This is a genomic window from Rhizobium sp. TRM96647 (genome assembly GCF_025780115.1).
GTDB lineage: Bacteria > Pseudomonadota > Alphaproteobacteria > Rhizobiales > Rhizobiaceae > Mycoplana.
Window position 1 is genome coordinate 1 of record NZ_JAOXHF010000001.1, and the last position, 110,261, is coordinate 110,261.

Sequence of the window (110,261 nt, forward strand, 5' to 3'; positions counted from 1 at the left end):
TCGTCGGTCGCCAGCAGCGCCGCCGCCCTCGTTGGTGAGCCGGTTTCTAAGACCACATACAAAACAAGTCAACAGGGATTTTGACAGTTTTTTTGAAAATTCCGGCCGCGATCATACCGGCTTGCCGGATTTCCAGCACTTTCGGCCCGGTAAAAACATTCTTCCCCCGATTTGAGGCCCGAACTCGGCGATCTGCCCTCAATTTTTCACAATGGCGTCGTCTCAACGATCGCATGCGTCGCGCACGCGTGATTGGAGATACGAACTGGCGGTCGGAACGCTCGCTGTTCAAAGCCGGTCGCGCGCCGATTTGACTTTGACGCCACAACACGTACATCTTCGAGCCGCTGAACGGCGACGCAACGACACGGGACAAACCGACCGGCATGACGACGACCGACAGGAACATGATCCGCACGCTCGGCAACGAGCCGCCACTGGTGGCGGACGGCCGGCGCGCCCCCGACCGCCGCGAGATTTCGTTGCGCTGGCTTTCGGGCACGTTCCTTACCGGCATCACCTCTTCGATCCTCATGGGCGTGGCGCTGTTTGCGGCCCTCGACGGCCGCCAGCAGCTGGCAATTCCGGCCGAGGCCTATGCCGCACTCGAGCCCCAGGACCACCCCCCTCACCCCGAGAACACGGTCAAGCGCGGCCAGCGCATCCTGGAGCCCAACGTCGTCGCCAAGCCGGCCGACAAGAAGATCATGGACGTCTCGACCATGATCCACGACGGCGAGAAGGAAGTGGTCCGGCGCAAGCCTTTCGCCCATGTCACCATGGCGCTGGCCGCCAGCCACACCTCAGGCGACGACTATCCGCCCTTCGATCCGCTCGCGATCTTCTCGGACGGCGACAAGGACGACCAGCCGGTCTCGCGCACGGGCACGATCTATGGCTCCGAGGTGGAATCCGAGGTCGCGCTGAAGAGCGGCGCGTTCCCGACCGGCGGCTCGGCGCTCGCCTTCGCCGACCAGATGTCGGCCGACGAGGTCGAGGAGAACGTTCGCACCAACGGCTCGGCGCTCACCGACGGGAGCACCCAGATCGCATCGCTCTACTACGTCGACCCCCAGCGCTTTGCCTCCGACACCGGCGACCTCGACCTGCTGCAGGGGCTGACGGCCCGTGTCGTCGAGGAGAACATGAGCGTTTCGGATTTCGACACGCGCTCCGCCGACGATCCCGAATATGCCGACGACGTGATCCCGGTTCGCCGCGCGCAGGACATCGTCGGCGTGATGACGGGTGCCGGCTACACCAAAGCCCAGGCCGAGGATCTCTCGACCTATCTGAAGGGCGTCTTGGACGGCGACGAACTCGCCCAGGGCGACGTTCTGCGCATCTGTGTGATGCAGCGGGGCAAGCAGGCCGACATCGTGCGCGCCTCGGTCTATTCCGGTGGCCGCCACGTGACGACCGTGGCGCTCGACGACAAGGGCCGTTTCATTCCGGGCATGGAGCCGCCGCCGCTCGCTGCCGTCGCCACCGCCTTCGACGGCGAGAACCGGCAGGTGATGGCGTCCGGGCGCGACATGCCCCGGGTCTATGACGGCATCTACCGTGCCGCCCTGTCCTACGGGATGAGCAAGGACATGACCGCCCAGGTGGTGCGTATCCTGGCGAGCAATGTCGACTTCCAGGCGCAGCTGCGCCCGAACGATACGCTTGAGGCCTTCTTCTCGGTCGCCGACGACACCGGCGTCGCAAGCGAGGATTCCGAGCTTCTGTTTCTCGACGCCAGGTTCGGCGACACCGAGACGCGCGTCTATCGTTTCCAGGACCCGGACGACGACTCGATCGACTACTACGACCAGGACGGCAAGAGCATTCGCCAGTTCCTGCTCCGCAATCCGGTTCCGAACGGGCGGTTCCGCTCCGGCTTCGGCATGCGCCGCCACCCGATCCTGGGGTTCTCGCGCATGCACACCGGCGTCGACTGGTCGGCGCCGCGCGGCACGCCGATCATCGCCGCCGGCAACGGCACCGTCGAGAAGGCCGGATGGGATTCCGGCGGCTACGGCAACCAGACGCTGATCCGTCACGCCAACGGCTACGTCTCCTCCTACAACCACCAGAGCGCAATCGCCAAGGGCATCAAGCCCGGCGTCAAGGTCCGCCAGGGCCAGGTGATCGGCTTCGTCGGCACCACCGGCCTGTCCACCGGCCCGCACCTGCACTACGAACTCATCGTCAACGGCAACAAGGTCGACGCGCTGAAGATCCGCCTGCCCGGTGGCAAGTCGCTCGACGGCGAGGCGCTCGCCCAGTTCCAGCTGGAGCGCAAGCGCATCGACGACCTTCTCGGTCGCGAGGACGACGCTTCGGAAGTCGCCGCCAAGCGATAATCGACCGCCCGAACGGCGAGGCGCGCGGTCCTTCCGGTCCGCGCGCCTCTTTTCGTTCTCACCGGATCTCGAAAGATCGCGTCAGGCGGCCTGGTTCTTGCTGCCGACCGTGTGGAACAGCAGCCGGTCCGAACCCGAGGTCACCCGCACGGTCGCCCCGTCCGGAACCTCGTCCGAAAGGATCTTCTCGGCGAGCGGATCCTGCAGGTATTTCTGGATCGCCCGCTTCAGCGGCCGGGCGCCATAGACCGGATCGTAGCCCTTTTCGGCCAGCCAATGCGTGGCCTCTTCGTCCAGTTCCAGCGTGATCTTGCGGTCGGCGAGCAGCTTGCGCACGCGTGCGAGCTGGATGTCTACGATCGCGCCCATCTCCTGCCGCCGCAGCCGGTGGAACAGGATGATCTCGTCGACGCGGTTGAGGAACTCGGGACGGAAGTGCCCGCGCACCACCGCCATCACCTCGTCGCGCACCTTCTCGCTGTCGTCGCCCTCGCCGAGCTGGGTCAGGTACTCGGCGCCGAGGTTCGAGGTCATGATGATCAGCGTGTTGCGGAAGTCGACCGTGCGGCCCTGCCCGTCCGTCAGCCGCCCGTCGTCGAGCACCTGCAGGAGCACGTTGAACACATCCGGATGCGCCTTCTCGATCTCGTCGAACAGGACGACCTGGTACGGCCGGCGACGGATCGCCTCGGTCAGCGAACCGCCCTCCTCATAGCCGACATAGCCGGGAGGCGCGCCGATCAGACGGGCCACGGAGTGCTTCTCCATGTATTCCGACATGTCCATGCGCACGATCGCCGTCTCGTCGTCGAAAAGGAAGCGGGCCAGCGCCTTGGTCAGCTCGGTCTTGCCGACGCCGGTGGGGCCGAGGAAGATGAACGAGCCGATCGGCCGGTTCGGATCCTGAAGGCCCGCCCGGGCACGGCGCACCGCGCGCGAGACCGCTTGCACGGCGTCGCCCTGGCCGACGACGGACTTGGCGAGTTCGTCCTCCATGCGCAGCAGCTTGTCGCGCTCGCCTTCCAGCATCCTGTCCACAGGAATGCCGGTCCAGCGGGAGACCACCTGCGCGATGTTGTCGGCGGTCACCACCTCCTGCACCATCGGGTCGACATTGCTCTTGTCCTGGCTTTCGGCCTCCTCCAGCTCCTTCTCGAGCAGCGGGATGACGCTGTAGGTCAGTTCGCCGGCACGCTGGAATTCGCCCTTGCGCTGGACGATCGCAAGTTCGTTGCGGGCTTCATCGAGCTGCTTCTTCAGGTCGGCAGCGTGGCCGAGCTTGCTCTTCTCGGCCTGCCAGCGGGCCGTCAGCGCAGCGGCTTCCTCTTCCAGCGAGGCGAGGTCGAGCTCGAGCTTTTCCAGCCGGTCCTGCGAGGAACGGTCGGTTTCCTTCTTCAGCGCCTCGCGCTCGATCTTGAGCTGGATGATGCGCCGGTCGAGCTCGTCGAGTTCCTCGGGCTTGGAATCCACCTGCATGCGCAGCCGCGCTGCCGCCTCGTCCATCAGGTCGATCGCCTTGTCGGGGAGGAAGCGGTCGGTGATGTAGCGGTTCGACAGCGTCGCGGCCGAAACCAGCGCGGAATCGGAGATCCGCACCTTGTGGTGCTGCTCGTACTTTTCCTTCAGCCCGCGCAGGATCGAGATCGTGTCCTCCACGGTCGGCTCCTCGACGAAGACCGGCTGGAATCTGCGGGCAAGGGCCGGGTCCTTCTCGACATGCTTGCGGTACTCGTCGAGCGTGGTCGCACCGACGCAGTGCAGTTCGCCGCGGGCCAGGGCCGGCTTCAGGAGATTGGACGCATCCATCGCCCCGTCCGCCTTGCCAGCGCCGACGAGCGTGTGCATCTCGTCGATGAACAGGATGATCTCGCCGTTTTCGGCCTGAACCTCGTTCAGGACAGCCTTCAGCCGCTCCTCGAACTCGCCGCGATACTTGGCACCGGCGATCAGCGCGCCCATGTCGAGCGCCATCAGGCGCTTGTCCTTTAGGCTCTCCGGCACGTCGCCGTTGACGATGCGCAGCGCCAGCCCTTCGGCGATTGCGGTCTTGCCGACGCCGGGTTCGCCGATCAGCACGGGATTGTTCTTGGTGCGGCGGGATAGGACCTGGATGGCGCGGCGGATCTCGTCGTCGCGGCCGATCACCGGGTCGAGCCGGCCTTCGCGGGCCTCGGCCGTCAGGTCGCGTGCATATTTCTTCAGCGCGTCGAAGCCCTGCTCGGCATTGGCCGAATCTGCCGTCCGCCCCTTGCGCAGGTCGTTGATGACCTGGTTCAGCGCCTGCGGCGAGACGCCGGCCTTGGCGAGGATGTCCGCGGTCGCGGCCGCCTTCTCGATCGCCAGCGCCAGAAGCAGGCGCTCGACCGTGACGAAGCTGTCGCCGGCCTTCTTCGCCGTATCCTCGGCGGTCGCGAAAACACGCGCGAGCGGCTGGGTCAGAGACAGCGAGCCGTTACCGCCGGTCACCTTCGGAAGCTTGGCAAGGGCTGCCTCGGTCGCCCGCAGCGCTTCCCGGGCGTTGCCGCCGGCGCGCTCGATCAGCGAGGATGCCATGCCCTGCTCGTCGTCGAGCAGAACCTTCAGGACGTGTTCGGGCGTAAATTGCGGATTGCCGTCGGCAAGCGCCTTGGTCTGCGCGGATTGCAGGAAACCGCGCACGCGCTCGGAATACTTTTCGATGTTCATAAAGACTACCTCCATAACTCGTCCGGCCCGTTTCGGCACCGGTCGATGATTCAGGATCAGGCCCCCGTACGGCGAGCCTGTCATCGGCGACATGCCACGGCATTGCACCGCATCAATCGCTTCGTTCGAAATATGGTGAGGCGGCAAAGGAATTAAAGGGAGGCAGCCCCGTGCGGATGCGAACTATTTGGTGTGCTGCGACGACACCGGCGCCCTATCGGTCGAGCCCGCCCGTGTCCGACGCCTCCAGCCAGGCCGGCAGCGGGAAGATGCGGTCATAGGCCCAGTTGAAGACGAAGGCGTAGACCAGGTAGAAGAGCGAGAAGGACAGGTCCATCAGCAGGGCCTGCAGCAGGCCGATCTCCAGATACCATGCAATCAGCGGCATCAGCACCGCCACCAGCCCGGCCTCGAACAGCAGGGCGTGCAGCACGCGGACGGGCATCGTTTTCCACGTTCCGCCGGTCAGGCGGTGCAGCGCATGGTCGAAACCGAGATTGTAGACGTAGTTCCAGGCCGTGGCGATCGTGGCGCTTGCAACGCCGATCACACCGATCTCGACCATCGGAAAGCCGAAGGCCCAGGCCCCGAGCGGGGTTATCAGCGCCAGACCGATCAGCTCGAAGCTGATCGCGTGCCTGATGCGGTCGGGTGTGGAGCGCATGCTCGATGCTCACGACAATGTCCGGGCCGTCCCGGGTTTTAAGGACCTGCGGCGAGGTCGTCCTCTTGCGGCATCCCTATCAGGTGCCCTGCCTGGGAGACAAGAAGCTTGCCGCCTCAAACAAGAACCGCCCGCAACGGCTGTTGCAGGCGGTTTTCGTCATTTCATGCACAAGAAAATGGCCCGCGTTCCCGTTCCCGAAGGAAACGGAGCGCTGCTCACTCCGAAGCCGTGGCTTCCAGAACCGGACCGTCGCCGCCTTCGGCCGGCGCGTCGCCGGTCTGCGCTGCCTCGCCACGACGCGGACGGCGCTGGCGCGGGGCACTGCGGCGGCGCGAGGGCTGGCGGGCGGATGCCTCTTCTTCCATCGAGACTTCTGCCGGCGTACCCTCGATGATCGGCTGCGGACCGGTTCCGTCCATCACCGGTTCCTGGGCGTCTTCTGCCGCAACCGAGGCAGCGGCCGGCGCGGGCGCCGGGGATGCTGCGATCGTGACGGCCGGCGTATCGTCGCCCGCATAGTCCATGTCGTCCTGCTCACGGTCGAAACCGTCGCGGTCGTTCGCGTCCTGGCGATCGTCGCGCTGCTGGCGGTCCTGCATCTGCTGCTGGGCCGACAGGATGATGCGATTGTAGTGCTCGGCATGCTGGAGGTAGTTCTCCGCGATGACGCGGTCGCCCGAACTCTGAGCATCGCGCGCAAGGGCCGCATACTTCTCGGCGATCGTCTGCGCCGTGCCCCTGATCTTCACGTCCGGTCCGGAACTGTCATAGGTCCGGGTCAGCGGATTGCCGCCCTTGCGGAAATTGTTGTTATTGTTGTTGTTGTTATTGTTGTTGTTACGCCCGCGGCCGCGCTTGTTTTGCTGTCCTGGCCTCATATTTCACTCACCTGAACTCTCTAGTCTTGATGATCGAGTTTCTGCACCGCCCGGTCGCTAGCGTCGACCTGGGCGAATTTCGTCGGAGAACACACCACGCTCTTCCGTGGTCCTGTCGCCGCAAAACGTCAAATTGACAGGTACCCGCACAGAGCAGCCTTTAACCCCAGCAACTCTTCTTTGAGAGGAAGCTTCGCGTCGGTCACATGCAGATCTTGTCTGTTCCCATGACCTTGCCCGGTGCGTAGGGGCAACCTATCCCGCTTCCCCGCTGATTCCAAGCCTTTTCTTTGCAACCTCTTCGCAGTGGCGCAGGAAACTGTGCATTTGCAGCAACAGCCGGACCTCAAGCGACGGCAAAAACCAGGACGCGATCGTTTCCGCCGAGATCGCTGGCCGCCTCGACGAGGCGAAATCCCTTCCCGGCCATGAGTTCGGTCACGGCTTCCTTCTGGTCGAACCCGATCTCGAAGGCGACCGCGCCCCCCTCCTCAAGGTGGGGAAGCGCGCCTTCGGCGATCCTGCGGTAGGCATCCAGCCCGTCTTCTCCGCCGTCCAGTGCCCGCCGCGGGTCGAAGCGCCTCACCTCTTCGGCAAGATCCTCCACGACCATGGAGCGGATATAGGGCGGGTTTGAGACGATGATGTCGTATCGGCCACCCACGGCGGCAAACCAGTCGCTCTCAACTGTCTCGAACCGGTCCGACAGGCCATTGAGGTGGGCGTTCCGGCGGGCGGTTTCAAGGGCGCCGGGCGAAATGTCCGTGCCGGTGCCGCGCACGCCCGGCACCGCCTCGATCAGCGCTAGGCAGATGGCGCCGGTTCCCGTGCCGAGATCGAGCAGGCGGCATTCGCCTTTCGCGGCGACGACGTCGCGGACAAGGGGAACCAGCCGCTCGACCAGGATCTCCGTGTCCGGCCGCGGTTCCAGCGTGTCCGGCGACAGCGTCAGGATCAAGCCGAAGAACGGCCGTTGTCCGAGGATCCGGTAGACCGGTTCCCGGTCGAGCCGCCGCGCGAGTGCGCACTCGATCAGGGCCGCTTCCTCGCCGGTCAGCGCCCGCGCCTCCTGCGAGATGAGCGCAGCCGGCGCCAGACCGAGGAGCCCGCCGACCAGCAGCCGGACCTCGCGCGCCGCGTCCTCGATGCCCCCCTCCGACAGCCTGCGCCTGGCCCGGGTCAGTGCATCGGCCAGCGTGATGGCGCCCATCTGTCAGCCCCGCTGTTCGGAAAGCTGCGCCAATTGGCCGGCCTGATAATCGGCGACGAGCGCGTCCACCACCTCGTCGATCTCGCCTTCCATCATCCGGTCGAGCTTGTAGAGCGTCAGGTTGATGCGGTGGTCGGTGACGCGCCCCTGCGGGAAGTTGTAAGTGCGGATGCGCTCGGAACGGTCGCCGGAACCGACCTGGCTCTTTCGGTCGGCCGAGCGTTCGCTTTCGGCGCGCTGGCGCTCCATGTCGTAGAGCCGCGACCGCAGCACCTGCATCGCCTTTGCCCGGTTCTGGTGCTGCGACTTTTCGGAGCTCGTGACGACAAGCCCGGTCGGCAGGTGCGTAATGCGCACGGCCGAATCGGTCGTGTTCACGTGCTGGCCGCCGGCGCCCGACGAACGCATCGTGTCGATGCGGATGTCTTCCGGCCGAATCTCGATGTCGATGTCTTCGGCTTCCGGCAGGACGGCTACGGTGGCCGCGGAGGTATGGATGCGGCCGCCTGCTTCCGTTTCCGGCACGCGCTGCACACGGTGCACGCCGCTTTCGAACTTCAGCTTGGCAAACACGCCGCGGCCCGAAATGGTAGCGATGATTTCCTTGTATCCGCCGGCCTCGCCCTCGCTTGCCGAGAGAACCTCCACCTTCCAGTTGTTGGCGGAGGCGAAGCGCTCGTACATGCGAAAGAGATCGCCGGCAAACAGTGCGGCTTCCGAACCGCCGGTGCCGGCGCGGATTTCCAGGATGGCGCTCTTCTCGTCGGCGGCATCCTTCGGCAGGAGCAGGATCTGCATGTCCTCCTCCAGCCCTTCGACCCGCTCCTTCAGGCCCGGCAATTCCATCTCGGCAAGGTCGCGCATCTCCCGGTCCGTGCCCCTGTCGGAAAGCATCGCTTCCAGATCGGCGATCTCGCTCTGCGCCTTCTGGTACTCGCGAATCTTCGTCACGACGGGCTGCAGTTCCGAATATTCGGACGCCAGCCGCACATAGGTCTCCGAATCCGGACCTGCGGACATGCGCGCCTCGATCTCGCCGAAGCGGCGCTCCAGCTCGCGCATCTTTTCAACCGGAAGCTTCGCCACCGTAGCACTCCAAGATTTTCCGCCCGCGCGTCGCAGGGCACAAAGCCCCGTGTCGCGCGCGGATGTTGATGATCAGGCGATCCCTGCACGCCCGCAAGCGCGCCGATCGCAATGGCCGGCCGCTACAGCTGGATGCCGTTCTCGGCGGCGAAATCCGTCAGGATCTGCCGCACGGTCCGCGTCGGCCGCATGTCGTTCAGTGCTTCGTCGAGAGTGGCCGACAGCGCGTCCACCTCCAGGCTGAGCAGCATCGCCTTGACCGGGCCGAGCGCCGTCGCCGACATCGATACCGAACGGAAGCCGATGCCGAGCAGCGCCATCGCCGAGATCGGCTTGCTCGCCATCTCCCCGCACAACGTCACCGGCGTCGCGTTGCGCTCGCCCGCCCGCACGATATCGCGCAGCACGCGCAGGAACGGACGACCGAGGATGTCGAAGCGGTCCGAGACGCGCGCATTGCCGCGATCGACCGCCATCGTGAACTGGAACAGGTCGTTGGAACCGACCGAGACGAAATCGACCTCCGCCATCAGCTCGTCGAGCTGCCAGAGCAGCGCCGGCACTTCCAGCATCGCCCCGAACTGCAGCTTCTTCGGCAGTTGTTCGCCGACCTTCGACTGCCGCTCGATCTCCTTCTGGAGCAGGCCGCGCGCTTCGCGAAGCTCGGCCACCTCGGTGACCATGGGCAGCATCAGCCGCAGCTCGCCGCCTGCCGCAGCATTCAGCATCGCCCTCAGCTGGGTCCGCAACAGACCGGGCCGGTCCAGCGAAAGCCGGATCGCCCGCCAGCCGAGCGCAGGGTTCTCCTCGTCGGCACCACGGAAATAGGGAACGACCTTGTCGCCGCCGATGTCCAGCGTCCGGAACGTAACCGGCCGGCCCGCCGCCTGCTTCAGGACGCTGCGGTAGAAGGCTTCCTGCTCTTCCGCCCGGGGCATGGTCGAGGCGATCATGAACTGCAGCTCGGTGCGGAACAGGCCGATGCCGAGCGCGCCCGATTCCGCCAGATGCGGCAGGTCGACGAGCAGGCCGGCATTCATCTGCAGGTTGATCTTCTTGCCATCCCTGGTCACCGGATCGACCGCGACGAGCGCGCGATACTGTGCCTGCCGGCGCGCCCTGAGCCGCACTTTTTCCGCATAGGCGCGCTGCAGGTCCTGGACGGGACGCAGGTGCACCTTCGCCTCGTCGCCGTCGATGATGATCGCATCGCCGTTTTCGGCGAGCGCCACGGCGCCGGTCGCCTGCCCGACCACGGGGATCCCCATGGCGCGGGCGACGATCACCACATGGCTCGTCACCGCACCCTCTTCCAGCACCAGGCCGCGGACGTTCTCGCGCGGGTAGTCGAGCAATTCGGCCGCCCCCATGGCGCGGGCAACGACGATGGCATCCCCGGGGAAGCTGCTCGCCGAGAGCTTCGCGCCGTAGCCGGTCAATTGCCGGAGCAGGCGATTGGCGAGGTCGTCGAGGTCGTGCATGCGCTCGCGCAGGTAGGGATCCGTCAGCCGGATCATCCGCGCCTTCGTCTCGCTCTGCACCCGCTCCACCGCCGCTTCCGCTGTCAGGCCGTTGCGGATCGCCTCCTCCAGCTTGCGCACCCAGCCGCGGTCGTGGGCGAACATGCGGTAGGTCTCCAGCACTTCGCGGTGCTCGCCCTCGACCGGCACGTCGCGGCGCGACAGCATGTCGTCGATCGAAATGCGCAGGGACCCGAGCGCTTCCGCCAGCCGTCCCAGCTCGTGCTCGGAATCCTCGTTGAGCAGGTTGGTGACGACGATGCGCGGCTCGTGCAGGACGACATAACCGAGCCCGATGCCTTCGCCGAAGCTGGCGCCGTCGATCGAGACCGGCCGCGACAGGTCCAGTTCCAGCCCCGGCTTCGTCAGCTTCTTCAGTTCGCCGGTCGCCACCATCTCGGCAATGACCATGGCGGTCGTTTCCAGCGCCTCGAGCTCGTCCTCGCGATAGGTGCGGCTCGCCTTGTTCTGCACGACGAGAACGCCGAGCGCGCGGCCGGTCCTGAGGATCGGCACGCCGAGGAAGGAATGGTAGATTTCCTCGCCCGTTTCCGGGAGATAGCGGAATGCCGGGTGGGACTGGGCGTCGGAAAGATTGAGCGGCTGGGCGGAGGCGGCGATGGTACCGACGAGGCCCTGCCCCATCTTCAACTGGGCCAGGTGGACGGCGCCCGGATTGAGGCCCTCGGTGGCATAGAGTTCCAGCACCCCGTCGGAGCGCAGCACGTAGACGGAGCACACTTCCGCGACCATGTTCTGCGCGATCTGGCGCACGATCTGGTCCAGGCGCTCCTGTGGCTCAAGCGGCTCCGCCATCAGCTCGCGCAGCCGCTTGAGAAGTACGCGCGGACCCGCGGAGAGGTCTCTCATCGCGTGGCGTCTCCCGAAAATGAACCACCCGGGCCATCCGGTCGGGCGGAGCGCCCGACGAATCCGGTCGATTACTTCTTATCGAGCCCGTAGACGGAATGCAAAGTCCGCACCGCGAGTTCTGCATAGGGTCCGTCGATCAGGATGGATATCTTGATTTCCGAGGTGGTGATCGCCTTGATGTTGATGCCCTTTTCGGCGAGCGCGCGGAAGGCGGAGGCGGCGACGCCCGCATGGCTGCGCATGCCGATGCCGATGACGGAGACCTTGACCAGCCCCGTCTCGTGCTGGATCACGTCGAAGCCGACCTTTTCCTTGGCGCCTTCGAGCACCTTGAGCGCCTTTTCGACGTCGCCCGACGGCACCGTGAAGGTCATGTCGGTCTTCGAGCCGTCCTCGGAGGTGTTCTGGACGATCATGTCGACGTTGATATGGGCCTCGGCCAGCGGGCCGAAGATCGCAGCCGAGACGCCCGGGCGATCGGCGACGCGCCTGAGCGAAATCTGCGCTTCATCCTTGGCATAGGCGATGCCGGTTACGACTTCCTGTTCCACGATCTCTTCCTCATCACAAATCAGCGTGCCGGGCGGGTTCAAAAGATCGCCCATGCCCGGCGCATCGGGATCCTCGAAGGACGAACGCACGAAGGTGCGCACCTTGTGCACCATGGCGAGCTCGACCGAGCGCACCTGCAGCACCTTGGCGCCCAGCGAAGCCATTTCCAGCATTTCCTCGAAGGCGATCTTCTTCAGCCGCCGCGCCTTCGGCTCGATGCGCGGGTCGGTCGTGTAGACGCCGTCGACGTCGGTATAGATGTCGCAGCGGTCCGCCTTCACGGCGGCCGCGATCGCCACCGCCGAGGTATCCGAACCCCCGCGGCCGAGCGTCGCGATGCGGTTGTCGGGACCGAGCCCCTGGAAACCGGCCACGACGGCGACCTGGCCCTCGCCCATGCGGCGGACGATCTCGTCGCCGTTAATTTCCATGATCCGGGCCGCGCCATGGGCGTTGTCCGTCTTGATCGGGATCTGCCAGCCCTGCCACGAGCGGGCGTTGATGCCCATCGACTGCAGCGCGATGGCCAAAAGGCCGGACGTCACCTGTTCGCCGGAAGCGACGATGGCATCATATTCGCGCGCGTCGTAGAGGGGAGAGTTGGCACCCGTCGCCTTCGGCATGCCCTGCACCCAGCCGACCAGCTCATTGGTCTTGCCCGACATGGCCGAGACGACGACGGCGACCTCGTGGCCGGCGTCGGCCTCGCGTTTGACGTGGCGCGCCACATTGTGGATGCGGTCCAGGTCAGCGACGGAGGTCCCGCCGAATTTCATCACGATGCGTGCCATATCTGTCTACCGGTACTGGTGGGTCGCGCGGACGCGCGCGGGAATTCGCGGGGGTCTCTTAGCGGAAGAGGGGGCGGGGCGCAATGGCGAGACCCGGCCTTGCGGAACCGGTTTCGCGGGCGGCGCTCATCCGGGTCGGCGGGACCTGTCGCCGCCGGTGCCCGGCAGCGCTGCGTGATCATCTGTACGGCAACCGATGACGCCAGCCTCGTCGAGAAGCCGCTTGTCGCCACGCGCCTGCAAGAGCGCGAGCGCGCGGCGTTCCGCAGCCCGCTGCCGGTGCCTTTCGAGCCACAGCCGCACCGCCTTCCTGCACGCCCGCCACGCCGTCATCCTGGACATTGCGCCCTCCATTCTTCGGGGCAATCGTCCGCGGCCGCTCGACATTTCACAAACAAATAGATACGATACCAGCCATCAGAAATATCGATGGCGTGACGATGTCGCTGGCGCTCGAAAGTGAACTGCTGCGGACCTTCCTCGTGATCGCCGAGACGGGCAACGTCACGCGTGCGGCCGACGCGCTGGGGCGGACCCAGTCCGCCATCAGCATGCAGGTCAAGCGGCTTGAGGATATCGTCCGCGCGCCCCTCTTCGAGCGTGGCCCCCGCGGCGTGACGCTGTCGCCGGATGGCGAACGGCTCGTCCCCTATGCCCAGCGCATCGTCGGCCTGATCGACGAGACGACCTCGGCCATGCGCACCAGCCCGCTGGACGGACCGGTGAGGGTCGGCATTCCCGAGGAATACACCCAGACGGTCTTGCCGAGGGCGCTCGCCGCCTTCGCCGAATGCCACCCCGCGGCCGAGGTGACGGTCCGGTGCGGCCATTCCGTCCAACTGATATCGGCGCTGGAGAGCGACGAACTCGACATCATCGTCGTCTTCGATTGGCGCGGATCGATGTCGGGCGAGGTCCTCTGTATCGATCCGACCGTATGGGTCACCTCGCGCGCCCACGATATCCATCTGCTGCGCCCGGTGCCGATCGCCGTCTATCGGAACTCCGGCTGGTATCGCGATTTCGCGATCCCCTCGCTCCGGCAGCATGCCATTCCCTATCGCGAGGCGTTCGGCTGCGACACCTGCGGCGGGCTGAAGACGGCGGTCGCGGCCGGACTTGCGATCGCGCCGCTGGCACGCGGCAACATCCCCGCCTCCTGCCGGGAACTGACGCGCGAGGACGGCTTCCCGCCGGTCGATTCCTCGCGTGTCGTGCTGAAGCGCAATCCCCGCCGCTCCAGCCCGGCCGTCGACGGCATGGCCAATGTGGTCCGCACCGCCTTCCAGCCCGCCCCCTCCGGCTAGTCGTACGGCCATGGTGCCGGACGCAGCCCGCGTCGGGAGACCGGCGCCTGCACGGTTGCAACGGCAGCCGGATCGGTCAAGAATGTGCCATTCGAGCGGCACGGGACGACCGGCATCCGGTTTGGTCGTCGCGCCGGCAGGACGCGACCCGAACGGAGTTCCTATCCATGTCCGACGATTTCCACGCCTTCATCCAGAAACGCAAGGAAGTGGCGCGCGCCTATGTCAACGGCGATGCAGCCCCGCTCGAACGGATCGCTTCGGTCGATTTCCCCGCCAGCTTCTTCCACCCCAAGGGTGTCGTGGTCGAAGGGGCCGAGCGGGTGCTGGCACGCTATGTCGATGACGCCACGGCCTTCTGTCCCGGCGGCGAAAGCGACATCGAGATCATCCAGATGGGACACGACGCCAAGGTCGGCTACTGGGTCGGCTACCAGAACGCCTCGGTCCGGCTGAAGGGCGCAGCCGAACCCGTGCAGATGCGCCTGCGCGTGACCGAGATATTTCGCCGCACCAACGGCCAATGGCAGCTCGTGCACCGGCACGCCGACATGCCCGAAGCTCGATAGAGTGGCGCAGAGCCGCAGGTGTCGCCCCGCTGGCCGGCGGGGCGGAGGGCAGCCCTTGACTTCCCCGCCCGTTCGTCCGACTTCAAAGGCGCAGGCAACAAGGAGTTCCCCATGACCGAGGCAGCGCGCACGACCATCGATCAGGCCGAAGTCGACCGGTTTTCGGCGATGGCCGCGGAATGGTGGGATCCGGCCGGAAAGTTCCGCCCGCTGCACAAGTTCAATCCGGTGCGCCTCAGCTATATCCGCGACCTCGCCTCGGCGCATTTCGGCCGCGAGCCGAAAGCACATCGTCCGCTGGAGGGCCTGCGCGTTCTCGACATCGGCTGCGGCGGCGGCCTCCTGTCGGAACCGATGGCCCGCATGGGCGCAACAGTCGTCGGCGCCGACGCCTCGGAAAAGAACATCGGCATCGCCAAAACCCATGCTGCCGGCTCCGGCGTCGAAGTGGACTACCGCGCCGTGACGGCCGAGGCGCTGGCCGCGGCCGGGGAAAGCTTCGACATCGTACTGAACATGGAAGTGGTCGAGCACGTCGCCGACGTCGATTTCTTCCTCACCACCTGCGCATCGATGGTCCGCCCCGGCGGCATGATGTTCGTCGCCACCATCAACCGCACCCTGAAGGCGGCCGCCCTTGCGATCTTCGCAGCCGAGAACGTCCTGCGCTGGCTGCCGAAGGGCACCCATCAGTACGAGAAGCTGGTCCGCCCGGAAGAGATCGAAAAGCCGCTCACAGCATCCGGCCTGACCGTCACAGACCGCACCGGCGTCTTCTTCAGCCCGCTGTCCAACCAGTGGAACCTGTCGAAGGACATGGACGTCAACTACATGCTGGTCGCGCGCCGGCCGAAGGCCTGACGCTTCAGCCGCAAGCGGCCGATATCGTACGGCCGGCCCTACACACTCAGTGACCGAACATGCGCCAGCAGATGCGCCTGCCCGGCCGCGTTGGTTTCGACCACGCGGCGCACGCGCGCCCGGTCGATGGTGGACGGTGTGCCCGCGGGATCGTATGATTCCTTGAAGGTGAAGGCGTGTACGCTCGCACCGTTGTCATGCAGATGCTCGAGCCGAGCCACGCCATCCGCCCATTGCGGACACGATCCCGCCTCCACCCACCAGAGCACGAGCGCGGGCCACGCCTGCTTGCGGTTCCAGTTGCGGGCATGCTTGAGTGCATTTGCATGCACGCCGCTGTAAGAGAAGGCCATGAGCGTTTCGATGTCACGCCATAGCGACAGCGAGGACGGTCCGCTTTCGTATCCGCTACCCTCGATGAAGCGCGGGAAGGTCTGCGGACCCCAGCTTTCGGGACCGTCGACATCGGCATAGCCGGACCGTCCGATGAAGCCCTCGGCTAGCTCCGCCGCCCTGAAATTGGCCGCCTCCCGCAGGCGAAATCCCTCCACTGCGGGACTTTCGTAGTCGGCAACGTGCAGTCCGAAATTGTACATCGCCAGATGGTGACGCGCGCCCTTCGAACCGTCCGCAGGCATCCTCAGTTCGTCTCGTCGGGAAGAACGGGCAATGGCGCGATTTCCACGCCTTCCTCGATCAGTTCGCGCGCCTCCTGCGCCGTCGCCTTGCCGATCAGCCCGCGCTGCTCGGCCTCGCCATAGTGGATCTTGCGCGCTTCTTCGGGGAACCGCTCGCCGACGTCCTCGGCATTGGCGCGGATCGCGGTGACCAGCTCGCGCAGCTTGCCCACCATCTCCTGGTTGTGCGCCGTCATCACGGCATGCCGCCGCTCCTCCTTCTTGCGGGCGGTCGAGACGGACGGCGCCATCAGGCGCTTCGTCACCCGCGGCGAGCCGCAGGTCGGACAGCTGACGAGCGAGCGCTCCCGCTGCCGGTCGAAGTCTTCCGACGAGCCGAACCAGCCCTCGAATTCATGGGCGTTGTCACAGACGATGTCGTAGCGGATCACGCGGCAACGCCTCCCTTCGTCGGAAGGGCAACCTCTTCCACGGAAAACGGGCGGCCGTTCTTCAGGTTCGGGATCCGGTCGCGGGCGGCCTTGACTGCCGCCACATCGATGTCGGAGACAATCACCGCCTCGCCGCTGCCGCCGGCCGCCGCCAGGACGCGGCCCCAGGGATCGACGATGATCGAATGGCCAAACGTCTCGCGCCCGTCCTGGTGGAGGCCGGCCTGGGCGGCTGCGACGATATAGACCCCGTTCTCGATGGCCCGCGCGCGCAGCAACGTTTCCCAGTGCGCCTCGCCGGTCTGGCGCGTGAAAGCCGCCGGCACGGAGATGATCTCGGCGCCGGCCTGGGCCTCGGCCTTGAAGAGCTCGGGGAAGCGCACGTCGTAGCAGATCGCAAAGCCGAGCTTGCCGAACGGCAGTTGCGCCACCTTCGCGACGTTGCCGGGCGTGTAGGCCGCGCTCTCGCGCCAGCGTTCGCCGTTGTCCAGGTCGACGTCGAACATGTGGATCTTGTCGTAGCTGCAGACGCGCCCGCCACCGGGGGCAAACAGGAAACCGCGATTGGCGATCTTGCCGTCTTCCCGCGCGATTGCCGTCGAGCCGACATGCACGAACACGTCGAGTTCGGCGGCAAGGCCTGCGGCCGTGCGGATGATGAGGTCGTCCGCCTCGCCCCTGAGCACGGCCTTTAGACCGTTCCGGTCGCGCTGCACTGCGCCCGTCATTTCCGGGGTCTGGATATAGGTCGCGCCGTCGCATGCGGCCTGACGAACCAGCCGCGCCATCGCCTCGGCATTGGCCTCGGGGTCTGTTCCGGAGCACATCTGGACGGCGGCAATTCTCACGGACATCGGCCTTGCTCCTCAGGCAGCCAGCAGCGGATCGAGCTTTCCGGCGCGCTCCAGCGCGTGCAGGTCGTCGCAGCCACCGACATGCTTCCCGTCGATGAAGATCTGCGGGAAGGTGTTGCGGCCGTTGGCCCGCTTGATCATCTCCTGGCGGAGATCGGGCGCATAGGTCGCATCGAATTCGTTGAAGGCGACGCCCTTGGTCTCCAGGAGCTTCTTGGCGGCGGCGCAATAGCCGCAGAACTGCCGCGTGTAGATGTCGATCGAGGCCATGCTATGCAATCTCCATAGGCACTGAACTGGTTTTCACCTTTTCATATATGGTCCGCAAGGGCCCTTGCAAAGGTCAGCACGCAGACATCCGCCGCACCGCCGCGCTTGAGCGCCCGGGCGGCGGCAGCGACCGTGGCACCGGTCGTGTAGACGTCGTCGACGAGAAGCACGCGCTTGCCGAAAAGCTCTGCCCGCCCCTCGCCTGCCAGGGAAAAGGCGCCCTTCACGTTGTCCCGGCGCGCATTCGCGCCGAGCCCTATCTGCTGCCGTGTCCGCCGCGTGCGCCTGAGCGCGCCGAGGACGAGCGGTTTTCCGGTCTGCCGGGCGATCGCCCGCGCCAGCTCCGACGCCTGGTTGAACTTGCGAGCGAGCAGCCTGTAGCGATGGAGCGGCACGGGCACGATCGCGTCGCAATCGGCCAGGAGGCCGTCGCCCGCCCTGACCATCCAGCCGGCCATCATCGGCGCCAGATCCGTGCGGTCGCGGTATTTGAGGTTGTGCACCAGCGTGCGGGCGAGGCCGTCATGCACCACCGCGGAGCGCAGGCGGGAAAAGGGCGGTGGGTTGGCGATCGCATCCGCGCTCAGGATGCCGCTGCCGAGATCATGCGAAAAGGGAACGCCGAGCACCTCGCAATAGGGTCGCTCGATGAAGCGCAGCGACGACCAGCAGCAGGCGCAGAGGCCGGCGTGCCGCCCGAGCAGCACCTGGCATCCCGGACAGCACGGCGGATAGACGAACGCGAGCGCTGCCGCAGCCGCACCGCGCCCCCCTTGCAGCACGGCGTCACGAAACCTGGCGAGGCCCAATTGCGTCATGCGGTTGACATTCCCATCTCCATGACGCCATTGCACGGCGGGTCCGCCCTGTAGAAAAGCGTACCGAACGACGGGAAGTGTTCCTTGGAAGCGATCTTCGATCAAGCCCTGGTTGAAAAGAACAGGCTGCGCGCAATCGGCGCGTCGCCGGAGCCGGTCGATTTCCTCCTGAAGGTCGCCGCCGAAGAACTGTCCGAACGGCTCGCCGTCGTCGAGCGGCAGTTCGACGAGGCAGTCGAGATCCACGGCTATTCCGGCCTGGTCGCCAGAGCGCTCGAGCGCACCGGCAAGGTCGGACGGATGACGCGGATCGAGACCGATCCCCGCTTTGCCGCGCCCGGCGCCACCGTCCTCGCCGCACCGCTGGAGCAATTGCCGCTGGCGCCGGCCTCGATCAATCTCGCCGTATCGCCGCTGTCGCTGCACCTGACTAACGATACGCCGGGCGTCTTCGTGCAGGTCCGCCGCGCGCTCAGGCCGGACGGGCTGTTCCTTGCCGCCATCCCCGGCAGCGACACGCTGCAGGAACTGCGCGAGGTGCTTCTCCAGACGGAGGTCGAGATGACGGGCGGGGCCAGCCCGCGCGTCATTCCCTTCGCCGACATCCGCGACATCGGCGCGCTGCTCCAGCGCGCCGGCTTCGCCCTGCCGGTCACCGACAAGGAGACCTACACCGTCCGCTACGATTCGATCTTTCCGCTGATGAAGGACCTGCGCGCGATGGGGATGTCCAACCCGCTCTCCGCCCGCAGCCGCAAGCCGCTGACGCGCGCCTTCTTCCTGCGTGCAGCCGAGCTCTATGCCGAACGCTACTCCGATCCCGACGGGCGGATCCGCGCGACCTTCTCTATCATCTATCTGTCGGGCTGGGCGCCGCACGAGAGCCAGCAGAAGCCGTTGAAGCCGGGCTCGGCGAAGGTGCGGCTTGCGGATGCGCTGAAGGCAAAGACGACGGGCTGACGCCCGCCACCCTCCACGGCGCATCGGTTGCGCGAGAGTGGCTGTGGCTCACGGAGCCTCGAGGCTGTCTCCGACGATCGTGAAGGTGTTGTTCAGTTCGCCGGTAAACGCCCTGAGACCGCCGACGACGGCGACTGATATCATCACGGCGATGAGGCCGTATTCGACAGCGGTGGCGCCGCTACGGTCCAGCAGGAAAGCTCTGAGCAGACGCATGACAACCTCGCTTCAATCTCTTGCCGGATCCGGGGCGACCGTGGCTTCGGGCGCGACCTCAGCAGCCATTCGTACCCTCGCCGACGATGCAGACGGCGCCGGGCATTTCCTGAAGGACACTCCGGCGAACGGTGTAGCGTTTGCCTTCGCCGCGCATGGGCACCGAGCCCGTCGACATCATGTCGAATTCGCCTGGCGTCTGGGCCATGATGCGCGTGTTCGTCCTGGATGACAGGACCGGCGCCAGCACCAGCGCAAGCGCGATCGCAGCCGTGCCGAACAGAAGCGCAAGGTTGAGGACGCCGATCCGACCATTGCCGGATACCGTCGTCAGTTCCTTGTCCTGAACTGCTTGCCAGAATTCGTCGTCCCGCATTTTCGCAATCTCTCGATGGGCGTCTTTGTCGCCGCCTGCCTCTTCCGCAGGACAGCCGCTCACGATGCCGAGGCGTCCACGCGCCCAGGAGGCAGCGCCGGAGCACGACGGCAGGGCCTTATCCTGAACGAGGGAGATAAACGATCGATTAATGAATGGCCCGATACGGGAAAGATGGGCCGCTTTTCACAGCAGATCCATCAGGTAGGGGATCAGCGGCTCGTCCGCCGGCGGCATCGGATAGTCCCGAAGCATCTTCGGCTTGACCCACTTCAACGCCTGCCCCTCGCGGCCATGTGCGGTCCCCTCGAACCGGCGGCAGACATAGAGCGGCATCAGCAGGTGGAAATCCTCATAGGTGTGGCTGGCAAAGGTCAGCGGCGCCAGGCAGGCGACCTTGGTGGAGATGCCGAGTTCCTCGTCCAACTCGCGGATCAGCGTCTCCTCGGGCGTCTCGCCCGGCTCGACCTTTCCGCCCGGAAACTCCCACAGTCCGGCGAGCGACTTGCCCTCCGGGCGCTGCGCCAGGAGCACGCGCCCGTCGGCGTCGACCAGCGCGCACGCGGCGACGAGCAGGATCCTGCGGGGGGCGTTCCCAGTCATGGCGTCACCGGTCCGCGGTAGACGTAGCGATAGACCTCGCGGAAACCCGCCTTGCGGTAGAGATGCGCCGCACCCTCGTTCTCGATTTCGGCCTGCACCCAGGCGCGCCTGGCGCCGCGAAGCCTCGCCCAGCGCATGGCGGAGTTCAGGATCGAGGTGGCGATGCCGCGACCGCGCATGTCCGGCGCCACGGCAAGCTGCAGGATGCCGGCAAGATCGTTGTCGTGCACGGCGAGTGCAACGGCGGTGGGCCCGAAATCCGGCTTCTCGAAGATGAACAGCCCCGCTTCCGGGCTGATGGCGTTGACGATTTCCGTCAGCCCGGGCTTCAACCCGGGATCGTCACCGGAGACGCGGATGCGCGCATCGACGAAACGGCCGACGTCGCGGCTCGGCACATGCTCCACGCCGTCGGCACTTTCCGGAGCCACCGGCTCCGCCAGGTCGACGAGCATCACCGCCGTCTCCCCGGCATACGACCAGCCCGCCTCGTCCATCATCTCGACAAGCGACGGCGGGGTCAGCGGTGTCTGCCGTATCAGCAGCGGCCGGCCATAGTCGGAAAAGCGCTTGGCCGCCTTCTCGACGCGGACGGAGAGGTCCCGCACGTCGGAGGGATCGAGCGGATTGACCGAATTCAGCCGTTTGGAGGGATGGCCGGCATTCAGGCGGATCAGCCAGCTGCCGTCATACTGGGTCGACGCCGCCGGCCAGGCGCGGAAGCCGACGGCTTCCAGCCGACGGACGCTTGCCAGGTCAGCCATGGCGTTTTGCTCCCTGAAAGTGCGGATGACGGGGTCGGTCACGACAGACTTGGTCCCGGACATCAGCTGCGATAGTCGCCATTGATCTCGACATACGCCTTGGTGAGGTCGCACGTCCACACGGTCGCCTTGCCGGACCCGAGCCCGATATCGACGCGAATGACGATATCCTCTTCCTTCATCACAGCGGAGGCGGCCTCTTCCGAGTAACCCGGATCGCGCTCGCCGTTGACGGCGACGCGGACGTCGCCGAACCAGATTGCCAGGCGGTCGCGGTCTGCCATTTCGCCGGACTTGCCGACGGCCATCACCACGCGGCCCCAGTTGGCGTCCTCGCCGGCGACGGCAGTCTTCACCAAAGGCGAATTGGCGATCGACAGCGCGATCTTCTTGGCGGCGGCGTCGCTCTCGGCACCCTCGACGGTGATCGCCACCATCTTGCGCGCGCCCTCGCCGTCGCGAACGACCTGCAGCGCCAGATCCTTCAGGAGATCGTCTAGCGCCGCCCGGAAGGCTGTGAGCGCGGGGTCGGCCGGGCCCGAAACCGGCTTCTGGCCATTCGCGGCCGCCGCACCGGTGGCAAACAACAGCAGCGTGTCGGACGTGGACGTGTCGCTGTCGACGGTCACGGCATTGAAGGTCGGCTCGACGCCTTCGGAAAGGAGCGTCTGCAGGGTGGCGGCCGGAATGTCGGCGTCGGTGACGACGAAGGAGAGCATCGTCGCCATGTCCGGCGCGATCATGCCCGCACCCTTGGCCATGCCGTTGATCCGCACCTCGACATCGCCGATGCGGGCCGTCCGCGTCGCGACCTTGGGATAGGTGTCCGTGGTCATGATCGCCTTGGCCGCCTCGAACCAGAAGTCCTCGCGGGCCGAAGCCGCAAGCCCGTCGAGCACGCCGGAAAACTTGGTGGCATCCAGCGGTTCGCCGATGACGCCGGTGGAGGCGAGGAACACCTCGCCTTCGCTGCAGCCGGCGGCCTTGGCAGCGGCCGCCGCCGTCATCGCCGTCGATTCACGGCCCTTGCGGCCGGTGAACGCATTCGCATTGCCCGAGTTGACAACCACGGCCCGGGCCTTGCCGCCGGCAAGGTTGTCCCGGCAGAAATCGACGGGCGCAGAGGGGCACTTCGACCGCGTGAACACGCCTGCGACCGTCGCCTGCGCGTCGAAGACCATCATCAGCACGTCGGTTCGGTCCTTGTACTTGATGCCGGCGGCAGCGGTCGCCATGCGCACGCCGCGCACCGGCGGCATGTCGGCAAAGGACTTCGGGGCAAGCGGAGAGACGGGACCGGACATGGCGTTTCCTGCAAATGCGAGACGGCCCGCCACGAGGGCGGGCCCGGATCAAGGCTTACTGCTGCGCCGGCTGTTCGGGAGCGGCGGGCTGCCCGGGGGCCGCCGGCTGGTCGGGCGAAACCTGCTGGGGATTGTTGATCTGGTCATAGGCGGTCTTCAGCGCCGGATCCTCGATCTCGACGGTGGCCGCACCCTTGGCGGCTTCCAGCAGGGCGACGTACTTGTCGCGCATGATCAGCTGGCGCACCTGCGGCTCGACCTGTTCCAGCGGCGGCGGCGCCTGCGTGCGCTTGTCCTCCACGAGGATCACGTGATAGCCGAACTGGCTCTTCACCGGCTCCTTGGTGTAGGCGCCCTTCTCCAGCGCGAAGGCTGCCGTCTCGAATTCCGGAACCATGCGGCCCTTGGTGAAGTAGCCGAGGTCGCCGCCTTCGGATGCGGCGTCGGTCGACTTCTCCTTGGCGAGTTCGGCAAAGTCCTTGCCGCCGTCGAGCGCGGCGATCACGTCCTTCGCCTCCTGCTCGGTCTTCACCAGGATGTGGCGGGCCTTGACCTCTTCCTGCGGCTCGATCGCGGCGATTTCCGTCTCGTAGCGCGCCTTGACCTCTTCCGGCGTGATCGCATCGACCACATGCTTCTTGAAGTAGGCGTTGTGCAGCTCGCGCTCGGTCAGGAACGCGACGCGCTGCTTGAAGGTCGTGTCATTCTCCAGCCCTTCCTTGCTGGCATCGGCCGCGAGCAGCTTGACGTCGATGATGGCGGAAAGGGCGGCGACCGTCTTCTGCTCCGGCGGCAGGTTTGCAAGTTGCGGATCGAGGCCTGCGATGGCGAGGTCGATCTCGGACTGGCGGACTTCCGCGCCGCCGACCTTGGCCACGACCGGATCGGAGGCGTCCTGAGCGAAGGCGGCACCGTGGGCAGCCGCAATCGCGATGAGCGCCACCGCGGCGAGCTTGCTGTACTTGAACATTCTCATAAACCTTTCACAGTCGGCCAACTTCGATGCGAAACCGGCTCTCCCCCGGTTGAACAGCACTGGAATGTGGCCGTTGTGTAACCGATTGCGCCGTTGACATCATTCGACCCCCCTCTTATCTGTCACGCAATCCCGCGTCCAGAACGTTTCCGGGCGTTTCACGGCTTTGCACGCATCATCGTTGGCGCCCCGAAACGCCTGCGACAGAGAAGAAAGGACCATCCTGATGGTCAGCCTCGGCGGTCTCGCCCGCAAACTGTTCGGCTCGTCAAACGAGCGCCGCGTCCGCTCCTACAAGGACAGGGTCGCCGCCATCAATGCCCTCGAAGCCGAGACAAAGGCGCTTTCCGACGAACAACTGGCCGCAAAGACGGCGGAGTTCCGTAAGGAGCTTGCCGAAGGAAAGACGCTGGACGACCTGCTCGTACCCGCCTTTGCCGTTGCACGCGAGGCCGCGGTCCGCGCGCTCGGGCTTCGCCCCTTCGACGTCCAGCTGATCGGCGGCATGATCCTGCACGAGAAGTCGATCTCCGAAATGAAGACCGGCGAAGGCAAGACGCTGGTGGCCACCCTGCCAGTCTATCTCAACGCCCTTGCCGGCAAAGGCGTCCACGTCGTCACCGTCAACGACTACCTGGCCACGCGCGATGCGGGCATGATGAGCAAGATCTACGGCTTCCTCGGCCTGTCGACCGGCGTCATCGTCCACGGACTCGACGACGACCAGCGCCGCGAGGCCTATGCCTGCGACATCACCTACGCCACCAACAACGAGCTCGGTTTCGACTATCTGCGCGACAACATGAAGTACGACCGCGGCCAGATGGTCCAGCGCGGCCACTTCTACGCGATCGTCGACGAAGTCGACTCCATCCTCGTCGACGAGGCGCGCACGCCGCTGATCATTTCCGGCCCCCTCGACGACCGTTCCGATCTCTACATCACCATCGACGCCTTCATCCCGATGCTGTCGGAGGAGGACTACGAGATCGACGAGAAGCAGCGTTCGGCGAACTTCTCCGAAGTCGGCACCGAGAAGCTGGAGAACCTGCTGCGCGAGGCAGGCCTGCTGAAGGGCGAATCGCTCTACGACGTCGAGAACGTCGCGATCGTCCATCACATCAACAACGCGCTGAAGGCCCACAAGCTCTTCACCCGCGACAAGGATTACATCGTCCGCAACGGCGAGATCGTCATCATCGACGAGTTCACCGGCCGCATGATGCCCGGCCGCCGCTATTCGGAAGGCCAGCACCAGGCGCTGGAAGCCAAGGAAAAGGTGCAGATCCAGCCCGAGAACCAGACGCTCGCCTCGATCACCTTCCAGAACTACTTCCGCATGTACGAAAAGCTCGGCGGCATGACCGGCACGGCGGCGACGGAAGCCGAGGAATTCGGCAACATCTACGGCCTCGAGGTCGTCGAGGTCCCGACCAACCTGCCGATCCAGCGCAAGGACGAGGACGACGAGGTCTACCGAACCGTCGAGGAGAAGTACAAGGCGATCATCGAGGAAATCAAGGACGCGCAGAGGCGCGGCCAGCCGATCCTGGTCGGCACGACCTCGATCGAGAAGTCGGAATATCTCGCCGAGCGCCTGAAGATGACCGGCGTCAAGGACTTCCAGGTTCTCAACGCCCGCTACCACGAGCAGGAAGCCTACATCGTCAGCCAGGCCGGCGTGCCCGGCGCCGTCACCATCGCCACCAACATGGCCGGCCGCGGCACCGACATCCAGCTCGGCGGCAACCTCGAAATGCGGCTGGAGCGCGAGCTCGCCGACATGGAGGCCGGCCCCGAGCGCGAGGCCCGGAAGCAGGCGATCACCGAGGAAGTGAAGCAGCTCAAGGAAAAGGCGCTCGCCGCCGGCGGCCTCTTCGTCCTTGCCACGGAACGCCATGAAAGCCGGCGCATCGACAACCAGCTGCGCGGCCGTTCCGGCCGCCAGGGCGACCCCGGACGCTCCAAGTTCTACCTGTCGCTTCAGGACGATCTGATGCGCATCTTCGGCTCCGACCGCATGGACGGCATGCTGCAGAAGCTGGGCCTCAAGGAAGGCGAGGCGATCGTCCATCCCTGGATCAACAAGGCACTGGAGCGGGCGCAGAAGAAGGTCGAGGCGCGCAACTTCGACATCCGCAAGAACCTCCTGAAGTACGACGACGTGCTGAACGACCAGCGCAAGGTCATCTTCGAGCAGCGGCTCGAGCTGATGGATGCCGAGAGCATCACCGAGATCGTCGAGGACATGCGCCACGAGGTGATCGAGAACCTCGTCAAGCTGCACATCCCCGAAAACGCCTATGCCGAGCAGTGGGACGTCGCCGGCCTGAAGAACGGCGTCGGCCAGTACCTCAATCTCGACCTGCCGGTCGAACAGTGGGCGGCCGAGGAAGGGATCGACGAGGCCGATATCCTCGAGCGCGTCCGGACCGCCGCCGACCAGGCCGCTGCCGAGCGCACCGAGCGCTTCGGCCCTCAGATCATGGCCTATGTCGAGAAGTCCGTGGTGCTGCAGACCATCGACCATCTCTGGCGCGAGCATATCGTCAATCTCGACCACCTGCGTTCCGTCATCGGGTTCCGCGGCTATGCCCAGCGCGACCCGCTGCAGGAATACAAGGGCGAGGCCTTCGAGCTGTTCCAGGCGCTTCTGGCGAACCTGCGCCAGACGGTCACCGCGCAACTGATGCGCGTCGAGCTCGTCCGCGAGGCGGCCGAGGCTCCGGCCCCCGCCTTGCCCGTCATGGAAGGCCATCACATCGACGGCACCACCGGCGAGGACGATTTCGGCGAAGGCGGTTTCATGGCCGTCGGCGTCAACCCGGAGGACCGCGACCCGCAGGACCCCGCCACCTGGGGCAAGGTCGCCCGCAACGAACCTTGCCCCTGCGGCTCGGGCAAGAAATACAAGCATTGCCACGGCGTCTTCGAGCAGGCCTGATCCTGGTCGGCCGACATGAGCGTTGAGCGATGCCGCCTTCGGGCGGCATCGTCGTTTCCGGGGCGGACGAGAGATCCCCTGCGACCGAAGCCCGGCGCGCCCGTACCCGCCGCTCCTGGCAAACCCCGCCCACGCTTTGTTAACCCTGATCTGGCAAGACTGCCGCGTGCGTATTGCGTGATTGTCCGGGTAGCTGTGTTCATGGCGGTGATTCAGTCGGCAGAAAAACTGCTGCCAAACGGTCTACGCCGCAAGGTGGCCCCGTTGACGCGCCGTCTCGGCGAGATTCTTGCCGGCGACGGCCCGCACAATCTCGCCCAGCGCATGGCGCTGATCGCCTTCGCCATCCGCGTCGCCAGCGCTGCGATCGCGTTCGTCTCCCAGATCATCATGGCCCGCATGATGGGCGAATTCGAATACGGCATCTTCGTCTTCGTCTGGGTGCTGGTCGTCATCTTCGGCAATCTCTCCTGCCTCGGCTTCCATTCCACCGTCGTGCGCTTCCTGCCGCAATACAGCGCCCACGGCGCCCATGCCGAGATTCGTGGCCTGACGGCTGCGGCCCACACGTTCTCGATCCTATCCTCCAGCCTGCTGGCACTGGCCGGCCTGCTTGGCCTGTGGCTGTTCTCCGCACATCTGGAGAGCTACTACGTGGTGCCCGTCTATCTCGGCATCTTCTGCCTGCCGATGATCGCGCTGGGCGATGTGCTGGAGGGCACGGCGCGTGCGCACAGCTGGGCCGTCGTGGCGCTGAGCCCGACCTACCTCGTCCGTCCGCTGCTCATCCTCGTCTTCCTCGTCGCGGCCGTTCGTCTCGGCGCGCCGCATACGGCGGTCACCGCCATGGCCGCGGCCCTGGCCGCCACCTACCTCACCTCGGTCGTGCAGTTCTTCAATGTCAGCCAAAGGCTTCGCCGCGCCTATCTGGACGGGCCGCGCCGCCTCGAATTCGGCCTCTGGATCCGGGTGGCCCTGCCGATCTTCCTGATCGAGGGCTTCGGCTTCCTGCTGACCAATTCCGACGTCATCGTGGTCGGGCTGGTCCTCGATCCGGAGAGCGTCGCGATCTACTACGCCGCCGCCAAGACCATGGCGCTCGTCCACTTCGTCCTCTTTTCCGTCAAGGCAGCCGCAGCACCGCGCTTTTCCGCCCTCTACGGGCAGGGCGACCGCACCGGGCTGGCGCATTTTGCCGGCGAGACCGTCCGCTGGAGCTTCTGGCCGTCGCTGGCCGTCGGCCTCGCCGTGCTGCTCGTGGGCGATTTCCTGCTGTCCCTGTTCGGCCCGGCCTTTACCGCCGGCTATGGCGTCATGGTGATCCTGCTAGCCGGCATCCTCGCCAAGGCCGCCGTCGGCCCCGGCGAGGTGCTCTTGACCATGGCCGGCCAGCAGAAGCTGTGCATGTGGCTCTATGCGGTTGCGCTCGCCGCCAACATCGGCCTCAACATCGCCCTCATCCCGCCCTTCGGCATCGACGGCGCCGCCGTCGCGACGGCTGGCGCCATGGCGCTCGAGGCAGCCCTGCTCTTCGCCGCCGTCCGCCGCATGCTGGGCATCACCATTTTCGCGTTCGCCGCGCCGATCAGCGCCGCGACACGCCACGACAAGGCAGACTGACATGACCTTCATCAACGGATCCGGCAGCGAGGGCGTTGGGGCACCACAGGGCGCATCCCATCTGGCCGCGCCGCAGGCGCCGCCAGCCGAGCACCGCATCGCCGTCGGCCGGCCCGGGCGGTCGCTTTCGCTCTATCCGGCGATGGCCGGCTACGAGTTGCAGCAGGAACTCGACTACCTCGCCAACCGGGCGCTGGAACCGAACGTCTTCTTCACCGGCCGCTTCCTCGCGCCCGCCATGCCCCGGCTCGAGGATCGCACCGTCCGCCTCTCCCTGATCCGGGACGAGGACGAGCGGCGCAGCCGCATCCGCTTCCTGATGCCCTTCTCGGTCGAACGGCCCGGCTTCTCCATGGGCACGGCCATCATCCGCGGCTGGTCGAACCCGTTCGGACCGCTGGGCACGCCGCTCGTCGATACCGAGGACGCGGCCGAGACCATCGACAACCTCCTCGAGGCGCTGGCGCGACCCGGAAACGGCCTGCCGCCGGTCCTGGTCCTGCCCGACCTGCGGCTGAACGGCGCTTTCGCGGCGCTGGCCCGCGCCGTCGCCATCGGCCGCAATCTGCCGCTGACGATCGCAAACACCTATGTGCGGCCCATGCTCGAAAGCCTGCAGGACGGGCCGACCTACCTGAAGCAGGCGATCTCGGCACAGCACTTCCGCGAACTGCAGCGCCAGTGGCGCAAGCTCGAGGAGACGGGCGAACTCTCCTACCACGTTGCCCGACAGCCGTCGGAAATCCGCCTTAGGATGGAGCAGTTCCTGCTGCTGGAGGCGGCCGGCTGGAAGGGACGCGGCCGCACGGCGATGATCAACGACCGCTATCGTGCCGCCTTTGCCCGGGAGGCGATCACCAACCTCGCCGAGACCGACAGCGTGCGCATCCATACGCTCGACCTCGACGGCAAGGCGATCGCCTCGATGATCGTCTTCCTCGCCGGCGGCGAGGCCTATACGTGGAAAACGGCCTATGACGAGGCCTTCGCCCGCTTCTCGCCCGGCAAGCTGCTGGTGGCGCAGTTGACGGAATGGCATCTCGACGATGCCAATATCGTCCGCTCCGACAGTTGCGCCGTGCCGGACCATCCGGTGATGAGCCGGTTCTGGGAGGAGCGCGAGGAGATGGGAACGCTCGTCATCGGTCTGCAGCAGAACGGCGACCGCGACGTCCGCCAGGTCGCCACGCAATTGCACCTCTACCGTAACACCCGAAACGTGGCCCGCATGCTGCGTGACAAGATCCGCGCGCTCGCCAAGCGCTGAGGCGCGCAGCAGGTCTCAAACACCGCAGGCGCCGGCGGTGGCCGCCGCCTGCGTCTCCGCCACGGCACGCTCGCGCAGGAAGCGGCGGATGACCTTGCCGGACGTCGTCAGCGGCAAGCTGTCCACGAAGGCCACCTCCCGCGGATATTCGTGCATCGACAGCCGCATTTTGACCCAGGCGCCGATCTCGGCCGCAAGCGCCTCGCTCGCCGAAAACCCCTGCCGCAGCATCACATAGGCCTTGACGATCTCGGTGCGCACCGGATCCGGCTTGCCGACGACCGCGGCGAGTTGCACGGCCGGATGACCGGCCAGGCAATCCTCCACCTCGCTCGGACCGATGCGGTATCCGGACGAGGTGATGACGTCGTCGTCCCGGCCGATGAAGGTGATATAGCCCTCCGCGTCCATCCGCCCGAGATCGCCGGTCGTCATCCAGTCGCCGACGAACTTCTTCTCCGTCGCCGCCTCGTTGTTCCAGTAGCCGAGGAACATCACCGGATCCGGACGGCGAACGGCGATCTGACCGGCGCTGCCCGGCGGCAGCGTGCACCCCTCGGCATCGATGATGGCGACGGTGTGGCCGGGCACGGCCTTGCCGATCGGCCCGGGACGCGACACCCCGAGACTGCCGATCGAGCCGATGACGATGTTGCATTCCGTCTGGCCGTAGAATTCGTTGATCGTGATGCCGAGCGTCCGGCGCACCCAATCCCAGGTTTCCCGCCCGAGCGATTCGCCCGCGGTGCCGATGGTCCGCAGGTTAAGCCGGTAGCGCTTCAGCGGCTCCTCCACGCTCTTCATCAGCCGCAGTGCAGTCGGCGGGATGAAGGCGTTGCGAACGTTCATCTCCGCCATGATCCGATAGGCCATGTGCGGATCGAATTTCTGCCCCGGCGAGGAGACGACGGGTACGCCCAGCAGAAGCGCCGGCAAAAGCGCGTTGAGCAGGCCGCCGGCCCAGGCCCAGTCCGCCGGCGTCCAGATCCGGTCGCCGGGCTGCGGCAGGAACTCGTGGTGCATCTGGAAGCCGGGCACGTGGCCGAGAAGTACGCGGTGCCCGTGCAGCGCCCCCTTCGGCGGCCCGGTGGTGCCGGAGGTGTAGATCATCAGCGCCGGATCGTCCGGGCTGCTGTCGACCGGCGTAAACGCCCCGCCCGCAGCCTCAAGGGCCTCGAAAGAAACAGTGCCCTCCCCGGCCTCGCCATCGATCAGGACCACCAATGAGAGCTCCTCGAGCCGGTCCCGGATGCCGGCGAGCCGTTCGCGGCCGAAGGCATTGGTGACGATCGCCCTGACGCCGCCATCCCGCAGCCGGAACTCCAGCGCCTCCGCGCCGAACAGAAGCGCCAGCGGCAGCGCGATCGCGCCGAGCTTGTAGAGCGCAACATGGGCGATCACCGTCTCGAAGCCCTGCGGCAGAAGGATCGCGACCCGATCCCCCCGGCGCACACCGCTTGCCGCAAGTCCGGCGGCGAAGGCGGACGAGCGTCCGGCAAGCGCGCCGTAGGTCAGGCTCTGATGATGGCCGTCGGGACAGAAATGCTGGAGACAGACGCGATCAGGCTCGCGCGCGGCCCACAGGTCGGCGACCGCAGTGCCGATGTTGAACCGCTCGGGGATCTCCCAGCGGAAGTCGCTGTAGAGCGCCTCATATGTCGTGCGTTCTGCAAGCATGGTGCAACGCAGCCTCCTCGCTGCATTGCACTAGCATTTCGCAAGGACCTGCCGCAATGCTCCCGCTACGATGAAGGCCGGGCTCAACCGGCGGCGAGCCTGGATTTCACTGCGCGCACGCCCGCCACCGAATGGGCGATATCGATCGCGCGGGCGATCTCCTCCGCCGAGCCGACGCGCCCGGTCAGGTAGACCACGCCGTTTTCGCAGGTCACGGCAATATCGGAAGGGTCGACCGTGCCGGCAGCAGCGAGCGCGTCCGCCACAGCCGTTTCCAGCACGGCTGGGTGCGGACCGTCGAAATGCTCGGGGATTTCACCGTGAAACGTCCCTTCCTTGAAGACCATTTCCCCCTCCTGAGGTTCTCAGCCATGGGCCGCCGGCCAATCGATATGCAATGGTGATTTTTCCTGTAATCCTGCATAGTCAAGGATCCATCACTCGCTTTTGTTGACATCCCATGGACGATCGCGACCTGCACGACATCAACCTCTGGCTATCGCAGGAGGGTTATCGCGGCACCGACGAGGCGGACCTCATCACCGGCTTCTGCGAACGCTGCAACGTCAGGGGCCTTCCGATCGACCGCGTCCTTGCGATCATCGATACCCTGCATCCGGACTTCGAGGGCCGGGCGTTCCATTGGGAGAGCACCGGTCCCGTGCCTGACGCCGTCCGCGAATACGAGGCGAGCACCGAGGGCAGCGCGCTCGAATCCTGGCGCGCCTCGGTCTTCTATCACCTGATGACGGGGGACATCGACGAGATCCACCGCCCCTTCCTGCGCGGGGCACCGACGGACTTCTCGAACATGCGCGAGCTGCGGGAGGCCGGGCACACCGACTATATCGCCATGATCCACCGCTTCACCGAGAACGGCCGTGTGGGCGAGATGGACGCCTTGTTCTCGAGTTGGACGACCCGCGATCCGCAAGGGTTCAGCGAGAGCGCCCTTCGCGCTCTGCGCTATCTGGTGCCCACGCTGGCGCTCGCGATCAAAAGCGTGTCGTCGATCAGGATCATCGGCACGCTCGCCGACGTCTATCTCGGCCGCGACGCGGGACGGAAGGTGGTGAGCGGGCAGATCAGCCGCGGGGCGGTCGAGAAGATCGACGCCGTGATCTGGTTCTCCGACCTGCACAACTACACCAGCATCTCCGACCGCACCGAGCCCGAACAGATCATCCCCTTCCTGAACGACTATGCCGGGCTCGTCATCGACGCGATCCACGACCACGGCGGCAGCGTGCTGAAGCTGATCGGCGACGGCGTGCTCGCGATCTTCCGCTCCGGCGACCGCCATGCGGACTGCGTGGCGGCACTCGATGCCGAACGCACCGTGCACAGGAACCTCGGCGAGCTCAATGCCCGGCGCATGGCCGCCGCCATGCCCGCGACCGAGGTCTATCTCGGCCTCCATGTCGGCGAGGTGCTCTACGGCAACATCGGCAGCCAGACGCGCCTGGATTTCACCGTGGTCGGCCCGGCGGTCAATCAGGTGAGCCGCATCTCGCAGCTCTGCACCTCGGTCGACAGGGACGTCCTGATGTCGCGCGAATTCGTGGAGGCGTGCCCGGACGACCGCATCGCCGAGATGGTGTCGCTCGGCCGCTACGCGCTGCGCGGCGTCGGCCGCGCAACCGAACTCTTCACGATCGACCCGGAGAGGCGATAGCCGCGCTGTGGCTCAAGCGGCCTCGCGACGAAGCGCCTGCGCCATGCAATGGATGCCGCCGCCCGTCTTGGAGATTTCCGCCGTGTCGACGGCCGCGACCTCGAAGCCCCGCGCCTTGAGCTGCTCGATCAGCACCTTGCTCGAGGTCGGCGCGATGATCTTGGCATTGCCGAGCGACATGAAGTTGCAGCCGAGCGCCATCGTGTCGGGGAACGGCACGTTGACGATGTCGTGGCCCTTGTCCTTCAGCCAGGTGACGATCGCCGGATCGGTGCAGTCGAGGCAGACGGCCGTCAGCTTCTCGGCGATCGGCACGACCATCAGGTCGATATGCACGTAGTATTCGTCGATGAAGGCGAGACGCGTCTCCCAGCCCTCCTTGTCGAACCAGTCCTTGACCTGGCGGGCCCCGTCCTCGTTGGTGCGCGCCCCGCCGCAGCCGATCAGCACCACCCCGTCCTCGATGACGTTGAAATCGCCGCCTTCGAAGGTGCCGGCCGTCACCATGTCGTAGATGGGCACGCCGAGCTTCTCATAGGTGCGGATCGCCGCATAATTCTCGCCGCGCCGCCAGGGCTGGGACATCGCGGTGATGATCGCACCATAGGGTGTCATGACAGAGGAATCGCGCGAATAGACCTGCATCGGCAGTTCCGGCGTCGGCTCGTGCCAGTGGATGCGGACGCCGAAATGCTCGTAGGCTGAAACGAGTTCCTTGTGCTGCGCCTGCGCCACCTGGATGTTGCAGGGGTTCTCACGCAGGTGCTTGCGCGACAGCGACGATGTCGCCATGTGCCTAAGATAGGCCGGCGAGCCGAGCAGCACGTCGGTCAGCCTGTCGATCTCGTTGCGGAAGCCCCAGTTCTTCAGGCGTTCCGTACCACCCTTGAGATTGCGCCGCTGAAGGGAAAAGGGTTCGTTGAACAGTGCCGTCATCGTCGTTTTCTCCAGGCGTTCATAGGGAAGGGATCCACCAGTCGCGGCCGCGCGGCGTGGTGACATATTCGGGCCAGCGGAAACCGGTCGGCGGGTCGTAGTCGCAAAGCGGCGCGATCCACCTGCTGCCGCCGACCCCGCCGCCGGTGCGCTCCCGGAACTCGTCCATCGCCGCCTTTCGCGCCGCCTTGTCCTCCAGCAGCCGCAGGGCGGAACTCGCGAGGATCTTGGCGGCGGTCGTCACCATCGGGTCGATCGTCGCCGGAATGCCGCCCAGCGCATTCATCACCCAGGCCGGATAGCGATATCCGGCGGGCGCCCTCAGCGCCGGACGGGCGACATAGAAGCGGGCGAGCGGCGCATGCCAGGACATGTCGGTATAGTCGTCCGACGTCGAATTGCGCTGCGACGGCGGCAGGTCGCGGCGCAGGATCGCCTCCGCCTCCTGCGGCGCGATCAACTGCTCCAGCTCATCGATGAACGGTCGATCCATCGGTTCGAGACCGCAATTTTTCTGGATCGCGCGCGCCACGCTGCGGGCCTCCTCGCCGAAGCCCGGCGCGCCCACGTCCTGCATCGCCTCCCAGACGAGGCCGGCCATCGCATGGTTGGCGAGACCGGCGCGCGACTTGCAGACCCAGTGCCGTTCGAAGCGGCAGCCGGTCATGTCGGCAGCGGCCTGCGCATTTCTGTCGAGCACCGCCGTCACCTGCTCAGCCATGGCGACGGTCGGCACGCGCATCATGTACTGGATCTCGGCGAGGCCGGCTGGAAGATTGTCCGCCGTCGCCTGCCCCGCCGTCAGGATCGCCTCGCTGATCGACCAGCCTCCCTGATGCGGCAGCATGGAATCGCGCAGGGCCTTGGACGACTGGTACATCGTCATCAGCGCATCGTTCGCACCCGGCGCCCGTACGGCCGAATGCGACTGCGGGATCGGCGCGCCGTCATGCGCCTCGCGCAGCCACGCTTCCGGCTCGTCGCAGACGAAGCGGTAGATCATCGAATAGGCCGCGCCGCAATGCGTATCCCAGCGCACCGTGTTGCACATCGGCAGCATATAGAACGGATGGAAGGACAGGATCGCATCCAGCCCGTCATAATAGCCCTTCGCCGCGTGGATCGGCTTGGAGCCGCGCACCTTCTCCGCCGGCTCGCCGGTGAAGCGCAGCGTGCCGGCGATGCCGTATCGCTCCATCGCCGCCTTCGTCGCCAACAGCCCGCCGAGGCCGGCGATCCCGAGGCCCGAATGCGGATCTGTGTGACCGCCGGCATGGACCGACAGCCCCTCGCGTGGCTTCCGGCTCGTCGCTGCCGCCTGGCAGTTTCCGGGCACGGCGTCGTATTCGGCATAGAGGCCGATTGAAGGACCCGGCCCGTTCGACCAGGTGGCGGCAAAGGCCGTCGGCATGCCGGCGGACCCCTCCTCGACGGAGAAGCCATGGGCGCGAAGCGTGCGCACGTACCACTCGGCCGAGCGATATTCGCGCCATGCGGTCTCGCCGAAATCGAAGATCGTCGCGGTCCAGCCCGAGAGCTCGCCACGCATGGCATCCAGATGATCGAGCGCGTGGGACTGGGCGGCAGAGCGGGGCATGTCGTTCTCCTTGCACCGGCCACTACAACGCACTTCGAAATTCCGAAAAAGTGAAATATCTTCCAACGATCGACAAATTCCGTTCACCTTTGCTCACGAATTGAACGGCGAGATGGAGCCGGCGGCATGAGACATCTTCCCTCGACGCAATCCCTGCGGGCGCTCGACAGCTTCGCCCGCCACGGCTCCGTCTGGAAGGCCGCCGACGAGCTCAACCTGACCCGCAGCGCCGTCAGCCACCAGTTGCGGCTGCTGGAGCGCGACCTCGGCTTCCAGCTCCTGAACCGGGTGGGAACACGGATCGAGCTGACCGAGCAGGGCATGGGCTACGCGCTCGACGTCCGTCGCGCCCTGAACACCATCTCGGGCTCGGCCGCCCGCCACGCCAGCCGGGGCGTGAGCGGCACTATCAACGTCTGCTGCACACCGGGCTTCGCCTCGAGTTGGCTGTGCGCCAGGATCTCCGATTTCCGCGAGGCGCACCCCGACGTCCGGCTGACGATCCAGACCCCGCACCGGCTGGACGACGTCAGCAACCCGGATGTCGACGTCTTCATCGCCTTCGGCACGGGCTACTGGCCCGACATGCAGGTGGAGCTCCTGAAGGAGGTGGACTTTACGCCGCTGTGCAGCCCGGTCCTGTTGAACAAGGTGACGAGCCTCACCGATCCCGCCGACCTGCAGAGAGCCTGCCTGCTGCATCTCGTCGACGACGCCGACTGGGAGAACTGGCTGACGGTCGCCGGCGTCGACCCCGCGCTTTCGCGAAGCGGCATCACCTTCTCCGACATGAACCTCGTCTATTCGGCCGCGATGTCGGCGCAAGGGGTGGCGATGGGCGACGAGTTCATCTGCCGGGGCGCCATGGCCAACGGCATGCTCGTCCGCCCGTTCGACATCAAGATCAAGTCGAACAACGCCTACTATCTCGTCGTCTCCGACGCCAAGGCGGACACGTCCTCGGTCAACGCCTTTGCCGACTGGCTTCGGGAAGAGGTGATGAAAAATGACGCAGGGCCGATGGCCGCATAGCTACCAAACGGGCCTCCCTTTGGTGAATTTCATTTGCCGAGCGGAGTAAAATAATTTGTTTGTGCTCGCCGGGCTTGCTTCGTACTGTCTTCGCCGAACGAGGGACGGCTAATGCAGATCGCGAAGCAGGCGGCTGAACTGACCGCTCAGGGAATTGGCAGGGCCTATGGTGACTTCCACGCCCTCGACGATATCTCCCTGACGATCGGCCGCGGCGAGTTCCTCACCCTTCTTGGGCCGTCCGGTTCCGGCAAGACAACCTTCCTGATGATCCTTGCCGGCTTCGACAGGCCGACATCCGGCACGCTGTTCAAGGACGGCGCCGACATCACCCGCCTTCCGGCGGAAAAGCGCGCCTTCGGCATGGTCTTCCAGGGCTACGCGCTCTTTCCCCACATGTCGGTGGAGAAGAACATCGCCTTTCCCTTGCAGATCCAGGGGCGGCCGGGAGCGGAGATCCAGTCCCGCGTCGACGACATGATCGATCGCGTCGGCCTACGCGGCCACGAGAAGAAGCGGCCCGCCGATCTCTCCGGCGGCCAGCAGCAGCGCGTGGCGCTGGCGCGCGCGCTGGTCTTCGGCCCTTCGGTGCTCCTGCTCGACGAACCCTTCTCGGCGCTCGACAAGAACCTGCGCGGCTCCATGCAGGACGAGGTCCGGCGCCTCCACCAGGAGACGGGAACGACCTTCGTCTTCGTCACCCACGACCAGTCGGAGGCGCTGGCGCTGTCGACCCGGGTCGCGATCTTCAACCAGGGCAAACTGCAGCAGGTGGCAAGCCCTCGCGACATCTACGAGCGCCCCGCCAACCGCTTCGTTGCCGAATTCCTGGGCGACATCAACATCCTGCCGCTGGCCGGCGCCGCCATGAACGGCAACGGCGCGGTGGCCCGCTGCGGCGAGCAGCAGATCCGCATCGCCCGCGCCGCCGGCGCGCCCACCGCCCACCTCGCGATCCGCCCCGAGCACATGGCGCTTTCCGCCGAGCGCCCGGCCGCCGGCAACGCGCTGCCGGTGATGATCGAGACCGTCACCTATCTCGGACCGATGACCCGCTTCGCCGCGCGCGTGGACGCCGGCCCCTCGCTGGTGCTGGAAACGCCGACGCACGCCGCGACGCCGAACCTCGTTCCGGGCAGTCACGCCTGGGTCAGCTGGAAGGAGGAGCAGGGCTACTTCCTCTAGGAGCCTGGCGGGCTCGCTCAGGCGAAATCCGGACGATCGAAATCAAGCATGCCAATCATAACAATATGAGGTGAACAACATGACTGACCGTTTCGAGAAAGATTGCCTTGAAATCCTGGAGAAGAAAGTCGCGCGAGGGGAGATATCGCGCCGCCGCTTCGCTCAGATCGCCGCGTTCCTGATCGTCGGCGCACCGGCCGCGCTGAAGGCCAAGGGCGCCATGGCCGCCGCCGACGAACTCGTCTTCGTCAACTGGGGCGGCGATGCGGGAACGGCCTACGACAAGGCCTACGGCGCGCCCTTTAAGGAGGAGACCGGCATCACTGTCAAGCAGGACGGCTCCGGCCCGACGGAGGGTGCGGTCCAGGCGCAGTTCGAAAGCGGCTCCCCCACCTGGGACATCGTCGACATCGATCCCTTCTCGGCAGAAGCGCTCGGCAAGAAGGGCATGATGGAGCCGATCGACTATGCGATCGTCGACAAGGCCAAGATGCGCCCGGGCTTCGGCTGGGAATATGCCGCCTCCTCCTACTTCTTCTCCTACATCATCGCCTACGACGCCTCGAAGTTTGGCGACAAGGTGCCGACGGGCATGGCCGATTTCTTCGACGTGGAGAAGTTCCCCGGCAAGCGCTCGCTCTACAAGTGGGGTGCGGGCATGTGGGAAGCGGCGCTGCTCGCCGACGGCGTCCCCGCCGACAAGCTCTATCCGCTCGACCTCGACCGCGCCCACAAGAAGATCGCCGACTTCAAGGACAACATAGTCTCCTTCTGGGGCGGCGGCTCGGAAAGCCAGTCGGTGCTCCTGAACGGCGAAGCCTCGATGGCGCTGATCTGGTCCACCCGCGCCAGCCTGATCGAGAAGGATTCCGGCGACACGATCAAATTCGTCTGGGACCAGGGCCTGATTTCGCCGGGCGCCATGGGCGTCATCAAGGGCAATCCGGGCGGCAAGGAAAACGCGATGAAGTTCATCGCTTCCGCGCAGGTTCCCGAAAAGCAGGTGATCATGTTCGACATGCTCGGCCAGGGACCGGCCAATCCGGCGGCCGACGCCCTGCTCAATCCCGAGCAGGCGCGCCTCAACCCGGTGGATCCGGCCAACATGTCCAAGCAGATCCCCCTCGACATGGCCTGGTACGAAACCAACTACGGCCCCGCCCTCGACGCCTATACCAAGGTGATCTCGGCCTGACCCCGTCCGAAGGCCCCCTCATGACCTTCGGCCCCCTTCTCCCCGACGGGGAGAAGGGGTAGTCGCCGCACTCGCCGAACGCCGATTGCAATTGTCGCAGGCCCTATGGGAGCTCGGGGCAGTCCGGCATCACGATCTCCCTCTTCTCCCCCCCCCCCCCCGGGGAGAAGGTGGCCCGCAGGGCCGGATGAGGGGGCTTCACGGCAGAACGTTGACAAGGCGAAAAGGAACAGACAATGCGTGACATCCTGAAGCCAGCCCTGCTCGTCGGTCCGCTCCTGCTCTTCCTCGCGGCGGCCTATGTCGTGCCGTTTCTCGGTGTCGTCAGTTGGAGCTTCACACTGCCCGAACCGGGCCTGCAGAACTACGCGAACGCCCTGACCGACGAACTGATCCTGTCGGTTTTCCTGCGCACCTTCCGCATTTGCCTCTTCGTCACCGTCTTTGCGGTGGTCGCCGCCTATGCGATCGCGCTCGTCTGGGTGCGGGGCACGCCCGGCCAGCGGCTGGCCGCCGAAGTCTGCATCCTCATTCCCTTCTGGATTTCGGTGCTGACGCGCGCCTTCGGCTGGGTGGCGCTGCTCTCCAATCGCGGGCTTATCAACACCTGGCTGACGCAACTCGGGGTGATCTCCGAACCCTTGACGCTGGTGCGCAACGAATTCGGCGTCATCCTCGGCATGACCCATTTCCTCATTCCCTTCGCCGTCTTCCCGATCGCCTCGGCCATGCGCAGTCTCGACGAGCGCGTGCTGCTCGCTGCCCGCGGCATGGGCGCCTCGCGCGGGCGCACCTTCTGGCAGGTGTTCCTGCCGATGACCGCCCCGGGCGTCCTCGGTGCCGCCATCATCGTCTTCGTCTTCTCGCTCGGCTTCTTCATCACGCCGGCGATCCTGGGCGGCGGCCGGTCAGTCATGGCGGCGGAGCTGATCTACCTGCGCATCTTCCAGAGCCCGAACTGGGGACTGGGAGCGGCGATCAGCGTGCTGATGATGGTGGTCGTCGGACTGCTGCTCGGCCTGTTGATGCGCTATGCCCGCCCGAAGAGCATGTTGAGCTGAGCGAGGTCGTCCCATGTACAAGCCCGGCCCCCCCGCCCTCGTCCTCGCAGCCTTCGTGGCGATCTTCCTGCTGCTGCCGCTCTTTGCCGTGGTCCCCGTGTCCTTCACGCCCGCCCGGTTCCTGACCATGCCGAGCGGCAACTGGTCGCTGCGCCACTACCAGGCGCTCGTCGACAACCCGGCCTGGCTGCAGGCCACCCTGCTGTCGGTCCGCATCGCGCTCCTGAGTGCGGCGATCTCGACGGCGCTGGCGCTCGCCTTCAGCCTCGGCCTGTGGATTTACCGCCCCTGGATCGCGAGCCTCCTGATCGGCTTCGTGCTGATGCCGATGGTGGCCCCGCCGGTCGTCTCGGCGATCACGCTCTACTTCTTCCTGACGTCGCTCTCCCGCCTCAACGGCCTGGTCGGCTACGACACAACGCTCGGTGTGGCGCTGGCGCATTCGGTGATGATCGTGCCCTTCGCCGTCGTCCTCATCATGGTGGCGCTGGCCCAGGTGGACCGCCGCATCGACCTCGCCGCCCGCGGCTTCGGCGCCGGCGTCTTCCAGCGCATCTTCCGGGTGATCGTCCCCAACATCCGCTTCGGCCTGCTGACCGCCTTCTTCCTCGCCTTCGTGCTGTCCTGGGAAGAGATCGGCGTGACCCTGTTCATCACCTCGGTCAACGCCGTCACCCTGCCGCGGATGATGTGGATGGGCCTGCGCGACAATATCGACCCGGCGATTGCCGCGATCTCGGTGGTGCTGATCGTCGTCGTGATCGCCGTGATCCTCGGCAAGACTGCGATCACGGCGCTGGCGGCGAAGCGGCAATAGCACCGGGCCGGCCGCTCAGCCCTTCTTGCCGGCGTAGTCGCTCCGGACGATGCCGTGACGCTGCAGCTTGTCGTAGAAAGTCTTGCGCGGCACGCCGAGAGCCGCAAGCGACTGCTGCACGTCGCCCCCGTGCGATCTCAGCGTTTCCCGTATGATCTCCGCCTCGAAGCGCTCCAGCCGTTCCGGCAGCGGCAATGCTTCGGCCGCCGCCGCCTTCCCCGCACCGGACGCCTTCTCCGGCTGCATGCCAAGCACGACGCGTTCGGCGAAATGCGACAACTCGCGCACGTTGCCGGGCCAGGCATGCTCCGACAGATGCCGGCTGACAGCGGCCGAAAGCTGCGGCAGGTCGCGGCCGAAACGCTTTGCCGCCCGCTCGACGAAATAGCCGAACAGCAGGGGCACGTCGTCCCGCCGCTCGCGTAGCGGCGGAATGGCGAGGCTGACCACGTTGAGCCGGTAGTAGAGGTCTTCGCGAAAGTCCCCGCGCTGCACGGGGTCGCCGAGATCGACCTTGGCGGCGGCGACCACGCGCAGGTCCACCGGCCGCACCTCGTTCGTGCCGAGCGGCGTCACCTCGCGCATCTCCAGTACCCGCAGCATCCTCACCTGGCTCCCCGGCGGCATGCTTTCGATCTCGTCGAGGAAGAGCGTGCCGCCGCTCGAATGTTCGATGCGGCCGATGCGCTTCTTCTGCGCGCCGGTGAAGGCGCCGGGTTCGTGGCCGAAGAGCTCGCTCTCGATCACCTGCTCGGGCAGCGCGCCGCAGTTCAGCGCCACGAAATGGCCCTTCGCCCGCCGGCTCCAGCGGTGCAGCAGCGTCGCCACCACCTCCTTGCCGGTGCCGGTCTCGCCGGTGACGAGCACGTCGACGTCCGTATCGGCAATCTGCCGCAGCATGTCACGCAAACGCAGCATGGCACGCGACTGGCCGATCAGCGGCAGGTCGCCCTCCACGTCGCGCGCCGCGGCGCGCAGCCTGCGGTTCTCCATCACCAGCGACCGCTTCTCCGCCGCCCGCCGGACGGACTGGATCAGCCGGTCGGTGGCGAACGGCTTGGTGACGAAGTCGTAGACCCCGTCCTTGATCGCCTTGACCGCCATCGCGATGTCGCCATGGCCCGTCACCAGCACCACCGGGATTTCCGCGTCGAGCCCCTGGATCTGCGCAAAGAGCTCCAGCCCGTCCATGCCGGGCATGCGGATGTCCGAGACGACGACGCCGGGAAAATCCTCGTCCAGCGCCGCAATCGCCTCCCGGCCCGACGTGAAGGTCGTGATATCGAAACCGGCGAGCTGCAGCGTCTGTGCCGTCGCCCGCAGCAGGTCCCGGTCGTCGTCGACGAGATGCACCGGGATCGTCATGGGCTTTCTCCCGCAGGCTTGAGATGAACAGTGAAGCAGGTGCCGTCCGGTTCGGTCCGGACCTCGATCCGGCCGCCATAGTCGGCCACGATGTCCTTGGAGATCACGAGCCCGAGCCCAAGGCCCCTCTCCTTCGACGAGTTGAAGGGCGAGAACAGCTCCGCCATCACCTGCGGCGCGATGCCGGGCCCGTTGTCGGCGACGGAAACCGCGACCATGTCGTCCGCTACCTTGATCGAGACCGACACGATCGGGTCGGAGCGACCTGCCACGGCCTCCAGCGCGTTCTGGAAAAGGTTGATGAACACCTGCTCGAGCCGCAGCCGGTTTCCGAGAACGAACAGCCCTTGCGCGGACGGATCGATGCGGAGCGCTTCCAGGCTGCCGGCAAAGCGGCTCCTGAGAAGCTCCACCGCGCCCTCGATCGCCTCTCGCAGGTTTACCGGTTCGGCTCCGGTCCTGCCCTTTCGCGCCAGCGCCTTCAGGTCGTCGGTGATCGCGCCGATGCGCTCCGTCAGGCCGGCGATCTGGTCGAGGTTCTCGATCGCCGTGCCGGCCTGCTGCCGTGAGAGGAAGACCTTGGCGTTGTCGGCATAGGCGCGGATGGTCGCGACCGGCTGGTTGATCTCATGCGCCACGCCCGCAGCCACCTGCCCCAGGATCGCCAGCCTGTTGGCCTGCACCAGTTCCTGCTGCACCGTTTGCAGCCGCGTCTCGGTCGACCGGTGCTCGGCGATCTCCGCCTGCAGCCGGTCGCGCGCGTGGCTGAGGTCGGCGGTCCGCTCCTCCACCCGCTGTTCCAGCGCATACCGCGCCTCTTCCGCAGCCGCGATCGCGGCAAGTCCCTTCTGGCGGCGGCGGAGCCAGAAGGCGGCGGCCGCAAGCAGCGGCACCAGCGTCAGAAGCGCCATCATCCGTGCTTCCCGGACGGCTGCAGCGACCGCTGGCTGCATCGGCACGAGATAGCCCAGCCGCCAGGGTGTAGATGCGGCCGGCACGAGGATCCGCAAGTAGTCGGCGCTGCCACCGCCGGGCAGGACCGCCGTGATGATCTCGCTGTAGGGACCGACGGTGCGCCGCTCGGCGATCGGCAGGGGAACGAGCGGAGCATCGCCGAACTGGAGGCTTTCGCGGATCGCCGCAAGACTGTCGGCAGGAATCGCCCGCGTCGTCATGAACCGCCACGACGGAATGCTGGTGATCAGGACGACGTCGTTGTCGTCGACGACGTAGACGGGGCGCCGGGCATCCGACCACTCCCGCTCCAGCCCGTCGAACTCCATCTTGACGACGACGACGCCCTGCGGGTCGGCCGCATCGCCCACGCGTTCGGAAATGTAGAGCCCGGGCCGCTTGCTGACCGTGCCGAGCGCGAAATGCTCCGCCTTCCCCTCCGCCATCCCGCGGGTGAAATAGGACCGGAAGGCATAGTTGTTGCCGACGAAACTGTCCGGCTCCTGCCAGTTGCTCGAGGCGATCGCCAGCCCGCTGGCATCGGTCACGTAGATGACCGAGGCGCTGCTGGCCTGGACGAGCTGCTCCAGTTTGCGGTTGAGGCGGTCGCGGTTTCCGGGCGTCGGCTGGGCCAGCGCGTCCTGCACGTCGCGGTCCAGCGACAGCAGCAGCGGCACCGCCCGCGGGCGTTCCAGCACCGCCCGCAGAAGGGCGACCTTGATATTGGCATCGGTCAGTCCCTGCCCTTCCAGGGCGGACAGCGCGCTGGCGCGGCCATAGATGCCGGCAGCGACCAGCGCAGCCGCGACGAGCAGGGCCGACATAGCGGCGAATGCCGCCCAGGCGAGGCGGAGCCGGCCGACCGGGGAACCGGTCATCAGTGTCGCAGGCGCAATCCGATCCATCGGCTACTATGTGCATTAAAACGCACGACCGGCAAGATAGAGCGTGCGGAATATCGCACAAATGAGAATGGCTGAGTTCACCGGTCTATCCATAAAGAGATATTATTTCAACATGTTATACCGGCATCAGGCAACTGGCACGACGCTTGCTGAACCATTCCCCGACATAACTGTACGCCCCGGGAGGCCGGATTCCGGTTGGGGCACAACGGAGGATGACATGCAGATTTCGACTGACGGCGCGATCAAGCGCGAGACCCTGCCTTTCTACCGGCATCTCTACTTCCAGGTTCTGGTGGCGATCGCCGCCGGCATCCTGCTCGGCCACTACTCTCCCGAGCTCGGCGCCTCGCTGAAGCCGCTCGGCGATGCCTTCATCCGTCTCGTCAAGATGATCATCGCACCGGTGATCTTCCTGACCGTGGCGACAGGCATTGCCGGCATGTCCGACCTGAAGAAGGTCGGCCGGGTCGCCGGCAAGGCGATGATCTACTTCCTGACCTTCTCGACGCTGGCGCTGGCGATCGGCATGCTGGTCGCCAACGTCGTCCAGCCGGGCGCCGGCATGCACATCGATCCGGCCTCGCTCGATGCGAGTGCTGTGTCCACCTACGCCACCAAGGCGCATGAAAGCACCATCACCGGCTTTCTGATGAACATCATCCCGCAGACGATCGTCGGCGCCTTTGCCGAGGGCGACATCCTGCAGGTCCTGTTCTTCTCCGTGCTGTTCGGCGTCGCGCTCGGCATGGTCGGCGAGAAGGGCAGGCCGGTCACCGATTTCCTGAACGCGCTGACTGCGCCGATCTTCCGCCTTGTCGCCATCCTGATGAAGGCGGCCCCGATCGGCGCCTTCGGCGCCATGGCGTTCACCATCGGCAAGTACGGCATCGGCTCGATCGCCAATCTCGCCTTCCTGATCGCCACCTTCTACATCACCTCGCTGCTCTTCGTCTTCGTCGTGCTGGGCGCAGTGGCCCGCTACAACGGCTTCTCGATCGTGGCGCTGATCCGCTACATCAAAGAGGAACTGCTGCTCGTGCTCGGCACCTCCTCCTCCGAAGCCGCCCTGCCGGGGCTGATGCAGAAGATGGAAGCCGCCGGCTGCAAGCGCTCGGTCGTCGGCCTTGTCATCCCCACCGGCTATTCCTTCAATCTCGATGGCACCAACATCTACATGACGCTGGCGGCGCTCTTCATCGCGCAGGCCGTCGACATCCAGCTCTCCTTCGCAGACCAGATCCTGCTGCTGCTCGTCGCCATGCTGAGTTCCAAGGGGGCTGCGGGCATCACCGGCGCGGGCTTCATCACGCTGGCGGCAACGCTCTCCGTCGTCCCCGCCGTCCCGGTCGCCGGCATGGCGCTGATCCTCGGCATCGACCGCTTCATGTCGGAATGCCGCGCGCTGACGAACTTCGTCGGCAACGCCGTCGCCACCATCGTCGTGGCCCGCTGGGAAAACGAGCTCGACGTCGAAAAGCTCGACAGCGCCCTGGGCGGACGCAGCGGCAACGGCCTGTTGCAGCCCACCGGCGCGCTCCAGCCCGCAGAGTAATTCCTCCCAGGGAAGAGGCCGCAGTCTCCGTGAATGGCTCGCCGCACCCGCGGCGGGCCATTCGTCGTTTCTGCACCCACAGTTCCGCATCGGCTTGGACGCCGCGCACTAGGAATCACACGGCTAACGCATTGGACGCAACGCAAGGGTGCGTCGTCGCTGACCAAGGCGCCCGTCTACGGCCTTTGCCATAGCCCGTCCCCTCCCCTTCCGCCGCCGGTGTACCTCATGGGTAGGTCATCCCACCCACTTCATAGGCGGTGGTGAGGGAGAGGGGTTTTCGCCCATTGGCTGTGTTCGTTTCCGGACAGTCCCTGCGTATAACCCTAGGTGGAGAGAGAACGTCCGGCATCCCGCACAGTCGCCGCTACAGGCGCGGCGTCATCCGCAAGGCGGGACGACAGCAAGTGCAGGCTCCGGTCGACCGACCGCGCCGCCCCGATCAACCCGCCCGACCCTTGAGGAGACGTCGCATCATGGCCACACCGGAGTCCCTTATTTTCGACGACATCTCGCTTACGGACGACACGGACGGCGATAATACCTCGAGCCTCGGCGGCAGCGAGCGAACGATCGGAAACTGGACGATCAGACTTTTGGACGAGAACGGCAATGTCGGCTCGCCCGACACCGAGTTTCTCGATGTCATCAGCGATCCGGAAGAATCCGTCCTCGTGGATTCGACCGACTACGGTCTGCGTGTCCTCGGCACATTCGGGACAGTCGCTGCAGCGGAGTTTGCCGCCACCGATGGCGAGAAGTTCTGGCTCAAGAGCTTCCAGATCGACAATTACGGCATGGGAGAAGCCGAGAACGATGTCTTCTCCGACACCGTCCGCGTGGTCGGCTATGCCGACGGGGTGGAGGTTGGCCACCAGGACTTCACGGTCACGGACTTCGTCAACACAACAGTAACGCTGCAGGGTAAATTCTGGCAGTCGATCGACACGTTTCGCATCGTCCAGCCGGACGGCGCGCCCGATATCGCCTTCGTCATCGACGATATCGTCGTGGCGGGCGTCCCCGTCCCGCCGACGCTCACGGGCGACCTCGAGGCGACAGTGGCGGAGGGCGGCGGCTACACGATCACCACCGCCGACCTCAACTTCTCCGATCCGGACGACGACGCCGCGGGCGTCCGCTTCACCGTCTCCGCCGCCTCGAACGGCACGGTGCAGGTGAACGGCAAGGCCGCGACCAGCTTCACCGGCGCCGAACTCGCCGCCGGCAAGGTCACCTTCGTCCACTCCGGCTCGGAATCGACCAAGGCTTCCTTCAAGGTCTCCGTCGAAGACGGCAACGAGGACGGCTCGACCCCGGTCGCCGGCACCTTCAACCTCGCCGTCACTCCGGTCAACGACGCGCCGACGCTCACCGGCGACCTCAAGGCCACGGTGAAGGAAGGCGGCAGCTACACGATCACCACCGCCGACCTCAACTTCTCCGACCCCGACGACGGCCCCTCGGATGTCCGCTTCACCGTCTCCGCCGCCTCGAACGGCACGGTGCAGGTGAACGGCAAGGCCGCGACCAGCTTCACCGGTGCCGAGCTCGCCGCCGGCAAGGTCAGCTTCGTCCACTCCGGCGCCGAATCGGCCAAGGCCTCCTTCAAGGTCGCCGTCGAGGACGGCGACGAGGACGGATCGACGCCGGTCGCCGGCACCTTCAACCTCGCCGTCACCCCGGTCAACGACGCGCCGGCGCTCACCGGCGATCTCAAGGCCACGGTGAAGGAAGGCGGCAGCTACACGATCACCACCGCCGACCTCAACTTCTCCGATCCGGACGACAGCACCGCCGGCGTCCGCTTCACCGTCTCGGCCGCCTCGAACGGCAAGGTCCAGGTGAACGGCAAGGCTGCGACCAGCTTCACCGGCGCCGAGCTTGCGAGCGGCAAGGTCAGCTTCGTCCATTCCGGTGCCGAATCGACCAAAGCCTCCTTCAAGGTCGCCGTCGAGGACGGCAACGAGGACCGCTCGACGCCGGTCGCCCGGACCTTCAGCTTCGCCGTCACCCCGGTCAACGACGCACCGGAGCTCGTCGCCACGCAGACCTTGCGGAAGATCGCCGAGGACGCCTCGACCGCCTCGGCGCGCAAGGTGGCGACGCTGGAGATCTCCGACCCCGACGGCGGCAACAACAAGCTGTCGCTCGCCGGCAGCGACGCGAAGCTGTTCGAGATCAAGAACGGCGCGCTGTGGCTGAAGAAGGGGGCGAAGCTCGACTACGAGACCAACCCCTCCCTGAACGTCACCGTGCGCCTCGACGACCCCTCGATCGGCACGAAGCACGAGGACTGGCAGACCTTCAAGGTCGCCGTCACCGACGTGATGGAAGCGAAACACGGCACCTCCGGCAACGACAAGCTCAACGGCTCCTCGGGCAAGGACGCCCTTTACGGTAAGGGTGGCAACGACATTCTCTACGGCCGGGGCGGCAACGACATCCTCTCGGGCGGCGCCGGCAACGACCGCCTGATCGGCGGCGCCGGCAACGACCGCCTGACCGGTGGCTCCGGCGATGACCGGCTGACCGGTGGCTCCGGCGTCGACACCCTGACCGGCGGCTCCGGCCGCGATACCTTCGTCTTCACCTCGACAAAGGATACGGGTCTCGGCAACGACAAGCGCGACACCGTCACCGACTTCGTCCACGCCCGGGACAAGCTCGACCTGTCTCAGATCGACGCCAACAGCACGCGCTCCGGCGACCAGGACTTCGTCTGGCGTGGCACGAACGACTTCACCGGCAAGGCTGGCGAACTGATCTTCCGCATCTTCGACGAGAAGGGCACGAAGAACGACCGCACCATCGTCTACGGCGACACCGACCGCGACCACCGCGCCGACTTCCAGATCGAACTGACCGGCATCATCGACCTGACCAAGGGGGATTTCATCCTCTGAGGTTGCCTGCGCCGGCGGCAGATCGCTGCCGGCCGCCCCAAGCGAATCCCTGTCATCCGGCCGCGACTTCACGTTCGGCTGGATGGCTCGGCTGTTGAAAGCCGGAAATTCAAAAAAATTAATGCTGAAGATCGCCGCTGGTGCCCCATGCCGGAATCGAACCAGCACTCCTTTCGGAACTCGATTTTGAGTCGAGCGCGTCTACCAGTTCCGCCAATGGGGCATTGCAGCAGGTGACAGAGAGGCGTCTACCACGCCGGCGAGCCGGCGCGCAAGTCGCCAGAACCGCCGATGCGCAGGGCTGCGGAGCCTGACGGTGAACGGCAATGTCGCGACGACGGGTCCACAGTTCTCTGCGGCACACGGCCGCTCCGGCCATAGTGCGGCCGCAGTGACATTTACAACAGGGGCGGAGCTGTTAAAAAGATGCAACCCCTTGAACCGGAACCCATTCATGCTCCGACGCCTCTACGACTGGACCATGTCGCTCGCCGCACGCAAGTCGGCCGAAGCCTGGCTTGCCGTCATCGCCTTCGTGGAAAGCTCCGTCTTTCTGATCCCCGCCGACGTGTTGTTCCTGCCGATGGGGCTTGCCCGTCCCGAACGGCTCTGGCGCTATGCGCTGATTGCGACCGTCGCCTCCGTGCTCGGCGGCATCGCGGGCTGGTATCTCGGACACTACGCCTTCGAGGCGGTGGCCAAGCCCGTGCTCGAGTTCTACGGAAAGCTCGAAGCCTTTGACCAGTTGCGCGCCTCGGTCGGCTACGAGGCCCTGGTGCTGCTCCTCATCACCTCCGGCCTGACCCACCTGCCGCCGATCAAGGTCGTGACCATCCTCGCAGGCGCCGTCAACATCAATCTCGGCCTGTTCATCATCACCGCCATCGTCGCCCGCGGTGCGCGCTTCTTCTTCCTTGCCTGGCTGCTTCGCCGCTATGGCGCGCCGATCCGCGACTTCATCGACAAGCAACTGGGGCTGATTGCAGGCGTCGGCGCCGGCCTCTTGATCGCGCTCTATGTCGCCTACCGTTACGTCGCCGCCTGAACCAGGAATGCCCGCCATGCCCGCCGCCCTCAGACATCAGCCCTCCCTGCCCTACGCTGTTCTCCTCGCCATAGGCATGGCCGCCACCGTCGGCGGCGCGCTCGGCTTCGAGCATATCGGCGGCTATATCCCCTGTGCGCTCTGCCTGCTGCAGCGGCTGCCCTATTACTACGGCATTCCTGTCGCCGTGCTGGCGGCCGTTTCGGCTGCGTTCGGCGGCCCGCCATGGTTGACGCGGGGGCTGCTGCTTGTCGGGGGCGTAATGATGCTCGTCGGCGCCGGCATGGGCGTCTATCATGCCGGCGCCGAGTGGGGCTTCTGGGAGGGCCCGTCGAGCTGTGCGACGTCGGCCCAGGGCATTTCGCCGAGTGCCGGCGACCTGCTCGGCGACCTCGACGCCAAGAAGCCGCCGTCCTGCACCGAAGCCTCGTTCCGTTACCTCGGCCTGTCCTTCGCCGGCTGGAACGTGATCGCAAGCCTCATCCTGGCGGCAATTGCTTTCGCCGGCGTGCGCGCGAAGAGATAAACCGCAGATCCGAGCGGCGCCGCGGTGTATCGCTCTTGCGCCCCATGCCGCCTTGCCGGCGCCATAGCGACACCGGATTTCGGCCCACGGGGAACGGCGCCCTGTCAGGGCTGCAGTTCGACGTCCCAGTAGAGGTAGTCCATCCAGCTTTCGTGCAGGTAGTTCGGCGGGAAGAGACGGCCGTTGTTGTGCAGGTCCTGCACCGTCGGCTGGTAGGGTCGCTGGTGGGGGAACATGCCCGCCTGCTTCGGCAGCTTGCTGCCCTTGCGCAGGTTGCAGGGCGAGCAGGCCGCGACGACGTTGCACCAGGTCGTCTCCCCGCCATGCGCGCGCGGAACGACATGGTCGAAGGTCAGATCATCCGGCGAGCCGCAATACTGGCATTCGAACCGGTCGCGCAGGAACACGTTGAACCGCGTGAAGGCAGGATGGCGCGAAGGCTGCACATAGGTCTTCAGGCTGACGACGCTCGGCAGCCGCATGGTGAAGCTCGGCGAAGAGACCGAGTGTTCGTATTCCGCGATGATGTTCACACGGTCGAGAAAAACCGCCTTGATCGCATCCTGCCAGGACCAGAGCGACAAGGGATAGTAACTCAGCGGCCTGTAGTCAGCGTTCAGGACGAGCGCCGGCAGGGCCTGTGGTGAAACTGAAATCGTCAAGTGATTCTCCTGACCGATTCGGCATCTGCACCTCTATATTAGGCCCGTTGTTACAGCATTGTGAAGCCAGAAAGAAAATGCGCGATGCGGATTTAACCCTTTGCAACCCTGTCGTGAAAGCCTCACGCCAGCGGCGCGCCGTCGCGGCGCATCTGGCGGGCATAATAGGCCCAGAAAAGCCGCGCCGAGACGCCGCGCCAGGGCGACCACATCTCGGCGATCTGCTCGAGTTCGGCGGCAGACGGACGGACGGGAAGCCCGAGCGCATGGCCGACCGCGTTCTGCAGTGCCACGTCGCCGGACGGGAAGATGTCGGGATGGCCGCCGCAGAAGAGAAGGTAGACTTCCGCCGTCCACCGGCCGACCCCCTTGATCGCCGTCAGCGCCCGGATCGCCGAAACCGCGTCCAGGTGGCAGACCGCGTCGAGGTCGACGTCGCCGCGGTCCACGGCCTCGGCGACACGCCTCAGCGTCTCGGCCTTGGCGCGCGAGAGGCCCGCGGCCCGGTTGTCCGCCTCGCTGAGCCCGAGAACATGGTGCGGCGTGATCTCGCCGGCGATCGTCTCCAGCTTGCGCCAGATCGCATCCGCGCTCGCCCGCGAGACCATCTGCGAGACGATGATGCCGGCAAGGCCGCGATAGCCGGGATCGTGCAACCTGAGCGGCACCGGGCCGGCCTTGTCGATCACGGCAAACAGGCGCGCGTCGAGGAGCGCCAGGTCCACGAGCCCGGCGGAGACGTCCGCCTCCGATCTGATCATGTGCAACTGCATGCCGTTCCCGATGTCGATCTTTCGCCCGCCCGGACAGGCTGCCCATTGGCCACGACGTCCATTTCGTGCATGAGCATCTGATGGATTCACCCTTGCCAAAGCAAGCCGTTCTGCGTTTCGCGCCGAGCCCCAACGGGCTCCTGCACCGCGGCCATGCCTATTCGGCCCTTCTCAACCACGGCCTGGCCGCGGCGAACGGCGGACGGTTCCTGCTCAGGATCGAGGATATCGATATCGCGCGTTGCCGGCCAGAATATGAAGAGGCGATCTACCGCGACCTGCGCTGGCTGGGCCTGGACTGGGAGCAGCCGGTGCGCCGCCAGTCGGAGCATTTCTCGTTCTACCAGCAGGCGCTCGAGGACCTGATCGATCGCGGCCTTGCCTATCCGTCCTTCCTGAGCCGCGGCGAGGTGCGCGAACAGGTGGCGGCATGCGAGGCCGCGGGCAAGGTCTGGCCGCGCGATCCCGACGGCGCGCCCTGCTATCCGACTGAGGAACGCAAGCTGGACCGCACGGTCGCCCGGCGCTGGATCACCGAAGGCCGGCAGCACGCCTGGCGCCTCGACATGGCAGCCGCGACAGCGGCGGCCGGCGACCGGCTGGCGGGCCGTGCGCTTACGTGGGACGATACCGGATGCGGCCCGCAAGGGCAGACGGGGACGATCGCCGCACGGCCGGAGCGCTGGGGCGACGTGATCCTGTCGCGGCCCGACGCGCCGTCGAGCTACCATCTTTCGGTGACGCTGGACGATGCCCTGCAGGGCGTGACCCATGTGGTACGCGGCCAGGACCTCTTCCACGCCACCGCCGTCCACCGCCTGCTGCAGGCCCTGCTCGATCTGCCGGAGCCGTCCTACCACCATCACGGCCTGGTGCTGGGAGAGGATGGCCGGAAGCTGTCGAAGAGCAACAGGGATACGGGGATTGCGGCCTATCGCGAGAAGGGCCTGTCACCGTCGGACCTGCGCCTGCTGTTCGCGCGCGATGGCCTCGTCCTCGATGGGCTGCTCCTCCGCTGATCTGTCCCGCAGCACCGGCTTTCGGCCGCGCAGGCGATCGAGGATCACGTGCTTGACCCGGTATTTCAGGAGCGCTGCGTTGATCTCCGCGCCGAGGATGAAGATCACGCCGATGATATAGAGGAACACCAGCGCGATCATGATCGACGCCAGGCCCGCATAGGTCTTCACATAGGTGGAGAATGCCGCGAGGTAGGAGGCGAACAGATAGGCGCCGACGGTCCAGGCGACGAGTGTCAGGATGATCCCGGGCAGCACGTCGGCGATGCGGCGGTGGCCGGCGGGCAGCCAGAGATGGGCGATCAGGAGGCCGGCGAACAGCACCACCAGCGTTCCGAAGATGCCCCACTCCAGCACCAGCGAATAGACGTAGCCGAGCCAGGGGATCCACTGGTCCGTGGCGCGCACGGCGAGCGGCGCTGCCACCAGCACGATGCTGATCGCCGCCAGCGCCACCACGCCGAGGACCACGAAGCCGAGGCTGGCGAGGCGCGTGACATACCACCATCGCGTCTCCGCCACCCGGTAGGCGCGGTTCAGCGACACCCGCAGCGCCTCGACGCCGTTGGAGGCGAAATAGGCGGCGGCCAGCACGGAGATCGTCGCGAGCCCGCCGCGCGGGATCGTCAGCACTGCCACGACCTCGCGGGATATCGGGTCCGCGATCGACGCCGGCCAGGTGTCGAAGATCAGGTGGACGGCGGTGTCGGCGAACTGGTCGGCCCCGAGAAAGGAGCCGAGTGCTGTGCCGAAGATCAGGAAGGGAAAGACGGCCAGGAGCGTCGACAGCGCGACGTGGCTCGCCATGGCCCAGCCGTCGTCCTCGGTGAAATGCCAGATCGCGTCGAACACGACCTTGTAGAGGAGGCGTAGAGCGGTCGGCATGTCCCTCCCCTTCGTCTGGCCGCCTCTCCATCGAGGCGGGTCCTGTTGGCGCGATTGCCAGCGCCCGGTGAATATGGGAAACGAAACGGAATTTGTACAGGAAATCGCATGGCCGATCCCGTTCCCAGAACAAGAACGATCATCGTCACCGGGTGTTCCTCCGGCATCGGCGCCCATTGCGCCCGGGCGCTGAAGGCCGATGGCTGGCGGGTGTTCGCCACGGTGCGCAAGGAGGCCGATCGCGCCCCGCTGGAGGCGGACGGTATCGAGGCGCTGATTATGGACTACACCGACCCGGCCTCGATCGCAGCGCTCGCCGATACCGTGCTCGCACGCACCGGCGGGCGGATCGACGCCCTGTTCAACAACGGCGCCTATGGCCAGGCCGGCGCCGTGGAGGACCTGCCGGTCGAGGCGTTGCGCCGGCAGTTCGAGACCAACGTCTTCGGCTGGCACGACCTGACCCGCCGCCTCATCCCCGCCATGCGCAGCCAGGGCCACGGCCGGATCGTGCAGTGCTCGTCCATCCTCGGTCTCGTACCCTATCGCTGGCGCGGCGCCTACAATGCTTCCAAGTTTGCGCTCGAGGGCCTGTCACTGACGCTGCGCATGGAGCTGGCGGGCTCCGGCGTCCATGTCAGCCTGATCGAGCCCGGTCCGATCGAATCGCGCTTCACCGCCAATGCGATTGCCCATATCGAGAAGAACATCGACCTCGAGGGCTCGGTTCACGCGGAGGAATATCGGAGGCAGATGCGGCGACTGCGCGGAGAGAGCGCCCCGGCGCGCGGCAAACTCGGCCCGGACGCCGTCTACAGCGTCCTTCGGCACGCCCTGAACGCACGCGCCCCGCGCCCGCACTACATCGTCACCTCGCCTGCCAAAAAGGGAGCGCTGCTGAAGAAGCTGCTGCCCGCCTCGCTCTTCTACCACATCATCGGCCGGCTGGGATGAATAAGCCGCCGAAACAGTCTCTGGACATTACCCTTCGAACAGCGGAATCTTGATGCATGTCTACTTTCCTGACCTACCTCACCCTCATTGTCATGGGCCTTGTCGCGATCGTCCTGATCCGCGGCCTCGCCAACATGCTCAAGGGCGGAAGCGGCAACAAGTCCAACAAGCTGATGCAGATGCGCATCCTGCTGCAGGCGGTCGCCCTCATCCTCATCATGCTGACGCTGTGGGTGACCGGCGGCGGCCAGCCGTCATAGGGGCGCCGTCATGGTCAAGCTGAACAAGATCTACACCCGCACCGGCGACGACGGCACGACCGGCTTGGTTTCCGGCGCGCGCCGAAAGAAGCATGACGCCCGTGTCGGCGCCTATGGCGACGTGGATGAGACGAACGCGCTGATCGGGACGGCGCGCCAGCACGCAGCGATTATGCCCGATCTCGACAGGATGCTGATGCGCATCCAGAACGACCTGTTCGACCTGGGGGCCGACCTCGCCACGCCCGAGACCGGCGAGAAGCCCGCCTACGAACCGCTGCGCATCGTCCAGAGCCAGGTCGACAGGCTCGAGACCGAGATAGACAGGCTCAATGCCGATCTTTCCCCGCTGCGCTCCTTCGTGCTGCCCGGCGGCTCCCCGCTCGCAGCCGCCCTCCATGTTGCCCGCACCGTGGCGCGCCGCGCCGAGCGGCGGATCGTCGAACTGGCCGAACGGGAGGGAGAGACCGTCTCGAAGGAGGCGATCGCCTATATCAACCGCCTGTCGGACTTCCTTTTCGTCGCCGCCCGCTGGGCGAACGACAAGGGCACCCTGGACGTGCTGTGGGTTCCGGGACAGAACAGGTGACGGACGGCGCATCCGAAACGAAAGGACGTTCATGTTCATACCGCTGCACGATGCGAACTCCCTGAAATACATCAAGGTGCAGTATGCCACGATCGGCCTGATCCTGGTGAACGTCGCCGTCTGGATCGTCGCCGGGCTCGCCGCCAGCCAGGTCTTTTCGGACGAAACCGTCGTCGGCCTCGGCTATATCCCCGCCGTCGTCTTCGGCTATGCCGACCTCGAGCCGGGCCTGGTGCTGGTACCGGAGGATGCGACCTACATCACCTATGCCTTCATCCACACCGACTTTCTGCATCTGGCGACGAACATGCTGTTCCTCTGGGTGTTCGGCGACAATGTCGAGGATGCGCTGGGGCATTTCCGCTTCCTCGTCTTCTATCTCGCCTGCGCGGCCGCCGGTGCCCTCGTTCACGGCCTGTTCCAGCCGGCATCCGAGGCGCCGCTGATCGGCGCGTCGGGCGCGGTCTCGGGCGTGGTCGCAGCCTACCTGCTGCTGCACCCGAAGGTCCGCGTCTGGGTCCTCGTCTTCTTCCGCATCCCGCTGCCGCTGCCCGCCGTCGTTCCGCTGCTGCTGTGGATCGGCCAGCAATTCTACATGCTCTTCCTCGATCCGCAGGGCGGCATTTCCTGGGGCGCCCATGTCGGAGGCATTCTCGCCGGCGCCGTGTTCGTGGTGTTCTTCCGCCGGCGCGGCGTGCCGCTGTTCGATCGCACCGTCGTGACACCGAAGGCGGTGCGACATAAAGAAGCAACGCCCGCCGGAGAAGGCGCGTCCGAGACCGCGCCAAACGCCCCGCCCCTTCGCTGGGGCCGGTGATTTCGCCAGCGGCTCGCGCCGGCGATATTGACGTTGACGTTAACGTCAAAATTATGCAAATGAATTCGGCGAAGGAGCCTGCTGAAAGAATTGAACTTGGGGAAAAAACGCGTATCGATGTCGCCAACCGACCATCGGACCGCGCCCGGATGGCGCAATTTCCCACCCGGACATTGGAAGGAGAAGCCATGAAGATCCTGGTCCCCGTGAAGCGGGTTGTCGACTACAACGTGAAGATCCGCGTGAAGGCGGATGGCACGGGCGTCGAGCTTGCGAATGTGAAGATGTCGATGAACCCGTTCGACGAGATCTCCGTCGAGGAGGCGCTGCGGCTGAAGGAGGCCGGCAAGGCCGAGGAAGTGGTCGTCGTCTCGATCGGTCCGGCCAAGGCCGAGGAAACGCTGCGCACCGCGCTCGCCATGGGCGCTGACCGCGCCGTTCTGGTCGAGACGGAAGACGCCGTCGAGCCGCTCGCCGTCGCCAAGATCCTGAAAGGCGTGGCCGAGGCCGAACAGCCCGGCCTGATCATCGTCGGCAAGCAGGCGATCGACGACGACAGCAACCAGACCGGCCAGATGCTGTCGGCGCTGCTCGGCTGGGCGCAAGGGACGTTCGCCTCGAAGGTCGAGATCGGTGACGGCAAGGCCAAGGTGACCCGCGAGGTCGACGGCGGCCTGCAGACGATCGAGATCAAGCTTCCTGCGGTGGTCACCACCGACCTGCGCCTGAACGAGCCGCGCTACGCCTCGCTGCCGAACATCATGAAGGCGAAGAAGAAGCCGCTCGACAAGAAGGCCCCGGCCGATTTCGGCGTCGATACCGCCCCGCGCCTCAAGGTGCTGAAGACCGAGGAACCGTCGGGCCGCAAGGCCGGCGTCAAGGTCAAGAGCGTGGCCGAGCTGGTCGAGAAGCTGAAGACCGAAGCCGGCGTGCTTTGACCGGAAACCGGAAGATCTAGGAGTTTACACCATGGCCATTCTTCTTCTGGCTGACCACGACAACGCCCACCTTTCCGACCAGACCGCCAAGGCGCTGACGGCGGCCACCAAGATCGGTTCCGACGTGCACGTGCTCGTCGCCGGTGCCGGCGCCAAAGCTGCCGCCGAACAGGCGGCGAAGCTTGCCGGCGCCTCCAAGGTCCTCGTCGCCGAGGACGCCTCGCTGGAACACAACCTCGCCGAACCGCTCGCCGCCCTGATCGTTTCGCTCGCCGGTGGCTACGACACGATCGTCGCCGCCGCGACCTCGGTCGGCAAGAACGTCATGCCGCGCGTCGCAGCGCTTCTCGACGTCGCCCAGGTCTCCGAGATCATCGAGGTCGTCGCCCCCGACACCTTCAAGCGGCCGATCTATGCCGGCAACGCCATCCAGACGGTGCAGTCGAGCGATGCGAAGAAGGTCGTCACCGTTCGCACGGCCTCCTTCGCCGCCGCCTCCGAGGGCGGTTCTGCGTCCGTCGAGGCGGTCGCTGCGGCCGCCGATCCGGGTCTGTCGACCCATGTCGGCGATGCGCTGTCGTCGTCCGACCGTCCCGAACTGACGTCCGCCAAGGTCATCATCTCGGGCGGACGCGCGCTCGGCTCGGCGGAGAAGTTCAAGGAAGTGATCCTTCCCGTCGCCGACAAGCTCGGTGCCGCCGTCGGCGCCTCGCGTGCGGCGGTAGATGCCGGCTACGCGCCGAACGACTGGCAGGTCGGCCAGACCGGCAAGGTCGTCGCCCCGCAGCTCTACATCGCCTGCGGCATCTCCGGCGCCATCCAGCACCTCGCCGGCATGAAGGATTCGAAGGTCATCGTCGCGATCAACAAGGATGAGGAGGCCCCGATCTTCCAGGTCGCCGACTACGGCCTCGTCGCAGACCTCTTCGAGGCCCTGCCGGAGTTGCAGAAGGCGCTTTGAGAATGCGATCCCGGGGCGCCAGGCGCGACGAATAATCGCTGGATAAAATCGCCGCGCCCCTTTATCACTTCACCGGACCGGCAGATGTCGGCCCGGTTTTTCTTTGTTCTGGGGCAGGTCTTCGGACTGAAGCGGTGGGCGGAAAGATGAGCACGATCAGGAACGTCGGTATTGTCGGTGCAGGCCAGATGGGCTGCGGCATCGCCCATGTCTGCGCCGTCGCCGGCTACAAGGTCCAGCTCTACGACCTGTCGATGGAGCGCATCGAGGCCGGTCTTGCCACGATCCACGGCAACCTCGCCCGGCAGGTCTCCTCCGGCAAGATGACCGAGGAGGAACGCAAGAGCGCGCTGTCGCTCATCAAGGGTTCCAGCGACGTCAACGACCTCTCGCAGGCCGACCTCGTCATCGAGGCGGCGACGGAGGACGAGACGGTCAAGCGCAAGATCTACGGCCAGGTCTGTCCGGTCCTGAAGTCTGACGCGATCCTCGCCACCAACACCTCCTCCCTGTCCATCACGCGGCTCGCCTCGGCCACCGATCGCGCCGAGCGCTTCATGGGCATCCACTTCATGAACCCGGTGCCGGTGATGAAGCTCGTGGAGCTCGTGCGTGGCATCGCCACCGAGGAAGACACCTTCGCCACCGCCAAGGCATTCGTCGCCACCCTCGACAAGACGGTGACCGTCGCCGAGGATTTCCCCGCCTTCATCGTCAACCGTATCCTCTTGCCGATGATCAACGAGGCGATCTACACGCTCTACGAGGGCGTCGGCACGGTCGACGCGATCGACACCGCGATGAAGCTCGGCGCCAATCATCCGATGGGACCGCTGCAACTGGCCGATTTCATCGGCCTCGACACCTGCCTGTCGATCATGCAGGTGCTCTACGAGGGGCTGGCGGATTCGAAGTACCGCCCCTGCCCGCTGCTGGTGAAATATGTCGAGGCCGGCTGGCTCGGCCGCAAGTCCGGCCGCGGCTTCTACGACTATCGCGGCGAAATCCCCGTTCCCACGCGCTGACCCCTCGAACGACGGGAGGAAGCAGGCGCCATTCTCGCCCGGGGCCTCCCGGCGCAAAGATTTTCGCCGCTTTCATCCGTCATTGGTGGCTGATTTCTCGGAAGCGTTGCGTGTCCCGGCTAGGTTGCCGGAAAGACAACGCACATGCACTCTGGAGATCCCCCCATGAAACGCCTCCTCCTGATCGGCGCAGCGCTCGCTGCGCTTGCCGCTCCGCTCTCGGCAAGCGCCGCCGACAAGCTCCTCAATGCCTCCTATGACGTCGCCCGCGAACTCTTCGCCGCCGAGAACGAGGCCTTCATCGACCAGAACCCCGGCGTCACCATCGATCAGTCGCATGGCGGCACCTCCAAGCAGGCCCGCGCGATCGTCGAGGGCCTCGAGGCCGACGTCGTGACCTTCAACCAGGTCACCGACATCGATTTCCTCGTCAGGAACGGCTTCGTCGCCGAGGACTGGCAGGCAAAGTTTCCGAACAACGCCTCTCCCTTCTACTCCTTCCCCTCCTTCCTCGTCCGCGCCGGCAACCCCAAGAACGTGAAGGACTGGGACGACCTCGCCCGTGACGACGTCAAGGTGGTCTTCCCGAACCCCAAGACCTCCGGCAACGCCCGCTACACCTACCTGGCGGCCTTCGCCTATGCGAAGGAGAAGTTCGGCGGCGACGAGGCCAAGGTGAAGGAATTCGTCACCAGGATCTTCGACAACGTGCCGGTCTTCGACACCGGCGGCCGGGCCGCCACGACCACCTTCGTCGAACGCGAGATCGGCGACGTCATCATCACCTTCGAGGCCGAGACCAAGGCGATCGCCAAGGAATACGGCGCCGACAAGTTCGAGCAGGTCGTTCCTTCGGTGAGCCTGCTCGCCGAGTTCCCCGTCGCCGTCGTCGACAAGGTCGCCGAGAAGCACGGCACCCAGGAACTGGCCAAGTCCTATCTTGATTTCCTCTATTCGCCGGAGGGCCAGACGGTCGCCGCCGAATTCGGTCACCGCGTGCTGGACGAGAAGGTCGCCGCCCAGTTCAAGGACCAGTTCCCCGAAATTCGCCTGGTGAAGGTCGAGGACGTCTTCGGCGGCTGGCCGCAGGTCTCCAAGGAACACTTCGCCGAAGGCGGAGTTCTCGACACGATCTACGGCAGCCGCTAAGACACCGGCGAGAACCGTTTGGGACCGGCGGGCGAAAACCCGCCGGTCCTTCGTTTGCGAAAGGACGAGTTTAGTGAAACGGCGCGTTCTGCCCGGCCTGCCACTCTCCCTCGGGATCACGCTGGTCTATGCGGCGATCATCATCGTGCTGCCGTTGATCGCGCTCGTCTTCAAGGCGGCGAGCCTCGGTCCGGCCGACTACTGGCGCATCGTCACCTCCGACCGCGCCGTGGCGAGCTATATGGTCACCGTCTCCTGCGCCCTGGCGGCAACCCTGTTCAATGTCGTCTTCGGAATGGCGCTGGCCTGGGTGCTGGTGCGCTACCGCTTTCCCGGGCGGCGCATCATCGACGCCCTGGTCGACCTGCCCTTCGCGCTACCGACCGCGGTTGCCGGCATTTCGCTGACGACGCTGTTCGCCGTCAACGGCTGGTTCGGCGGCCCGCTCTCCGCCCTCGGCATCAAGGTCGCCTACACGCCCCTCGGCATCATGATCGCGATGGCGTTCACCAGCCTGCCCTTCGTCGTCCGCACCGTCCAGCCCGTTCTGGAGGAACTGGACCCGGCACTGGAAGAGGCGGCCCAGACGCTCGGCGGCAGCGATCTTTCGATCTTCGCCCGCGTCGTCCTGCCGCTGCTCACCCCCGCCCTTCTCGCCGGCGTGTCCTTGTCCTTCGCCCGCAGTCTCGGCGAGTTCGGCGCCATCATCTTCATCGCCGGCAACCAGCCGTTCGAGACGGAGATCACGGCCCTCCTGGCCTTCATCCGGCTGGAGGAATACGACTATCCGGCGTCTGCCGCGATCGCCTCGGTCATGCTCATCGCCGCCTTCGTCATGCTGGCCGTCACCAACATCATGCAGGCCCGTGCGCTCCGCTACACGGTGAGAAACTGAACCGATGACGAAACCGCAGTCTCACCGCCGCCCGCCGCGCATCGGCGACGCTCCGGTCTTCCGCCGGACGCTGTTGGCCGTCGTCCTGTTCTTCGTCGCCGTCATCATCGTCGCCCCACTCGCGGTGATCGGCGTCCACGCCGTCTCCAAGGGCCTGCCCTACTTTGCCGCGGCGATCTCTGAACCCGATACCCGCCACGCGATCATGCTGACCGTGCTGACGGCGCTGATCGCCGTGCCGATCAACACCGCCTTCGGCATCGCCGCCGCCTGGGCGATCACCAAGCACGATTTCCCCGGCCGGCGGCTGCTGCTGATCCTCATCGAGATCCCCTTCTCCGTGTCCCCGATCGTCGCCGGCGTATCCTATCTCTTCGTCTACGGCCTGCAGGGCCTGTTCGGCCCGGCGCTGGAGGCGGCCGACCTGAAGATCATGTTCGCCCTGCCGGGCATCGTGCTGGCCAGCATGTTCGTCACCGCCCCCTTCGTCGCGCGCGAACTGATCCCGCTGATGCAGGCGCAGGGGCGCGACCTCGAGGAGGCGGCGACCTCGCTCGGCGCCAGCGGCTGGCGCACCTTCCTGACGGTGACGCTGCCCAACATCAAATGGGCGCTGCTCTACGGCGTGGTGCTCTGCAATTCGCGCGTGATGGGCGAATTCGGGGCCGTCTCGGTCGTCTCGGGCAACATCCGCGGCCAGACCAACACGCTGCCACTTCACATCGAACTTCTCTATCACGACTATGATGCCGTCGGCGCCTTCGCCGCCGCTTCCATCCTGGCCACGCTCGCGATTGTCACCCTGGTCGTCAAGGTGGTGCTGGAGCGGCAGGGCGCGGGCCGGCGCAACCGCCCGGCCTCGCTTGCCGGCAACGATAGCCTTTCGGAGGTCAAGCCTTGAAAATCAGCCTCGACAACGTGGTCAAGACCTTCGACACGTTCCGTGCCGTGCACGGCGTCTCGCTGGAGATCGAAAGCGGCGAACTCGTCGCCCTGCTCGGCCCTTCCGGATCGGGCAAGACGACGATCCTGCGCATGGTCGCCGGCCTCGAATATGCCGATGGCGGGCACATCTACTTCGGCGACGAGGACGCCACCGATATCCCGGTGCGCGACCGCGGCGTCGGCTTCGTCTTCCAGCACTATGCGCTCTTTCCCCACATGACTGTGGCCGAGAACATCGCCTTCGGCATGAAGGTCTCGAAGGTCAAGCGGACCGGCGAGGCCATCCGCGAACGCGTCCGGGAACTGCTCGACCTGGTGCAGCTCTCCGGCCTCGGCGAGCGCTTCCCCGGCCAGATCTCCGGCGGCCAGCGCCAGCGCGTGGCGCTGGCCCGCGCGCTCGCAGTCGATCCGCGCGTGCTCCTTCTCGACGAACCCTTCGGCGCGCTCGACGCCAATGTCCGCCGCGACCTGCGCCGCTGGCTGCGCAGGATCCACGACGATCTCGGCATCACCACGCTGTTCGTCACCCACGACCAGGAAGAGGCGCTCGACCTCGCCGACCGCGTCGTCATCCTCGACAAGGGCCGGATCGTGCAGCAGGGCACGCCGGAGGACGTCTGCCGCAGCCCGCACGATGCCTTCGTCATGCGCTTCCTCGGCGATGCCAATGCGCTGCCGGCGACCGTGCGCGACGGCAAGGCCTATGTGCAGGACGTGGAATTCGACGCAGCCGGCCTTGCGGACGGCTCCGCCGAGGTGCTGTTCCGCCCCGCCGACGTCGCCTGGCGGGAGGACGGCCAAGGCGTTCCCGCCCAGATCGTGCGCGTGCTCGACAGGCCGGACTCGCGCCGCGTGCTCGCCAAGACCACCGGCGGCCAGTCGATCGAATTCGACACCGCGCCGGAATTCCCGCATCGCAAGGGCGAGGCCGGCTTCATCGATATCCGCAGGCCGCGGGTCTATGCGAGCGGCCGGAACTAAGCGTCAGGAGCCCGGCGTGGCCGGCACGGCCGCCCGGATCAGCGCCTTGGCGTCCTCGCTGTCCCAGGCGGCGGGGCCATTCATCGCGGCGACGAGGCAGCCCTTGTCGTCCATCAAGAGCGTCACCGGCAGGCCGAAGGCGAGCCCTTCCTTCTTCAGTGCATTGAAGACGCCCATGGAGCTGTCGCGGTAGTAGCCGAGATCGTGCACCCCGGTTTCGTCGAGGAAAGCCTTCGGCTTTTCGTCGGTGCCCGTGTCGATGTTGATCGCCACGACCTCGAAGCGGTCGCTGCCGAGCTCCTTCTGCAGCGCGTTCAGCGCCGGCATCTCCTCGCGGCAGGGCACGCACCAGGTCGCCCACAGGTTGACGAGCAGCGTCTTGCCGGCGAAATCGGCGATCGCGCGCGGCTGTCCGTCCGGACCGTTGAAGGAAAGCTGCGGCAAAGGCCGGGGATCGTCGGCTGCCATCATCGCCGCCACCTGCCCGGTGAAGAACGGCGCCAGCGTCGCCGCCGTGTCGCTCGCCATGGGGCATTGACCGCCGCCGCCGGCCACTGTCGCGCCGCCATTGCCAGACCGGCTCTCCATCACGTATACCGCTGCCGCACCGGCAAGGATGCCGGCAAGCGCGGCCAGCGCGATCAGCTTGACGGCCGGGCGGCCCGGCTTCTTCTCGACTGTCATTTCACTCTCCAGGATAGGCAACCCCATGGCTGACGCAAAATCTGAGACCCAGTCCTCGAACCAGATGTGGGGTGGCCGCTTCGCATCCGGCCCGGATGCGATCATGGAGGAGATAAATGCCTCGATCGACTTCGACAAGAAGCTCTATGCACAAGACATCCGCGGCTCGATGGCGCATGCGACCATGCTGGCCCATCAGGGCATCATTTCGGCGGAGGACAAGAACCAGATCGTTGCCGGCCTGGAGACGATCCTGAAGGAGATCGAGGACGGCACCTTCGCGTTCTCCCGCAAGCTCGAAGACATCCACATGAATGTCGAGGCCCGGCTCGCCGCCCTCGTCGGCCCGGCGGCCGGCCGCCTGCATACGGCGCGCTCGCGCAACGACCAGGTGGCGCTCGATTTCCGCCTCTGGGTCAAGGAGGAACTGCAGAAGACGGAAAGGATGCTCTCGGCCCTGATCGCAGCCTTCCTCGATCGCGCCGATGAGCATGCAGACACCGTCATGCCCGGCTTCACCCACCTGCAGACCGCCCAGCCGGTGACCTTCGGCCATCACTGCATGGCCTATGTCGAGATGTTCGGCCGCGACCGGCAGCGCGTGCGCCACGCCATCGAACACCTGGACGAAAGCCCGATCGGTGCGGCAGCGCTCGCCGGCACCGGCTTTCCGATCGACCGCCACATGACGGCAAAGGCGCTCGGTTTCCGCGAGCCGACCCGCAATTCGATCGATACGGTCTCCGACCGCGACTTCGCGCTGGAATTCCTCTCGATCGCGGCGATCGCCGCCACGCACCTGTCGCGGCTTGCCGAGGAGATCGTCATCTGGTCAACGCCGCAATTCGGCTTCATCAGGCTCTCGGACGCGTTCTCCACCGGCTCCTCGATCATGCCGCAGAAGAAGAACCCGGATGCGGCCGAACTCGTACGCGCCAAGACCGGCCGCATCAACGGTTCGCTGGTCGCGCTCCTGACCGTGATGAAGGGCCTGCCGCTCGCCTATTCCAAGGACATGCAGGAAGACAAGGAACAGGTCTTCGACGCCGCCGAAAGCCTCGAGCTTGCCCTTGCCGCCATGACCGGCATGGTTCGCGACATGACCGTTCGCGCAGACCGGATGAAGGCCGCCGCCGGCTCGGGATATTCGACCGCCACCGATCTTGCCGACTGGCTCGTGCGCGAGGCGGGCCTTCCCTTCCGCGACGCCCATCACGTCACCGGCCGCGCGGTGGCGCTCGCCGAGCAGAAGGGCTGCGATCTGGCCGAGCTCTCGCTGCAAGACCTGCAGGCGATCAACCCGGCGATCACCGACAAGGTCTACGGCGTGCTGACGGTCGAGGCGTCGGTGGCCAGCCGGACCTCCTTCGGCGGCACCGCACCGGAAAACGTCCGCCAGCAGATCGCCTGGTGGCGCGCGCGCAACTGAGGACCGGCGGATCAATCCCGCCGATCAATCCCCCGATCAAATCCCTTGCATGAATCATCAGCAGAATCAGGGTGCACAACCGCCCGCGGAGTCTGCTAAGAGGATTGCATCTGATCGAGACCCATCCGGAGCCGCGAAACCGCATGACACTGAATTCCATTGCCAGGCTCGCCCTCGTCCTCGTTCTCTCGGCGACGGTGATTTCGGCCTGCGGCCGCAAGGGCGACCTTGACCGGCCGGGGGTGACGTCCAGTAATGCCGCTGGCACGGATGGCAAGAAACAGCCGGTCGAGGACAGACCCTTCCTGCTCGACCCGCTCCTCTGACGGAACAGACACGTGAACCATTTCGAATATCGCGACGGCGTCCTCTATGCCGAGGACGTTCCCGTTCCGGACATCGCCAAGGCGGTGGGAACGCCCTTCTATTGCTACTCGACGGCCACGCTGGAGCGTCATTTCAAGGTGTTCTCCAAGGCCTTCGACGGCGTCGATGCGCTTGTCTGCTACGCCATGAAGGCCAATTCCAACCAGGCGGTCCTGAAGACGCTGGCGCGCCTCGGCGCCGGCATGGACGTCGTCTCGGAAGGTGAACTGCGCCGCGCGCTCGCAGCCGGCGTACCGGCAAGCCGCATCATGTTCTCCGGCGTCGGCAAGACCGCACGCGAGATGGACCTCGGCATCGAGGCCGGCATCTACTGCTTCAACGTCGAATCCGAACCGGAACTCGAAGTGCTGAACGCTCGCGCCGTCAAGGCCGGCAAGCAGGCACACGTCTCCTTCCGCATCAACCCCGACGTCGACGCCCGCACCCATGCCAAGATCTCGACGGGCAAGAAGGAGAACAAGTTCGGCATCTCCTGGGAAAGCGCGCGCGCGGTCTATGCCCGCGCCGCAACGCTTCCCGGCATCAAGGTGACCGGCATCGACATGCATATCGGCAGCCAGATCACCGAGCTGCAGCCGTTCGAGGACGCCTTCAAGCTGCTTCGGGAACTGGTACAGACGCTGCGCGCCGACGGCCATGCGATCGACCATGTCGACGTCGGCGGCGGCCTCGGCATCCCCTACAGGAGCGACAATTCCCCGCCGCCGCTGCCGGACGCCTATGCCGAAATCGTCAAGAACGAGCTCAAGGGCCTCGACTGCCGGATCGTCACCGAACCCGGCCGGCTGATCGTCGGCAATGCCGGCATCCTCGTCACCGAGGTGATCTACGTGAAAGACGGCGGCGAAAAGACCTTCGTCATCGTCGACGGCGCCATGAACGACCTGATCCGGCCGACGCTCTACGAGGCCTGGCACGAGATCCAGCCCGTCGTCCTCTCCGCCGCCAGCGCGCCGCGCATCCGCGCCGACGTCGTCGGTCCGGTCTGCGAGACCGGCGACTATCTGGCGCTGGACCGGGAAATGGCGATGCCGAAGCCGGGCGACCTCATCGCCGTAGGCTCCGGCGGCGCCTATGGCGCGGTCCAGGCCGGCACCTACAATTCGCGCCTGCTCGTGCCCGAGGTTCTGGTGAAGGGCGGGGAATTCCATGTCATCCGCCCGCGCACGAGCTACGAGGACCTGATCGGGCTCGACTCCGTCCCCGCCTGGCTTTCCTGAGGTCGGCCGAAGACGTGAACAGCCGGGGGAATACGATCACGTTTTCGCGTTCACCCTCGTCTTCGCCACAAAGGGTGTTATCCTCCGCCTAGGATCGACGGCCACAGCGGCCCAGGCAAGATAGCAAGAGACGCGAAGCGAGGACGATGCACGAAGACGCGCCCCAGCCCTCCGGCAATCCCGCAGGCGGACGCCTTGCCGCCCGGTTGAACCGCAAGCGTGCGGTGGCGCGGCTCGTCCTGTTCGCCGAGAGCCTGCTGCCGAAGCTCCTGCCGCTGGCGCTGCTCGTCGCAAGCTTCCTCGCCCTCACCTGGTTCGGTTATTTCCGCCACGTATCCGCCTGGCTGCACGTTGCGACGCTGGCAGCCTTCGCCGCAGGCTTCGTGACGCTCGCCGTCCGCCTGCGACTTGCCATCTGGCCGAAGGTCGACCAGGCCGATCGGATGCTGGAAGAGCGCAACGGCCTCGTCCACCAGGCGATCCAGGTCCAGGCCGACAGGCCGGCCGGCGGCGGAGCGGTGGCCGAGGCGCTGTGGCGCGAACACCGCGCGCGAATGGCCCGGACCATCGGCGCGCTGCAGGCCGGCACGCCCCGGCCCGACATCGCCCGCCACGACCGCAACGGCCTGCGCGCCATCCCCGTGCTCCTCGTCGCCGTCGCCTTTGCCTTTTCCTATTCGAACCGCGCCGGCCTGCTGTCCGACGTTGTCACCTTCCACCAGCCGGCCGACGACCGGCCGGACGTGCGCATCGACGCCTGGGTCACCCCGCCCCCGCATACCGGCCGCGCGCCGATGTTCCTGACCGGAACCGCCGAGCCCGTGCAGGGACGGCTGCGCGTGCCGCAGTTCAGCGAACTGACGGTACGTGTCACCGGCGGCGAGGCGACCGACGGCGTCACCTACACGCCGACCGGCGAGGCAGCGACGGCGATCCGGCCGGAGGAGCCGAAGACGGACGAGCCGGACCAGCAATCCGCCGCCGGCAGCCCGCCGAAGGCCGATACGCCCCCGGTTCCGCCGGCGCCGCCAGGCGGCCCGCAGACGATGCGCTACCAGATCGTCAAGGACGGCACGCTCTCGCTCGCCGGCCAGGAATGGGCCTTCGACATCATCCCCGACCACGTGCCCGAGATCGCCTTCGACGGGTTGCCCCGCAAGACGGTGGCCTCCGCGCTCGAGATCAGCTTCATCGCCCAGGACGACTACGGCATCCAGCAGGCCCATGCGGAGATCGTTCCCGTGGAAGAGCCGGCAGCCGACGCCCGCCCGCTCTATCCGGCGCCGGAGTACAAGCTGGACCTGCCGCGCCGCAACGCCCGCGAAGCCAAGGGCACGACCAGCCGCAACCTCAGCGAACACCCGATGGCCGGAAAGCGCGTGCGCATCACCCTCGTCGCCCGCGACGCCGTCGGCCAGGAGGGCCGCAGCCAGCCGCAGGAAATGGTGCTGCCGGCCAAAGTCTTCTTCGAGCCGCTTGCCGGCGCGGTCGTCGAGGAACGGCAGACCTTTGCGCTCGACGCCAACCAGCTGCCGCGCGCCGTCATGCTCAACGAAGCCTTGATGCTGCGGCCGGAGGAGACGATCCCCAACCCGACGCACTTCCTGCTGATCAATTCGGCGCAGGAGCGCATGAAGCTCGCTCGCAACGACGATCAGCTGCGCGAGACCGCCGACTATCTCTGGGAGATCGCTCTCGGCATCGAGGACGGCAACCTGTCGCTGGCCGACCGGCGCCTGCGCGAGGCCCAGCAGGCGCTGTCCGAAGCGCTGGAGCGCAATGCCCCCGACGAGGAGATCGCCAAGCTGATGCAGGAACTGCGCGAGGCGATGCAGGCCTACATGCAGGAACTGGCACGCCAGGCCCAGAAGAACGGCCAGATGCAGCAGAACGCACAGCAGGGCCAGATGTTGCGCCAGCAGGATCTCGAACGGATGATGGACCAGATCGAGAACCTCGCCCGCTCAGGCGCGAAGGACCAGGCCCGGCAGATGCTGTCGGAGCTGCAGCGGATGATGAACAATCTCCAGGCCGGCCGGCCGCAGCAACAGCAGCAGGGCCAGCAATCCGACGCCATGCGCCAGCAGATGGACAAGCTCGGCAAGCTGATGCAGGAACAGCAGAAGCTGATGGACCAGACCTTCAACTTCGACCAGGCATTGCGCGACCGCATGCAGCGCGGCGACCCGATGCCGGGCGACGAGATGTTCGACCAGCAGCCCGGCGACCAGGGTCAGGGCGAACAGCAGCAACAGCAGGGCCAGTCGCCCACCGACCAGATGACTGAGGAGCAGTTGCGCCAGGCGCTGAAGGATCTGAAGGCGCAGCAGGAAGCCCTCGGCGAACAGCTCGGACAGTTGCAGAAGAGCCTGCAGGAGATGGGCATCGAACCCGGCAAGGGCTTCGGCGAAGCCGGCCGCGAGATGGAAGGTGCATCCGAAGCGCTCGGCGAAGGTGAAGGCGAAGCCGCCGTCGGCAGCCAGGGGCGTGCGCTCGAGGCCCTGCGCCAGGGCGCCCAGGACATGATGAGCCAGATGCAGGCGATGGGTCAGCAAGGCGGCGAGGGTCAGGGCCAGCCGCAGATGGGCCGCAACGGCCGCGATCCGCTCGGCCGTGAGCGTCCGAACAACGCCGAGGGGCCGGACTACGACGGCCGCACGCGTGTTCCGGAAGAGATCGACATCCAGCGCGCCCGCGAGATTCTGGAAGAGATCCGCCGTCGCCTCGGCATCGGCAACACGCAGACGATCGAGCGCAACTATCTGGAACGGCTGCTGGGGATCGAGTGATCGTCAGGCCCGCGGTCCGGGGTCGTGGTGAGCTTCGGCCGTCCGGTGGGCGCGCTCGCGCCCCCGTGATGCCATCGTTCCCCGTCTCAGACGGCCTGAACCGACAGGCCCGACGTCAGGCTGCCAGCGCGCGTGCCACCGCGGTGCGGATATCCGGCAGGCTGAACGGTTTCGCCACGACGTCGACGATCTTATCGGCGAGATCCTCGGCCCGCTCGCGTTGCTCCGCATAGCCGGTCATCAGCAGGATCTTGAGCTGCGGATGAGCCTGCGCGGCCTTGTGGGCGAGCTCGATGCCGTCCATGACAGGCATGCGGATGTCGGACAGGAGCAGGTCGAAGCCACCCTCCGAAAGAGTGTCGAGCCCCTGGGCGCCGTCGGCGGCTTCCACCGTCTCGTGGCCGTCGAGCCGCAGCGCCCGCGCCACGAAGATACGCAGCGAATCCTCGTCTTCGGTGATCAGAATTCTCGCCATGGTGTCCCCTTCGGGCCGTCCATCCGACCCTGTCCGAAAATGCGCAAGGCGCGCGGCCGATACCGCCGCCTGGCCCAGAAAAGACCAGAGTTTCGTTTGCGATCGGTAAACGTCGGACGGAGAAAGCGCGGGAGCGCTCTGCCGGACCGGGACGAATTTATTCGGCGTCGCCCGTGACCACACCGACGAACGGCAGTTCGCGGAACGCATAGGCGACGTCCATGCCGTAGCCGACGACGAAGTGATCGGGACATTCGAAGCCCACATAGTCGGCCTCGAGATCGGTCTGGCGCTTGACGCGCTTGTCGAGCAGCACGGCGATGGTGACGCGATGGGCGCCGCGTTCCAGGAGCAGTTCCTTGGCGAACTTCAGCGTGCGGCCGGATTCGAGGATATCATCGATCAGAAGGATATCGCGCCCGTGCACGTCGCTGTCGATGTCCTTGACGATCTTCACGCCCTGCGAGGTCGTGCCCTTGCCGTAGCTCGAAAGCGTGATGAACTCCACCTCGGGTGCAAGCCCGGTCGCGTGCATGGCACGGATCAGGTCCGCCGCGAAGATGAAGGACCCCTTGAGGATCGAGATGACCAGAAGGTCCCTGGTCGGCCCTGCCTTGATCTGCTCGGCCATCTCCGCATTGCGCTGGGCGATCTGGTCCGGGCTGTAGAGGGTCTCGATCTTCTTTCCGCGCACGACTTGCATCTGCATCTGGCTCCGGCCGTTGTGACTGGCGGCATCCGCCGCCTCTGTCCGCCGCATAGCACACTCATCGCCGGAGCGCATCCTCAGGCACGAGCGAAACCGCGACTTTCGGCAGGCTTGTGCCCTTGTGCGGGATCTTCAGCGAAAACGGGCGCGTCGCCCCCGGCGCCATGCGAGCGGAAGCCGTCTCAATCCGGTGGCGGGCCACGGTCCTGCCGCCCACGATGACGTCGACGATGATGGCCGGCAGCGGGTGTACCTTGAGCGACCGGTTCTCCACGGCGCCGTAGACCGAGAGCACCTTCATCCCGTCGCGATCGTCCAGCGAGGACGCGACGCCTGCCACCTTCAGCCCCGCCTCTGCGCCGCCGCCCGAAAAGACGGTCGCAAGCGCCGAAAGCCCGCCGGCGAAGAAGAAGGCGCCGGCAACGCCGGCTGCAACGACCGTGCCGAAGGCGCGGGCCGGCAGGCGCTGCAGGCCGCGCTCCACGAATTGCGCCGAAGCCGCGACAGCGGCAAGCGCAAACCTGCCGATGGCGACCATGATCGCAACGGCGGCGCCGTCCGCGCCCTCCTGCAAGCGGTTGTCGTTTTTCGCCGTCGCCCGTGCCGCCTTGCCGCGATCGGGCAGGACGACGAAATCCGCATCGACGATCTCGGGGGACGGCCGCCGCGCAGCGGCCTCTCGCCTGCGCTTTCCCGGTTCCGGCGGCAGCAGGTCGATCGGGGCGCCCTTGTCGCGCCGTGCGCCGAATGCGCTCATGGCGGTGCTCCTTGCCGTTTTCGTCCAGCGACGGATCACCCGTAAAAAGTCGGGCATTGATCCGAATCCTTACGAACCGTAAACCATACTGGTTAATGCTTCGGAAACCGGCCTTGGATGGGCCTTGATTTCGTGCCATCGGCGAGCCTGCAAGAGAAGGTACGCGGCACGCGCTGAGACGAGAACCGGATTGCCCCATTGATACACTTCGAGAATGTCGGCCTGCGATACGGGATGGGTCCGGAAGTGCTCCGCGACCTGACCTTTGACATTCCGCGCCGCTCCTTCCAGTTCCTCACCGGCCCGTCCGGCGCCGGCAAGTCGACGCTCTTGCGGCTGCTCTTCCTGTCGCTGCAGCCGACCAGGGGCCTCATCCGCACCTTCGACCGCAACATCGCCACCATCCCTCGCGAAGAACTGCCGATGCTGCGCCGCCGGATCGGCATCGTCTTCCAGGACTTCCGCCTTCTGGAACACCTGACGACCTATGAGAACGTGGCGCTGCCGCTGCGCGTGCGCGGCAAGGACGAGCTTTCCTACCGCGCCGACGTGATCGATCTGCTGAAATGGGTGGGCCTCGGCGAGCGCATCAACGTGTTGCCGCCCGTGCTCTCCGGCGGGGAAAAGCAGCGCGCCGCCATCGCGCGCGCGCTGATCGACCGGCCCGAGCTTCTGCTCGCCGACGAGCCGACCGGCAACGTCGACCCGCCGATGGCGCGGCGGCTTCTGAGCCTGTTCCTCGAATTGAACCGCCTCGGCACGGCCGTCGTCATCGCCACGCACGACCTTTCCCTGATGGACCAGGTCGACGCGCGCCGCATGATCCTCTCGCAAGGGCGGCTCGACATCTATGAGTGAGCCCGCAGCGCAGCCCGAACCGCAGGAGCGCGGCCAGCAGAAACGCCCGGAAATGCGCGTCCGGCCGACCGCCCCGATCGTCCCGCCCTCCAACGTCTCGGGCAATGCTTTGATGTGCGTCATCGCCATCATGGCCTTTCTCGCCTGCCTGACCTATGGCGCCGTCAGCATGGTGCGGGCCACCGCGGCAAGCTGGCAGAGCGAGATCTCGCGCGAGATCACGATCCAGATCAAGCCGGACGACAACCTGGACATGGAAGCGGCCCTGGCCGAGGCCCGCGATCTGGCACTCACCTTCGCCGGAACCCGCGACGGCCAGATCGTCGATCGCGCCGCGACCGCGCGGTTGCTGGAGCCCTGGCTCGGCGAGGGCCTGGACCTCGACGAACTGCCGGTGCCGCGCCTGGTAGTGATCACGATCGATGAGCGCAATCCGCCGGATTTCGTAGCCCTGCGGCAGGCGCTCTCCGAGAAGATCCCGCAGGCGTTCCTCGATGACCACCGCACCTGGGTGAACCGGCTCGTCGCCATGGCCGAAACCACGGCGCTGATCGGCACCGGCGTGCTGATTCTCGTGTTCTCCGCCATGGTGCTGACCGTCGTCTTCGCCACACGCGGCGCGCTGTCCGGCAACCGCCACATCATCGAGGTGCTGCATTTCGTCGGCGCCGAGGCGGGCTTCGTCGCCACCGAATTCCAGAAGCATTTCCTCAAGATCAGCCTGAAGGGCTCGTTCGCCGGCGGCGCCCTGGCCGCCCTCGTCTTCGCGATCGCCGGCTACTGGCAGGGACGCTCGCTCGCAACGCCGCAAAGCGATCAGGCGACCGCCCTGTTCGGGACCTTCTCGGTCGGCGCCGGCGGCTATCTCGGCATCGCCGCGACCATGATCGTGATCGCGCTGCTGACGACGCTTACGGCCCGTTTCACGGTCATGCGCACGATTTTCGAGATCGACCGGATCCGCTCCGATCCGGCCAGAACGGACGGATTGCCCGAGGCCTGAGCCACTGCCGGCGCGCCATTGTGCCGCAGCGGACTCGTCCTTGCCGCAATCGCACGATATGAAGAAGAATCATGGTCGCAATGGACGAGTCGCGGAACCTGATGTCGAAGGATGGTACGCCTCCAGCGGGACGCTGGCGGATCCGTCCTGTTCGTCGTTTCGTACGGTTGTTCCTCTTCCTGCTCCTGATCGTTTCCGGCGTGATGGTCGGCGGTTTCCTCTATTTCGCCGATACGGTCGCCTCGCTCGAGGCGCCGAACCATCCCCGTGCCGACGCGATCGTCGTGCTGACGGGCGGCTTCCAGCGCATCGACCAGGCGATCGGCCTCCTGCAGGAAGGCGCCGGCAAGCGCCTGCTGATCTCCGGCGCCAACCCGGCCACCTCCGGCAACCAGATCCGCAAGTTCACCCAGTCCTCGTCCTCGCTGTTCGACTGCTGCGTCGACATCGGCTACGACGCGATGGATACGATCGGCAATGCCAACGAGACGGCGCGGTGGATCAGCGACCACGGCTACCGCCGGGTCCTGGTGGTGACGAACAACTACCACATGCCGCGCAGCCTGCTCGAACTGAGGCGCAGCGACAAGGAAACCGAGTTCCTGTCCTATCCCGTCATCAATTCCGACCTGAAGAACGGCAGCTGGCTCGGCGAGCCCCAGGTGATGAAGGCGATGCTGTCGGAATACGTCAAGTATTCCGTCGCAGTCGCCCGCGACTTCGTGGGCGCGCGGACGGCGAGCGGTCTGCGGCGCGACGAGCCGGCCCACGCAACCTTGCTTCCGGAGAACTGAGCGCTTCGCTCCCCGACCCGGTTTCCGGCGCCGGAATTATCGTGTAGGCAGGCTTACCTTCCGAGGAGAGCTTCCGCCTGATGATCGTCGTGCGTTCCATCCTGTTTAACCTGGCCTTCTACCTCAATCTGATCCTTCAGATGATCGTGCTCACGCCGGTCTATTTCCTGCTGCCGCGCAAGAAGGCCTACGGCATTGCCAAGAACTGGGCGCGCAGCAATCACTGGCTGTTCGACAAGATCGTCGGCACGACCTTCGAGATCGAGGGGCTGGAGAACATCCCCAAGGGCCAGGGCTACATCTTCGCGCCGAAGCACCAGTCCTTCTGGGACGCCTATGCGCTGCTGCCGTGGCAGGACGATCCCTTCTACATCCTCAAGCGCGAACTGACCTGGATCCCCCTGTTCGGCTGGTACATCCTCAAGCAGCGCATGGTTCCCGTCGACCGGGGCGCGCGCGGCCGGGTGATGGCGGCGGTGATGGAGCGGGCCAAGGCCGAAATGCAGAGCGGCCGCCAGCTGATCATCTATCCGGAAGGCACGCGCCGCCCCCCCGGCGCCCCGCCCGAATACAAGTACGGAATCGCAAGGCTCTACCGCGACCTGCAGGTGCCGGTGCTTCCGGTCGTCATGCATCCCGGCCTGTTCTGGCCGCGGCGCAAGTTCCTGCGCTATCCCGGCCATTTCAAGGTCCGCATCCTGCCGCCCATCCCCGCCGGCATGGACCCCGACACCTTCCTCGCCCACCTGATCGACGTGATGGAGACGGCGAGCGACAAGCTTCTCATGGAAACGGTCGATGCCAATCCGCACCTGCCGCTGCCCCCCACCGCAGCGCAGCGCGTGGCCGAATTGCGTGCGCGCGGCGTCTGACGCCGGTCACCTCAAAGAGCGACAATAGCCGTTTCTCAGCCGCCGTTGACGAGCCGTTCGACGGAACGCCCGACGTCTTCCAGCCAATGGTCGCGAATGCCCATCTCCCGCAGGTGGGCCAGCGTGTTGGTCACATATTCGGTGTTCGGCCCGGACTTGCCCTTCGCCGTGCTGACGGCGATCGCCGCCTCCTCGACGGACAGGGCACCGGCATACTGGTGATGCGCCCGGTCGATCACATAGGCGAGAGCCGGCTTGCGCAGCCCGTCGCCGAGGGTGACAGGCAGGGTGCGTTCCTTGTAGACATGGGTGACCAGTTCGCGCTCGCGCAGATAGTCGACCACCGCTCCCCATAGCTCCGGCGCCACGCGGAAGGCCATGCCCCGGCATGAGCCGCCCCGGTCCAGCCCGAGCACGAGGCCCGGATGGTCGGGCGTGCCGCGATGGACCCAGGAGCGCACGCACAGCGAGCGGCGGAAGCCGTGCAGGCGGGCAGGCCGGCTCTCCTCCACCTCGAACCCCGGATTCCACATCAGGGAGCCGTAACCGAAGACCCAAAATTCGTTGCTGTCCACCGTGCCTGCCCGTAACTACCTGAATGCCGCCGCAATTACCCGCGAGGGCACAATCTAGACAACTCCCGGCCCTTTCGCCAGAACGGAGAACGGCATGACTTCGACGAACGGCGCGGTAACCTCCCGCAGCGCCCGCAGATTTTGGCTCCTGGGCGTGGGCGTGGCAGTCTTCGTCGCACTCTATACCGCCGCCTGGTTCTACGGCGCCGACCGGCTGAAAGCCATCGTCCGGGGGCAACTCTCCGACGCCTCCGTCGCCGTGGCTTGCACCGGGCTGGACGTGCGGGGCTATCCCTTCCGCATCGGCGTTTTCTGCGATTCCCTCGGCCTCGACGACAGCCGCACCGGCACCTCGGCAAGCTTCGGCGCGCTGCGCTCCGCAGCCCAGGTCTATCGCCCCGGGCATGCGATCCTGGAACTCGACGGCCCCACGCAGATCCGCGTCGCGCCCGAGATGTCGCTGATCGCCGACTGGGACCTGCTTCATGCCAGCGTGGTGGCGGAGAAGGCGGGCCTGGAGCGTGTCTCGGTCGCCTATGACGCGCTGAAAGGTACCTTCACGCCGGGGATGGGTCGCACCGGCCTGACCTTCACGGTGCGCCACGGCGAGATGCACACGCGCGAGAACGGCGATGCGCTGGACGCCGCCCTGTCGCTGGACGGCCTCGACCTGACGGTGGCCGACACCGCGGTTCCGACCTTCGATGCGACGCTGGATCTGTCGATCGAGGACGCCGCCGGCTGGCTTGCGAGCGGGCCGCCGGACGAGGCCCCGCGCGGCACGAAGGGGGAGTTGCGCCGTTTCGGCCTCGATTTCGGCAACGGCAAGACAGCGGTGCTTTCCGGGCGCTACGAGTTCGATGACGAGGGCCTGCTCTCCGGCCGCTTCGAACTGAAGGTGAACGGGATCGACACCGTGCGTGACCTCCTCAAACGGGCGTATCCCGAGATCGCCGACACGGCCGACAGCGTCACGGAGACGATCCGCGCCCTGTCGGGCGGGAGCGACGATGCCAGCGTCAGGCTCAAGGTCGATGACGGGGTCGTCTATCTCGGCTTCATCCCGATCGCGGCGATCCCGCCCCTCTGAGGCGGGTCAGGACGGCTTGTCCGGAGGGGCCACCGGCCGGCCGAAGTTCGCGGCCTCCGTATCCTGGCCGGCATCGATGATCGAGCGACGGATGGCCCGGGTGCGGGTGAAGAGGTCGAACAGCTTCTCGCCGTCGCCCCAGCGGATCGCCCGCTGCAGATAGGCGAGATCTTCGGAAAAACGCGCCAGCATCTCGAGAATCGCGTCCTTGTTGTGCAGGCAGACGTCGCGCCACATGGTCGGGTCGGAAGCGGCGAGCCGGGTGAAGTCGCGAAAGCCCGATGCCGAATACTTGATGACTTCCGATTCCGTCACCGTCTCAAGGTCGTCGGCCGTGCCGACGATGTTGTAGGCGATGATGTGCGGCAGGTGCGAGACGATCGCCAGCACCTTGTCGTGATGCTCGGTGTCCATCTCGTCCACCTTCGAGCCCAGCGTTTCCCAGAACGTCGAGAGCTTCTTCTTCGCCGCCTTGTCGGTGCCGTGCACGGGCGTGAGGATGCACCAGCGCCCGCGGAACAGGTCGGCAAAGCCTGCGTCCGGTCCGGAATGCTCGGTGCCGGCGAGCGGGTGGCCGGGAATGAAGTGCACGCCCTTGGGCACATGCGGCAGCATTTGCGCCACGACGGATGCCTTGGTGGAACCGACATCGGTGAGGATCGCGCCGGCTTTGAGATTGGGCGCGATCTGTCGGGCGACGCTGCCGGAAGCGCCGACCGGAACGGAGACGATGACGAGGTCGGCGTCGCGCACCGCCTCGGCCGCGTCGAGATGGTAATCGGTCCCCAGCTCCAGTTCCTTCGCCCGGCGCAGCGTGTCCTCGCTGCGGCTGGAGATCGCCACCGAGCCCGCCAGCCCTTGCTCTTTTACCGCGCGGGCGATGGAGGAGCCGATGAGGCCGATGCCGATCAGCGCGATCCTGTCAAACTGTTGAACCGACATGCCTGCGCCCCTTGTGCGAGATCAGAAGCCCCCCTGGTGGGCGGGGGTGGTCGCGCCAGCCATTACCGGCGCTGCGCCGGATTGTCGAGGGGCCGGAGCCTCGGCGTCGTCCGTGTCGAGGGGACGCCCGAAGGCGCCAGGACAGGGACGAAGACGCGCCGCGAGGCGCGGGCGGCCACCGGCAGGCCCTGATAGAGTCGCTTCTGCGCCTCGACCACGAGCACGCCGGAGAACATCGGCCACAGCCTTCGCCCGAGCCGCTCGAAGGCACTGCGCAGCTTGTGGACGGCGCGGTGCTTCGACGGCGGAAACAGCAGCGCCTCGGCGCTCGCGCCGGGGGTGAAGTTGGTCTCGCGCAACAGATGGGTCAGCTGGCTGCGCGAATAGGGCCGGCCCGAACCGAACGGCGTGTGCTCCATGCGTGCCCAGACGCCGCGCCGGTTCGGCACCACGATGATCAGGCGCCCCCCGGGCGCCAGCACGCGCCAGAGCTCCTTCATCGTCTCGCGCGGGTTCTCGGCGAATTCCAGCGAATGCACCATCAGGATCCGGTCGATCGACGAATCGGGCAGCGGCAGTTCCTCGTCGAAGACGAGCGCCGTCGCCGAAGCCTCCCCGAGCGGCCAGTTCACCGCGCCCTGCCCCGCCGGCATGAAGGCGAAGGTGCGCTCCGTATCCTCCCGGAACCGGTCGAGATAGGGCACGGCATAGCCCAGCCCCACGAGGCGCTCCTCGGGAAGGCGAGCCCAGATCGAGGCCAACGCCATCGTGATCGAGTGCTCTGCGAGATGGCCGAGAGGTGAGTGGTAAAATTCGCGAAGATCGACAATATCTGCGTGCATCGGCGAGATGTTAGCCACCGGGCGATGGACTTCAAGGCCCGGGCCGCTAGATTCGCTCGCACACCCGTTCTCCGCGCCGGAAGGATCATGCCATGACATCATTCGACATCGAACTCTTCGGATGCCGGAGCGACAATTTCGGGGTGCTGCTCCACGATCCGCAAACCGGCACGACCGCCAGCATCGACGCGCCGGAGGAAAAGCCGATCCTCGACACCCTTGCCCGGCGCGGGTGGACGCTGACGCATATCCTCACCACGCACCACCACACCGACCACGTAGAGGCGAACCAGAGCCTCAAGGCCAGGTTCGGTGTCGAGATCGTCGGACCGGCCCGCGAGCGCGACAGGATCCCCGGCATCGACCGTGCGGTGGACGATGGCGACCGCTTCGACCTCGCCGGGCATGCCGTCGAGGTCATCTGGACGCCGGGGCACACCGCCGGCCATGTCTGCTACCACCTGCCCGACGACGGGCTGCTCTTTGCCGCAGACACGCTGTTTGCGCTCGGCTGCGGCCGCCTGTTCGAGGGAACGCCGGCGCAGATGTGGCAATCCCTGTCGAAGCTTGCGGCCCTGCCGGAAGAGACCACCGTCTATTTCGGCCACGAATACACCCTCTCCAACGCCCGCTTCGCGCTGACGGTCGATCCTGACAATGTGGCGCTGCAGGCGCGCGCCGGCGAGATCGAGCGCATGCGGGCGGCAGGACGCTTCACCGCCCCCACCACGATCGGCCTCGAGAAACAGACGAACCCCTTCCTGCGCGCCGCCGATCCCGGCATTCGCAAGGTGCTCGGCATGGCGAATGCGACCGATGCGGAGGTCTTCGCCGAGATCCGTGCCCGCAAGGATCGCTTCTGATGGCGCCGAAGGAGATCATCGCCACGCTCGGCATGCAGCGTCATCCGGAGGGAGGATGGTACGTCGAGACCTTCCGCGATACCGAAGGCGGCGCCCGCGGACATTCGACGGCAATCTACTATCTGCTGGAAAAGGGCGAGCGGTCCCATTGGCACCGCGTCCGCGATGCCGTCGAGATCTGGCACCACTATGCCGGAGGTCCCCTGCGGCTTTCCATTTCCGGCGACGGGCAGGTCATCAACACCCAGGTCCTCGGCAACGATCTTCCGGCCGGCGAACGGCCGCAGGTGCTGGTCCCCGCCGGCTGGTGGCAATGCGCCGAGCCGCTGGGCGACTGGTCCCTGGTCGGCTGCACCGTGGCACCCGGCTTCTCCTTCGACGCCTTCGAGATGGCGCCACCGGACTGGCGGCCCGGGCTTTAAACCTCGTAACTACGCATGTCGTCGTCGCAAGACCGCGGCACGCTATTGCGCGACATGCGTCAGGCCGCGGCCCCTTCCGCCGCCTGATCCGGCTTGCGCCGCAGAACCATGTCCTTGGCCGCCAGCACCGCCCCGCCGGTGACGAGGACGCAGGCGAGAGCGATACGCCAGGACGGCTCGGCAAAGCCGGTCAGCACCAGGTTCAGCGTGGACAAGAGCGGCGCGGCATAGCTCGCCGCACCAAGGATCTGGATGTCGCCGTTCTTGACGCCGAAGTCCCAGGCATAGAAGGCCGCCCCGACGGGAAACAGGCCGAGGCCGAGAACGGCGAACCACTCGAAGCCGGTCGCGGGCCAGACCGTCGTCTCCAAGGCGAGGTGGCACCCGAGCGACAGGATCGCGGTCGCAAGGCAGAAGCCGGTGACGACATCGGTGGAGACGGCATCGAACCGGCGCGTCAAAAGCGAATAGCCCGACCATGTAAAGGCGCAGAGGAAGGCGGCTCCGTAACCGAGCGTATAGGCGCCGTCGAACGACAATCCGTTGCGCGCGACGATCAGCACCGTGCCTGCCAGCCCCGCGAGCGCTCCGGCAATGTGGTACCAGCGCAGCCGCTCACCCGGCAGCATCGCCGAGCCGACGACGATCAAGAGCGGCCAGAGATAGGCGATCAGCCCGGCCTCGACCGCCGGCGCGTTGCGCAGCGCCGTGAAATAGAGGAAGTGGTAGCCGAACAGGCCGGCGATGCCGACGATCCAGACCTTGGCCGGCTGTCGCAGGAGCTTCAGCCGCCCCGGCCGGGCGATCAGCACGCAAATTCCCGGAAGGCTGCCGATCAGAAAGCAGATCGCCGAAAGCTGGAACGGCGGCATCTGGCCCGAGGCCGTGGTGAACAGCGCCAGCAGCGACCACATCAGGATCGCCGAAAAGCCGATGAACGTCGCCTTCAACTTCACAATCACTGCCCCCGCATGGCGCTGTTGCGGCTCAGCCGCCGAAACGGGTCGCCGATACCGTGACCGGGCCGAGCTTGGTCGGGATCCGGGCATAGACGGGGGCATATACCGCGACCGCGTCGGCCTTGGCAAACCAGATTTCCATCGTCGTCAGTTGGCGCAGGTATTCGACGTCGCGGCGGCCCTTGCGATAGCCCGAGCGCGGCACGAAGCGCACGCCGCAGACCTTCACCTCGCCCTCGAAGCCGCGCGTCGAAAACGGCCGCGATCCTTTGTCGACCAGCTTGATGTCCATGCGCGACTCGCCGTCGAAGATCGGCAGCGTCTTGGAGCAGACATTGCCGCCGTCGGGGATGATCAGGCCGGAGATCGGATCGACCACCGCGCGCATGTCCCGCTCCCGGACAGGCACCCAGTTCTCCGGCGAGCGCCGCCGCTCGGGGCGGATCGAGGCGCTGGAGACGTTGCCGTTGCGGAATGTCACGTCGATCGCCCGGGCGCGCTTGCCGCTGCGATAGGACATGGAATATTTCGAGGCCCGCAGCCGGCCATCCGAGAGGACCCCGGTGACCGATGTCGTGCCGTGCGTATTGGCCAGGATGTCGGCGAGGCCGGCGGAGTCCATCCGTCCCGAAATGCTGTAGCGGCGTCCGTCGAACGCCGAGCGGAAGCTTGCGGTCGCCACGGGGAAGCCGGCAAGCCTGATGCTATAGTCGGTGACGTGACTGACTTCCTGCGCGGGGGCCGCGCCCGCGGCCAGCACCGGCAACACCACCGCTGCGACCCATGTCCTCCAGCCCATCTTCCAAACGCTCCTTCGTCCGATCGACTATAGATCCCATTGCGGCAATTCTGCGCCGCCGTCGCTTCGCGGCACTTGGGAAACGAGAGGATCCGGTCCGGCTATTGGTCTCAAACCACGGCGGTTTGCAACTGTTTTCCGGCAAAGGGCCAAGGTTTGGCTTGACGCCACCGGCGCGGATGACTATAGAACCGCAACTTTTCCAATAAGGCCAGACGGACTGCGGCCGGACACGGCGCCGGAATCGTATTGTCCGAAACCAAAGAAGAATAGGTGCATCCATGTCCCGTAGTTGCGAATTGACCGGCAAGGGCGTCCAGTCTGGAAACAATGTCAGCCACGCCAACAACAAGACCAAGCGCAAGTTCCTGCCGAACCTGTGCAACGTCACGCTGATCTCCGATAGCCTCGGCCAGCGCTTCCGCCTGCGCGTTTCCGCAGCAGCGCTCCGCTCGGTCGAGCACCGCGGCGGCCTCGACGCCTTCCTGATGAAGGCCGAAGAGAACGAGCTGTCCATGCGCGCGCGCCTGCTGCGTCGCCAGATCGCCAAGAAGCTCGCCGCCTGATTTTCAGGCGCGTCTTTTCAAGACAAGCATCGAGGCCTGACCGATGATACGGGCAGGCCTCTCTGCTTTGCAGACATAGCTACAAACGCCAACTGGTGGCATCACCCAGGATAAAAAAATGCAGGCGAACCGCATTACCCTCACCTATGTCCTCCTGATGACGCTCGTCGTCGTCGCCTCCAATATCCTGGTGCAGTATCCGCTGCCCGGAACGCTGTTCGGCGTCAGCCTCGGCGATATCCTGACCTTCGGCGCCTTCAGCTATCCCGTCGCCTTCCTCGTCACCGACCTGACCAACCGCCAGTTCGGACCGAAGGTCGCGCGCAAGGTGGTGATCGCCGGTTTCGCCGTTGCCGTGCTCTTCTCCTTCGCCGTCGCCTCGCCGCGGATCGCGATCGCCTCCGGCTCAGCCTTCCTGCTCGGCCAGTTGCTCGACATCTCGGTCTTCAACAGGCTGCGCCGCCAGAGCTGGTGGCGCGCGCCACTGCTCGGCTCGCTGATCGGTTCGGCGCTGGATACGATCATCTTCTTCTCGATCGCGTTTTCGCCCGTCTTCTCAGTCTTCGGTCCCAACGAGCCATTCGCCATCGAGAGCGCGCCCGTCCTCGGCCTCCTTGCCGTCGAGGCCCAGCGCTGGATATCCTGGGCCATCACCGATTTCGGCGTGAAGATGCTGATGGGCCTGGTGATGCTGCTTCCCTACGGCGCACTGATGAGCACGCTCAAGCCGATGCCGGGCATTGACAAGGCTGCCGCCTGAAATCGACTGCTGCCTGCGGGAGACCGCAGGCGGCCCTTCTCTTTCTCAGAGGCCGCCGGTCAGGCGGAATTCGAGCATCAGGTTGCGCTGCAGGATCGAGTGGTTGTCGTCGGAGACGACGATGATGCGGATGTCCCCGTCCGGCAATTGCAGGATATCCAGGCCTTCCATGTTGTCGATCTGGTGGCTCATGTCGGCATCGATCAGGACCTCGCCGTCGACGACGGCGCCCGGACGGATGTCCGCGGCCTTGATGCGACGGATGCGCATGCCAACCCCGTCCGACAGCCGGAATCGGCGCTCGAGCAGCAGCAGGTCGCCGTTCGGCAGGAAGCTGCCGTCGGTCGCATCGTAGGGATCGTTGCGCACGACCGAGAATGTCCCCTTCAGCGGCCCGTCGAGGATCGCCGCCATCATGTTGCCCTGCGCGTCGAGGCTGCGCTCGGCGACGATGACCGGCGCGCCCGCAAGCGGCCCGTCCTCCGGCGCTACCGCGATCGTCTCGAAGCCGCGATTGATGCGGATTTCCCGGCGGGGATAGGGGATGGCGTAGCTCCCCTTCGGCCCGGATGTCTCGAATCCGGGGGCGGGATAGACGTCGACGCGATGGTTCTGCTCGTAGGCGACGATCGCCGCCCCCGGCAGCAGCGCCAGCCCCTCGGCATCCATGAGATACTTGATGTTCTCGTTCTGGCCGCTGGCGTTCAGCATCGGACTGATCTTCACGTCCGCAAGCCCGGAAAGCGCCCCCTCCCCGTCCCGCTCGATGGCACCCGTCATCCAGTGGCCGGTGTCGAGCACGGCGACGAAATGCTTGTGGTCAGGGCGGAACCGGATCGAGGACACCGCGCCGACGAGCGCGTTCGGCGAGGAATACAGAATCCCGCCGACGAACTCGAGCTTGCCGAAGGCGCGCGCGGTGGACCCGACGCCGAAATGCGAGATCGCCCGGCTGTCGATCTGCAGCGCCACCTCGGTCGCCGAACCGGGCGCGGCGGCGACGGTCACGGCAAGCGCTGCAGCAAAGAGGACGGACAGTCGCGTCATCAGTTCTCCTTGCCCGGGGTCGTCCGTGGCGCGGCCTGTTTCGGTTGTGCCTCAGCCGGCGCGGCGAAGGGGGCCCGGTCGCCTGCGGCTCGTCGTCTCGTCCGCAAACAGCGAAGCGAGCTGCTCGGTCATGGCGCCCGCGAGTTCGTCGGCATCGACGATCGTCACCGCCCGGCGATAGTAACGGGTGACGTCGTGGCCGATGCCGATCGCCAGCAGTTCGACCGGCGAGCGCGTCTCGATCTGCTCGATGACCGCGCGCAGGTGCCGCTCCAGATAGTTGCCGGGATTGACCGACAACGTGGAATCATCGACCGGGGCGCCATCGGAGATCATCATCAGGATACGGCGTTGCTCGGGCCGGCCGAGCAGCCGGTTGTGCGCCCAGATCAGCGCCTCGCCGTCGATGTTCTCCTTCAGCAGCCCCTCGCGCATCATCAGTCCGAGGTTGCGCCGGGCCCGGCGCCAGGGCGCATCGGCCGACTTGTAGATGATGTGGCGCAGGTCGTTGAGGCGGCCGGGCGACTGCGGCTTGCCGCCGGCGAGCCACTTCTCGCGCGCCTGCCCGCCCTTCCAGGCCTTGGTGGTGAAGCCGAGGATCTCGACCTTGACGCCGCAGCGCTCAAGCGTGCGCGCCAGGATATCGGCGCAGGTCGCCGCCACCGTGATCGGCCGCCCGCGCATCGAGCCGGAATTATCGATGAGCAGGGTCACGACGGTGTCGCGGAAATTCGTGTCCTTCTCCCGCTTGAAGGAGAGCGGCTGCATCGGGTCGATGATGATGCGCTGCAGGCGGGCGGAGTCGAGATAGCCCTCCTCCAGGTCGAATTCCCAGGAGCGGTTCTGCTGGGCCATCAGCCGGCGCTGCAGGCGGTTGGCGAGGCGGCCGACGGCGCCCTGCAGATGCGAGAGCTGCTTGTCGAGGAAGGCGCGGAGACGGTCAAGCTCGGCCTCGTCGCAAAGCTCCTCGGCAGCGATCGTCTCGTCGAATTCCTCGGTGAAGACCGAGTAGTCGACCTTTTCGTTGAAGTCCCCGAAGATGCTGGGACGGCGGACCTCGCCGGGCGTCTCGCTGTCCTCGTTGTCCTCGTCGGCGAGTTCGTCGTCGGAAATCTCCGCGCCGTCCATCTCGCCGTCTTCCATCTGCTCCTGCGCCGTCTCGTTCTCGTCGGCGGGAGCGGCCTCGTCGCCGGCCTCCTCCTGGCTCTCGTTCTCGTCTTCCTCGTTGCTACGCGGCTGGTCCTCGTCGGTCTCGCTCTCCTGGTCGTCGGGCTCGCTCTCCTCCTCGCCGATGTCCTCGGCGACATTCATGGACGCAAGCATGTGGCGGACGATCTTGGCGAAGGCCTGCTGGTCGTTGATGGCGCCGGCAAGATCGGGAAAGTCGGAGCCGGCCTTGTCCTCGATGAAGGAGCGCCAGAGGTCGAGCACCTTGCCGGCGCTCTCCGGCGGCTTCTGCCCGGTCAGCTTCTCGCGCACCAGCAGCGCCACCGCCTCTTCCAGCGGCGCGTCCGCCTGGCGGGTGATCGCGCCGAAATTGGCGCGGGCAAATTTCTCCGACAGCATGGAATTGATGTTGTCGGCCATGCCGCTCATGCGATTGGAGCCGATCGCCTCGACGCGCGCCTGCTCGACCGCGTCGAAGACCGCGCGGGCGTCGGCGCCCTGCGGCGACATGGTGGCGTGGATGCGGGCGTCGTGGCAGGCCTTGCGCAATGCCATGGAATCGCCGAGCCCGCGGGTGACGGCAAGTTCCGCCTGCGTCGGACGCTTGGAGAGCTCCGGCAGGCGCATGCGCTCGCCGGTCAGCCCGGGGCGCTCGTTGGCGAACACCACCTCGATCTCGGCGTCGCCTGCGACCGAGCGGATGCAGCCGGTCAGCGCCCGCCGGAACGGCTCGACATCGACCGGGGCGCCGGGTCTCGGCCTCGAATTGTCACCGCGAGCAGCCATCCTTCACCCGCCGGCCGTCAGGCCGTGGCCTCCAGCACGATGTTGGCGGCGCTCTCCTTCAGTTCGACCCCGAAGGCGCGCTGGTAGTGCTCGGCCACCAGCGCCCGCTCCAGTTCGTCGCACTTGTTGAGGAAGGTGACGCGGAAGGCGAAGGCGAGGTCGCCGAAAATCTCGGCGTTCTCGCCCCAGGTGATGACCGTGCGCGGGCTCATCACGGTCGAGAGGTCGCCGTTGATGAAGGCGGCACGCGTCAGGTCGGCGACGCGGACCATGCGCGAAATCGTCTCGCGTCCGTCCTTCCTGGCGGCCAGGGTCTTCACCTTCGCGGCGACGATATCGACCTCGTTGTCGTGCGGCAGGTAGTTCAGCGTGGTCACGATCGACCAGCGGTCCATCTGCGCCTGGTTGATCTGCTGCGTGCCGTGGTAGAGCCCGGTCGTATCGCCGAGGCCCACCGTATTGGCGGTGGCGAACAGGCGGAAGGCGGGATGCGGGCGGATGACGCGGCTTTGGTCGAGCAGCGTCAGGCGGCCGGAGGATTCCAGCACGCGCTGGATGACGAACATCACGTCCGGGCGGCCCGCGTCATACTCGTCGAAGACGAGGGCGACGTTGTGCTGGTAGGCCCAGGGCAGGATGCCGTCCTTGAATTCGGTGACCTGCATGCCGTCCTTGACCACGATCGCGTCCTTGCCGACGAGATCGATGCGGCTGACGTGGCTGTCGAGGTTTACGCGCACGCACGGCCAGTTGAGGCGGGCTGCGACCTGCTCGATATGGGTGGACTTGCCGGTGCCGTGATAGCCGGAGACCATGACGCGGCGATTGTGGGCGAAGCCGGCGAGGATGGCGAGCGTCGTCTGGCGGTCGAACAGGTAGTCCGGATCGAGGTCGGGCACATAGGCATCCGCCTTCGAATAGGCCGGGACGCGGATATCCGTGTCGATGCCGAAGACCTCCCGTACCGATACCGTGGTATCCGGGAGGTTGGAAATGTCGATATCCATCTTGCTCATACTGTCTCCGCAGCAGACGCCCTCGCATCCGCCCTATGTCCTGTTGCAGCCGAACTGCTCTAGCAGAAGCCGGCCTGCTTTAACAATTGATATGCTTGGATGACCGCCCGAAAACGCTCTTCCGATCCCCTGTCTCCGCCATTTGCGTCGGGGTGGTGCTTCTTGACAAGGGCCTTGTAGGCCGCCTTGATATCGTCCGCCGTGGCGCTCGCCTGCAGCCCCAGCGTGTCGAAGGCCTTGCCCTCCAGCGTCTTCAGCTTGCGCACCCGCGGCTGCATGCGCGGACCGCCCGCCCGCCCCTCGGCGACGAAGCCGAACGGATCGCGGATGCGATGATGGGCCCCGGCCGTGCCCGAGCGCACGTTGCCGTGCACCGGCCCGCCCTTGGCGGTCTTGTTCACGCCCATCGTCCAGGTCGGGCGATGCCCGGTGATCGCCTCCTTCTGGTAGCGCGCGATCTCTGTGTCCGACAGGCCGGAGAAGTAGTTGTAGCCCTTGTTGTACTCCTTCACGTGCTCGAAGCAGAAGAGGAAGAACTGGCCTTCGGCATTGCGCCCGACCGGCGCGCGGTGCACGCCCGCCTGCTCGCAGCCGTCCCATTGGCAGGTCGGCGCGACGGGTTCCGGACGCTCCACGCGCCGGCGCGTCCGTATCCGGTCGAAGTATTTTGAATCGAGTTTCATGGGTCCGATTATGGGGCTCGCGACGGAGCACGACAAGAATTGACAAAGCGGAATGTTGCTGGCTTTGTGGGACCATTTTGTGCGCGAGACTGCGCGTTTCCCAATGTCCCAGGGCAGCAGATGACGATCAAATCCCGGATGGAATATAGGTTGACCGAGGCGTTTTCGCCAGAGCGGCTCGAGGTGGTCAATGAAAGCCATCTCCATGCCGGCCACCAGCCCGGATTCGATGGCGAGGGCGAGACGCACATGCGCATCCGCATCGTCTCGGCGCAATTTGCCGGCAAGACCCGCATCGCCCGCCACCGGATGGTCAACGATCTCGTCAAAGAGGAATTCGACGCCGGCCTGCACGCGCTGGCGATCGAGGCCGCCGCCCCCGGCGAGCCCGTCCGCTGGTAGTCAGCCGCCGCCCGCCGTTCCTTCGACCGGGCGGATGCGCAGCCGGGTGATCCGGTTCTTGACGCGCTTCATCACGATGAAGCGCTTGCCGTGGAAAGTGAAGGCCTGCCGCTCCTCGGGAATCAGCTTGGATTCGTGGATGACGAGGCCGGCAATCGTCGTCGCCTCCTCGTCCGGAAGCGACCAGTCAAGGGCGCGGTTGAGGTCGCGAATCGCCACGCCGCCATCGACGACGATCGAGCCGTCCGGCTCCTGCCGCACGCCCTGCAGCCCGAATTCCCGCTCGTTGGAGGCGTCACCGGCGATCTCCTCGAGGATGTCGCTGATCGTCACCAGCCCCTGCACCTCGCCATACTCGTCGACGACGATGGCGAAGTGCCGTCCGCGCCGCAAGAAGGCGCTCAACTGCTCCTTGAGCCCGGTGGTGTCGGGAACGAACCAGGGCTTGGCCGCCACCTTGCCGATATCGATTGCGCCTGCCTCGGCACCCGCCTCGACGAGCGCGCGCAGCATCGCCGCCTGATGGATCACGCCGACGATGTTGTCCGTGGAGCCGCGCCAGAGCGGCATGCGCGAATAGGGACTGTCGAGAACGGCGCGCACGATCGCCTCCGGCGCCTCGTCGGCATTGATGCCGCGCATGGCGGTACGGTGCACCATGATGTCGGAGACTTCGAGTTCGTCGAGGTCGGACAAAGTGCCGCGCTCGCGGTCGATCCCCCGGGATACCGCCTCGCGGCCGGCCGGCGGCGCAATCGCGCGGACCTCTCCGGCACCGGGCGCGGGCACGGCTTCCCCGGAGGCCGCCAGGCCGAGACACCCGAATAGCCGCCGCAGGATACCGTGCCGTCGCGTCATCGCGGATACTTGTCCTTCAGGAAGGAGAGAACTTCCGACGCCGGCACGTCGTCGGCGACGAACGACTGGCCGATCCCGTGCGTCAGGATGAACGTCAGCTTGCCCGACTTCACCTTCTTGTCCTGGGCGATCGCATCCATCAGTCGCTCCGCCGGCGGCAGGTCGCCGGGGATCTGCGTCATCGACACCGGCAGGCCGACCTCGGACAGATGCGCCTCCACGCGGCGCGCGGCATCCGGGCTCGCAAGGTTCATCCGCGCCGAGAACTGGTGCGCCAGCACCATGCCGATCGAGACCCCCTCGCCGTGGACGAGGCGGCCGCTGTCATAGCCGGTCGCGGCCTCGAGCGCATGACCGAAGGTGTGGCCGAGATTGAGCAGCGCGCGCAGGCCGTTCTCGCGCTCGTCAGCAGCGACAACGTCGGCCTTGGCCTGGCAGCTCGTGGCGATCGCCTCGATGCGGGCGGGACCGCCGGCGAAGATGTCGCGCCAGTTCGCTTCCAGCCAGGCAAAGAAGTCCGGCTTGTCGATCAGGCCGTATTTCGCCACCTCGGCATAGCCGGCGCGGAACTCGCGCGGTGACAGCGTGTCGAGCACGTCGGTGTCGGCGAGCACCAGGTCGGGCTGGTGGAACACGCCGATCAGGTTCTTGCCGTGGCGCGAATTGATGCCGGTCTTGCCGCCGACCGAGGAATCGACCTGGGCCAGCAGCGAGGTCGGCACCTGGATGAAGCGCGAGCCGCGCCGGGCGATCCCGGCGGCAAAGCCGGTCAGGTCGCCGATGACGCCGCCGCCGAGCGCGACCACGGCGTCGTTGCGCTCGATGCGGGCGCCGAGCACGCCGTCGCAGACGGCCATCAGGTGCTCGAAGCCCTTCGTCTTCTCGCCCGCCGGCAGGACCAGCGAGACCGCTTCGATCCCGCTTTCGGACAGCGAACGCATGAAGGGATCGAGATAGATCGGGCCGACATGCTCGTCGGTGACGACGGCGATCCGGCGCCCCTTCAGCCGGGCGGCGATCTCCGAACCGGCCGCGGCGATGAGGCCGGGGCCGATCAGGATATCGTAGGAGCGATCGCCGAGTTCAACGCGAACGGTGCGTCGGGGCGAAGAGGAGGCGTCTGTCATGGCATCACTTCATATCTGGTTGCCGGCGGTCGCGGCGATGGCGGCGAGCACTTCGTCGGCCACGAGTTCCTTGCGCACGTCGCGGGACTGGACGGTCAGGTCCGCCTCCGCATAGATCGGATAGCGGGCGTTCATCAGGTTTTCCAGCGTCTGCCTGGGGTTTTCGGTCTTCAAAAGCGGGCGCGTATCGCGCTTGTTCACCCGCTCCCACAGGACGTCGAGATCCGCCTTCAGCCAGATCGTCAGGCCGCCGCGTTTGATGTGGCGGCGGGTACGCTCGTTGATGAAGGCGCCGCCGCCGGTCGAGACGACGCGCGGGCCACTCTTGAGAAGCCGCTTCATCACCCGGCTCTCCAGCGCCCGGAACTCCTCTTCGCCATAGGCCGCGAAGAGATCGGAGATCGACATGCGCGAAACCCGCTCGATCTCGTGGTCGGAATCGATGAACGGCACCGACAGTTGCTGCGCCACCAGCCGGCCGATGGCCGATTTCCCCGCCCCCATCAGCCCGACCAGCACGAGATTGCGGTTGCCGAGCGCCGCACGCGCTTTCTGCACAAGCTCCGCAGGGGCGGTTTCCACAAGGCCGATCATCAGGCAATTCCGGTTGCTGCTTCCTTCCGTATCTGCAAAAGCACCGGAAGCGTCAAGTGCTTGCGCGCCTTGCGCTCGCTCTTGCGCAGGGCGATATAGGAAGTCGGTTCCACGGAGCGCGCAATGCCTAGTCTTTTCCGTTTCCTGTTCTTCTGCGCGGTCGCGGCCGGCATCGTCTACGGGATCATGATCGCCCTGGTCACCTTCGTCGAGCCGCACCCGCGCGACGTGACCATCCGCATCCCCTCCGAACGGGTGAACCCCCAGCCATGATGGACGGCACGGCGATCCGGATCGAAGCCTTCCTGGAGATGATGAGCGCCGAGCGCGGGGCTGCGGCCAACACGCTCGCCTCCTATGAGCGCGATCTCGAGGACGCGCGGTCCTTCCTGCTGCAGCGGCAGGTGCGCATGGTCGAGGCCGGGCCCGACGACCTGCGCGCCTATCTCGGCCATCTCGCTCGCCAGGGCTTCAAGCCCTCGTCCCAGTCCCGCAAGCTCTCCGCGCTCAGGCAGTTCTACAAGTTCCTCTATGCCGAGGGCGTGCGCGACACCGATCCGACCGGCATCCTCGACGCACCGCGCAAGGAGCGGTCGCTGCCGAAGACGCTCTCGACCGACGACGTCACGCGCCTGGTCGAGCTGGCAGCGCGGGAGGCGGCGGCGGCCGGTGGCGATCTCCTCCAGCGGCTTCGCATGCATGCGCTCGTCGAGCTCCTCTATGCGACCGGCATGCGCGTCAGCGAACTGGTATCGCTGCCCGCCACGGTCCTTGCGCAGGACGGACGCTTCCTCGTCGTGAAGGGCAAGGGCAACAAGGAGCGGCTGGTGCCCCTTTCCCGCTCCGCGATCACAGCCTTGCAGGCCTACGGCGCGAAGCTCGCCGAAGAACGCGAACGGCAGGAGGACGCGAAAGACAGTCCGTTCCTGTTTCCGTCTGCCGGCAAAGGGGGGCATCTGCCGCGGCAGGTCTTCGCCCGCGACCTCAAGGCGCTGGCCTCGCGGGCAGGCATCCGCGCCTCGACGCTGTCACCGCACGTCATCCGCCATGCCTTCGCCAGCCACCTCCTGCAGAACGGGGCGGACCTGCGCGCGGTGCAGGAGCTGCTCGGCCACTCGGACATTTCGACCACGCAGATCTACACCCATGTACTGGAAGAACGCCTTCATCGCCTGGTGCAGGATCATCACCCCCTTGCCAAACAGGCAAAAAAGCCGGATTAGAGCCGCCATTCCGCCGCCGTCGCTCTCTAGCTTGCGCGACGGAACAGTTGGAGCAAACGATCGGAAACGCATCTCATGCACAATTACCTCGACTTCGAAAAGCCTATCTCGGACCTCGAAGGCAAGATCCACGAACTGCGAAAACTCGCCGAAGAGGACGAGAGCATCGACACGTCGGACGAGGTTGGGCGGCTTGAGGCGCGCTCGCGCGAGGCGATGGTCGATATCTATTCCAAGCTGACCCCCTGGCAGAAGACGCAGGTCGCGCGCCATCCGCAGCGACCGCACTTCGTCGACTACGCGGCCAAGCTGTTCGAGGAATTCACGCCGCTGTCCGGCGACCGGAAATTTGCCGAAGACGAGGCGATCCAGGCCGGCCTCGGCCGCTTTCGCGGCCAGTCCGTCGCGATCATCGGCCAGGAAAAAGGCAACGATACGAAATCGCGCCTGAAGCACAACTTCGGCAGCGCCCGTCCGGAAGGCTACCGCAAGGCGATCCGGGTGATGGAACTGGCCGACCGCTTCGGCCTGCCGATCATCACCCTCGTGGATACCGCCGGCGCCTATCCCGGCATCGGCGCCGAGGAGCGCGGCCAGGCGGAAGCGATCGCCCGCTCCACGGAAATGTGTCTCAACGTGCGCGTCCCGATCGTCTCGGTCATCCTCGGTGAAGGCGGCTCCGGCGGCGCGATCGCCATTGCGACCGGCGACCGCGTCTACATGCTGCAGCATGCGATCTACAGCGTGATCTCGCCGGAAGGGGCGGCCTCCATCCTGTGGCGCGATTCGACCCGCGCCAAGGAAGCCGCCAGCAACATGAAGATCACCGCCGACGACCTGAAGGCGCTCGGCGTGATCGACGGCATCATCCCCGAGCCGCTCGGCGGTGCTCACCGCGACCCGGATGCCGTGATCGCAGCCGCCGGCAACGTGGTGGCGGACGCCCTGCGCGATCTTTCCGCAAAGCCGGGCGAGCAGTTGCGTCGCGATCGCCGCCAGCGCTACCTCGACATCGGCCGACAGCTCTGATCGCAAACGCCAAAATCCGCCGGCCTTCTGAAGGCGGCCGGCGAATGCGGCCAAACCTTGGACATAATCTGATGGTTTGGAGCGTATCCACAGATTGAATGTTGCACGACGATTTTCCGTTTACGGTTGGTTAAGTATAAACGAGCATGATTTCGCGTCCGCCCGGTCGACGTGAACGGACTGCCCAACAGTTATATTGGACCTGACGCATGCGCCTTAAGGTACTCGCCGCTGTTTCATTGCTCGCCGTGACTGTTGCCGGCTGCACGAACGAGACGCTCGACAACGTCGGCGTCGACGTGAGGAAGGTTTCCAACAAGACGCAGTACCAGCTTTCCGGCCAGGTCGTCTCCAAGATGGCCTCGCTGAACATCGACCGCCATTCACCGGTCACCCTGCGCATCTTCAAGGAAGAAGGCATCCTGGAAATCTGGAAGGCCGACCGGTCGAACCGTTTCCAGATGATGAAGAGCTACCAGATCTGCGCATGGTCGGGAAAACTCGGACCGAAGGTGAAGGAAGGCGACCGGCAGGCGCCGGAAGGCTTCTACCCGCTCGGCCCCCAGCACATGAACCCGAACTCCCAGTATTACCTGGCGATCAACACCGGCTTTCCCAACAATTATGACCGGGCCAACGCCCGCTCCGGCAGCAACCTGATGATCCACGGCGCCTGCTCGTCGTCGGGCTGCTACTCGATGACCGACGAGCAGATGGTCGAGATCTTCGCCTTTGCCCGCGACGCCTTCAAGGGTGGCCAGAAGACGATCCAGCTCCAGGCCTATCCCTTCCGCATGACCGCGGAAAACATGGCGCGCCATCGCGACAACCCGAACATCGAGTTCTGGAAGATGCTGAAGGTCGGCTACGATCACTTCCAGGTCACCAAGCGCCCGCCGGAAGTGGGCGTCTGCGCGCAGAAATACGTCTTCAACCAGCAGGCGCCGGACGGAAAGGCGTTTTCGGGCGCCGCTGCCCAGTGCCCGACGATCTCGACGCCGTCGCAGTTGCAGGTGGCGATGAACGGCTACGAGAAGACCTATGCCGCGGCCTATGCCAAGGCCATGAAGAAGTACGAGGGCACCGTCTGGCTGGAGCCGTCCGAGGCCCAGCGCAAGGCGATCGTCGCCGACAAGCGCAAGGGTCGCGAACTCGCCTACGCCCCGACCGGCAACTCCATCGACGCCGGCAAGCTGATGTCGCTGCGCGAGATCGAGGCGGAGAAGAAGCGGACGGAAGAGGCCGCACAGCGCAAGATCGAGATGGCCGAGAAGGCCAGGCAGGAAGAGGAAGCCCGCAAGACCGCGGAATTGCAGAAGCTCGCGGACGACGTCGCCGCACAGAAGGCCGCGCAACAGCAGGCTGCCGAAGGCGGCGTCGCCGTGCCTGCCGCCAATCCGGGCGTCGCTTCCGTGCAGGCGGAACAGCAGGCCGATAGGAAGCCCTTCTGGAAGCTCTGGTCCAGCAAGGGCGACGCCGCCGCGGAAACGCCCGCCCCGACCGCTTCGACGACGGCCGACGCGACCCCGCCGACCCAACCTGCGCCCGCCCCTGCCGCCGCGGCCGGGACCGACGAAGGCAGCACCGCCTCCATCGGCACGCAGCGGGAGCGGAGGCAGGCCGCTCCAGCGCAGGCGGAGGCCAATGCTGCCGCCGACGAGCAGGCGACCCAGGCCGAGCCCGCCCCGGCGGCAGCCGCCGATGCGAGCGCCGGGCAGAAGCAGCCTTTCTGGAAATTCTGGAAGAAGCAATGACAGCCGTCGAGCCGGGCGAGGTCTACGACCTGCGCGGGCTGAAATGCCCGTTGCCGGTTCTGAAGACGCGCAAGCGACTGGAACAGTTGCCCTCGGGTTCGACGCTCTGGATCGAGACGACCGATCCCCTCGCGGTCATCGACATTCCGCATTTCTGCAGCGAGAAGGGCCACGTGCTCGAATTCAGCGAGCGCACCGGCGACGGTCATCGTTTCCTGATCCGCAAGGGTTGACCGCGCAGCTTCGCTTCAGCCTCGATTCTGCCTCTTTCGGAACCGGCCGCGGGTGTGTACTAATCGGGACGAAGGAAACACCTCGGAAAGAGCATGACTTCAACTGCCGCCTTCCTGCGTTCGAGCCTGCTGATGCTTGGACTGGGCATCCTCCTGCTTGTCGGGATCGTCGGTTATTCGCTCTGGCTCGTGCACGCCAACCGTGAGTATTCGGACGAAACGGCATCGCTCCGGCTTGTCAGAGCGTCCATCGTCGGCATGCTGACCACGGTCCAGGATGCGGAAACCGGCGAGCGCGGCTATCTGCTTTCCAGGGACGCCTCCTACCTCGAGCCGTATAGTGAAGCCATCGACGAACTGCCGGCCCGCTGGAAGGCGCTTCAGGACAATCTCGGCTCTCGCCCGGACTACGCCATCACGCTCGATGAGCTCAAACCTGCCATCGACGGCAAGATGGCGGAACTGTCCAAAAGCATCGAGCTCACCCGACAGGGCAAGTACGACGAGGCCCTGTCCCTGCTCTCCACTGATGCCGGCCTCCGGCTCATGGATCGCATCCGCGAGATCCTCAACGCAAACCTCGAGCGCACCGACAATCAGCTTCTCGGCCTCGTCAGCAAGCAACTGTCGGCCGCCGACAGCCTGCAATGGGTCACGATCGGCGGCGCCATCGCGATCCTCCTCGTCGTCGGCGGCGCTATCCTGGTGATATTCCAGCATGTCCGCGATCTCTCCCGGGCCCGCGAGGAGGTCATGGCGCTCAATATCGGCCTGGAGGAGCGCGTCAACGAGCGGACCGAGGACCTGATCCGCGCCAACCAGGAGATCCAGCGTTTCGCCTACATCGTCACCCACGACCTGCGCGCGCCGCTGGTCAACATCATGGGCTTTCTCAGCGAGCTGGACACGTCCATCAAGGCGGTATCGGCCTATGTGATGGCGGACGAGCGCACGCCGGGCGAGGATGAGATCCGCGAGGCGCGCCTTGCCGTCTCCGAAGACCTTCCCGAAGCCATGGGCTTCATCCGCTCGTCGACGAAGAAGATGGATGCGCTGATCAACGCGATCCTGAAGATCTCCCGCGACGGCCGGCGCAAGCTGCAGCCGGAGCGGATCGATCTGAAGGCCCTGATCGAGGCCAATACCGGCACGGTGCGTCACCAGTTGGCCGAGACGGGTGGCGAGGCGAACATCACGGCCGGCTACATCACCAGCATCATTTCCGACCGCTTCTCGCTGGAACAGATCTTCGGCAACCTCTTCGACAATGCGGTAAAGTACAAGATGCCGGGACGGCCGCTGAAGCTGGATGTCGACATCCGTCCCGACGGTCCGCGCCGGATCAGGATCGACGTCAGGGACAACGGCCGCGGCATCGGCCAGCAGGATCTCGAGCGGGTATTCGAGCTGTTTCGCCGCGCCGGCGAACAGGACCAGCAGGGCGAAGGCATTGGCCTCGCCCATGTGCGCTCGTTAATAAGGAATTTGGGTGGCGATGTTACCGTCGAATCCGAACTCGGCAAGGGCAGCACCTTCATCCTGTCCCTGCCGACGGATCTCACCAAGGTTTTCAGGAGTATGGATCAATGAAGGCGAGCGGACAGGAAGTCATCATCGTCATGATCGAGGACGATGAGGGGCATGCGCGCCTCATCGAGAAGAACATCCGACGAGCCGGCGTCCACAATGAGATCGTCCCCTTCACCCTCGGCGGCAAGGCGCTGGACTATGTCCTCGGCGAGAACCGCGACGGACTGGTCAACCGCGACCGCTACCTGCTGGTGCTGCTCGACCTGAACTTGCCGGACATGTCGGGCATCGACATTCTCCAGCAGATCAAGGGCAACGAGCACTCGCACGCCATCCCGGTCGTGGTGCTGACCACCACCGACGACGAGCGCGAGATCCAGAAGTGCTACGATCTCGGCGCCAATGTCTATATCACCAAGCCCGTGGACTATGAGGGCTTCGCCACCGCCATCCGCAACCTCGGCCTCTTCTTCTCGGTGATACAGGTGCCATGACGGCTTCGATGACGACCAGCCCGAAAGCCCGCGTCCTGTATGTCGACGATGATCCCGTCCTCGCCAGGCTCGCGAGCAAGGTGCTGGCGCGCAGCGCCTTCGAGGTCGTCCACGCGCCATCCATCCCCGCAGGGCTCGCCCTGTTCGGCAACGAGGAATTCGCCGCCGTCGTCCTCGACCATCATTTCGAGAACCAGACCGGACTGGCCTTCCTGGAAGCGGTGGCGGAGCGAACGACGAAGACCCCGATCCTCTACGTGACCGGCTCCAACGACGCCGAAGTCGCGATCAGCGCCCTGAAGGGTGGTGCCGCCGACTATGTGATGAAGTCGGCCACCGACGACTTCTTTCCCCTTCTCGTCAGCGCCCTCGAACAGGCGCTCGAAAATGCCCGCCTGCGCCAGCAGAAGGAAGAGGCCGACCGGCAGCTCGTCATCGCCAAGGAGCGGGCCGAAATGCTGCTGTCGGAGATGAACCACCGCATCGCCAACAGCCTCTCGCTCGTATCCGCCATGATCCGCATGCAGATACAGATTTCCATGAGCGAGGAGACGAAGACGGCGCTGGCGGAAACCCAGAACCGTATCTCGGCGATCGCGGGCGTCCACCGCAGCCTCTATACCTCCAGCAATGTCGGCGCGATCGCCCTTAACGAGTACCTGAGCGCCATCATCGCCGAGTTCCAGAGTTCCGGCGGCTTCTCCTCCGGCGTGATCATCCGCTCCGAGCTTGCCGGCGTGCCGACCTCCCCGGACAAGGCGGTGTCGCTCGGCGTCATCCTGATCGAGCTCCTGACCAATGCCGCGAAATATGCCTATCCCGACGGGCACGGCGAGGTCCGGATCCGGCTGGTGCGAGACGGCAAGGGCCAACTGATGCTCTCGGTCGAAGACGACGGCATCGGCCATGACCGCGCGCAGGGACCGAGGGGTACCGGCCTCGGCACGCGGCTGATCAACGCCATGGCGTTGAACCTCGGCGCCACCGTCGTCAACGATCGCGACGGCAAGACCGGCGGCACCTACGTCGCGGTCGCCTGGAAGGCCTAGCCCGTCCCGATCCGTCCGGCCCGCCTGGCTTTCCCGGTCAGCGCATCCGCAGGCCCGGAACCGCCAGCGGATTGTCCTCCAGCGCCGCACGGTCGGGCCGGTCGATCTGCGGCCGGCCGACGAAGGCATCGAACAGGTCGCGCACGAAGGCTTCCGGCAAACCGTCCGTGATCAGCACCATGCGCGTGCGCCGATCGTTAGGATCCGGCCAGGCGGCAAGGCGCTCGGGCGGATGGAAGATCGCCTGCACGCCGTGCAGGATGACCGGCCGGTCGGGATTGTCCGACAGCGCCACGATCGCCTTCATCCGCAACAGCTTGTCGCCATGGGCCGAGCGCAACAGGTCGACGAACATGTCGAGCGCCATCGGATCGATCGGCCTGTCGTGGACGATCGAATAGGAGCGGATGGAGGCGCTGTGGCGGTTCACGTCGTGGGCGTGCTGGTGGAAATGCGGCTCGTCCCCATGTCCCTCATGCCGGTGTGCGTGATCGTGCCCATGGTCATGCCCGTGATCATGATGGTGATGGTCGTGCGCATCGTGCCGCGCCTCGTCGTTCAGCCAGCGGCCGACATCGGCGATCTTGGTCTGCGGGTCGTAGAGGCCGCAGGCGAGAAGCGACGGCCCGGTCTCCTGCGGGTTATCCGCCTCGATCACGGCCGCGCGCGGATTGAGATCGGAGAGCGCCTTCCTCAGAGCCCCCAGCGCCGCATCGTCCGCCATCGCCGTCTTGGTCAGCACCAGACGGTCGGCAACGGCGGCCTGCTTGACCGATTCGGGATGGCCGGCAAGCGTCGAAAGCCCGTTCACGGCATCGACCAGCGTGATGACCCCGTCGAGGCGGAAGGAATGCGCAAGCACCGGATTGCCGATCACCGCCTGGATCACCGGCGCGGGGTCGGCCAGCCCCGTCGTCTCGATCACCACCCGCTTCAGCGGCCTGATCTTGCCGGTCTGCATGCGGTCCATCAGGTCGGCCAGCGTATCGACGAGTTCGCCGCGCACGGTGCAGCACAGGCAGCCGTCGGCAAGCTCTATGACGCCGTCACCCGAGCGTTCGACCAGGAGATGGTCGATCCCCACCTCGCCGAACTCGTTGATGATGACGGCCGTGTCCGTCAGATCCGGATGCTTCAGCAGCCGGTTCAGCAGGGTCGTCTTTCCAGCACCGAGAAAGCCGGTCAGGATCGAGACCGGTACGGTGCGATCGGCGGCGGACATGGGCAATTCCTGTTTCTCAAGGCATGCCGCGCAAGGAGGTGCAGCGTCCTTGCGACGACGATGCGCAAAATCAAAGGGCCAAAGCGCGGGAACTCGCGACGCGCTTTAGAAGGTCGGGCGCGGGACCGGGATCGGAATGTTTCCGCCGTCGCCGATGTCCGCCGTCGCCGTCTCGGTGGCGCCGGCCTTCGCGGCCCCGCCGGCGATCAGGCCGGCGAAGACATAGCGCGGCGGCCGGTTCATCTCGTGAATATAGGGAGACAGCAGCTTCTGGCGGCCAGCCTCGTCGCGGCCTTCGCTGCGCACCTTGGCGGCATGCTTGCTGCAGATCTCCTTGGAGATGTCGACGACGGTCGTGGTATCGCCATAGGGCGCAAGGCCGCCGAGCGTCGGCCCGCCGCCGCGTTCCGTCAGGCCCTTCTGCAGCATCCGCGCCGATTCGTCCGCGCGCGCCCCGAGGCTCTCCTCGCCGAGAACCACCGAAACCACGCTGCGGCCGCCGCGGGTGGCTGAGGAGACCTGGTTGAAGCCGGAGGCGCAGATGAAGCCCGTCTTCATGCCGTCGGCGCCGTCGAAGCGGCCGATCAGCATGTTGTAGTTCGGATATTGCTTCTTGCCGGTGGTGAAGCCTTCCATGGCAAAATAGGAGGCGTACTGGGGAAACTCGCGCTTCAGCATCACCGCGAGCACGGCGAGGTCGCGCGCTGTCGTGTATTGCCCCTTGCCGGGCAGCCCGTGCGGATTGATGAAATGCGACGAGCTCATGCCGATGCGCGCGGCTTCCGCGTTCATCCGCGCGATGAAGGCCTGTTCGGACCCGCCGACGGTTTCGCCGACGGCGACCGCCACGTCGTTTGCCGACTTGATCAGCATGATCTTCAGCGCGCTGTCGAGCGTCATCGCCTGGCCCGGCTTGAAATACATCTTGCTCGGCGGCTCGGAGGCGGCGTTCTTGGTCATCACCACCGGCGTGTCGAACGTCACCTCGCCGGCCTTGATCGCGCGAAACACGGTATAGGCCGTCATCAGCTTGGTCAGCGAGGCGGGATACCACTTGCGGAAGGCGTCCCTGTGCTCGATCACCTTCAGCGTGTTGACGTCGACGAGCAGGCGCGGGCCGCTGTCGGCCAGCGCCGCATTCGCCACGAAGGTGGCTGCGAGCATCGTCGCTGCTCCAACGCATGCCGTCGCACGGCGCATGAACCGTCCAGTCTTCTGCAAGGGCCTGTTCCTCGGAAATTCGGGAGTTGTCTCGTTCGCTCCGCCTATTTAGCCTATATGGCATGCTGATGGCAAAGCCCCACGGCGAATCGACGGTCGATTCTTGACCCGTCCTCCCGCCCAGACCGAGACAGGAACGTCACATGCCCGTTTTGAACCGCGCCGCAGAACTTCAGGACGAGATCGCCGGCTGGCGCCGGCAGATCCACCAGCATCCGGAGACGATGTTTGCCGTGGAAAAGACCGCGGCCTTCGTCGCCGACAAGCTTAAGGCGTTCGGCGTTGACGAAATCGTGACCGGCATCGGCCGCACCGGCGTGGTCGGCCTGATCAGGGGCAAGGCCCCCGGCTACACGATCGGCCTGCGCGCCGACATGGACGCCCTGCCGATCAACGAGGAGAGCGGCAAGCCCTGGGCCTCGACCGTGGCCGGCAAGATGCATGCCTGCGGCCACGACGGCCACACCGCCATGCTCTTGGGCGCGGCGAAATACCTGGCCGAGACGCGCAACTTCGCCGGCAGCGTCGCCGTCATCTTCCAGCCGGCCGAGGAAGGCGGCGGCGGCGGCCGCGAGATGGTCAGGGACGGCATGATGGACCGCTTCGGTATCACGGAAGTCTACGGCATGCACAACATGCCGGGCATGCCGGTCGGCCGGTTCGGCACCCGCATCGGCGCGATCATGGCGGCGACCGACGAGTTCGACATCCACATCAAGGGTCGCGGCGGCCATGCCGCCCAGCCGCACCGCACCACCGACACCATCGTGCTCGGCTCGCAGATCGTCGGCGCGCTGCAGACGATCGTGGCCCGCAACACCGACCCGATCGCCTCGCTCGTGGTCTCGGTGACGAAGTTCAACGCCGGCTTTGCCTATAACGTCATCCCGGAGACGGCGACCCTGTCAGGCACGGTTCGCACGCTGAGCACGCCCGTGCGGGAAGAGGCCGAAGCCCGCATCCGCCAGATCTGCGCCGGCCTCGCCGCCGCTCACGGCGCCGAGATCACCGTGCGCTACCAGCGCAACTACCCCGTCGTCGTCAACCATGCGGCCGAGACCGGCCATGCGGTGGCCGTCGCCGAGGAGATCGCCGGCAAGGGCAAGGTCGATGCGGCCATCGACCCGATGATGGGCGGCGAGGACTTCGCCTACATGCTCGAAGCCCGCCCCGGCGCCTTCGTCTTCATGGGCAACGGCGACACCGCCGGCCTCCACCACCCGGCCTACGACTTCAACGACGACGCCATCCCCCATGGCGTCAGCTACTGGGTGAAACTGGTCGAGACCCGGCTTCCGGCCTGACGGACAGCAGCACGGCAGTGCCGGGCGGGACAGCCAACAGGGAACTGGCCGCCACTTTCTCGCGATGCCGCGCGGTCGCCCCGACGTGACGGCATCGCGAGGCGGGCCTTCGCCCCCCCCTCGAAATTGCGCCTAGCCGCACGCCGAAAACCACTTGGCTTCAAGCCTCGGCTTTTGTATGGGTTCTGTCAGTGGTCCCGTAGCTCAGCAGGATAGAGCACCAGATTCCTAATCTGGGGGTCCCGCGTTCGAATCGCGGCGGGATCACCATTCCGATCTGCAGTTTGGCGTGTATCGTCCCCCCTATGCGAAACGGCAGGAGCCAAAGCCCCTGCCATCGATATTATTTTCGCCACTTCGCCAATGCGAGGAGGAGCAATACTTCTGATACGCGGAAGACAACGTGAATGTCCCCAACGTTGGCCAGTATTTCCATTCGCCCAATTTCCTTCGGTGCCGCGACACGGTCGCGGAGGGCGGTGGACACGGGCGCTCTCGTACTTGGAACACTTGGTTCAATGGCTTAAGCCGCCCTTTCGCAAATATCAGCGCGCGGCGGACTGCCGTCAAGGTCGCCGACGCAGTTGGTCGACCCCAGTGGCAGTATGAGTGGGCTAAGCTTCGACAGGAGATGCAACGGCGTGGTAGTGCCCGCAGAGGGTCTGCACGATGCCTCAGCAGCCTCGACGCGGCGTGATCGCCCTATCCTGTGTCTCGCTTCATGAGCACAACCCACTCAGCCAATGGCAATGACCTCCAGTTCCTGCTCGCCGACACTGACGACGTCGCCGACGTTCTTGCCGGCGAGGCCGCGGGCGACGGGGGAGATGTAGGAAATCGATCCGGCCTTGGGATCGGCCTCGTCCTCGCCGACGATGCGATAGGTCTGTTCCCGCCCGCCGTCGCGCGCGAAGGTGACCGTGCTGCCGAAGGCGACGGTTTCGTTCGAGGTCGGAGGGGGGACGAGCTGGGCCGTGCGCACCCGCTCCCGAAGATAGCGCAGGTCGCGCAACGGGCCGGCAGCCTGCCGGCGGCGCTCGTTGACGTCCTCGATGGCGCCGGCCGCATCATAGGCGGCACGCGCCTCCTGCAATTGCATCTCGAGGGCCTTCAGCCCTGCTTCCGTTACGAGGTTCGGATGCGGCGAGATCGGGCGGTCGGGAAGCAAGGTTTCCGACGCTGTCTCGGCGCTTTCTTCCTTGACGAAGGCGACGCTCATGATGTTGCGCCTTTCCGGCACTCGGCGAGCCCGAGGCACGGGAGAAAGGCCATGGCACGAGGGCTCGCTGCCTTTCGGACCGTCCCGCTCAAACCTTCTCCTCCTCGCGCTCCTTCTCCGGCGTCGTCACCCTGGGCTTCGGCTTCACCGACGGGACCACCGACGGCCTCGCCTCCTTCTTCGGCGCGGGCGCCTTGATGCCGAGCATGGACCTGATGCGATCGGAGACGAGCGGACGGAAGCGGGTGGCGCGGAAGGGCATATCCACGGCGCCGTAGCCTTCCGGGCCGTCGTCGTTGCCGCGGTAGAGTTCCATCAGCTTGATGCCGTAGAAGTCGCCGTCGACATAGTGGCGGTAGTGGCCGACCCAGCGCACGGTGTAGATCTGGCCCTTGCGGATGCCCTGGTCGATCGAGACGTTCTTGAAGCGATCGTCGATGCAGACGACCTTCTGGCCGACGTTGAATGTAACCATGGCTTTCTCCGCACAATTGGCCGCGTCGCGATGAGGGGGCCCGATCCCGGCGTCAGGGCGCCTTGCGGCAGGTGATGCCGGTTGCGTCCTCGCCCTTGGTCAGGTCTCTCAGCGTGCCCTCGTCGCCCTTCGTCCACCATTCGAACTGGCCGCCGGCATAGCGGGCGCCGGAGCCCGACAGCACGTTGCTGGCGATCACGAAGTTCTCGCCGAAGGTGAGGATGGCGAGCGCGACGGATTCGGCGTTGACATAGTCCGCCTTCAGCTTCAGGTCGCCGTCGCAATTGTAGGACACGGTCTGCCGGTCGACCGAGATCGTGTTCGGCACCTGCAGCACGATGTCGGTGGTGTTCTTCAGCTGGGCCAGCCGCATCGCATGCCCGCCATCCTTGTCGGCCAGGTGCAGCAGGCCGTTCTCCAGCCGCCAGGAGCGCACCGTGCCAAGCGCGTCGAAGAATTTCTGCTCCTGGTCCATGACGGCCGGCGCACACATCTTGCGGGTCGCCGCCGCCGGCGCGAAGCTCACCGTGCCGTCGGCCTCGAACTTGAGGTTGCCGCGATAGGTGTTGCAGCCGCCATTGCCGCCATAGGATCCGTCAGTTCGGATTTCCAGCGTGGTCTGCAGGTTATCGATGACGCCCTTGCCGTTGAGGTCTTCGACGACCCAGGTCGCGCTCAGGCCCTGCGGCAGCGCGTCGGCGGCGAGAGCGGCCGCGGCGGAACCGAGGGACAGCAGCAGGGCTGCGAGCGCATTCAAAGATAACCGCACGGGCATCCTCCAAAAATGTCATAGGCGAACGGATCGCCAGCGGCGACGTTATGGCCGCTCCGATGAAAACGTCAAGCGTCGCGCGCAACGGCGCAACCGCCCGCGCACGCATCAATGGCTTGTTGCGCGCGTCAATCGGCTGTAGAGCCTCATCAAGACAATAAAAAGATCGCGGAACAATCATGGCACCCAGCGAGGCAAACAGACGCCGCGTCACGATTCTTGGCTCCACCGGCTCGATCGGCACCAGCACCCTCGACGTGATCGGGCAGCTCGGCGGCCGCGACACCTTCGAGGTGGCGGCGCTGACCGGCAACGGCAACATCGCGCTTTTGGCCGAGCAGGCGAAGACATTCGGCGCCGGTTTCGCCGTGACCGCCGATGAAGGCCGCTACGAGGACCTGAAGCAGGCGCTGGCCGGCACCGGCATCGCCGTCGGCGCCGGCCGCAGCGCGCTGATGGAGGCGGCGGACGCCCCCTCCGGCTGGGTGATGGCGGCGATCGTCGGAACCGCCGGCCTCGGCCCCACCCTGGCCGCAGCAAGGCGCGGCGCCGATATCGCGCTCGCCAACAAGGAATGCCTCGTCACCGCCGGCGATCTCTTCGTACAGGCGGTGAGCGAAGGCGGCGGGCGGCTGATCCCGGTCGACAGCGAGCACAGCGCCATCTTCCAGGCGCTGGAGGACGACCAGCGCCACGCCGTCGAGCGGATCGTGCTGACGGCCTCCGGAGGGCCCTTCCGCACCTGGTCGCGCGAGCAGATGGCCGGCGTCACCGCCGCCGTCGCCCGGGCCCATCCCAACTGGTCGATGGGCCTGAAGGTGTCGATCGGCAGCGCCTCGATGTTCAACAAGGCGCTGGAGATGATCGAGGCCAAGCATCTCTTCGACGTCCGGCCCGACCAGATCGAGGTGATCGTCCACCCGCAGTCGATCGTCCATTCGATGGTCGGCTACCGGGACGGCTCGGTGCTGGCGCAGCTCGGCTGCCCGGACATGCGCACCGCGATCGGCTATGCGCTCACCTATCCCGACCGGCCGGAACTGAACGTCGAGCGGCTCGATTTCGCAAAGCTCGCCCGGCTCGATTTCGAGGCGCCGGACGAGGTTCGCTTCCCGGCGCTGCGGCTGGCCCGCACCGCGCTCGAGCGCGGCGGCGTGCAGAGTGCGGTGATGAACGCAGCCGAAGAGACCGCCTTCCACGCCTTCTGCGACGGCCGCATCGGCTTCCTCAACATGGCCGACATCGCAGAACAGGTGATGGACGACATGGCGAGCTTTGCTGCCGCCCGTACTATGGAAGAGGTCTTTGCCGCTGACGAGGAAGCCCGCCGCCGTGCCGGAGAGATCGTCGCGCAAAAGGAAATGGCCGCGTAAGCCGCGGCCATCGCAAGGTCTCGGGTCGAAGAGAACGGGCTCAGGCCACCGCACGCGCCAGCGCGCAGCGCGACCACAGCGAATGCAGCGCACCGACCAGGTGGTCGATGTCGGCATCCGAGTGCATCGGCGTCGGCGTGATGCGCAGGCGCTCGGTCTTCTTCGGCACGGTCGGATAGTTGATCGGCTGCACGTAGATGCCGAAATTGTCGAGCAGCAGGTCCGAAATCCACTTGCACTTGGCGGCGTCGCCGACAATCACCGGCACGATATGGCTGGGGTTGGGCAGGTGAGGAATGCCGTTGCGGTCGAGCAGCGAGCGCAGCCGGCGGACGCGTTCCTGATGGGCGAAGCGTTCCTGCTGGCTTTCCTTCAGGTGCCGGATCGAGGCCAGCGCACCGGCGGCAAGCGTCGGCGGCAGCGCGGTCGTGAAGATGAAGCCCGAGGCAAACGAGCGGATGAAGTCGCAGAGCGCGGTGGAGGCGGCGATGTAGCCGCCCATGACGCCGAAGGCCTTGCCGAGCGTGCCTTCGATCACCGTCAGGCGGTGCATCAGCCCTTCGCGCTCGGCGATGCCGCCGCCGCGCGGGCCGTACATGCCGACCGCGTGCACCTCGTCGAGATAGGTCATGGCGCCGTATTTGTCGGCGAGGTCGCAGATTTCCCTGATCGGCGCGATGTCGCCATCCATCGAGTAGACCGATTCGAAGGCGATGATCTTCGGCGCCTTGGGATCGGCCGCGGCGAGTTTCGCTTCCAGGTCCTTCAGGTCGTTGTGCTTCCAGATCACCCGCTCGCACTTCGAATGGCGAATGCCTTCGATCATGGAGGCATGGTTGCCGGCGTCGGAGAACATGACGATGCCGGGGATCTTGGAACAGAGGGTGCCGAGTGCGGCCCAGTTGGAGACGTAGCCGGAGGTGAACAGCAGGGCTGCCTCCTTGCCGTGCAGGTCGGCGAGCTCGCGCTCGAGGAGAACGTGATAGTGGTTCGTGCCCGAGATGTTGCGGGTGCCGCCAGCACCCGCGCCACACTGGTCGATCGCAAGCTTCATCGCCTCGGTGACCTTCGGATGCTGCCCCATGCCGAGATAGTCGTTGGAGCACCAGACCGTGACTTCCTGCGTGCCCGAACCGGTGTAGCGCGTCGCCTTGGGAAACCCGCCGCTCTGCCGCTCCAGCTCTGCGAAGACGCGATAGCGGCCTTCCTGGTGCAGCCCGTCCAACTCGTTCTTGAAGAAAGCCTCAAAGTCCATCTGTGTCTCCAGACCGGTTCCCCGGCATGCCCGGGCGAGATACCGCCCGCTTCACCTTCGACCTACACCCCGAAAGCGACTGCCGCAACGCAAAGGCACTGCGGCAAAACCGCACCTACCTTTGAAACATTCCAAGATAGGTTACAATGGCAGAAACCATTCTTGCTTGATGCATGTCAAGTATCACGCAAGGCGAGAACGGCCGGAGCCGTCCTCGATGTGTCGTCAGCCGCAGCCGACCGGCCTCATGCGGCCGCAACCGCCCGTCGGGCCATCACGGCGACGAGGTTGGCCCGATATTCCGCGCTTCCATGGATGTCCGACAGCAGGTCCGACGGATCGGTGGTCACGCCGGCAATCGCCTGCGGTGAAAAATCGCCGGCGAGCGCCGCCTCCATGGCGGCATGGCGGAACACGCCATCCGCGCCCGCGCCGGTGACGCCGACCCGCACGCCGTCTGCCCCTTTGGTCACGAACACCCCCGTCATCGCGTAGCGCGAGGCCGGGTTCGGGAACTTGCAGTATCCGGCCCTCTCCGGCGGCCTGAAAGTCACGGCGACGACGATCTCGTCGTCCGCCAGCGCCGTTTCGAACAGGCCGGTGAAGAAATCGTCCGCGGCGATCTCGCGCCTGTCGGTCACGATCGTCGCTCCCAGCGCCAGCATCGCCGAGGGATAGTCGGCGGCCGGGTCGTTGTTGGCGATGGAGCCGCCGATCGTGCCCATGTGGCGCACATGCGGATCGCCGATCAGCGAAGCGAGATGGGCGAGCGCCGGGCAGGCCGCCTTGATGTCGGAAGACTGCGCAACCTCGGCATGGGTCGTCGCCGCACCGATGCGCACGCTGCCACCCGAGACCGTGATCCCCTTCATCTCGGCGACATGCCTGAGATCGACGAGATCCGAGGGTGCCGCCAGTCTCTGCTTCATCGTCGGGATCAGCGTCATCCCGCCCGAAACATACTTGCTTTCCTCCGAAGCCCCCTTGAGGCGAACGGCGTCTGCGACCGAGGACGCGCGATGGTAATTGGTTTCATACATCTCCGTTCTCCCCTCACTGCGCCGCATGCGCCGCCGCCCACACCTTCTGGGGCGTGGCCGGCATGGTCAGGTCGTTGTTGCCGATTGCATCCGTGATCGCGTTCATCAGCGCCGGCGGCGAGCCGATAGCGCCCGCCTCGCCGCAGCCCTTGATCCCGAGCGGATTGTTGGGACACGGCGTATTCTGGTGCGAGACCTTGAACGACGGCAGGTCGTCGGCGCGCGGCATCGCATAGTCCATGTAGCTGGCGGTCAGCAGCTGGCCCGTCTGCGGGTCGTAGTGCACGCCCTCGAGCAGCGCCTGGCCGATGCCCTGGGCGATGCCGCCATGGACCTGTCCCTCGACGATCATCGGATTGATGATGTTGCCGAAGTCGTCGGCCGCGACGAACTGGACGATCTCGGTCTTGCCGGTTTCCGGATCGATCTCGACCTCGCAGATGTAACAGCCGGCCGGGAAGGTGAAGTTCGACGGATCGTAGAATGCTCCTTCCTTCAGCCCCGGTTCCATGCCGGCCGGAAGGTTGTGGGCGGTGTAGGCGGACAGCGCCACCTGGAACCACGGCACCGTCTTGTCGGTACCGGCGACCTTCGCCTCGCCGTTCTCGATGACGATGTCGCTCTCGTCGGCCTCCATCAGGTGGGCTGCGATCTTCTTCGCCTTGGCCTCGACCTTGTCGAGCGCCTTGACGATCGCCGACATGCCGACCGCACCCGAGCGCGAGCCGTAGGTGCCCATGCCCATCTGCACCTTGTCGGTGTCGCCATGGACGATCGAGACGCTGTCGATCGGTACGCCGAAACGGTCGGCGACAAGCTGGGCGAAGGTGGTCTCGTGGCCCTGGCCGTGGCTGTGCGAGCCGGTCAGCACCTCGATCGTGCCGACGGCGTTCACCCGCACCTCCGCCGATTCCCACAGGCCCACGCCCGCGCCGAGCGACCCGACCGCAGCCGACGGCGCGATGCCGCAGGCTTCGATGTAGCAGCTCATGCCGATGCCGCGCTTCATGCCGCGTCCTTCGGCTTCGGCCTTGCGCGCCCCGAAGCCCGCCCAGTCGGCCTCCTTCATCGCCGCCTCCAGCGAGGCCTCGTAGTCGCCGGCATCGTAGTTCATGATCACCGGCGTCTGGTGGGGGAAGGAGCGGATGAAGTTCTTGCGCCGCAGCTCCGCCGGCGAGACGCCGAGTTCGCGCGCCGCCGTCTCGATCGTGCGCTCGAGGAGATAGGTCGCCTCCGGCCGCCCGGCACCGCGATAGGCATCCACCGGCGCGGTATTCGTATAGACCGCCCGGACATTGGCATGGATCGCCGGGATCGCGTACTGGCCGGAGAGCAGCGTCGCATAGAGATAGGTCGGCACGGCCGACGAGAACAGCGACATGTAGGCCCCGAAATTGGCGATGGTGTCGACCTTCAGCGCCGTGATGCGGTTGTCGCCGTCGAACGCCATCTTCACCGTCGACAGGTGGTCGCGGCCGTGCGCGTCGGTCAGGAAGGCCTCGGTGCGGTCGGACGTCCACTTCACCGGCACGCCGGTGCGCCTGGACGCCCACAGGCAGACGATCTCCTCCGGATAGATGAAGATCTTGGAGCCGAAACCGCCACCGACGTCCGGCGCGATCACACGCAGCTTGTTCTCCGGCGCGACGTTGCAGAACGCGCTCATCACCAGACGGGCCACATGCGGGTTCTGGCTGGTCGTGTAGCAGGTATAGTGATCCTCGCCGACGTCGTAGATCCCGAGCGCGGCGCGCGGCTCCATCGGGTTCGGCGCCAGACGGTTGTTGACGATCGTCATCTCGGTGACGTGGGCGGCGGCTGCGATCGCCGCATCGGTCTCGGCCTCGGCGGTTCCGATCGCCCAGTCGTAGATGAGATTGCCGCCGGCCTCGGGATGGATCTGCGGCTGGCCGCCCCGCAGCGCCGTCGCCGCATCGGTCACGGCCGGAAGCTCCTCGTAGTCGACCACCACGGCCTCGGCCGCGTCGCGTGCCTCGCCGACACTGTCGGCGACGACGACCGCCACGGCATCGCCGACATAGCGCACCGTCTCGTGCGCCAGCGGCCGCCAGGCGCCCATCTTCATCGGGCTGCCGTCCTTGGAATGGATCATCCAGCCGCAGATCAGGTTGCCGATGCCGTCGTCGAGCATCTGCTGGCCGTTCAACACGCCGATGACGCCCGGCATCCCGTCTGCGGCCGAACTGTCGATGCCCCTGATCTTTGCATGCGCGTGCGGAGAGCGCACGAATGCTGCATATTTCATACCCGGCACGACCATGTCGTCCGTATACCGGCCCTTGCCGGTCAGAAACCGCTTGTCTTCCTTGCGCGCCACGCGTGCGCCAATGCCTTCAACGCCCATCAGTCATCTCCTCCCGAGAGAATAGCGAGTAGCGAATAGCCGATGGCGAACAGGATCGAGCAGTTTGCAGGTTGCGCCAGGAAGCGCATCTCCAACTGTTCGCTACTCACTATTCGCTATTCGCCCAGAAATCATTCCGCGGCCTGCCGTCCCGCGCTCATGTCCGAAGCGGCGGCGAGGATGGCCTTGACGATGTTGTGGTAGCCCGTGCAGCGACAGATGTTGCCCTCGAGGTTTTCCCGGACCGTCTTCTCGTCGAGAGTGCCGCCGTAGCGGTTGATCATGTCGACAGCGGCCATCACCATGCCGGGTGTGCAGAAACCGCACTGCAGGCCATGATTGGCCTTGAAGGCCGCCTGCACCGGATGCAGCTCGCCGCCCTGGGCAAGGCCCTCGATCGTGGTGACGGAGGATCCGGCGGCCTGGACCGCCAGGGTGGAACAGCTCTTGATCGACTTTCCGTCCATGTGCACGACGCAGGCGCCGCATTGGGACGTGTCGCAGCCGACATGCGTGCCGGTCAGCCCGAGCCTGTCGCGAATGAAATGGACGAGCA

The 110,261-nt window shown here is 65.9% G+C and carries 106 protein-coding genes, 2 tRNA genes and 1 pseudogene (1 of these 109 running past the window's edge); 55 read left to right on the forward strand and 54 right to left on the reverse strand.

What is annotated here, in order from left to right; translation table 11 throughout:
* Positions 1-407: 407 nt before the first annotated feature.
* A complete protein-coding gene (locus tag OCK02_RS00005) occupies positions 408-2,348 on the forward strand; it encodes a M23 family metallopeptidase (RefSeq protein ID WP_230806518.1) in 1,941 nt (646 codons plus the stop codon).
* Between the two features lie 81 nt (positions 2,349-2,429).
* Here the strand turns inward: OCK02_RS00005 and clpB are convergent, their stop codons facing one another.
* The 8 genes from clpB to OCK02_RS00045 form a co-directional block, all read right to left on the reverse strand.
* Positions 2,430-5,033 (reverse strand): ATP-dependent chaperone ClpB, encoded by a 2,604-nt coding sequence (gene clpB, locus OCK02_RS00010; protein ID WP_263811145.1) that lies wholly within the window; start codon positions 5,031-5,033, stop codon positions 2,430-2,432.
* A 214-nt stretch (positions 5,034-5,247) separates the two neighbouring features.
* Positions 5,248-5,697 carry a PACE efflux transporter gene (locus OCK02_RS00015; RefSeq protein WP_263811146.1) on the reverse strand — a complete coding sequence of 150 codons (450 nt, stop codon included), beginning with the start codon at positions 5,695-5,697 and terminating at the stop codon, positions 5,248-5,250.
* A gap of 218 nt (positions 5,698-5,915) precedes the next feature.
* Positions 5,916-6,578 (reverse strand): DUF4167 domain-containing protein, encoded by a 663-nt coding sequence (locus OCK02_RS00020; RefSeq protein ID WP_263811148.1) that lies wholly within the window; start codon positions 6,576-6,578, stop codon positions 5,916-5,918.
* A 346-nt stretch (positions 6,579-6,924) separates the two neighbouring features.
* The gene (gene prmC / locus OCK02_RS00025) at positions 6,925-7,788 is read right to left on the reverse strand and encodes a peptide chain release factor N(5)-glutamine methyltransferase (protein WP_263811150.1); all 864 of its coding nucleotides are present in this window, start codon (positions 7,786-7,788) and stop codon (positions 6,925-6,927) included.
* Positions 7,789-7,791: 3 nt separating this feature from the next.
* Positions 7,792-8,874: a peptide chain release factor 1 gene (prfA, locus tag OCK02_RS00030; RefSeq protein WP_263811151.1), complete on the reverse strand. Its 1,083-nt coding sequence runs from the start codon at positions 8,872-8,874 to the stop codon at positions 7,792-7,794.
* Between the two features lie 122 nt (positions 8,875-8,996).
* Positions 8,997-11,264: a phosphoenolpyruvate--protein phosphotransferase gene (gene ptsP / locus OCK02_RS00035; RefSeq protein ID WP_230805672.1), complete on the reverse strand. Its 2,268-nt coding sequence runs from the start codon at positions 11,262-11,264 to the stop codon at positions 8,997-8,999.
* Positions 11,265-11,335: 71 nt separating this feature from the next.
* A complete protein-coding gene (locus OCK02_RS00040; protein ID WP_263811154.1) occupies positions 11,336-12,610 on the reverse strand; it encodes an aspartate kinase in 1,275 nt (424 codons plus the stop codon).
* Between the two features lie 126 nt (positions 12,611-12,736).
* Positions 12,737-12,952 carry a hypothetical protein gene (locus OCK02_RS00045; protein ID WP_263811156.1) on the reverse strand — a complete coding sequence of 72 codons (216 nt, stop codon included), beginning with the start codon at positions 12,950-12,952 and terminating at the stop codon, positions 12,737-12,739.
* Between the two features lie 98 nt (positions 12,953-13,050).
* Here OCK02_RS00045 and OCK02_RS00050 point away from each other — a divergent pair, with 98 nt between their 5' ends.
* From OCK02_RS00050 to ubiG, 3 genes are all read left to right on the forward strand, one after another.
* Positions 13,051-13,917, forward strand: coding sequence for a LysR family transcriptional regulator (locus OCK02_RS00050; protein WP_263811724.1), 867 nt, complete (start codon positions 13,051-13,053; stop codon positions 13,915-13,917).
* Between the two features lie 167 nt (positions 13,918-14,084).
* Positions 14,085-14,486 carry a nuclear transport factor 2 family protein gene (locus OCK02_RS00055; protein ID WP_263811157.1) on the forward strand — a complete coding sequence of 134 codons (402 nt, stop codon included), beginning with the start codon at positions 14,085-14,087 and terminating at the stop codon, positions 14,484-14,486.
* Between the two features lie 111 nt (positions 14,487-14,597).
* Positions 14,598-15,347: a bifunctional 2-polyprenyl-6-hydroxyphenol methylase/3-demethylubiquinol 3-O-methyltransferase UbiG gene (gene ubiG / locus OCK02_RS00060; protein ID WP_263811158.1), complete on the forward strand. Its 750-nt coding sequence runs from the start codon at positions 14,598-14,600 to the stop codon at positions 15,345-15,347.
* A 38-nt stretch (positions 15,348-15,385) separates the two neighbouring features.
* Here ubiG and OCK02_RS00065 read toward each other — a convergent pair whose 3' ends face one another.
* The 5 genes from OCK02_RS00065 to OCK02_RS00085 are packed head-to-tail and all read right to left on the reverse strand — an operon-like array spanning position 15,386 to position 18,358.
* A complete protein-coding gene (locus OCK02_RS00065) occupies positions 15,386-15,985 on the reverse strand; it encodes a DUF3291 domain-containing protein (protein WP_263811159.1) in 600 nt (199 codons plus the stop codon).
* Positions 15,986-15,987: 2 nt separating this feature from the next.
* Complete coding sequence (locus tag OCK02_RS00070; protein ID WP_230805681.1) at positions 15,988-16,416, reverse strand: DUF1178 family protein; 429 nt, start codon at positions 16,414-16,416, stop codon at positions 15,988-15,990.
* Positions 16,413-17,270, reverse strand: a complete 858-nt coding sequence (locus OCK02_RS00075; RefSeq protein ID WP_263811160.1) for a carbon-nitrogen hydrolase family protein — start codon at positions 17,268-17,270, stop codon at positions 16,413-16,415. The genes OCK02_RS00070 and OCK02_RS00075 overlap by 4 nt, the downstream gene beginning before the upstream one ends.
* 12 nt (positions 17,271-17,282) lie before the next feature.
* Complete coding sequence (grxC, locus tag OCK02_RS00080; RefSeq protein WP_230805686.1) at positions 17,283-17,540, reverse strand: glutaredoxin 3; 258 nt, start codon at positions 17,538-17,540, stop codon at positions 17,283-17,285.
* Positions 17,541-17,581: 41 nt separating this feature from the next.
* Complete coding sequence (locus OCK02_RS00085; protein ID WP_263811163.1) at positions 17,582-18,358, reverse strand: ComF family protein; 777 nt, start codon at positions 18,356-18,358, stop codon at positions 17,582-17,584.
* A gap of 84 nt (positions 18,359-18,442) precedes the next feature.
* On the opposite strand from OCK02_RS00085, the gene OCK02_RS00090 reads away from it, so the two are divergent.
* Positions 18,443-19,318 carry a class I SAM-dependent methyltransferase gene (locus OCK02_RS00090; protein WP_263811165.1) on the forward strand — a complete coding sequence of 292 codons (876 nt, stop codon included), beginning with the start codon at positions 18,443-18,445 and terminating at the stop codon, positions 19,316-19,318.
* Positions 19,319-19,366: 48 nt separating this feature from the next.
* On the opposite strand, the gene OCK02_RS00095 is transcribed toward OCK02_RS00090, so the two are convergent.
* The 6 genes from OCK02_RS00095 to OCK02_RS00120 form a co-directional block, all read right to left on the reverse strand.
* Positions 19,367-19,534: a Flp family type IVb pilin gene (locus tag OCK02_RS00095; protein WP_263811167.1), complete on the reverse strand. Its 168-nt coding sequence runs from the start codon at positions 19,532-19,534 to the stop codon at positions 19,367-19,369.
* Between the two features lie 58 nt (positions 19,535-19,592).
* Positions 19,593-19,910 (reverse strand): hypothetical protein, encoded by a 318-nt coding sequence (locus OCK02_RS00100; protein ID WP_230805694.1) that lies wholly within the window; start codon positions 19,908-19,910, stop codon positions 19,593-19,595.
* Positions 19,911-20,096: 186 nt separating this feature from the next.
* Positions 20,097-20,513 carry a (deoxy)nucleoside triphosphate pyrophosphohydrolase gene (locus OCK02_RS00105; protein ID WP_263811169.1) on the reverse strand — a complete coding sequence of 139 codons (417 nt, stop codon included), beginning with the start codon at positions 20,511-20,513 and terminating at the stop codon, positions 20,097-20,099.
* On the reverse strand, positions 20,510-21,277 hold the full coding sequence (locus tag OCK02_RS00110) for a GNAT family N-acetyltransferase (RefSeq protein WP_263811170.1): 768 nt from the start codon (positions 21,275-21,277) through the stop codon (positions 20,510-20,512). Before OCK02_RS00110 ends, OCK02_RS00105 begins: the two co-directional genes overlap by 4 nt.
* A gap of 62 nt (positions 21,278-21,339) precedes the next feature.
* A complete protein-coding gene (gene argJ / locus OCK02_RS00115; protein ID WP_263811171.1) occupies positions 21,340-22,581 on the reverse strand; it encodes a bifunctional glutamate N-acetyltransferase/amino-acid acetyltransferase ArgJ in 1,242 nt (413 codons plus the stop codon).
* Positions 22,582-22,636: 55 nt separating this feature from the next.
* Complete coding sequence (locus tag OCK02_RS00120; RefSeq protein WP_230805703.1) at positions 22,637-23,551, reverse strand: peptidylprolyl isomerase; 915 nt, start codon at positions 23,549-23,551, stop codon at positions 22,637-22,639.
* Positions 23,552-23,783: 232 nt separating this feature from the next.
* Here OCK02_RS00120 and secA point away from each other — a divergent pair, with 232 nt between their 5' ends.
* From secA to OCK02_RS00135, 3 genes are all read left to right on the forward strand, one after another.
* Positions 23,784-26,501, forward strand: a complete 2,718-nt coding sequence (gene secA, locus OCK02_RS00125) for a preprotein translocase subunit SecA (RefSeq protein ID WP_230805705.1) — start codon at positions 23,784-23,786, stop codon at positions 26,499-26,501.
* Between the two features lie 201 nt (positions 26,502-26,702).
* Entirely contained in the window at positions 26,703-28,121 is a 1,419-nt protein-coding gene (locus tag OCK02_RS00130) for a lipopolysaccharide biosynthesis protein (RefSeq protein WP_263811174.1), read from the forward strand.
* Position 28,122: 1 nt separating this feature from the next.
* On the forward strand, positions 28,123-29,388 hold the full coding sequence (locus OCK02_RS00135) for a GNAT family N-acetyltransferase (protein WP_263811177.1): 1,266 nt from the start codon (positions 28,123-28,125) through the stop codon (positions 29,386-29,388).
* A 15-nt stretch (positions 29,389-29,403) separates the two neighbouring features.
* Here OCK02_RS00135 and OCK02_RS00140 read toward each other — a convergent pair whose 3' ends face one another.
* A complete protein-coding gene (locus tag OCK02_RS00140) occupies positions 29,404-31,065 on the reverse strand; it encodes an AMP-binding protein (RefSeq protein ID WP_263811179.1) in 1,662 nt (553 codons plus the stop codon).
* A gap of 83 nt (positions 31,066-31,148) precedes the next feature.
* Entirely contained in the window at positions 31,149-31,412 is a 264-nt protein-coding gene (locus OCK02_RS00145) for a BON domain-containing protein (RefSeq protein ID WP_230805712.1), read from the reverse strand.
* Positions 31,413-31,525: 113 nt separating this feature from the next.
* Between OCK02_RS00145 and OCK02_RS00150 the strand changes: the two genes are divergently transcribed.
* Positions 31,526-32,740 (forward strand): adenylate/guanylate cyclase domain-containing protein, encoded by a 1,215-nt coding sequence (locus OCK02_RS00150; RefSeq protein ID WP_263811182.1) that lies wholly within the window; start codon positions 31,526-31,528, stop codon positions 32,738-32,740.
* A 12-nt stretch (positions 32,741-32,752) separates the two neighbouring features.
* Here OCK02_RS00150 and OCK02_RS00155 read toward each other — a convergent pair whose 3' ends face one another.
* Together OCK02_RS00155 and OCK02_RS00160 are read right to left on the reverse strand one after the other, a co-directional pair.
* On the reverse strand, positions 32,753-33,676 hold the full coding sequence (locus tag OCK02_RS00155; RefSeq protein ID WP_230805716.1) for a dimethylarginine dimethylaminohydrolase family protein: 924 nt from the start codon (positions 33,674-33,676) through the stop codon (positions 32,753-32,755).
* Positions 33,677-33,695: 19 nt separating this feature from the next.
* Positions 33,696-35,273: an amidohydrolase gene (locus tag OCK02_RS00160; protein ID WP_263811183.1), complete on the reverse strand. Its 1,578-nt coding sequence runs from the start codon at positions 35,271-35,273 to the stop codon at positions 33,696-33,698.
* A gap of 126 nt (positions 35,274-35,399) precedes the next feature.
* Here OCK02_RS00160 and OCK02_RS00165 point away from each other — a divergent pair, with 126 nt between their 5' ends.
* From OCK02_RS00165 to OCK02_RS00185, 5 genes are all read left to right on the forward strand, one after another.
* Positions 35,400-36,305 carry a LysR substrate-binding domain-containing protein gene (locus tag OCK02_RS00165; protein WP_263811185.1) on the forward strand — a complete coding sequence of 302 codons (906 nt, stop codon included), beginning with the start codon at positions 35,400-35,402 and terminating at the stop codon, positions 36,303-36,305.
* Between the two features lie 111 nt (positions 36,306-36,416).
* Positions 36,417-37,490 carry an ABC transporter ATP-binding protein gene (locus tag OCK02_RS00170; RefSeq protein WP_263811187.1) on the forward strand — a complete coding sequence of 358 codons (1,074 nt, stop codon included), beginning with the start codon at positions 36,417-36,419 and terminating at the stop codon, positions 37,488-37,490.
* A gap of 79 nt (positions 37,491-37,569) precedes the next feature.
* Positions 37,570-38,685, forward strand: coding sequence for an ABC transporter substrate-binding protein (locus tag OCK02_RS00175; RefSeq protein WP_263811189.1), 1,116 nt, complete (start codon positions 37,570-37,572; stop codon positions 38,683-38,685).
* Positions 38,686-38,921: 236 nt separating this feature from the next.
* Positions 38,922-39,746: an ABC transporter permease gene (locus tag OCK02_RS00180; RefSeq protein ID WP_263811192.1), complete on the forward strand. Its 825-nt coding sequence runs from the start codon at positions 38,922-38,924 to the stop codon at positions 39,744-39,746.
* 13 nt (positions 39,747-39,759) lie between these two features.
* Positions 39,760-40,563: an ABC transporter permease gene (locus tag OCK02_RS00185; protein WP_263811194.1), complete on the forward strand. Its 804-nt coding sequence runs from the start codon at positions 39,760-39,762 to the stop codon at positions 40,561-40,563.
* Between the two features lie 15 nt (positions 40,564-40,578).
* Here the strand turns inward: OCK02_RS00185 and OCK02_RS00190 are convergent, their stop codons facing one another.
* Together OCK02_RS00190 and OCK02_RS00195 are read right to left on the reverse strand one after the other, a co-directional pair.
* Positions 40,579-41,928, reverse strand: a complete 1,350-nt coding sequence (locus OCK02_RS00190; RefSeq protein WP_263811196.1) for a sigma-54-dependent transcriptional regulator — start codon at positions 41,926-41,928, stop codon at positions 40,579-40,581.
* Positions 41,925-43,760 carry an ATP-binding protein gene (locus OCK02_RS00195; RefSeq protein WP_263811198.1) on the reverse strand — a complete coding sequence of 612 codons (1,836 nt, stop codon included), beginning with the start codon at positions 43,758-43,760 and terminating at the stop codon, positions 41,925-41,927. Before OCK02_RS00195 ends, OCK02_RS00190 begins: the two co-directional genes overlap by 4 nt.
* A gap of 247 nt (positions 43,761-44,007) precedes the next feature.
* Between OCK02_RS00195 and OCK02_RS00200 the strand changes: the two genes are divergently transcribed.
* Positions 44,008-45,342, forward strand: coding sequence for a dicarboxylate/amino acid:cation symporter (locus OCK02_RS00200; protein ID WP_263811199.1), 1,335 nt, complete (start codon positions 44,008-44,010; stop codon positions 45,340-45,342).
* 476 nt (positions 45,343-45,818) lie between these two features.
* Positions 45,819-48,248, forward strand: coding sequence for a cadherin-like domain-containing protein (locus tag OCK02_RS00205; RefSeq protein WP_263811201.1), 2,430 nt, complete (start codon positions 45,819-45,821; stop codon positions 48,246-48,248).
* A 138-nt stretch (positions 48,249-48,386) separates the two neighbouring features.
* On the opposite strand, the gene OCK02_RS00210 is transcribed toward OCK02_RS00205, so the two are convergent.
* Positions 48,387-48,471 (reverse strand) — tRNA-Leu (locus OCK02_RS00210).
* Between the two features lie 231 nt (positions 48,472-48,702).
* Between OCK02_RS00210 and OCK02_RS00215 the strand changes: the two genes are divergently transcribed.
* Positions 48,703-49,293: a YqaA family protein gene (locus tag OCK02_RS00215; RefSeq protein ID WP_230805738.1), complete on the forward strand. Its 591-nt coding sequence runs from the start codon at positions 48,703-48,705 to the stop codon at positions 49,291-49,293.
* 16 nt (positions 49,294-49,309) lie between these two features.
* Entirely contained in the window at positions 49,310-49,819 is a 510-nt protein-coding gene (locus OCK02_RS00220) for a disulfide bond formation protein B (protein ID WP_263811202.1), read from the forward strand.
* Between the two features lie 104 nt (positions 49,820-49,923).
* Here the strand turns inward: OCK02_RS00220 and OCK02_RS00225 are convergent, their stop codons facing one another.
* Positions 49,924-50,481, reverse strand: coding sequence for an HNH endonuclease (locus tag OCK02_RS00225; protein ID WP_230805742.1), 558 nt, complete (start codon positions 50,479-50,481; stop codon positions 49,924-49,926).
* 122 nt (positions 50,482-50,603) lie between these two features.
* Positions 50,604-51,248: a DNA-3-methyladenine glycosylase family protein gene (locus OCK02_RS00230; protein ID WP_263811204.1), complete on the reverse strand. Its 645-nt coding sequence runs from the start codon at positions 51,246-51,248 to the stop codon at positions 50,604-50,606.
* A gap of 86 nt (positions 51,249-51,334) precedes the next feature.
* Between OCK02_RS00230 and gluQRS the strand changes: the two genes are divergently transcribed.
* On the forward strand, positions 51,335-52,273 hold the full coding sequence (gene gluQRS, locus OCK02_RS00235) for a tRNA glutamyl-Q(34) synthetase GluQRS (protein WP_263811207.1): 939 nt from the start codon (positions 51,335-51,337) through the stop codon (positions 52,271-52,273).
* On the opposite strand, the gene OCK02_RS00240 is transcribed toward gluQRS, so the two are convergent.
* Positions 52,205-53,158: a YihY/virulence factor BrkB family protein gene (locus OCK02_RS00240; protein WP_263811208.1), complete on the reverse strand. Its 954-nt coding sequence runs from the start codon at positions 53,156-53,158 to the stop codon at positions 52,205-52,207. The genes gluQRS and OCK02_RS00240 overlap by 69 nt on opposite strands.
* A 108-nt stretch (positions 53,159-53,266) precedes the next feature.
* On the opposite strand from OCK02_RS00240, the gene OCK02_RS00245 reads away from it, so the two are divergent.
* From OCK02_RS00245 to OCK02_RS00295, 11 genes are all read left to right on the forward strand, one after another.
* Entirely contained in the window at positions 53,267-54,112 is an 846-nt protein-coding gene (locus tag OCK02_RS00245) for an SDR family oxidoreductase (RefSeq protein WP_263811210.1), read from the forward strand.
* A 56-nt stretch (positions 54,113-54,168) separates the two neighbouring features.
* Positions 54,169-54,372 (forward strand): twin transmembrane helix small protein, encoded by a 204-nt coding sequence (locus OCK02_RS00250; protein ID WP_263811212.1) that lies wholly within the window; start codon positions 54,169-54,171, stop codon positions 54,370-54,372.
* 10 nt (positions 54,373-54,382) lie between these two features.
* On the forward strand, positions 54,383-54,961 hold the full coding sequence (locus OCK02_RS00255) for a cob(I)yrinic acid a,c-diamide adenosyltransferase (RefSeq protein ID WP_263811213.1): 579 nt from the start codon (positions 54,383-54,385) through the stop codon (positions 54,959-54,961).
* 31 nt (positions 54,962-54,992) lie between these two features.
* Positions 54,993-55,778 carry a rhomboid family intramembrane serine protease gene (locus OCK02_RS00260; protein WP_263811214.1) on the forward strand — a complete coding sequence of 262 codons (786 nt, stop codon included), beginning with the start codon at positions 54,993-54,995 and terminating at the stop codon, positions 55,776-55,778.
* Positions 55,779-55,966: 188 nt separating this feature from the next.
* On the forward strand, positions 55,967-56,716 hold the full coding sequence (locus tag OCK02_RS00265; RefSeq protein ID WP_230805757.1) for an electron transfer flavoprotein subunit beta/FixA family protein: 750 nt from the start codon (positions 55,967-55,969) through the stop codon (positions 56,714-56,716).
* 31 nt (positions 56,717-56,747) lie between these two features.
* Positions 56,748-57,677, forward strand: a complete 930-nt coding sequence (locus OCK02_RS00270) for an electron transfer flavoprotein subunit alpha/FixB family protein (RefSeq protein WP_263811218.1) — start codon at positions 56,748-56,750, stop codon at positions 57,675-57,677.
* Positions 57,678-57,823: 146 nt separating this feature from the next.
* Positions 57,824-58,702 (forward strand): 3-hydroxybutyryl-CoA dehydrogenase, encoded by an 879-nt coding sequence (locus OCK02_RS00275; RefSeq protein WP_263811220.1) that lies wholly within the window; start codon positions 57,824-57,826, stop codon positions 58,700-58,702.
* Between the two features lie 165 nt (positions 58,703-58,867).
* A complete protein-coding gene (gene cysP / locus OCK02_RS00280; RefSeq protein ID WP_263811222.1) occupies positions 58,868-59,851 on the forward strand; it encodes a thiosulfate ABC transporter substrate-binding protein CysP in 984 nt (327 codons plus the stop codon).
* A 73-nt stretch (positions 59,852-59,924) separates the two neighbouring features.
* Positions 59,925-60,746: a sulfate ABC transporter permease subunit CysT gene (gene cysT / locus OCK02_RS00285; protein ID WP_263811224.1), complete on the forward strand. Its 822-nt coding sequence runs from the start codon at positions 59,925-59,927 to the stop codon at positions 60,744-60,746.
* 4 nt (positions 60,747-60,750) lie between these two features.
* Entirely contained in the window at positions 60,751-61,647 is an 897-nt protein-coding gene (cysW, locus tag OCK02_RS00290; RefSeq protein WP_263811225.1) for a sulfate ABC transporter permease subunit CysW, read from the forward strand.
* On the forward strand, positions 61,644-62,672 hold the full coding sequence (locus OCK02_RS00295) for a sulfate/molybdate ABC transporter ATP-binding protein (RefSeq protein ID WP_263811227.1): 1,029 nt from the start codon (positions 61,644-61,646) through the stop codon (positions 62,670-62,672). The genes cysW and OCK02_RS00295 overlap by 4 nt, the downstream gene beginning before the upstream one ends.
* Before the next feature lie 3 nt (positions 62,673-62,675).
* On the opposite strand, the gene tlpA is transcribed toward OCK02_RS00295, so the two are convergent.
* Positions 62,676-63,356, reverse strand: a complete 681-nt coding sequence (tlpA, locus tag OCK02_RS00300) for a thiol:disulfide interchange protein TlpA (protein WP_263811228.1) — start codon at positions 63,354-63,356, stop codon at positions 62,676-62,678.
* A 25-nt stretch (positions 63,357-63,381) separates the two neighbouring features.
* Here tlpA and argH point away from each other — a divergent pair, with 25 nt between their 5' ends.
* The 4 genes from argH (at position 63,382) to OCK02_RS00320 (ending at position 69,181) form a co-directional block, all read left to right on the forward strand.
* On the forward strand, positions 63,382-64,785 hold the full coding sequence (gene argH / locus OCK02_RS00305) for an argininosuccinate lyase (protein ID WP_263811230.1): 1,404 nt from the start codon (positions 63,382-63,384) through the stop codon (positions 64,783-64,785).
* A gap of 143 nt (positions 64,786-64,928) precedes the next feature.
* Positions 64,929-65,111, forward strand: coding sequence for an LPS translocon maturation chaperone LptM (gene lptM, locus OCK02_RS00310; protein WP_263811232.1), 183 nt, complete (start codon positions 64,929-64,931; stop codon positions 65,109-65,111).
* Positions 65,112-65,123: 12 nt separating this feature from the next.
* Positions 65,124-66,392: a diaminopimelate decarboxylase gene (gene lysA, locus OCK02_RS00315; protein WP_230805776.1), complete on the forward strand. Its 1,269-nt coding sequence runs from the start codon at positions 65,124-65,126 to the stop codon at positions 66,390-66,392.
* A 146-nt stretch (positions 66,393-66,538) separates the two neighbouring features.
* Positions 66,539-69,181 (forward strand): TIGR02302 family protein, encoded by a 2,643-nt coding sequence (locus OCK02_RS00320; RefSeq protein ID WP_263811235.1) that lies wholly within the window; start codon positions 66,539-66,541, stop codon positions 69,179-69,181.
* A 115-nt stretch (positions 69,182-69,296) separates the two neighbouring features.
* Here OCK02_RS00320 and OCK02_RS00325 read toward each other — a convergent pair whose 3' ends face one another.
* The 3 genes from OCK02_RS00325 to OCK02_RS00335 all read right to left on the reverse strand — a co-directional run bounded on the left by OCK02_RS00325 (position 69,297) and on the right by OCK02_RS00335 (position 71,122).
* Positions 69,297-69,656 carry a response regulator gene (locus OCK02_RS00325; RefSeq protein ID WP_263811236.1) on the reverse strand — a complete coding sequence of 120 codons (360 nt, stop codon included), beginning with the start codon at positions 69,654-69,656 and terminating at the stop codon, positions 69,297-69,299.
* Between the two features lie 157 nt (positions 69,657-69,813).
* Positions 69,814-70,359, reverse strand: a complete 546-nt coding sequence (hpt, locus tag OCK02_RS00330) for a hypoxanthine phosphoribosyltransferase (RefSeq protein WP_230806520.1) — start codon at positions 70,357-70,359, stop codon at positions 69,814-69,816.
* Between the two features lie 64 nt (positions 70,360-70,423).
* Positions 70,424-71,122, reverse strand: coding sequence for a hypothetical protein (locus tag OCK02_RS00335; protein WP_263811237.1), 699 nt, complete (start codon positions 71,120-71,122; stop codon positions 70,424-70,426).
* A 189-nt stretch (positions 71,123-71,311) separates the two neighbouring features.
* Between OCK02_RS00335 and ftsE the strand changes: the two genes are divergently transcribed.
* The 4 genes from ftsE (at position 71,312) to OCK02_RS00355 (ending at position 74,649) form a co-directional block, all read left to right on the forward strand.
* Complete coding sequence (ftsE, locus tag OCK02_RS00340; RefSeq protein WP_263811725.1) at positions 71,312-71,980, forward strand: cell division ATP-binding protein FtsE; 669 nt, start codon at positions 71,312-71,314, stop codon at positions 71,978-71,980.
* Positions 71,973-72,983 (forward strand): cell division protein FtsX, encoded by a 1,011-nt coding sequence (locus OCK02_RS00345; RefSeq protein WP_263811238.1) that lies wholly within the window; start codon positions 71,973-71,975, stop codon positions 72,981-72,983. The genes ftsE and OCK02_RS00345 overlap by 8 nt, the downstream gene beginning before the upstream one ends.
* A 101-nt stretch (positions 72,984-73,084) precedes the next feature.
* Positions 73,085-73,777 (forward strand): YdcF family protein, encoded by a 693-nt coding sequence (locus OCK02_RS00350; protein ID WP_230806522.1) that lies wholly within the window; start codon positions 73,085-73,087, stop codon positions 73,775-73,777.
* 80 nt (positions 73,778-73,857) lie between these two features.
* Positions 73,858-74,649, forward strand: coding sequence for a lysophospholipid acyltransferase family protein (locus OCK02_RS00355; RefSeq protein ID WP_263811239.1), 792 nt, complete (start codon positions 73,858-73,860; stop codon positions 74,647-74,649).
* A gap of 35 nt (positions 74,650-74,684) precedes the next feature.
* Here the strand turns inward: OCK02_RS00355 and OCK02_RS00360 are convergent, their stop codons facing one another.
* Positions 74,685-75,224 (reverse strand): gamma-glutamylcyclotransferase, encoded by a 540-nt coding sequence (locus OCK02_RS00360; RefSeq protein ID WP_263811240.1) that lies wholly within the window; start codon positions 75,222-75,224, stop codon positions 74,685-74,687.
* 94 nt (positions 75,225-75,318) lie between these two features.
* Between OCK02_RS00360 and OCK02_RS00365 the strand changes: the two genes are divergently transcribed.
* Positions 75,319-76,314 carry a DUF2125 domain-containing protein gene (locus OCK02_RS00365; RefSeq protein ID WP_263811241.1) on the forward strand — a complete coding sequence of 332 codons (996 nt, stop codon included), beginning with the start codon at positions 75,319-75,321 and terminating at the stop codon, positions 76,312-76,314.
* Between the two features lie 6 nt (positions 76,315-76,320).
* Here the strand turns inward: OCK02_RS00365 and OCK02_RS00370 are convergent, their stop codons facing one another.
* Positions 76,321-77,256: a prephenate/arogenate dehydrogenase family protein gene (locus OCK02_RS00370; RefSeq protein WP_230805789.1), complete on the reverse strand. Its 936-nt coding sequence runs from the start codon at positions 77,254-77,256 to the stop codon at positions 76,321-76,323.
* A 62-nt stretch (positions 77,257-77,318) separates the two neighbouring features.
* A complete protein-coding gene (locus tag OCK02_RS00375) occupies positions 77,319-78,098 on the reverse strand; it encodes a class I SAM-dependent methyltransferase (RefSeq protein ID WP_230805790.1) in 780 nt (259 codons plus the stop codon).
* Positions 78,099-78,190: 92 nt separating this feature from the next.
* Here OCK02_RS00375 and gloB point away from each other — a divergent pair, with 92 nt between their 5' ends.
* Together gloB and OCK02_RS00385 are read left to right on the forward strand one after the other, a co-directional pair.
* Positions 78,191-78,961 (forward strand): hydroxyacylglutathione hydrolase, encoded by a 771-nt coding sequence (gene gloB / locus OCK02_RS00380; protein ID WP_263811245.1) that lies wholly within the window; start codon positions 78,191-78,193, stop codon positions 78,959-78,961.
* On the forward strand, positions 78,961-79,383 hold the full coding sequence (locus OCK02_RS00385; RefSeq protein ID WP_263811247.1) for a cupin domain-containing protein: 423 nt from the start codon (positions 78,961-78,963) through the stop codon (positions 79,381-79,383). Before gloB ends, OCK02_RS00385 begins: the two co-directional genes overlap by 1 nt.
* Before the next feature lie 59 nt (positions 79,384-79,442).
* On the opposite strand, the gene OCK02_RS00390 is transcribed toward OCK02_RS00385, so the two are convergent.
* Together OCK02_RS00390 and OCK02_RS00395 are read right to left on the reverse strand one after the other, a co-directional pair.
* Positions 79,443-80,339 carry a DMT family transporter gene (locus tag OCK02_RS00390; protein ID WP_263811249.1) on the reverse strand — a complete coding sequence of 299 codons (897 nt, stop codon included), beginning with the start codon at positions 80,337-80,339 and terminating at the stop codon, positions 79,443-79,445.
* 31 nt (positions 80,340-80,370) lie between these two features.
* On the reverse strand, positions 80,371-81,141 hold the full coding sequence (locus tag OCK02_RS00395; protein ID WP_230805796.1) for a DUF3108 domain-containing protein: 771 nt from the start codon (positions 81,139-81,141) through the stop codon (positions 80,371-80,373).
* A 281-nt stretch (positions 81,142-81,422) separates the two neighbouring features.
* Between OCK02_RS00395 and rpmB the strand changes: the two genes are divergently transcribed.
* Positions 81,423-81,707, forward strand: a complete 285-nt coding sequence (gene rpmB / locus OCK02_RS00400; RefSeq protein WP_230805798.1) for a 50S ribosomal protein L28 — start codon at positions 81,423-81,425, stop codon at positions 81,705-81,707.
* 118 nt (positions 81,708-81,825) lie between these two features.
* Entirely contained in the window at positions 81,826-82,467 is a 642-nt protein-coding gene (locus OCK02_RS00405; RefSeq protein WP_263811254.1) for a queuosine precursor transporter, read from the forward strand.
* A gap of 45 nt (positions 82,468-82,512) precedes the next feature.
* Here the strand turns inward: OCK02_RS00405 and OCK02_RS00410 are convergent, their stop codons facing one another.
* From OCK02_RS00410 to OCK02_RS00425, 4 genes are read right to left on the reverse strand one after another with little or no spacing between them, the layout of a single operon-like run.
* On the reverse strand, positions 82,513-83,514 hold the full coding sequence (locus tag OCK02_RS00410) for an esterase-like activity of phytase family protein (protein ID WP_263811256.1): 1,002 nt from the start codon (positions 83,512-83,514) through the stop codon (positions 82,513-82,515).
* Positions 83,515-83,565: 51 nt separating this feature from the next.
* On the reverse strand, positions 83,566-85,467 hold the full coding sequence (gene cobT / locus OCK02_RS00415; protein ID WP_263811257.1) for a cobaltochelatase subunit CobT: 1,902 nt from the start codon (positions 85,465-85,467) through the stop codon (positions 83,566-83,568).
* 17 nt (positions 85,468-85,484) lie between these two features.
* On the reverse strand, positions 85,485-86,483 hold the full coding sequence (gene cobS, locus OCK02_RS00420) for a cobaltochelatase subunit CobS (RefSeq protein WP_230805805.1): 999 nt from the start codon (positions 86,481-86,483) through the stop codon (positions 85,485-85,487).
* A 59-nt stretch (positions 86,484-86,542) separates the two neighbouring features.
* Complete coding sequence (locus OCK02_RS00425) at positions 86,543-87,166, reverse strand: J domain-containing protein (RefSeq protein WP_263811260.1); 624 nt, start codon at positions 87,164-87,166, stop codon at positions 86,543-86,545.
* A gap of 120 nt (positions 87,167-87,286) precedes the next feature.
* Here OCK02_RS00425 and OCK02_RS00430 point away from each other — a divergent pair, with 120 nt between their 5' ends.
* Entirely contained in the window at positions 87,287-87,568 is a 282-nt protein-coding gene (locus OCK02_RS00430) for a BolA family protein (protein ID WP_230805807.1), read from the forward strand.
* On the opposite strand, the pseudogene OCK02_RS00435 reads toward OCK02_RS00430, so the two are convergent.
* The 3 genes and pseudogenes from OCK02_RS00435 to OCK02_RS00445 all read right to left on the reverse strand — a co-directional run.
* Positions 87,569-88,270, reverse strand: a pseudogene (locus OCK02_RS00435) (transporter associated domain-containing protein); the annotation flags it as partial. It lies immediately after the preceding gene.
* Positions 88,271-88,422: 152 nt separating this feature from the next.
* Positions 88,423-89,553 carry a 3-dehydroquinate synthase gene (gene aroB, locus OCK02_RS00440; protein WP_263811261.1) on the reverse strand — a complete coding sequence of 377 codons (1,131 nt, stop codon included), beginning with the start codon at positions 89,551-89,553 and terminating at the stop codon, positions 88,423-88,425.
* A gap of 9 nt (positions 89,554-89,562) precedes the next feature.
* Complete coding sequence (locus OCK02_RS00445; protein WP_263811262.1) at positions 89,563-90,147, reverse strand: shikimate kinase; 585 nt, start codon at positions 90,145-90,147, stop codon at positions 89,563-89,565.
* Between the two features lie 123 nt (positions 90,148-90,270).
* On the opposite strand from OCK02_RS00445, the gene OCK02_RS00450 reads away from it, so the two are divergent.
* The 8 genes from OCK02_RS00450 (at position 90,271) to OCK02_RS00485 (ending at position 97,459) form a co-directional block, all read left to right on the forward strand.
* Complete coding sequence (locus OCK02_RS00450) at positions 90,271-90,420, forward strand: hypothetical protein (RefSeq protein ID WP_263811263.1); 150 nt, start codon at positions 90,271-90,273, stop codon at positions 90,418-90,420.
* A complete protein-coding gene (gene xerD / locus OCK02_RS00455) occupies positions 90,417-91,370 on the forward strand; it encodes a site-specific tyrosine recombinase XerD (protein WP_263811264.1) in 954 nt (317 codons plus the stop codon). The genes OCK02_RS00450 and xerD overlap by 4 nt, the downstream gene beginning before the upstream one ends.
* 75 nt (positions 91,371-91,445) lie before the next feature.
* Positions 91,446-92,399, forward strand: a complete 954-nt coding sequence (locus OCK02_RS00460) for an acetyl-CoA carboxylase carboxyltransferase subunit alpha (protein WP_230805815.1) — start codon at positions 91,446-91,448, stop codon at positions 92,397-92,399.
* Between the two features lie 209 nt (positions 92,400-92,608).
* The gene (locus OCK02_RS00465) at positions 92,609-94,153 is read left to right on the forward strand and encodes a murein L,D-transpeptidase (RefSeq protein ID WP_263811265.1); all 1,545 of its coding nucleotides are present in this window, start codon (positions 92,609-92,611) and stop codon (positions 94,151-94,153) included.
* Positions 94,150-94,386: a sulfurtransferase TusA family protein gene (locus OCK02_RS00470; RefSeq protein ID WP_263811266.1), complete on the forward strand. Its 237-nt coding sequence runs from the start codon at positions 94,150-94,152 to the stop codon at positions 94,384-94,386. Before OCK02_RS00465 ends, OCK02_RS00470 begins: the two co-directional genes overlap by 4 nt.
* Before the next feature lie 93 nt (positions 94,387-94,479).
* Positions 94,480-95,976: a sensor histidine kinase gene (locus OCK02_RS00475; RefSeq protein WP_263811268.1), complete on the forward strand. Its 1,497-nt coding sequence runs from the start codon at positions 94,480-94,482 to the stop codon at positions 95,974-95,976.
* Positions 95,973-96,410, forward strand: coding sequence for a response regulator (locus OCK02_RS00480; RefSeq protein ID WP_230805823.1), 438 nt, complete (start codon positions 95,973-95,975; stop codon positions 96,408-96,410). The genes OCK02_RS00475 and OCK02_RS00480 overlap by 4 nt, the downstream gene beginning before the upstream one ends.
* A gap of 8 nt (positions 96,411-96,418) precedes the next feature.
* Complete coding sequence (locus tag OCK02_RS00485; protein WP_263811270.1) at positions 96,419-97,459, forward strand: histidine kinase dimerization/phosphoacceptor domain -containing protein; 1,041 nt, start codon at positions 96,419-96,421, stop codon at positions 97,457-97,459.
* Between the two features lie 37 nt (positions 97,460-97,496).
* Here the strand turns inward: OCK02_RS00485 and OCK02_RS00490 are convergent, their stop codons facing one another.
* Both OCK02_RS00490 and OCK02_RS00495 read right to left on the reverse strand, forming a co-directional pair.
* Positions 97,497-98,681, reverse strand: a complete 1,185-nt coding sequence (locus OCK02_RS00490) for a CobW family GTP-binding protein (protein ID WP_263811271.1) — start codon at positions 98,679-98,681, stop codon at positions 97,497-97,499.
* A 105-nt stretch (positions 98,682-98,786) separates the two neighbouring features.
* Positions 98,787-99,845, reverse strand: coding sequence for a D-alanyl-D-alanine carboxypeptidase family protein (locus OCK02_RS00495; protein WP_230806526.1), 1,059 nt, complete (start codon positions 99,843-99,845; stop codon positions 98,787-98,789).
* A 200-nt stretch (positions 99,846-100,045) separates the two neighbouring features.
* Here OCK02_RS00495 and OCK02_RS00500 point away from each other — a divergent pair, with 200 nt between their 5' ends.
* Entirely contained in the window at positions 100,046-101,206 is a 1,161-nt protein-coding gene (locus OCK02_RS00500; protein WP_263811274.1) for a M20 aminoacylase family protein, read from the forward strand.
* Between the two features lie 193 nt (positions 101,207-101,399).
* A tRNA-Arg gene (locus OCK02_RS00505) sits at positions 101,400-101,476 on the forward strand.
* A 466-nt stretch (positions 101,477-101,942) separates the two neighbouring features.
* Here the strand turns inward: OCK02_RS00505 and greA are convergent.
* From greA to OCK02_RS00520, 3 genes are all read right to left on the reverse strand, one after another.
* Positions 101,943-102,425, reverse strand: coding sequence for a transcription elongation factor GreA (greA, locus tag OCK02_RS00510; protein WP_263811276.1), 483 nt, complete (start codon positions 102,423-102,425; stop codon positions 101,943-101,945).
* Between the two features lie 88 nt (positions 102,426-102,513).
* Entirely contained in the window at positions 102,514-102,900 is a 387-nt protein-coding gene (locus OCK02_RS00515) for a CAP-Gly domain protein (RefSeq protein ID WP_263811278.1), read from the reverse strand.
* 52 nt (positions 102,901-102,952) lie between these two features.
* Complete coding sequence (locus tag OCK02_RS00520; RefSeq protein ID WP_230805835.1) at positions 102,953-103,669, reverse strand: META domain-containing protein; 717 nt, start codon at positions 103,667-103,669, stop codon at positions 102,953-102,955.
* Positions 103,670-103,851: 182 nt separating this feature from the next.
* On the opposite strand from OCK02_RS00520, the gene dxr reads away from it, so the two are divergent.
* On the forward strand, positions 103,852-105,045 hold the full coding sequence (dxr, locus tag OCK02_RS00525) for a 1-deoxy-D-xylulose-5-phosphate reductoisomerase (protein WP_263811282.1): 1,194 nt from the start codon (positions 103,852-103,854) through the stop codon (positions 105,043-105,045).
* A 40-nt stretch (positions 105,046-105,085) separates the two neighbouring features.
* Here the strand turns inward: dxr and hemA are convergent, their stop codons facing one another.
* From hemA to OCK02_RS00545, 4 genes are all read right to left on the reverse strand, one after another.
* Positions 105,086-106,300 carry a 5-aminolevulinate synthase gene (gene hemA, locus OCK02_RS00530; RefSeq protein ID WP_230805839.1) on the reverse strand — a complete coding sequence of 405 codons (1,215 nt, stop codon included), beginning with the start codon at positions 106,298-106,300 and terminating at the stop codon, positions 105,086-105,088.
* Positions 106,301-106,545: 245 nt separating this feature from the next.
* Positions 106,546-107,340 (reverse strand): FAD binding domain-containing protein, encoded by a 795-nt coding sequence (locus OCK02_RS00535; RefSeq protein ID WP_263811283.1) that lies wholly within the window; start codon positions 107,338-107,340, stop codon positions 106,546-106,548.
* A gap of 13 nt (positions 107,341-107,353) precedes the next feature.
* Positions 107,354-109,705, reverse strand: coding sequence for a xanthine dehydrogenase family protein molybdopterin-binding subunit (locus OCK02_RS00540; protein WP_263811285.1), 2,352 nt, complete (start codon positions 109,703-109,705; stop codon positions 107,354-107,356).
* A gap of 131 nt (positions 109,706-109,836) precedes the next feature.
* Positions 109,837-110,261 carry the 3' portion of a (2Fe-2S)-binding protein gene (locus OCK02_RS00545; protein ID WP_230805845.1) on the reverse strand. It continues 64 nt past the right edge of the window, so the window shows 425 of its 489 coding nt (coding positions 65-489); its start codon lies beyond the right edge, outside the window — the gene reads right to left on this strand; the stop codon is at positions 109,837-109,839.

What these genes read in the sequence shown, in the direction of transcription:
- OCK02_RS00005 (WP_230806518.1), top strand. Translation starts at nt 408, where the DNA reads ATGATCCGCACGCTCGGCAACGAGCCGCCACTGGTGGCGGACGGCCGG.
- clpB (WP_263811145.1), bottom strand. Translation starts at nt 5,033, where the DNA reads ATGAACATCGAAAAGTATTCCGAGCGCGTGCGCGGTTTCCTGCAATCC.
- OCK02_RS00015 (WP_263811146.1), bottom strand. Translation starts at nt 5,697, where the DNA reads ATGCGCTCCACACCCGACCGCATCAGGCACGCGATCAGCTTCGAGCTG.
- OCK02_RS00020 (WP_263811148.1), bottom strand. Translation starts at nt 6,578, where the DNA reads ATGAGGCCAGGACAGCAAAACAAGCGCGGCCGCGGGCGTAACAACAAC.
- prmC (WP_263811150.1), bottom strand. Translation starts at nt 7,788, where the DNA reads ATGGGCGCCATCACGCTGGCCGATGCACTGACCCGGGCCAGGCGCAGG.
- ptsP (WP_230805672.1), bottom strand. Translation starts at nt 11,264, where the DNA reads ATGAGAGACCTCTCCGCGGGTCCGCGCGTACTTCTCAAGCGGCTGCGC.
- OCK02_RS00040 (WP_263811154.1), bottom strand. Translation starts at nt 12,610, where the DNA reads ATGGCACGCATCGTGATGAAATTCGGCGGGACCTCCGTCGCTGACCTG.
- OCK02_RS00045 (WP_263811156.1), bottom strand. Translation starts at nt 12,952, where the DNA reads ATGTCCAGGATGACGGCGTGGCGGGCGTGCAGGAAGGCGGTGCGGCTG.
- OCK02_RS00050 (WP_263811724.1), top strand. Translation starts at nt 13,051, where the DNA reads ATGTCGCTGGCGCTCGAAAGTGAACTGCTGCGGACCTTCCTCGTGATC.
- OCK02_RS00055 (WP_263811157.1), top strand. Translation starts at nt 14,085, where the DNA reads ATGTCCGACGATTTCCACGCCTTCATCCAGAAACGCAAGGAAGTGGCG.
- ubiG (WP_263811158.1), top strand. Translation starts at nt 14,598, where the DNA reads ATGACCGAGGCAGCGCGCACGACCATCGATCAGGCCGAAGTCGACCGG.
- OCK02_RS00065 (WP_263811159.1), bottom strand. Translation starts at nt 15,985, where the DNA reads ATGCCTGCGGACGGTTCGAAGGGCGCGCGTCACCATCTGGCGATGTAC.
- OCK02_RS00075 (WP_263811160.1), bottom strand. Translation starts at nt 17,270, where the DNA reads ATGTCCGTGAGAATTGCCGCCGTCCAGATGTGCTCCGGAACAGACCCC.
- grxC (WP_230805686.1), bottom strand. Translation starts at nt 17,540, where the DNA reads ATGGCCTCGATCGACATCTACACGCGGCAGTTCTGCGGCTATTGCGCC.
- OCK02_RS00085 (WP_263811163.1), bottom strand. Translation starts at nt 18,358, where the DNA reads ATGACGCAATTGGGCCTCGCCAGGTTTCGTGACGCCGTGCTGCAAGGG.
- OCK02_RS00095 (WP_263811167.1), bottom strand. Translation starts at nt 19,534, where the DNA reads ATGCGTCTGCTCAGAGCTTTCCTGCTGGACCGTAGCGGCGCCACCGCT.
- OCK02_RS00100 (WP_230805694.1), bottom strand. Translation starts at nt 19,910, where the DNA reads ATGCGGGACGACGAATTCTGGCAAGCAGTTCAGGACAAGGAACTGACG.
- OCK02_RS00105 (WP_263811169.1), bottom strand. Translation starts at nt 20,513, where the DNA reads ATGACTGGGAACGCCCCCCGCAGGATCCTGCTCGTCGCCGCGTGCGCG.
- OCK02_RS00110 (WP_263811170.1), bottom strand. Translation starts at nt 21,277, where the DNA reads ATGGCTGACCTGGCAAGCGTCCGTCGGCTGGAAGCCGTCGGCTTCCGC.
- argJ (WP_263811171.1), bottom strand. Translation starts at nt 22,581, where the DNA reads ATGTCCGGTCCCGTCTCTCCGCTTGCCCCGAAGTCCTTTGCCGACATG.
- OCK02_RS00120 (WP_230805703.1), bottom strand. Translation starts at nt 23,551, where the DNA reads ATGTTCAAGTACAGCAAGCTCGCCGCGGTGGCGCTCATCGCGATTGCG.
- secA (WP_230805705.1), top strand. Translation starts at nt 23,784, where the DNA reads ATGGTCAGCCTCGGCGGTCTCGCCCGCAAACTGTTCGGCTCGTCAAAC.
- OCK02_RS00130 (WP_263811174.1), top strand. Translation starts at nt 26,703, where the DNA reads ATGGCGGTGATTCAGTCGGCAGAAAAACTGCTGCCAAACGGTCTACGC.
- OCK02_RS00135 (WP_263811177.1), top strand. Translation starts at nt 28,123, where the DNA reads ATGACCTTCATCAACGGATCCGGCAGCGAGGGCGTTGGGGCACCACAG.
- OCK02_RS00140 (WP_263811179.1), bottom strand. Translation starts at nt 31,065, where the DNA reads ATGCTTGCAGAACGCACGACATATGAGGCGCTCTACAGCGACTTCCGC.
- OCK02_RS00145 (WP_230805712.1), bottom strand. Translation starts at nt 31,412, where the DNA reads ATGGTCTTCAAGGAAGGGACGTTTCACGGTGAAATCCCCGAGCATTTC.
- OCK02_RS00150 (WP_263811182.1), top strand. Translation starts at nt 31,526, where the DNA reads ATGGACGATCGCGACCTGCACGACATCAACCTCTGGCTATCGCAGGAG.
- OCK02_RS00155 (WP_230805716.1), bottom strand. Translation starts at nt 33,676, where the DNA reads ATGACGGCACTGTTCAACGAACCCTTTTCCCTTCAGCGGCGCAATCTC.
- OCK02_RS00160 (WP_263811183.1), bottom strand. Translation starts at nt 35,273, where the DNA reads ATGCCCCGCTCTGCCGCCCAGTCCCACGCGCTCGATCATCTGGATGCC.
- OCK02_RS00165 (WP_263811185.1), top strand. Translation starts at nt 35,400, where the DNA reads ATGAGACATCTTCCCTCGACGCAATCCCTGCGGGCGCTCGACAGCTTC.
- OCK02_RS00170 (WP_263811187.1), top strand. Translation starts at nt 36,417, where the DNA reads ATGCAGATCGCGAAGCAGGCGGCTGAACTGACCGCTCAGGGAATTGGC.
- OCK02_RS00175 (WP_263811189.1), top strand. Translation starts at nt 37,570, where the DNA reads ATGACTGACCGTTTCGAGAAAGATTGCCTTGAAATCCTGGAGAAGAAA.
- OCK02_RS00180 (WP_263811192.1), top strand. Translation starts at nt 38,922, where the DNA reads ATGCGTGACATCCTGAAGCCAGCCCTGCTCGTCGGTCCGCTCCTGCTC.
- OCK02_RS00185 (WP_263811194.1), top strand. Translation starts at nt 39,760, where the DNA reads ATGTACAAGCCCGGCCCCCCCGCCCTCGTCCTCGCAGCCTTCGTGGCG.
- OCK02_RS00190 (WP_263811196.1), bottom strand. Translation starts at nt 41,928, where the DNA reads ATGACGATCCCGGTGCATCTCGTCGACGACGACCGGGACCTGCTGCGG.
- OCK02_RS00195 (WP_263811198.1), bottom strand. Translation starts at nt 43,760, where the DNA reads ATGACCGGTTCCCCGGTCGGCCGGCTCCGCCTCGCCTGGGCGGCATTC.
- OCK02_RS00200 (WP_263811199.1), top strand. Translation starts at nt 44,008, where the DNA reads ATGCAGATTTCGACTGACGGCGCGATCAAGCGCGAGACCCTGCCTTTC.
- OCK02_RS00205 (WP_263811201.1), top strand. Translation starts at nt 45,819, where the DNA reads ATGGCCACACCGGAGTCCCTTATTTTCGACGACATCTCGCTTACGGAC.
- OCK02_RS00215 (WP_230805738.1), top strand. Translation starts at nt 48,703, where the DNA reads ATGCTCCGACGCCTCTACGACTGGACCATGTCGCTCGCCGCACGCAAG.
- OCK02_RS00220 (WP_263811202.1), top strand. Translation starts at nt 49,310, where the DNA reads ATGCCCGCCGCCCTCAGACATCAGCCCTCCCTGCCCTACGCTGTTCTC.
- gluQRS (WP_263811207.1), top strand. Translation starts at nt 51,335, where the DNA reads ATGGATTCACCCTTGCCAAAGCAAGCCGTTCTGCGTTTCGCGCCGAGC.
- OCK02_RS00240 (WP_263811208.1), bottom strand. Translation starts at nt 53,158, where the DNA reads ATGCCGACCGCTCTACGCCTCCTCTACAAGGTCGTGTTCGACGCGATC.
- OCK02_RS00245 (WP_263811210.1), top strand. Translation starts at nt 53,267, where the DNA reads ATGGCCGATCCCGTTCCCAGAACAAGAACGATCATCGTCACCGGGTGT.
- OCK02_RS00250 (WP_263811212.1), top strand. Translation starts at nt 54,169, where the DNA reads ATGTCTACTTTCCTGACCTACCTCACCCTCATTGTCATGGGCCTTGTC.
- OCK02_RS00255 (WP_263811213.1), top strand. Translation starts at nt 54,383, where the DNA reads ATGGTCAAGCTGAACAAGATCTACACCCGCACCGGCGACGACGGCACG.
- OCK02_RS00260 (WP_263811214.1), top strand. Translation starts at nt 54,993, where the DNA reads ATGTTCATACCGCTGCACGATGCGAACTCCCTGAAATACATCAAGGTG.
- OCK02_RS00265 (WP_230805757.1), top strand. Translation starts at nt 55,967, where the DNA reads ATGAAGATCCTGGTCCCCGTGAAGCGGGTTGTCGACTACAACGTGAAG.
- OCK02_RS00270 (WP_263811218.1), top strand. Translation starts at nt 56,748, where the DNA reads ATGGCCATTCTTCTTCTGGCTGACCACGACAACGCCCACCTTTCCGAC.
- OCK02_RS00275 (WP_263811220.1), top strand. Translation starts at nt 57,824, where the DNA reads ATGAGCACGATCAGGAACGTCGGTATTGTCGGTGCAGGCCAGATGGGC.
- cysP (WP_263811222.1), top strand. Translation starts at nt 58,868, where the DNA reads ATGAAACGCCTCCTCCTGATCGGCGCAGCGCTCGCTGCGCTTGCCGCT.
- cysW (WP_263811225.1), top strand. Translation starts at nt 60,751, where the DNA reads ATGACGAAACCGCAGTCTCACCGCCGCCCGCCGCGCATCGGCGACGCT.
- tlpA (WP_263811228.1), bottom strand. Translation starts at nt 63,356, where the DNA reads ATGACAGTCGAGAAGAAGCCGGGCCGCCCGGCCGTCAAGCTGATCGCG.
- argH (WP_263811230.1), top strand. Translation starts at nt 63,382, where the DNA reads ATGGCTGACGCAAAATCTGAGACCCAGTCCTCGAACCAGATGTGGGGT.
- lptM (WP_263811232.1), top strand. Translation starts at nt 64,929, where the DNA reads ATGACACTGAATTCCATTGCCAGGCTCGCCCTCGTCCTCGTTCTCTCG.
- OCK02_RS00320 (WP_263811235.1), top strand. Translation starts at nt 66,539, where the DNA reads ATGCACGAAGACGCGCCCCAGCCCTCCGGCAATCCCGCAGGCGGACGC.
- OCK02_RS00325 (WP_263811236.1), bottom strand. Translation starts at nt 69,656, where the DNA reads ATGGCGAGAATTCTGATCACCGAAGACGAGGATTCGCTGCGTATCTTC.
- hpt (WP_230806520.1), bottom strand. Translation starts at nt 70,359, where the DNA reads ATGCAAGTCGTGCGCGGAAAGAAGATCGAGACCCTCTACAGCCCGGAC.
- OCK02_RS00335 (WP_263811237.1), bottom strand. Translation starts at nt 71,122, where the DNA reads ATGAGCGCATTCGGCGCACGGCGCGACAAGGGCGCCCCGATCGACCTG.
- OCK02_RS00345 (WP_263811238.1), top strand. Translation starts at nt 71,973, where the DNA reads ATGAGTGAGCCCGCAGCGCAGCCCGAACCGCAGGAGCGCGGCCAGCAG.
- OCK02_RS00350 (WP_230806522.1), top strand. Translation starts at nt 73,085, where the DNA reads ATGTCGAAGGATGGTACGCCTCCAGCGGGACGCTGGCGGATCCGTCCT.
- OCK02_RS00355 (WP_263811239.1), top strand. Translation starts at nt 73,858, where the DNA reads ATGATCGTCGTGCGTTCCATCCTGTTTAACCTGGCCTTCTACCTCAAT.
- OCK02_RS00365 (WP_263811241.1), top strand. Translation starts at nt 75,319, where the DNA reads ATGACTTCGACGAACGGCGCGGTAACCTCCCGCAGCGCCCGCAGATTT.
- OCK02_RS00370 (WP_230805789.1), bottom strand. Translation starts at nt 77,256, where the DNA reads ATGTCGGTTCAACAGTTTGACAGGATCGCGCTGATCGGCATCGGCCTC.
- OCK02_RS00375 (WP_230805790.1), bottom strand. Translation starts at nt 78,098, where the DNA reads ATGCACGCAGATATTGTCGATCTTCGCGAATTTTACCACTCACCTCTC.
- gloB (WP_263811245.1), top strand. Translation starts at nt 78,191, where the DNA reads ATGACATCATTCGACATCGAACTCTTCGGATGCCGGAGCGACAATTTC.
- OCK02_RS00385 (WP_263811247.1), top strand. Translation starts at nt 78,961, where the DNA reads ATGGCGCCGAAGGAGATCATCGCCACGCTCGGCATGCAGCGTCATCCG.
- OCK02_RS00395 (WP_230805796.1), bottom strand. Translation starts at nt 81,141, where the DNA reads ATGGGCTGGAGGACATGGGTCGCAGCGGTGGTGTTGCCGGTGCTGGCC.
- rpmB (WP_230805798.1), top strand. Translation starts at nt 81,423, where the DNA reads ATGTCCCGTAGTTGCGAATTGACCGGCAAGGGCGTCCAGTCTGGAAAC.
- OCK02_RS00405 (WP_263811254.1), top strand. Translation starts at nt 81,826, where the DNA reads ATGCAGGCGAACCGCATTACCCTCACCTATGTCCTCCTGATGACGCTC.
- OCK02_RS00410 (WP_263811256.1), bottom strand. Translation starts at nt 83,514, where the DNA reads ATGACGCGACTGTCCGTCCTCTTTGCTGCAGCGCTTGCCGTGACCGTC.
- cobT (WP_263811257.1), bottom strand. Translation starts at nt 85,467, where the DNA reads ATGGCTGCTCGCGGTGACAATTCGAGGCCGAGACCCGGCGCCCCGGTC.
- cobS (WP_230805805.1), bottom strand. Translation starts at nt 86,483, where the DNA reads ATGAGCAAGATGGATATCGACATTTCCAACCTCCCGGATACCACGGTA.
- OCK02_RS00425 (WP_263811260.1), bottom strand. Translation starts at nt 87,166, where the DNA reads ATGAAACTCGATTCAAAATACTTCGACCGGATACGGACGCGCCGGCGC.
- OCK02_RS00430 (WP_230805807.1), top strand. Translation starts at nt 87,287, where the DNA reads ATGACGATCAAATCCCGGATGGAATATAGGTTGACCGAGGCGTTTTCG.
- aroB (WP_263811261.1), bottom strand. Translation starts at nt 89,553, where the DNA reads ATGACAGACGCCTCCTCTTCGCCCCGACGCACCGTTCGCGTTGAACTC.
- OCK02_RS00445 (WP_263811262.1), bottom strand. Translation starts at nt 90,147, where the DNA reads ATGATCGGCCTTGTGGAAACCGCCCCTGCGGAGCTTGTGCAGAAAGCG.
- OCK02_RS00450 (WP_263811263.1), top strand. Translation starts at nt 90,271, where the DNA reads ATGCCTAGTCTTTTCCGTTTCCTGTTCTTCTGCGCGGTCGCGGCCGGC.
- xerD (WP_263811264.1), top strand. Translation starts at nt 90,417, where the DNA reads ATGATGGACGGCACGGCGATCCGGATCGAAGCCTTCCTGGAGATGATG.
- OCK02_RS00460 (WP_230805815.1), top strand. Translation starts at nt 91,446, where the DNA reads ATGCACAATTACCTCGACTTCGAAAAGCCTATCTCGGACCTCGAAGGC.
- OCK02_RS00465 (WP_263811265.1), top strand. Translation starts at nt 92,609, where the DNA reads ATGCGCCTTAAGGTACTCGCCGCTGTTTCATTGCTCGCCGTGACTGTT.
- OCK02_RS00470 (WP_263811266.1), top strand. Translation starts at nt 94,150, where the DNA reads ATGACAGCCGTCGAGCCGGGCGAGGTCTACGACCTGCGCGGGCTGAAA.
- OCK02_RS00475 (WP_263811268.1), top strand. Translation starts at nt 94,480, where the DNA reads ATGACTTCAACTGCCGCCTTCCTGCGTTCGAGCCTGCTGATGCTTGGA.
- OCK02_RS00480 (WP_230805823.1), top strand. Translation starts at nt 95,973, where the DNA reads ATGAAGGCGAGCGGACAGGAAGTCATCATCGTCATGATCGAGGACGAT.
- OCK02_RS00485 (WP_263811270.1), top strand. Translation starts at nt 96,419, where the DNA reads ATGACGACCAGCCCGAAAGCCCGCGTCCTGTATGTCGACGATGATCCC.
- OCK02_RS00490 (WP_263811271.1), bottom strand. Translation starts at nt 98,681, where the DNA reads ATGTCCGCCGCCGATCGCACCGTACCGGTCTCGATCCTGACCGGCTTT.
- OCK02_RS00495 (WP_230806526.1), bottom strand. Translation starts at nt 99,845, where the DNA reads ATGCTCGCAGCCACCTTCGTGGCGAATGCGGCGCTGGCCGACAGCGGC.
- OCK02_RS00500 (WP_263811274.1), top strand. Translation starts at nt 100,046, where the DNA reads ATGCCCGTTTTGAACCGCGCCGCAGAACTTCAGGACGAGATCGCCGGC.
- greA (WP_263811276.1), bottom strand. Translation starts at nt 102,425, where the DNA reads ATGAGCGTCGCCTTCGTCAAGGAAGAAAGCGCCGAGACAGCGTCGGAA.
- OCK02_RS00515 (WP_263811278.1), bottom strand. Translation starts at nt 102,900, where the DNA reads ATGGTTACATTCAACGTCGGCCAGAAGGTCGTCTGCATCGACGATCGC.
- dxr (WP_263811282.1), top strand. Translation starts at nt 103,852, where the DNA reads ATGGCACCCAGCGAGGCAAACAGACGCCGCGTCACGATTCTTGGCTCC.
- hemA (WP_230805839.1), bottom strand. Translation starts at nt 106,300, where the DNA reads ATGGACTTTGAGGCTTTCTTCAAGAACGAGTTGGACGGGCTGCACCAG.
- OCK02_RS00535 (WP_263811283.1), bottom strand. Translation starts at nt 107,340, where the DNA reads ATGTATGAAACCAATTACCATCGCGCGTCCTCGGTCGCAGACGCCGTT.
- OCK02_RS00540 (WP_263811285.1), bottom strand. Translation starts at nt 109,705, where the DNA reads ATGGGCGTTGAAGGCATTGGCGCACGCGTGGCGCGCAAGGAAGACAAG.